This is a genomic window from Hymenobacter humi (assembly GCF_042665855.1).
Lineage (GTDB): Bacteria > Bacteroidota > Bacteroidia > Cytophagales > Hymenobacteraceae > Hymenobacter > Hymenobacter humi.
The window spans coordinates 3,944,607-4,055,534 of the sequence record NZ_JBHTEK010000001.1 but is presented as its reverse complement, the minus strand read 5'-3'; the positions used below and the strand labels follow the sequence as shown (position 1 = coordinate 4,055,534).

Annotated in this window: 114 protein-coding genes, 1 tRNA gene and 21 pseudogenes (2 of these 136 running past the window's edge); 85 read left to right on the top strand and 51 right to left on the bottom strand. The window is 61.9% G+C overall.

The genetic code is table 11. The features are described from left to right. The 7 genes and pseudogenes from carA to ACFQT0_RS22825 all read right to left on the bottom strand — a co-directional run. On the bottom strand, positions 1-691 hold the 5' portion of the coding sequence (carA, locus tag ACFQT0_RS22855; protein ID WP_380205359.1) for a glutamine-hydrolyzing carbamoyl-phosphate synthase small subunit. 392 nt of this gene lie to the left of the window's left edge; the window shows 691 of its 1,083 coding nt (coding positions 1-691); it begins with the start codon at positions 689-691; its stop codon lies off the left edge, out of view. A gap of 143 nt (positions 692-834) precedes the next feature. Continuing rightward, positions 835-1,984 (bottom strand): annotated as a pseudogene (locus tag ACFQT0_RS22850) (aspartate aminotransferase family protein). 89 nt (positions 1,985-2,073) lie between these two features. Next, positions 2,074-2,853: an N-acetyl-gamma-glutamyl-phosphate reductase gene (argC, locus tag ACFQT0_RS22845; RefSeq protein ID WP_380205358.1), complete on the bottom strand. Its 780-nt coding sequence runs from the start codon at positions 2,851-2,853 to the stop codon at positions 2,074-2,076. Then, entirely contained in the window at positions 2,835-3,056 is a 222-nt protein-coding gene (locus ACFQT0_RS22840; RefSeq protein WP_380205357.1) for a hypothetical protein, read from the bottom strand. The genes argC and ACFQT0_RS22840 overlap by 19 nt, the downstream gene beginning before the upstream one ends. A gap of 14 nt (positions 3,057-3,070) precedes the next feature. Then, positions 3,071-4,242, bottom strand: a pseudogene (argG, locus tag ACFQT0_RS22835) (argininosuccinate synthase). Beyond that, positions 4,232-4,594, bottom strand: coding sequence for a hypothetical protein (locus ACFQT0_RS22830; RefSeq protein WP_380205356.1), 363 nt, complete (start codon positions 4,592-4,594; stop codon positions 4,232-4,234). Before ACFQT0_RS22830 ends, argG begins: the two are co-directional and overlap by 11 nt. 61 nt (positions 4,595-4,655) lie before the next feature. Continuing rightward, positions 4,656-4,859, bottom strand: coding sequence for a hypothetical protein (locus tag ACFQT0_RS22825; protein ID WP_380205355.1), 204 nt, complete (start codon positions 4,857-4,859; stop codon positions 4,656-4,658). 476 nt (positions 4,860-5,335) lie between these two features. Between ACFQT0_RS22825 and ACFQT0_RS22820 the strand changes: the two genes are divergently transcribed. From ACFQT0_RS22820 to ACFQT0_RS22800, 5 genes are all read left to right on the top strand, one after another. Next, the gene (locus tag ACFQT0_RS22820) at positions 5,336-5,851 is read left to right on the top strand and encodes an acetylglutamate kinase (RefSeq protein WP_380205354.1); all 516 of its coding nucleotides are present in this window, start codon (positions 5,336-5,338) and stop codon (positions 5,849-5,851) included. Next, positions 5,845-6,057, top strand: a complete 213-nt coding sequence (locus ACFQT0_RS22815; protein ID WP_380205353.1) for a hypothetical protein — start codon at positions 5,845-5,847, stop codon at positions 6,055-6,057. The genes ACFQT0_RS22820 and ACFQT0_RS22815 overlap by 7 nt, the downstream gene beginning before the upstream one ends. After that, entirely contained in the window at positions 6,045-7,112 is a 1,068-nt protein-coding gene (locus tag ACFQT0_RS22810) for a M20 family metallo-hydrolase (RefSeq protein WP_380205352.1), read from the top strand. Before ACFQT0_RS22815 ends, ACFQT0_RS22810 begins: the two co-directional genes overlap by 13 nt. A gap of 141 nt (positions 7,113-7,253) precedes the next feature. Beyond that, entirely contained in the window at positions 7,254-8,264 is a 1,011-nt protein-coding gene (gene argH, locus ACFQT0_RS22805) for an argininosuccinate lyase (protein ID WP_380205351.1), read from the top strand. Beyond that, entirely contained in the window at positions 8,248-8,568 is a 321-nt protein-coding gene (locus tag ACFQT0_RS22800; RefSeq protein ID WP_380205350.1) for a hypothetical protein, read from the top strand. Before argH ends, ACFQT0_RS22800 begins: the two co-directional genes overlap by 17 nt. A gap of 79 nt (positions 8,569-8,647) precedes the next feature. Here the strand turns inward: ACFQT0_RS22800 and ACFQT0_RS22795 are convergent, their stop codons facing one another. Next, positions 8,648-9,445: a phosphatase PAP2 family protein gene (locus ACFQT0_RS22795; protein WP_380205349.1), complete on the bottom strand. Its 798-nt coding sequence runs from the start codon at positions 9,443-9,445 to the stop codon at positions 8,648-8,650. 307 nt (positions 9,446-9,752) lie between these two features. Here ACFQT0_RS22795 and ACFQT0_RS22790 point away from each other — a divergent pair, with 307 nt between their 5' ends. The 4 genes from ACFQT0_RS22790 to ACFQT0_RS22775 all read left to right on the top strand — a co-directional run bounded on the left by ACFQT0_RS22790 (position 9,753) and on the right by ACFQT0_RS22775 (position 12,170). Continuing rightward, positions 9,753-10,484 (top strand): PD-(D/E)XK nuclease-like domain-containing protein, encoded by a 732-nt coding sequence (locus ACFQT0_RS22790; RefSeq protein ID WP_380205348.1) that lies wholly within the window; start codon positions 9,753-9,755, stop codon positions 10,482-10,484. Between the two features lie 110 nt (positions 10,485-10,594). After that, the gene (locus ACFQT0_RS22785) at positions 10,595-10,990 is read left to right on the top strand and encodes a TetR/AcrR family transcriptional regulator (RefSeq protein ID WP_380205347.1); all 396 of its coding nucleotides are present in this window, start codon (positions 10,595-10,597) and stop codon (positions 10,988-10,990) included. Next, positions 10,881-11,189, top strand: coding sequence for a TetR family transcriptional regulator C-terminal domain-containing protein (locus ACFQT0_RS22780; RefSeq protein ID WP_380205346.1), 309 nt, complete (start codon positions 10,881-10,883; stop codon positions 11,187-11,189). The genes ACFQT0_RS22785 and ACFQT0_RS22780 overlap by 110 nt, the downstream gene beginning before the upstream one ends. A gap of 90 nt (positions 11,190-11,279) precedes the next feature. Further along, entirely contained in the window at positions 11,280-12,170 is an 891-nt protein-coding gene (locus ACFQT0_RS22775) for an alpha/beta fold hydrolase (protein ID WP_380205345.1), read from the top strand. A gap of 252 nt (positions 12,171-12,422) precedes the next feature. On the opposite strand, the gene ACFQT0_RS22770 is transcribed toward ACFQT0_RS22775, so the two are convergent. Then, positions 12,423-13,409 (bottom strand): J domain-containing protein, encoded by a 987-nt coding sequence (locus tag ACFQT0_RS22770; RefSeq protein WP_380205344.1) that lies wholly within the window; start codon positions 13,407-13,409, stop codon positions 12,423-12,425. A gap of 147 nt (positions 13,410-13,556) precedes the next feature. Continuing rightward, complete coding sequence (locus ACFQT0_RS22765) at positions 13,557-14,300, bottom strand: histone deacetylase family protein (protein WP_380205343.1); 744 nt, start codon at positions 14,298-14,300, stop codon at positions 13,557-13,559. Positions 14,301-14,545: 245 nt separating this feature from the next. Here ACFQT0_RS22765 and ACFQT0_RS22760 point away from each other — a divergent pair, with 245 nt between their 5' ends. Then, positions 14,546-15,946 (top strand): RtcB family protein, encoded by a 1,401-nt coding sequence (locus tag ACFQT0_RS22760; protein WP_380205342.1) that lies wholly within the window; start codon positions 14,546-14,548, stop codon positions 15,944-15,946. A 236-nt stretch (positions 15,947-16,182) separates the two neighbouring features. On the opposite strand, the gene ACFQT0_RS22755 is transcribed toward ACFQT0_RS22760, so the two are convergent. The 5 genes from ACFQT0_RS22755 to ACFQT0_RS22735 all read right to left on the bottom strand — a co-directional run bounded on the left by ACFQT0_RS22755 (position 16,183) and on the right by ACFQT0_RS22735 (position 22,396). Continuing rightward, positions 16,183-16,554 (bottom strand): hypothetical protein, encoded by a 372-nt coding sequence (locus tag ACFQT0_RS22755; RefSeq protein WP_380205341.1) that lies wholly within the window; start codon positions 16,552-16,554, stop codon positions 16,183-16,185. A 41-nt stretch (positions 16,555-16,595) separates the two neighbouring features. Then, positions 16,596-16,823 carry a hypothetical protein gene (locus ACFQT0_RS22750; RefSeq protein WP_380205340.1) on the bottom strand — a complete coding sequence of 76 codons (228 nt, stop codon included), beginning with the start codon at positions 16,821-16,823 and terminating at the stop codon, positions 16,596-16,598. Positions 16,824-16,975: 152 nt separating this feature from the next. After that, positions 16,976-20,968, bottom strand: coding sequence for a DUF4394 domain-containing protein (locus ACFQT0_RS22745; RefSeq protein ID WP_380205339.1), 3,993 nt, complete (start codon positions 20,966-20,968; stop codon positions 16,976-16,978). A 188-nt stretch (positions 20,969-21,156) separates the two neighbouring features. Then, positions 21,157-21,672 (bottom strand): MOSC domain-containing protein, encoded by a 516-nt coding sequence (locus tag ACFQT0_RS22740; protein WP_380205338.1) that lies wholly within the window; start codon positions 21,670-21,672, stop codon positions 21,157-21,159. 457 nt (positions 21,673-22,129) lie between these two features. Then, positions 22,130-22,396, bottom strand: coding sequence for a hypothetical protein (locus ACFQT0_RS22735; protein WP_380205337.1), 267 nt, complete (start codon positions 22,394-22,396; stop codon positions 22,130-22,132). A gap of 62 nt (positions 22,397-22,458) precedes the next feature. On the opposite strand from ACFQT0_RS22735, the gene ACFQT0_RS22730 reads away from it, so the two are divergent. The 9 genes from ACFQT0_RS22730 (at position 22,459) to ACFQT0_RS22690 (ending at position 28,843) form a co-directional block, all read left to right on the top strand. Beyond that, on the top strand, positions 22,459-23,019 hold the full coding sequence (locus ACFQT0_RS22730; RefSeq protein ID WP_380205336.1) for a hypothetical protein: 561 nt from the start codon (positions 22,459-22,461) through the stop codon (positions 23,017-23,019). Positions 23,020-23,148: 129 nt separating this feature from the next. Next, on the top strand, positions 23,149-23,451 hold the full coding sequence (locus tag ACFQT0_RS22725; RefSeq protein WP_380205335.1) for a PhzF family phenazine biosynthesis protein: 303 nt from the start codon (positions 23,149-23,151) through the stop codon (positions 23,449-23,451). Beyond that, entirely contained in the window at positions 23,403-23,756 is a 354-nt protein-coding gene (locus ACFQT0_RS22720; protein WP_380205334.1) for a hypothetical protein, read from the top strand. The genes ACFQT0_RS22725 and ACFQT0_RS22720 overlap by 49 nt, the downstream gene beginning before the upstream one ends. Beyond that, positions 23,662-24,060 carry a PhzF family phenazine biosynthesis protein gene (locus ACFQT0_RS22715; protein ID WP_380205333.1) on the top strand — a complete coding sequence of 133 codons (399 nt, stop codon included), beginning with the start codon at positions 23,662-23,664 and terminating at the stop codon, positions 24,058-24,060. The genes ACFQT0_RS22720 and ACFQT0_RS22715 overlap by 95 nt, the downstream gene beginning before the upstream one ends. Before the next feature lie 195 nt (positions 24,061-24,255). Then, positions 24,256-25,098: an Fpg/Nei family DNA glycosylase gene (locus tag ACFQT0_RS22710; protein ID WP_380205332.1), complete on the top strand. Its 843-nt coding sequence runs from the start codon at positions 24,256-24,258 to the stop codon at positions 25,096-25,098. A 346-nt stretch (positions 25,099-25,444) separates the two neighbouring features. Continuing rightward, positions 25,445-27,199, top strand: a complete 1,755-nt coding sequence (locus ACFQT0_RS22705; protein ID WP_380205331.1) for a hypothetical protein — start codon at positions 25,445-25,447, stop codon at positions 27,197-27,199. Continuing rightward, positions 27,175-27,390 (top strand): hypothetical protein, encoded by a 216-nt coding sequence (locus ACFQT0_RS22700; protein ID WP_380205330.1) that lies wholly within the window; start codon positions 27,175-27,177, stop codon positions 27,388-27,390. The genes ACFQT0_RS22705 and ACFQT0_RS22700 overlap by 25 nt, the downstream gene beginning before the upstream one ends. A 231-nt stretch (positions 27,391-27,621) precedes the next feature. Further along, a complete protein-coding gene (locus ACFQT0_RS22695) occupies positions 27,622-28,368 on the top strand; it encodes a radical SAM protein (RefSeq protein WP_380205329.1) in 747 nt (248 codons plus the stop codon). A 274-nt stretch (positions 28,369-28,642) separates the two neighbouring features. Continuing rightward, a complete protein-coding gene (locus ACFQT0_RS22690; RefSeq protein WP_380205328.1) occupies positions 28,643-28,843 on the top strand; it encodes a hypothetical protein in 201 nt (66 codons plus the stop codon). Positions 28,844-28,920: 77 nt separating this feature from the next. On the opposite strand, the gene ACFQT0_RS22685 is transcribed toward ACFQT0_RS22690, so the two are convergent. After that, positions 28,921-29,964: an SDR family NAD(P)-dependent oxidoreductase gene (locus ACFQT0_RS22685; RefSeq protein ID WP_380205327.1), complete on the bottom strand. Its 1,044-nt coding sequence runs from the start codon at positions 29,962-29,964 to the stop codon at positions 28,921-28,923. Positions 29,965-30,153: 189 nt separating this feature from the next. Between ACFQT0_RS22685 and ACFQT0_RS22680 the strand changes: the two genes are divergently transcribed. Both ACFQT0_RS22680 and ACFQT0_RS22675 read left to right on the top strand, forming a co-directional pair. Next, positions 30,154-30,669 (top strand): hypothetical protein, encoded by a 516-nt coding sequence (locus ACFQT0_RS22680; protein ID WP_380205326.1) that lies wholly within the window; start codon positions 30,154-30,156, stop codon positions 30,667-30,669. Positions 30,670-30,782: 113 nt separating this feature from the next. Beyond that, positions 30,783-31,819 (top strand): annotated as a pseudogene (locus tag ACFQT0_RS22675) (bile acid:sodium symporter family protein). A gap of 203 nt (positions 31,820-32,022) precedes the next feature. Here ACFQT0_RS22675 and ACFQT0_RS22670 read toward each other — a convergent pair. Then, positions 32,023-32,733 (bottom strand): dienelactone hydrolase family protein, encoded by a 711-nt coding sequence (locus tag ACFQT0_RS22670; protein ID WP_380205325.1) that lies wholly within the window; start codon positions 32,731-32,733, stop codon positions 32,023-32,025. 249 nt (positions 32,734-32,982) lie between these two features. On the opposite strand from ACFQT0_RS22670, the gene ACFQT0_RS22665 reads away from it, so the two are divergent. The 10 genes and pseudogenes from ACFQT0_RS22665 to ACFQT0_RS22620 all read left to right on the top strand — a co-directional run bounded on the left by ACFQT0_RS22665 (position 32,983) and on the right by ACFQT0_RS22620 (position 40,319). After that, entirely contained in the window at positions 32,983-33,720 is a 738-nt protein-coding gene (locus tag ACFQT0_RS22665; protein WP_380206111.1) for an MsnO8 family LLM class oxidoreductase, read from the top strand. Continuing rightward, the gene (locus ACFQT0_RS22660) at positions 33,720-33,932 is read left to right on the top strand and encodes a hypothetical protein (protein ID WP_380205324.1); all 213 of its coding nucleotides are present in this window, start codon (positions 33,720-33,722) and stop codon (positions 33,930-33,932) included. The genes ACFQT0_RS22665 and ACFQT0_RS22660 overlap by 1 nt, the downstream gene beginning before the upstream one ends. A 386-nt stretch (positions 33,933-34,318) precedes the next feature. Continuing rightward, positions 34,319-35,269, top strand: a complete 951-nt coding sequence (locus ACFQT0_RS22655; protein WP_380205323.1) for a DUF4856 domain-containing protein — start codon at positions 34,319-34,321, stop codon at positions 35,267-35,269. 131 nt (positions 35,270-35,400) lie between these two features. After that, a complete protein-coding gene (locus ACFQT0_RS22650; RefSeq protein ID WP_380205322.1) occupies positions 35,401-36,522 on the top strand; it encodes an imelysin family protein in 1,122 nt (373 codons plus the stop codon). Continuing rightward, a pseudogene (locus ACFQT0_RS22645) lies at positions 36,522-37,082 on the top strand (HTTM domain-containing protein); the annotation flags it as partial. The gene ACFQT0_RS22650 and the pseudogene ACFQT0_RS22645, both read left to right, overlap by 1 nt. A gap of 73 nt (positions 37,083-37,155) precedes the next feature. After that, positions 37,156-37,878, top strand: a complete 723-nt coding sequence (locus tag ACFQT0_RS22640; protein ID WP_380205321.1) for an HTTM domain-containing protein — start codon at positions 37,156-37,158, stop codon at positions 37,876-37,878. Between the two features lie 13 nt (positions 37,879-37,891). Continuing rightward, positions 37,892-38,590, top strand: a complete 699-nt coding sequence (locus ACFQT0_RS22635) for a carboxypeptidase regulatory-like domain-containing protein (protein ID WP_380205320.1) — start codon at positions 37,892-37,894, stop codon at positions 38,588-38,590. Further along, the gene (locus tag ACFQT0_RS22630; protein ID WP_380205319.1) at positions 38,532-39,260 is read left to right on the top strand and encodes a hypothetical protein; all 729 of its coding nucleotides are present in this window, start codon (positions 38,532-38,534) and stop codon (positions 39,258-39,260) included. Before ACFQT0_RS22635 ends, ACFQT0_RS22630 begins: the two co-directional genes overlap by 59 nt. Further along, positions 39,166-40,134 (top strand): TonB-dependent receptor domain-containing protein, encoded by a 969-nt coding sequence (locus ACFQT0_RS22625; RefSeq protein ID WP_380205318.1) that lies wholly within the window; start codon positions 39,166-39,168, stop codon positions 40,132-40,134. Before ACFQT0_RS22630 ends, ACFQT0_RS22625 begins: the two co-directional genes overlap by 95 nt. A 29-nt stretch (positions 40,135-40,163) precedes the next feature. Next, entirely contained in the window at positions 40,164-40,319 is a 156-nt protein-coding gene (locus ACFQT0_RS22620; protein ID WP_380205317.1) for a hypothetical protein, read from the top strand. A 319-nt stretch (positions 40,320-40,638) separates the two neighbouring features. Here ACFQT0_RS22620 and ACFQT0_RS22615 read toward each other — a convergent pair whose 3' ends face one another. Together ACFQT0_RS22615 and dnaB are read right to left on the bottom strand one after the other, a co-directional pair. Continuing rightward, positions 40,639-41,403 (bottom strand): sulfite exporter TauE/SafE family protein, encoded by a 765-nt coding sequence (locus tag ACFQT0_RS22615; protein WP_380205316.1) that lies wholly within the window; start codon positions 41,401-41,403, stop codon positions 40,639-40,641. Between the two features lie 90 nt (positions 41,404-41,493). Beyond that, positions 41,494-43,033, bottom strand: a pseudogene (gene dnaB, locus ACFQT0_RS22610) (replicative DNA helicase). Positions 43,034-43,410: 377 nt separating this feature from the next. Here dnaB and ACFQT0_RS22605 point away from each other — a divergent pair. Next, entirely contained in the window at positions 43,411-44,823 is a 1,413-nt protein-coding gene (locus tag ACFQT0_RS22605) for a Mur ligase family protein (RefSeq protein ID WP_380205315.1), read from the top strand. 53 nt (positions 44,824-44,876) lie between these two features. Here the strand turns inward: ACFQT0_RS22605 and ACFQT0_RS22600 are convergent, their stop codons facing one another. The 4 genes from ACFQT0_RS22600 to ACFQT0_RS22585 all read right to left on the bottom strand — a co-directional run bounded on the left by ACFQT0_RS22600 (position 44,877) and on the right by ACFQT0_RS22585 (position 46,395). Then, on the bottom strand, positions 44,877-44,999 hold the full coding sequence (locus tag ACFQT0_RS22600; RefSeq protein ID WP_380205314.1) for a hypothetical protein: 123 nt from the start codon (positions 44,997-44,999) through the stop codon (positions 44,877-44,879). After that, positions 44,996-45,493, bottom strand: coding sequence for a hypothetical protein (locus tag ACFQT0_RS22595; protein ID WP_380205313.1), 498 nt, complete (start codon positions 45,491-45,493; stop codon positions 44,996-44,998). The genes ACFQT0_RS22600 and ACFQT0_RS22595 overlap by 4 nt, the downstream gene beginning before the upstream one ends. Positions 45,494-45,596: 103 nt before the next feature. Beyond that, positions 45,597-45,779: a M48 family metalloprotease gene (locus ACFQT0_RS22590; RefSeq protein WP_380206110.1), complete on the bottom strand. Its 183-nt coding sequence runs from the start codon at positions 45,777-45,779 to the stop codon at positions 45,597-45,599. Next, complete coding sequence (locus ACFQT0_RS22585) at positions 45,709-46,395, bottom strand: M48 family metallopeptidase (protein ID WP_380205312.1); 687 nt, start codon at positions 46,393-46,395, stop codon at positions 45,709-45,711. Before ACFQT0_RS22585 ends, ACFQT0_RS22590 begins: the two co-directional genes overlap by 71 nt. A 230-nt stretch (positions 46,396-46,625) precedes the next feature. On the opposite strand from ACFQT0_RS22585, the pseudogene ACFQT0_RS22580 reads away from it, so the two are divergent. The 9 genes and pseudogenes from ACFQT0_RS22580 (at position 46,626) to ACFQT0_RS22540 (ending at position 54,389) form a co-directional block, all read left to right on the top strand. Next, a pseudogene (locus tag ACFQT0_RS22580) lies at positions 46,626-47,238 on the top strand (fumarylacetoacetate hydrolase family protein). 238 nt (positions 47,239-47,476) lie between these two features. Next, positions 47,477-47,842: pseudogene (locus ACFQT0_RS22575) on the top strand (hypothetical protein); the annotation flags it as partial. A 148-nt stretch (positions 47,843-47,990) separates the two neighbouring features. Beyond that, positions 47,991-48,704: a M23 family metallopeptidase gene (locus ACFQT0_RS22570; protein WP_380205311.1), complete on the top strand. Its 714-nt coding sequence runs from the start codon at positions 47,991-47,993 to the stop codon at positions 48,702-48,704. Beyond that, positions 48,701-49,456 carry a hypothetical protein gene (locus ACFQT0_RS22565; protein WP_380205310.1) on the top strand — a complete coding sequence of 252 codons (756 nt, stop codon included), beginning with the start codon at positions 48,701-48,703 and terminating at the stop codon, positions 49,454-49,456. Before ACFQT0_RS22570 ends, ACFQT0_RS22565 begins: the two co-directional genes overlap by 4 nt. Positions 49,457-49,756: 300 nt before the next feature. Further along, positions 49,757-50,203 carry a thioredoxin-dependent thiol peroxidase gene (gene bcp / locus ACFQT0_RS22560; protein WP_380205309.1) on the top strand — a complete coding sequence of 149 codons (447 nt, stop codon included), beginning with the start codon at positions 49,757-49,759 and terminating at the stop codon, positions 50,201-50,203. 240 nt (positions 50,204-50,443) lie between these two features. Next, positions 50,444-51,306: pseudogene (locus ACFQT0_RS22555) on the top strand (transketolase). Between the two features lie 140 nt (positions 51,307-51,446). Continuing rightward, positions 51,447-52,817 (top strand): vWA domain-containing protein, encoded by a 1,371-nt coding sequence (locus ACFQT0_RS22550; protein WP_380205308.1) that lies wholly within the window; start codon positions 51,447-51,449, stop codon positions 52,815-52,817. A gap of 222 nt (positions 52,818-53,039) precedes the next feature. Further along, a complete protein-coding gene (locus tag ACFQT0_RS22545) occupies positions 53,040-53,318 on the top strand; it encodes an endonuclease domain-containing protein (protein WP_380205307.1) in 279 nt (92 codons plus the stop codon). Between the two features lie 113 nt (positions 53,319-53,431). Beyond that, a pseudogene (locus ACFQT0_RS22540) lies at positions 53,432-54,389 on the top strand (transketolase family protein). Between the two features lie 135 nt (positions 54,390-54,524). On the opposite strand, the gene ACFQT0_RS22535 reads toward ACFQT0_RS22540, so the two are convergent. Further along, a complete protein-coding gene (locus tag ACFQT0_RS22535; protein ID WP_380205306.1) occupies positions 54,525-55,370 on the bottom strand; it encodes a class I SAM-dependent methyltransferase in 846 nt (281 codons plus the stop codon). 302 nt (positions 55,371-55,672) lie between these two features. Here ACFQT0_RS22535 and ACFQT0_RS22530 point away from each other — a divergent pair. The 5 genes and pseudogenes from ACFQT0_RS22530 to ACFQT0_RS22510 all read left to right on the top strand — a co-directional run bounded on the left by ACFQT0_RS22530 (position 55,673) and on the right by ACFQT0_RS22510 (position 58,854). Then, positions 55,673-56,222, top strand: a pseudogene (locus tag ACFQT0_RS22530) (RNA polymerase sigma factor). Between the two features lie 65 nt (positions 56,223-56,287). Beyond that, positions 56,288-56,521, top strand: coding sequence for a hypothetical protein (locus ACFQT0_RS22525; RefSeq protein WP_380205305.1), 234 nt, complete (start codon positions 56,288-56,290; stop codon positions 56,519-56,521). Positions 56,522-56,571: 50 nt separating this feature from the next. Further along, positions 56,572-56,751, top strand: coding sequence for a hypothetical protein (locus ACFQT0_RS22520; protein ID WP_380205304.1), 180 nt, complete (start codon positions 56,572-56,574; stop codon positions 56,749-56,751). Between the two features lie 16 nt (positions 56,752-56,767). Beyond that, positions 56,768-57,247 carry a hypothetical protein gene (locus tag ACFQT0_RS22515; protein ID WP_380205303.1) on the top strand — a complete coding sequence of 160 codons (480 nt, stop codon included), beginning with the start codon at positions 56,768-56,770 and terminating at the stop codon, positions 57,245-57,247. Positions 57,248-57,659: 412 nt separating this feature from the next. Next, positions 57,660-58,854 (top strand): annotated as a pseudogene (locus ACFQT0_RS22510) (aspartate aminotransferase family protein). 126 nt (positions 58,855-58,980) lie between these two features. Here the strand turns inward: ACFQT0_RS22510 and ACFQT0_RS22505 are convergent. Then, positions 58,981-59,400: a tellurite resistance TerB family protein gene (locus ACFQT0_RS22505; RefSeq protein ID WP_380205302.1), complete on the bottom strand. Its 420-nt coding sequence runs from the start codon at positions 59,398-59,400 to the stop codon at positions 58,981-58,983. Positions 59,401-59,674: 274 nt separating this feature from the next. Between ACFQT0_RS22505 and pfkA the strand changes: the two are divergent. After that, positions 59,675-60,602: pseudogene (pfkA, locus tag ACFQT0_RS22500) on the top strand (6-phosphofructokinase). 69 nt (positions 60,603-60,671) lie between these two features. On the opposite strand, the gene miaA reads toward pfkA, so the two are convergent. From miaA to ACFQT0_RS22470, 6 genes are all read right to left on the bottom strand, one after another. Continuing rightward, a complete protein-coding gene (gene miaA, locus ACFQT0_RS22495; RefSeq protein ID WP_380205301.1) occupies positions 60,672-61,601 on the bottom strand; it encodes a tRNA (adenosine(37)-N6)-dimethylallyltransferase MiaA in 930 nt (309 codons plus the stop codon). A gap of 323 nt (positions 61,602-61,924) precedes the next feature. After that, the gene (locus ACFQT0_RS22490; protein WP_380205300.1) at positions 61,925-62,362 is read right to left on the bottom strand and encodes a hypothetical protein; all 438 of its coding nucleotides are present in this window, start codon (positions 62,360-62,362) and stop codon (positions 61,925-61,927) included. Continuing rightward, positions 62,352-63,104, bottom strand: a complete 753-nt coding sequence (locus ACFQT0_RS22485) for an amidase (RefSeq protein WP_380206109.1) — start codon at positions 63,102-63,104, stop codon at positions 62,352-62,354. Before ACFQT0_RS22485 ends, ACFQT0_RS22490 begins: the two co-directional genes overlap by 11 nt. Before the next feature lie 53 nt (positions 63,105-63,157). Then, a complete protein-coding gene (locus ACFQT0_RS22480) occupies positions 63,158-63,586 on the bottom strand; it encodes a hypothetical protein (protein ID WP_380205299.1) in 429 nt (142 codons plus the stop codon). A gap of 71 nt (positions 63,587-63,657) precedes the next feature. Further along, the gene (locus ACFQT0_RS22475; RefSeq protein WP_380205298.1) at positions 63,658-64,008 is read right to left on the bottom strand and encodes a hypothetical protein; all 351 of its coding nucleotides are present in this window, start codon (positions 64,006-64,008) and stop codon (positions 63,658-63,660) included. Beyond that, the gene (locus ACFQT0_RS22470; RefSeq protein ID WP_380205297.1) at positions 63,933-64,763 is read right to left on the bottom strand and encodes a glycosyltransferase; all 831 of its coding nucleotides are present in this window, start codon (positions 64,761-64,763) and stop codon (positions 63,933-63,935) included. The genes ACFQT0_RS22475 and ACFQT0_RS22470 overlap by 76 nt, the downstream gene beginning before the upstream one ends. A 191-nt stretch (positions 64,764-64,954) precedes the next feature. Here ACFQT0_RS22470 and ACFQT0_RS22465 point away from each other — a divergent pair, with 191 nt between their 5' ends. From ACFQT0_RS22465 to ACFQT0_RS22445, 5 genes and pseudogenes are all read left to right on the top strand, one after another. Further along, complete coding sequence (locus tag ACFQT0_RS22465) at positions 64,955-65,779, top strand: PAS domain-containing protein (protein WP_380205296.1); 825 nt, start codon at positions 64,955-64,957, stop codon at positions 65,777-65,779. Next, positions 65,730-66,497, top strand: a pseudogene (locus tag ACFQT0_RS22460) (GAF domain-containing protein); the annotation flags it as partial. The gene ACFQT0_RS22465 and the pseudogene ACFQT0_RS22460, both read left to right, overlap by 50 nt. Then, the gene (locus ACFQT0_RS22455) at positions 66,439-67,209 is read left to right on the top strand and encodes a PAS domain S-box protein (RefSeq protein ID WP_380205295.1); all 771 of its coding nucleotides are present in this window, start codon (positions 66,439-66,441) and stop codon (positions 67,207-67,209) included. The pseudogene ACFQT0_RS22460 and the gene ACFQT0_RS22455, both read left to right, overlap by 59 nt. After that, positions 67,209-67,478 (top strand): annotated as a pseudogene (locus ACFQT0_RS22450) (ATP-binding protein); the annotation flags it as partial. The gene ACFQT0_RS22455 and the pseudogene ACFQT0_RS22450, both read left to right, overlap by 1 nt. Next, entirely contained in the window at positions 67,435-68,148 is a 714-nt protein-coding gene (locus tag ACFQT0_RS22445; RefSeq protein ID WP_380205294.1) for an ATP-binding response regulator, read from the top strand. The pseudogene ACFQT0_RS22450 and the gene ACFQT0_RS22445, both read left to right, overlap by 44 nt. Here the strand turns inward: ACFQT0_RS22445 and ACFQT0_RS22440 are convergent. Further along, the gene (locus ACFQT0_RS22440; protein ID WP_380205293.1) at positions 68,145-68,381 is read right to left on the bottom strand and encodes a hypothetical protein; all 237 of its coding nucleotides are present in this window, start codon (positions 68,379-68,381) and stop codon (positions 68,145-68,147) included. The genes ACFQT0_RS22445 and ACFQT0_RS22440 overlap by 4 nt on opposite strands. A gap of 61 nt (positions 68,382-68,442) precedes the next feature. Here ACFQT0_RS22440 and ACFQT0_RS22435 point away from each other — a divergent pair, with 61 nt between their 5' ends. The 3 genes and pseudogenes from ACFQT0_RS22435 to ACFQT0_RS22425 all read left to right on the top strand — a co-directional run bounded on the left by ACFQT0_RS22435 (position 68,443) and on the right by ACFQT0_RS22425 (position 69,922). After that, positions 68,443-68,604, top strand: coding sequence for a hypothetical protein (locus ACFQT0_RS22435; RefSeq protein WP_380205292.1), 162 nt, complete (start codon positions 68,443-68,445; stop codon positions 68,602-68,604). A 59-nt stretch (positions 68,605-68,663) separates the two neighbouring features. Next, the gene (locus ACFQT0_RS22430; RefSeq protein WP_380205291.1) at positions 68,664-69,050 is read left to right on the top strand and encodes a response regulator; all 387 of its coding nucleotides are present in this window, start codon (positions 68,664-68,666) and stop codon (positions 69,048-69,050) included. 88 nt (positions 69,051-69,138) lie between these two features. Beyond that, positions 69,139-69,922, top strand: a pseudogene (locus ACFQT0_RS22425) (MBL fold metallo-hydrolase). A 9-nt stretch (positions 69,923-69,931) separates the two neighbouring features. Here ACFQT0_RS22425 and ACFQT0_RS22420 read toward each other — a convergent pair. Then, entirely contained in the window at positions 69,932-70,435 is a 504-nt protein-coding gene (locus tag ACFQT0_RS22420; protein WP_380205290.1) for a hypothetical protein, read from the bottom strand. A 241-nt stretch (positions 70,436-70,676) separates the two neighbouring features. On the opposite strand from ACFQT0_RS22420, the gene ACFQT0_RS22415 reads away from it, so the two are divergent. Together ACFQT0_RS22415 and ACFQT0_RS22410 are read left to right on the top strand one after the other, a co-directional pair. Beyond that, positions 70,677-71,156 (top strand): hypothetical protein, encoded by a 480-nt coding sequence (locus ACFQT0_RS22415; RefSeq protein ID WP_380205289.1) that lies wholly within the window; start codon positions 70,677-70,679, stop codon positions 71,154-71,156. A 5-nt stretch (positions 71,157-71,161) separates the two neighbouring features. After that, on the top strand, positions 71,162-72,169 hold the full coding sequence (locus ACFQT0_RS22410) for an NFACT RNA binding domain-containing protein (protein WP_380205288.1): 1,008 nt from the start codon (positions 71,162-71,164) through the stop codon (positions 72,167-72,169). Between the two features lie 228 nt (positions 72,170-72,397). Here ACFQT0_RS22410 and ACFQT0_RS22405 read toward each other — a convergent pair. Continuing rightward, positions 72,398-72,479 (bottom strand) — tRNA-Leu (locus tag ACFQT0_RS22405). Between the two features lie 288 nt (positions 72,480-72,767). Between ACFQT0_RS22405 and ACFQT0_RS22400 the strand changes: the two genes are divergently transcribed. Next, positions 72,768-73,142, top strand: coding sequence for a low affinity iron permease family protein (locus ACFQT0_RS22400; protein ID WP_380205287.1), 375 nt, complete (start codon positions 72,768-72,770; stop codon positions 73,140-73,142). A 92-nt stretch (positions 73,143-73,234) separates the two neighbouring features. Here ACFQT0_RS22400 and ACFQT0_RS22395 read toward each other — a convergent pair whose 3' ends face one another. Beyond that, positions 73,235-73,957, bottom strand: a complete 723-nt coding sequence (locus ACFQT0_RS22395) for a Dps family protein (RefSeq protein WP_380205286.1) — start codon at positions 73,955-73,957, stop codon at positions 73,235-73,237. 196 nt (positions 73,958-74,153) lie between these two features. Between ACFQT0_RS22395 and ACFQT0_RS22390 the strand changes: the two are divergent. The 4 genes and pseudogenes from ACFQT0_RS22390 to ACFQT0_RS22375 form a co-directional block, all read left to right on the top strand. Next, positions 74,154-74,291: pseudogene (locus ACFQT0_RS22390) on the top strand (VIT1/CCC1 transporter family protein); the annotation flags it as partial. Between the two features lie 82 nt (positions 74,292-74,373). Beyond that, positions 74,374-74,472: pseudogene (locus ACFQT0_RS22385) on the top strand (VIT1/CCC1 transporter family protein); the annotation flags it as partial. A 115-nt stretch (positions 74,473-74,587) separates the two neighbouring features. Further along, a complete protein-coding gene (locus ACFQT0_RS22380) occupies positions 74,588-74,809 on the top strand; it encodes a VIT1/CCC1 transporter family protein (protein ID WP_380206108.1) in 222 nt (73 codons plus the stop codon). Between the two features lie 53 nt (positions 74,810-74,862). Then, positions 74,863-75,693: a polyphosphate kinase 2 family protein gene (locus tag ACFQT0_RS22375; protein WP_380206107.1), complete on the top strand. Its 831-nt coding sequence runs from the start codon at positions 74,863-74,865 to the stop codon at positions 75,691-75,693. Between the two features lie 215 nt (positions 75,694-75,908). Here ACFQT0_RS22375 and ACFQT0_RS22370 read toward each other — a convergent pair. Both ACFQT0_RS22370 and ACFQT0_RS22365 read right to left on the bottom strand, forming a co-directional pair. Then, a pseudogene (locus ACFQT0_RS22370) lies at positions 75,909-77,689 on the bottom strand (ABC transporter ATP-binding protein). 127 nt (positions 77,690-77,816) lie between these two features. Continuing rightward, positions 77,817-78,185, bottom strand: coding sequence for a DoxX family protein (locus ACFQT0_RS22365; protein WP_380205285.1), 369 nt, complete (start codon positions 78,183-78,185; stop codon positions 77,817-77,819). Positions 78,186-78,415: 230 nt separating this feature from the next. Between ACFQT0_RS22365 and ACFQT0_RS22360 the strand changes: the two genes are divergently transcribed. From ACFQT0_RS22360 to ACFQT0_RS22350, 3 genes are all read left to right on the top strand, one after another. After that, positions 78,416-78,637 carry a hypothetical protein gene (locus ACFQT0_RS22360; protein ID WP_380205284.1) on the top strand — a complete coding sequence of 74 codons (222 nt, stop codon included), beginning with the start codon at positions 78,416-78,418 and terminating at the stop codon, positions 78,635-78,637. Positions 78,638-79,027: 390 nt separating this feature from the next. Beyond that, the gene (locus ACFQT0_RS22355; protein ID WP_380205283.1) at positions 79,028-79,333 is read left to right on the top strand and encodes a hypothetical protein; all 306 of its coding nucleotides are present in this window, start codon (positions 79,028-79,030) and stop codon (positions 79,331-79,333) included. Positions 79,334-79,407: 74 nt separating this feature from the next. Beyond that, positions 79,408-79,650, top strand: a complete 243-nt coding sequence (locus ACFQT0_RS22350) for an antitoxin VbhA family protein (RefSeq protein ID WP_380205282.1) — start codon at positions 79,408-79,410, stop codon at positions 79,648-79,650. A 314-nt stretch (positions 79,651-79,964) separates the two neighbouring features. On the opposite strand, the gene ACFQT0_RS22345 is transcribed toward ACFQT0_RS22350, so the two are convergent. Beyond that, a complete protein-coding gene (locus tag ACFQT0_RS22345) occupies positions 79,965-80,696 on the bottom strand; it encodes a chemotaxis protein CheB (protein WP_380206106.1) in 732 nt (243 codons plus the stop codon). A 452-nt stretch (positions 80,697-81,148) separates the two neighbouring features. Between ACFQT0_RS22345 and ACFQT0_RS22340 the strand changes: the two are divergent. Together ACFQT0_RS22340 and ACFQT0_RS22335 are read left to right on the top strand one after the other, a co-directional pair. Beyond that, positions 81,149-81,873 (top strand): annotated as a pseudogene (locus tag ACFQT0_RS22340) (chemotaxis protein CheB). 27 nt (positions 81,874-81,900) lie between these two features. Continuing rightward, positions 81,901-82,662, top strand: a complete 762-nt coding sequence (locus ACFQT0_RS22335; protein WP_380206105.1) for a CheR family methyltransferase — start codon at positions 81,901-81,903, stop codon at positions 82,660-82,662. Between the two features lie 120 nt (positions 82,663-82,782). On the opposite strand, the gene ACFQT0_RS22330 is transcribed toward ACFQT0_RS22335, so the two are convergent. Next, a complete protein-coding gene (locus tag ACFQT0_RS22330; RefSeq protein WP_380205281.1) occupies positions 82,783-83,154 on the bottom strand; it encodes a hypothetical protein in 372 nt (123 codons plus the stop codon). Here ACFQT0_RS22330 and ACFQT0_RS22325 point away from each other — a divergent pair. The 6 genes from ACFQT0_RS22325 to ACFQT0_RS22300 all read left to right on the top strand — a co-directional run bounded on the left by ACFQT0_RS22325 (position 83,132) and on the right by ACFQT0_RS22300 (position 87,571). After that, a complete protein-coding gene (locus ACFQT0_RS22325) occupies positions 83,132-84,193 on the top strand; it encodes a PAS domain-containing protein (protein WP_380205280.1) in 1,062 nt (353 codons plus the stop codon). The genes ACFQT0_RS22330 and ACFQT0_RS22325 overlap by 23 nt on opposite strands. A 256-nt stretch (positions 84,194-84,449) precedes the next feature. Then, positions 84,450-84,950 carry a hypothetical protein gene (locus ACFQT0_RS22320; protein ID WP_380205279.1) on the top strand — a complete coding sequence of 167 codons (501 nt, stop codon included), beginning with the start codon at positions 84,450-84,452 and terminating at the stop codon, positions 84,948-84,950. After that, positions 84,875-85,387 (top strand): PAS domain S-box protein, encoded by a 513-nt coding sequence (locus tag ACFQT0_RS22315; RefSeq protein WP_380205278.1) that lies wholly within the window; start codon positions 84,875-84,877, stop codon positions 85,385-85,387. Before ACFQT0_RS22320 ends, ACFQT0_RS22315 begins: the two co-directional genes overlap by 76 nt. Before the next feature lie 8 nt (positions 85,388-85,395). Further along, positions 85,396-85,944 carry a PAS domain-containing protein gene (locus tag ACFQT0_RS22310; protein WP_380205277.1) on the top strand — a complete coding sequence of 183 codons (549 nt, stop codon included), beginning with the start codon at positions 85,396-85,398 and terminating at the stop codon, positions 85,942-85,944. A 15-nt stretch (positions 85,945-85,959) separates the two neighbouring features. Continuing rightward, on the top strand, positions 85,960-87,174 hold the full coding sequence (locus tag ACFQT0_RS22305; protein ID WP_380205276.1) for a PAS domain-containing sensor histidine kinase: 1,215 nt from the start codon (positions 85,960-85,962) through the stop codon (positions 87,172-87,174). Positions 87,175-87,355: 181 nt separating this feature from the next. After that, positions 87,356-87,571 (top strand): heavy-metal-associated domain-containing protein, encoded by a 216-nt coding sequence (locus tag ACFQT0_RS22300; protein ID WP_380205275.1) that lies wholly within the window; start codon positions 87,356-87,358, stop codon positions 87,569-87,571. Between the two features lie 164 nt (positions 87,572-87,735). Here ACFQT0_RS22300 and ACFQT0_RS22295 read toward each other — a convergent pair whose 3' ends face one another. From ACFQT0_RS22295 to ACFQT0_RS22275, 5 genes and pseudogenes are all read right to left on the bottom strand, one after another. Then, complete coding sequence (locus ACFQT0_RS22295; RefSeq protein WP_380205274.1) at positions 87,736-88,950, bottom strand: DUF4982 domain-containing protein; 1,215 nt, start codon at positions 88,948-88,950, stop codon at positions 87,736-87,738. A gap of 67 nt (positions 88,951-89,017) precedes the next feature. After that, positions 89,018-89,245 (bottom strand): annotated as a pseudogene (locus tag ACFQT0_RS22290) (glycoside hydrolase family 2 TIM barrel-domain containing protein); the annotation flags it as partial. Continuing rightward, positions 89,146-90,117 (bottom strand): sugar-binding domain-containing protein, encoded by a 972-nt coding sequence (locus ACFQT0_RS22285; protein ID WP_380205273.1) that lies wholly within the window; start codon positions 90,115-90,117, stop codon positions 89,146-89,148. The gene ACFQT0_RS22285 and the pseudogene ACFQT0_RS22290, both read right to left, overlap by 100 nt. Positions 90,118-90,450: 333 nt before the next feature. Further along, positions 90,451-91,122 carry a hypothetical protein gene (locus tag ACFQT0_RS22280; RefSeq protein WP_380205272.1) on the bottom strand — a complete coding sequence of 224 codons (672 nt, stop codon included), beginning with the start codon at positions 91,120-91,122 and terminating at the stop codon, positions 90,451-90,453. Then, the gene (locus tag ACFQT0_RS22275) at positions 91,112-92,914 is read right to left on the bottom strand and encodes a cellulase family glycosylhydrolase (protein ID WP_380205271.1); all 1,803 of its coding nucleotides are present in this window, start codon (positions 92,912-92,914) and stop codon (positions 91,112-91,114) included. Before ACFQT0_RS22275 ends, ACFQT0_RS22280 begins: the two co-directional genes overlap by 11 nt. Positions 92,915-93,392: 478 nt before the next feature. Between ACFQT0_RS22275 and galK the strand changes: the two genes are divergently transcribed. The 9 genes and pseudogenes from galK to ACFQT0_RS22230 all read left to right on the top strand — a co-directional run bounded on the left by galK (position 93,393) and on the right by ACFQT0_RS22230 (position 100,114). Then, entirely contained in the window at positions 93,393-94,574 is a 1,182-nt protein-coding gene (galK, locus tag ACFQT0_RS22270) for a galactokinase (RefSeq protein ID WP_380205270.1), read from the top strand. Between the two features lie 214 nt (positions 94,575-94,788). Further along, a pseudogene (locus ACFQT0_RS22265) lies at positions 94,789-94,899 on the top strand (galactose-1-phosphate uridylyltransferase); the annotation flags it as partial. Between the two features lie 67 nt (positions 94,900-94,966). Further along, on the top strand, positions 94,967-95,848 hold the full coding sequence (gene galT / locus ACFQT0_RS22260) for a galactose-1-phosphate uridylyltransferase (RefSeq protein WP_380205269.1): 882 nt from the start codon (positions 94,967-94,969) through the stop codon (positions 95,846-95,848). A 226-nt stretch (positions 95,849-96,074) separates the two neighbouring features. After that, the gene (locus ACFQT0_RS22255) at positions 96,075-97,103 is read left to right on the top strand and encodes a LacI family DNA-binding transcriptional regulator (RefSeq protein ID WP_380205268.1); all 1,029 of its coding nucleotides are present in this window, start codon (positions 96,075-96,077) and stop codon (positions 97,101-97,103) included. A 115-nt stretch (positions 97,104-97,218) separates the two neighbouring features. After that, positions 97,219-97,701 (top strand): 3'-5' exonuclease, encoded by a 483-nt coding sequence (locus ACFQT0_RS22250; RefSeq protein WP_380205267.1) that lies wholly within the window; start codon positions 97,219-97,221, stop codon positions 97,699-97,701. Next, positions 97,643-97,765 carry a hypothetical protein gene (locus ACFQT0_RS22245; RefSeq protein WP_380205266.1) on the top strand — a complete coding sequence of 41 codons (123 nt, stop codon included), beginning with the start codon at positions 97,643-97,645 and terminating at the stop codon, positions 97,763-97,765. Before ACFQT0_RS22250 ends, ACFQT0_RS22245 begins: the two co-directional genes overlap by 59 nt. Then, a complete protein-coding gene (locus ACFQT0_RS22240) occupies positions 97,743-97,940 on the top strand; it encodes a hypothetical protein (RefSeq protein WP_380205265.1) in 198 nt (65 codons plus the stop codon). Before ACFQT0_RS22245 ends, ACFQT0_RS22240 begins: the two co-directional genes overlap by 23 nt. A gap of 264 nt (positions 97,941-98,204) precedes the next feature. Continuing rightward, the gene (locus ACFQT0_RS22235) at positions 98,205-99,167 is read left to right on the top strand and encodes a CBS domain-containing protein (protein ID WP_380205264.1); all 963 of its coding nucleotides are present in this window, start codon (positions 98,205-98,207) and stop codon (positions 99,165-99,167) included. A gap of 8 nt (positions 99,168-99,175) precedes the next feature. After that, positions 99,176-100,114 (top strand): putative nucleotidyltransferase substrate binding domain-containing protein, encoded by a 939-nt coding sequence (locus tag ACFQT0_RS22230; RefSeq protein WP_380205263.1) that lies wholly within the window; start codon positions 99,176-99,178, stop codon positions 100,112-100,114. Here ACFQT0_RS22230 and ACFQT0_RS22225 read toward each other — a convergent pair. Then, positions 100,098-100,595: a DUF4174 domain-containing protein gene (locus ACFQT0_RS22225; RefSeq protein ID WP_380205262.1), complete on the bottom strand. Its 498-nt coding sequence runs from the start codon at positions 100,593-100,595 to the stop codon at positions 100,098-100,100. The two genes, ACFQT0_RS22230 and ACFQT0_RS22225, sit on opposite strands and share 17 nt — an antisense overlap. Before the next feature lie 155 nt (positions 100,596-100,750). Here ACFQT0_RS22225 and ACFQT0_RS22220 point away from each other — a divergent pair, with 155 nt between their 5' ends. From ACFQT0_RS22220 to ACFQT0_RS22210, 3 genes are read left to right on the top strand one after another with little or no spacing between them, the layout of a single operon-like run. Then, positions 100,751-101,008, top strand: a complete 258-nt coding sequence (locus tag ACFQT0_RS22220) for a hypothetical protein (RefSeq protein ID WP_380205261.1) — start codon at positions 100,751-100,753, stop codon at positions 101,006-101,008. Beyond that, a complete protein-coding gene (locus ACFQT0_RS22215; protein WP_380205260.1) occupies positions 100,947-101,351 on the top strand; it encodes a hypothetical protein in 405 nt (134 codons plus the stop codon). Before ACFQT0_RS22220 ends, ACFQT0_RS22215 begins: the two co-directional genes overlap by 62 nt. Next, complete coding sequence (locus ACFQT0_RS22210; protein ID WP_380205259.1) at positions 101,332-102,771, top strand: alpha-L-rhamnosidase-related protein; 1,440 nt, start codon at positions 101,332-101,334, stop codon at positions 102,769-102,771. The genes ACFQT0_RS22215 and ACFQT0_RS22210 overlap by 20 nt, the downstream gene beginning before the upstream one ends. Positions 102,772-103,665: 894 nt before the next feature. On the opposite strand, the gene ACFQT0_RS22205 is transcribed toward ACFQT0_RS22210, so the two are convergent. The 6 genes from ACFQT0_RS22205 to ACFQT0_RS22180 form a co-directional block, all read right to left on the bottom strand. After that, positions 103,666-105,120 (bottom strand): phytoene desaturase family protein, encoded by a 1,455-nt coding sequence (locus tag ACFQT0_RS22205; RefSeq protein ID WP_380205258.1) that lies wholly within the window; start codon positions 105,118-105,120, stop codon positions 103,666-103,668. 96 nt (positions 105,121-105,216) lie between these two features. Further along, a complete protein-coding gene (locus ACFQT0_RS22200) occupies positions 105,217-106,098 on the bottom strand; it encodes a beta-1,6-N-acetylglucosaminyltransferase (protein WP_380205257.1) in 882 nt (293 codons plus the stop codon). A 260-nt stretch (positions 106,099-106,358) separates the two neighbouring features. After that, entirely contained in the window at positions 106,359-107,723 is a 1,365-nt protein-coding gene (locus ACFQT0_RS22195; protein WP_380205256.1) for an oligosaccharide flippase family protein, read from the bottom strand. 105 nt (positions 107,724-107,828) lie between these two features. Beyond that, positions 107,829-109,340, bottom strand: coding sequence for a glycosyltransferase (locus tag ACFQT0_RS22190; protein WP_380205255.1), 1,512 nt, complete (start codon positions 109,338-109,340; stop codon positions 107,829-107,831). Beyond that, on the bottom strand, positions 109,337-110,218 hold the full coding sequence (locus ACFQT0_RS22185) for a hypothetical protein (RefSeq protein WP_380205254.1): 882 nt from the start codon (positions 110,216-110,218) through the stop codon (positions 109,337-109,339). The genes ACFQT0_RS22190 and ACFQT0_RS22185 overlap by 4 nt, the downstream gene beginning before the upstream one ends. Positions 110,219-110,382: 164 nt before the next feature. Next, positions 110,383-110,928, bottom strand: partial view of an acyltransferase gene (locus ACFQT0_RS22180; protein WP_380205253.1) — the 3' portion only. The gene runs 69 nt beyond the window's last position; 546 of the gene's 615 nt are visible here — the last part of the coding sequence; its start codon lies beyond the right edge, outside the window; it ends in the stop codon at positions 110,383-110,385.

Sequence of the window (110,928 nt, the reverse complement as noted above, 5' to 3'; positions counted from 1 at the left end):
GGGCAATGGTTGTCTCGCACATCTTGGGGTCGCCGGGGCCGTTGCTCAGGAAGAGGCCGTCATAATCGATTTGGGTGAAATCGTAGTCCCAGGGCACGCGAATCAGCTCCACGTCGCGCTCCAGGAAGCAGCGGATGATGTTGGTTTTGGTACCGCAGTCCACCAGCACGATTTTGTTCTTGCCGCTGCCGTAGTGCTGCACGCCGGGCTGGCTCACCTGGGCTACCAGATTGTCCTGGTTGGGGTCGTGAAACGGGATGTCCTGCTCGGCCACAATCTTGCCCAGCATGGCGCCCTTTTCGCGCAGCTTCTTGGTGAGCATGCGGGTGTCGACGCCGAAGATGCCGGGGATGTTGTATTCCTTGAGCCAGTCGCCGAGGCTTTTAGCCGCGTTCCAGTGGCTGTGCTCTTCGGAATAGTAGTTCACCACCAAGCCGGCAATGTGAATTTGGTCGGACTCGAAAATCTTCGAAATCGACTCATACAAGTCCTCGCCGGGCACGCCGTAATTGCCCACCATTGGGTAGGTGAGCACCAGAATCTGGCCGGCGAAGGACGGGTCGGTGAGGTTTTCGGGGTAGCCGGTCATGGCCGTGCTGAACACGACTTCGCCCGCGGCAGAAGTGAATGCGCCGAAAGATTCTCCTTGGATTTCGGTGCCGTCTTCCAGCACCAGTTTTACTTGCTTCATTCTCGTAATTGCTGTTGGGATGTAGAGACGCGACGCTTTGCGTCTCAATCATTGCTGACGTTGGCTAACCCGCGCTTTTCTTGCCGTGGGAGGATCAACGACAAGGCACGAACCGAAGATCGGCGTAGCCAAAGGTCGCGTTTCTACACCGTTTTTACTTCTACTTCTTTGCCCACCAGCGCGTACAGCGCCTGTAGAAATCGGTCGACTTCGGCCTTGGTGATATTGAGCGGCGGTAGCAAACGGAGTACCGTTGGGTCGGAAGCGTTACCCACAAAAATATGGTAATCCGCCAGCAGCTTGTCGCGTACGTCTTTGATGGGGAAATCGTATTTGATGCCTACCATGAGGCCGCGGCCGCGGATTTCCTCGGCGCCGGCGTTGGCTTCCAGCTCCGTGCGCAGGTACTGGCCTAGCTCTGTGGCGTGGGCTAGCAGGTTTTCCTGCTCAATGACTTCCAGCACGGCCAGCGCGGCGGCGCAGGCGAGGTGGTTACCACCAAACGTGGTGCCCAACAGGCCGTAGGAGGCTTTCAGCTCCGGCGCAATCAGGATGCCGCCGATGGGAAAGCCATTGCCCATGCCTTTGGCCACCGAAATCACATCGGGCCGAATGCCGGCGTGCTGGTGAGCGAAGAACTTGCCGCTGCGGCCGTAGCCGCACTGCACTTCATCGGCAATGAGCAGAGCACCGTACTGCTTGCATAGCGCGGCCAGCCCAACGAGGAAGTCATCGGAAGGCATGATGATGCCGCCCACTCCCTGAATCGGCTCAATAATCACGGCGCACACGTCACCGCCTTGCAGGAGCTGCTCCACTGCGGCCAGGTCGTATTCCACGAAGGAAATGGCGTGGCCGGCGTTGAAGGGAGCCACAATTTTCGGGTTGTCCGTAGCCGCCACCGCACCCGATGTACGGCCGTGGAAAGCGCCTTTGAAAGCAATAACGCGGCTTTTTCCGGTGTGGAACGACGCCAGTTTTAGTGCATTCTCATTCGCCTCGGCGCCGGAGTTGCATAGGAACAGCGAGTAGTCCTCGTAGCCAGACACCTGGCCCAATTTGTGCGCCAGGCTCCTGCTGAATCGGAATCTGCACCGAGTTGGAATAGAAGCCGATGTTCTGCGCCTGCTTGGTGAGGCGCTGCACGTAGTGCGGGTGGCTGTGGCCGATGGAAATAACGGCGTGGCCGCCGTAGAAATCCAGGTATTCCTGGCCCTTGTCGTCCCAGAGTTTGGCGCCCAGAGCCTTTACCGGAGTGATGTTGACGAGCGGATAAACGTTGAAAAGCTCCATTTTTATAAGCTATTAGCTATTAGCTGATGGCTGTTAGCTCTCTTAATGAAAATTTTAAAAAGGCCTGGAAAGAATCTGACAGCTAATGGCTAGAAGCTAACAGCTTTCAAACTCAAACCCGTGGTTTCCGGCAGGCCAAAAAGCAGGTTCATGTTCTGGACGGCCTGCCCCGAAGCTCCCTTCACCAAGTTATCAATAACTGAGGTGATGAGCAATTGCTTGCCGAGCTTCTGCACGTGCAACAGGCATTTGTTGGTGTTGACGACCTGCTTGAGGTGAATTTCCTTGTCCGAAACCGTGGTGAACGGCGCCTCGGAGTAGAAATTCCTGTACAGCTCGCGCGCTTCGTCCTGGCTCAAGTCCGACGGCGTGTAGACGCTGGCGAAAATGCCCCGCGAGAAATTGCCGCGGTATGGGATGAAGTTAATGTCCAAGTTGAGCTGCGGCTGCAGCTGCGCCAGGCTCTCGCCAATCTCGCCCAAGTGCTGGTGCGTGAAGGGCTTGTAGATGGACACGTTATTGGTGCGCCATGAGAAGTGCACCGTCTCCGACAAGCTCTGGCCTGCGCCCGTGGAGCCCGTAATGGCCGACACGTGCACGTCATCCGTGAGCCGGCCAGCCTGTGCCAGCGGCAGCAAGGCCAGCTGAATGGCAGTGGCAAAGCAGCCGGGATTGGCAATGCTCTGGGCCTGCTGGATGCGGCTCTTGTTCAGTTCCGGCAAGCCGTACACAAATTCGCGGCCGTTGAATTCCTGGTCAGCGGCCAAGCGGAAGTCATTGCTCAGGTCGATGACGTGTGTGGTTTCGGGCAAGCTGTTCTTCGCCAGCCACGCCTTGGAATTGCCGTGGCCTAAGCACAGAAACACCACGTCTTCGTCGCCGGCCAGGCTCCGAGGCAAACACCAGGCTCGGTGTCGCCCAGCAGGTCGTCGTGCACCTGGTGAATAGGGTTGCCAGCGTTGGAAGAGCTGACGATGCCGCCCAGCTCCACGAACTCGTGGTGGAGCAGAATGCGCAGGAGCTCGCCGGCCGTGTAGCCAGCGCCGCCCACAATGCCGGCCTTAATTTTCATCGTTGAGGCTGGCGCTAATCTTCAGGCTGGTTGCCGAAAATCTTGATGAAGCCGCGGGCGTCACGGGCGTCCCAGGCGTTGTTTTCTTCGCCGTAGGTGGCCACTTTCGACTGCATCATGTCGTACTTCGACTCGATGCCGAGCAGGTCGAATTGGTAGGGCTTGAGCTGCACGAACACCTTGCCCGACACGTGGTTCTGCGACGACGTGAGGAAGGCTTCCATGTCGCGCATCACCGGGTCGAGGTACTGCGCCTCGTGCAGCAGCGTGCCGTACCAGTTGGCGATGTAGTCCTTGTGCAGCAGCGCCAGCGGGTGCTGGTGTGCTTTTCCAGCAAGTGGTGCGCCTTGATGAGGATAAGCGGCGCGGGCGCCTCAAAGCCCACGCGGCCTTTGATGCCCAGAATGGTGTCGCCCACGTGCGTGTCGCGGCCGATGGCGAAGGCCGAGCCCAACTCATTCAGCTTCTGAATCAGCTCAACGGGGGCGAGGGTTTCGCCATTCAGCGCCACGGGCTCGCCTTTTTCGAAGGTGATTTCCACGCGCTCCGTATCCTGCCGCTGCAATTGCGACGGGTAGGCGCTTTCTGGCAGCGCTTCGTGCGAAGTCAGCGTCTCGACGCCGCCCACGCTGGTGCCCCAGATGCCTTTGTTAATGGAGTAGCGGGCCTTTTCCCAGCTCATTTCGAAGCCCTGTTTTTGCAGGTATTCAATCTCGGCCTGGCGCGAGAGTTTCAGGTCGCGGATGGGCGTGAGAATCTCCGTTTTGGGCGCAATCACCGAAAAAGCCACGTCGAAACGCACCTGGTCGTTGCCGGCGCCGGTGCTGCCGTGCACGATGTAGTCGGCCTCGTTGGCCCGCGCGTATTCGGCGATGGCCAAGGACTGGAACATTCGCTCGGCGCTCACCGACAGCGGGTAGGTGTCGTTCTTAAGCACGTTGCCAAACAGCAGGTAGCGCAGGCAGTCGTGGTAAAACCGGTCGGTCACGTCAATGACTTCGTGCTTCACGGAGCCCAACTCGTAGGCGCGCTTTTCAATGCTGGCCAATTCCTCGGCCGAAAAGCCGCCGGAGTTGACGATGACGGTATGGACTTCCAGGTTCAGCTCGCGCGACAAGTACACGGCGCAAAACGACGTGTCGAGGCCGCCGCTGTAGGCTAGTATGGCTTTTTCTTCATAATGCAGAATCGGTTTCAGGGTCAGTAGCAGAGTCGTGGGCAACGGGCAGGGCAGGAGTGGAGACGGCAGCAAAATCCGGCACTTGCACCTGCACGAGCTTGTCGGCGGCGTCGAAGAGCATGCCGGTGCAGAGGCACATTTTGCGCTCGTTCTCCATTAGGATGCCGTAGTTTTTGCAGCTTTTGCAGCCTTTCCAGAAGTCTTCGCTGGACGTGAGCTCCGAGAACGTAACCGGCTCATAGCCCAGGTCGGTGTTGATTTTCATCACGGCCAGGCTGGTCGTGATGCCGAAAATCTTGGCCTGCGGGTACTTGGTGCGCGATAGGTCGAATACCGCCTGCTTGATGGCACGACCCACGCCGCCCTTGCGAATTTCGGCATTGACTATCAGGCCCGAATTGACGACAAAGGTCTTGTCGTCAAACGTTTCGATGTAGCAAAAGCCGGCCAGGCTCGCCGTCGATGAAGGCGATGATGCTGTCGCCGCTGGCCATTTTTTGGGCCACGTAGGCCGGCTCGCGCTTGGCGATGCCGGTGCCGCGCGTTTTGGCCGACTCAACGTACCATTGGCATAATAAGTCAGCGTACTGAGCGTCCGCTTCCGTTGCAACCCGAATTGTCATTGATTATTAAAAACTTAGGGATAGATACGCGGCTCTCCGGACACACGCTTCCGGCGTGTGATTCCTGCTAAAGCCCAAACCTGTCTGTAAGTTGAGCGGATACTAGCCCGGCTCAAAAGGGCTGGCCAAGGGGCCAACATGCGGCTGTCGAAGCCGCTAGGGTCGTCGCACCAGTGCGCAAGCGGTTTCGCATACGCCGGCTACTCCTGGCCAGGCGGCGAGGGCAAGCATGCTAGACGTATAAACCGAAGGGGACATGGCGGTGAAAACTGGTTCGGTCGCTTAAACGAGCAACTATACCAAGTGGTTCAATTCTGGCGCAAAGGTAAAAGCCCCTACTTTTGCCTGCAACAAAACCCAACGTTATTTTGAAATATCGGCTGCCAACCAGGTAGCTGCGTAAATATTTAAGTAATAATGAAATCCCACTCAAGATATTTAAAATAGGCGGTGGTATTATCGACCACGAGCCCGATTTGCTGGAATTTCTGCGGCTGTTTTCGGAAGTCAGCGGGCCCAAAATTCTCGTGCACGGCGGCGGCAAAGGCGCCAGCGAAATGACGACCAATCTGGGCATCGCCCCGCAAATGGTGAACGGCCGCCGCATCACCGATGCCGCCACGCTGGACATCGTGACCATGTTCTATGCCGGCAAAACCAATAAGCAAGTAGTCGCCGGTTTGCAAAAGCTAGGCGTCAACGCCCTGGGCCTCAGCGGGGCCGATGGCAACGTGATTCATGCCGTGAAGCGCTCGGTGCGGGAGATAGACTATGGCTTTGTGGGCGACCTGGACGAGACCAGCATCAATGTCCGCCTGATTCACCAGTTTCTGGAGCTTGGGCTGACGCCCGTATTCTGCCCCATAAACCACGACGGCCACGGCCAATTGCTCAATACTAACGCCGACACCATTGCTGCTTCCCTCGCCAAAGCGCTGAGCCAGCAATACGCGGTGGAGCTGCATTTCTGCTTTGAAAAAACGGAGTGTTGACGGACGTCAACGATAATCAATCGGTTATTCCTAAAATTACGCCGGTCAATTACTCAGAATTAAAAGAGCAGGGAATAATTGCAGCCGGGATGTTGCCGAAATTAGAAAATGCTTTCGATGCGTTGAATTACGGCGTTGAGAAAGTGATAATTGAGCACGCGCTGCACATCAATGGCACGCTAAAAACGGAGCTATGCCTGAATTAATTAATCAGCTTAGTGACGATGCGGTCGCCTTACTAATTCAGCTAATTCAAACGCCTTCTTTTTCCCGCGAAGAAGAGCAGACAGCCACGCTCATTCAGGAGTTTCTGGCTGCGCACGACGTAACACCACAGCGGCAAAAGAATAACGTATGGGCCGTTTCGCCGCATTTTGATGCGGCGAAGCCCACCATATTGCTCAATTCGCACCACGATACTGTGAAGCCCGGCGCGGGTTGGAATTATTCGCCCTTTGGCCCGGTGTTGGAAGGTGATAAATTAATTGGGTTGGGTAGCAACGATGCCGGTGCTTCGGCCGTGAGCTTATTGGCCACGTTTCTGTATTTCCAGAACAAGCCCAATGCATTTAATCTGATTTGTGCCATTACAGCCGAAGAAGAGATTTCGGGCGCCAACGGAATTAGAAGTGTGCTGCCGGAATTAGGCCCAATTACATTTGGAATAGTGGGCGAACCCACCGGCATGAATCTGGCCATTGCTGAAAAAGGGCTAATTGTGCTGGATGCTACGGCCCACGGTAAAACCGGGCACGCCGCCCGCGAGGAAGGCGAGAATGCCCTTTACAAAGCCTTAGATGATATTCAATGGCTGCGTCAGTACCAGTTTCCGCGAGTGTCGTCGCTGCTGGGCCCGGTGAAAACAACGGTCACTCAAATATCAGGCGGCCAGCAGCACAACGTAGTGCCGGACCGCTGCCAATTTGTGGTGGACGTGCGCACCAATGAACTATATCAGAACCAGGAAATTGTCGACATCATCCGGACGCATGTGCAGTCGGAAATCGTGCCCCGCTCCACTCATCTTAATTCCTCTAGCATCCCCGAAAACCACCTACTGGTACGCAGGGGAGTGGCCATGGGCAAGCAGATTTACGGCTCACCGACGCTTTCAGACCAGTCGATGATGCCGTTTGAAACGTTGAAAATTGGGCCGGGTGAAAGTGCCCGTTCTCACACGCCGGATGAGTACATTTTGGTGAGTGAAATTCGAGCCGGTATTCGGGATTACATTGCCCTGTTGTCAGACTTTAAATTGTAATTGAGTATTAATTAAACAAGCATTGCGTCTGTCATGCTGAGCCTGCGAAGCATCCTATCACGTTCGGACGACACGTTCAAAAGTGAGAAGATGCTTCCTTCGTCAGCATGACAGACGATTAATTTTTGTAAAAAGTCTGCTATGAAGATTTGGGAAAAAGGATTCTCCGTCAACGAAACCATCGAAAAATTTACGGTGGGCCAGGACCGGGAATTGGATATGCACCTCGCGTATTTCGATATGCTGGCTTCCAAAGCCCAGGCCAATATGCTGGCCAAAGTGGGCCTGATTTCCGAAACGGAGCGAAAGCAAGTGATAACCGGTTTGGATGAATTGCTGGCCCAAGTGGAAGCCGGCACGTTTGAAATTGAGCCGGAATTTGAGGACGTGCACTCCAAAATCGAGCACTACCTGACGGAGAAATTCGGCGATGCCGGCAAGAAGATTCACACCGCCCGTTCGCGCAATGACCAGGTGCTGACGGCTATCCAACTGTTCATAAAGGACTATACTGAGCGGATTTCGACCAAAATGCTGGCCCTGGCCGAGGTGCTGCTGCACAAGGCCGAGGTGCACCAGGCTGATTTATTGCCGGGATACACGCACTTTCAAGCGGCCATGCCCAGCAGCTTTGGCCTGTGGTTTTCGGCTTATGCCGAGCACGTGCTGCTGGACTTGAGCTTGTTTGAAGCCGCGCACCGGGTAGCCGACCAAAACCCGCTAGGCTCGGGTGCGGGCTTCGGCAGCAGTTTCCCTATTGACCGCGAAATGACGACGCGGGAGATGGGTTTCGGCAGCGTGGCGGTGAGTGCCGTGGGCGCCCAAATGCTGCGCGGCAAAACCGAGAAAACCGTGGCCTTTGCCATTGCGGGCGCCGCTGGCACCCTGGGCAAGCTGGCCTACGACCTGGTGCTATACAACAGCCAGGACCTGGGCTTCGTGACCTTGCCCAAGGAGTTTACCACGGGCTCGAGCATCATGCCGCACAAGAAAAACCCCGACGTGTTTGAGTTGGTGCGGGCCCACGCCAACCGCCTGCAGGCGCTGCCCAACGACATTATTCTGGCCACCAGCAACCTGCCCAGCGGCTATCACCGGGACTTTCAACTGCTCAAGGAGCCTGCTGTTTGGGCCGATGATGGAGTTTGCTAATCTGCTCGATATCCTGCTGTTTGCCTTGCCCGAAATTCAGATTAAAGCCGGCGTAATTGAGCAGGCCAAGTACGACCCCATTTTCTCGGTCGAAAACATCAACCAACTCATTATCGCCGGCGTGCCGTTTCGCGATGCCTACCAGCAAGTGGGCCGGGCAGTGGAAGACGGAAGCTACGTGCCGCACCGCGAGTTTCATACCACGCACCTCGGTAGCATTCACAACCTGGGGCTGGCCGAAATTTCGGGCAAAATTAAGGCCTTCAAAGCTCGCAGCCCGTTGTTTGAGAAGGGTGAGGCATAAAGCAAATCGGGGGCCCGCCTACGTAGTTGGTGCTGCGTAGCCGGACCCCCGATGTTGATTAACCTTATTGAAGAATTGCCTACAGCCGTTTGCTGAGCTGGAGGCCACCGTAGGCATGACCATTGGTGTTGAATCCCTGAATGGGGGCCACCGACATGCCGTTGCTGGAAACGGTGCGGTGCAGCAATGGCACGGCTACGCCTATGGTGGCGCCCACTGCATAGCCCAGTAGGTTATCGGACAGGAAATGCTTGCCTGCCTCCAGGCGGCAGTAACCCACCGCGGCGGGCACCAGGGCAGCGGCGGCCCACACGTAGGGCTGCGCGGGCGAGTCGGGGTGAAAGTCGTGGAAAACCTGGGCGGCGAAGAACGTGGCCGCGGCCGAGTACGCCGTGTGCCCGGCAAAGAAGGAGTTGGTAGCGTTTTGGCGGGTGCGCTCGGTTATCGACGCCTTGGACGAGTAGGTGAGGGGACGCTGGCGATACACGTTGCCGGCGGCCATGGTGAACACAGCGCCGGTAGCTACCAGCGTTTGCAGGTACAGGCCCCCAATCTGGCCGGCGCGCGAGCGAATGCTGGGGTCAACTGCGAGCACGGCAGGAGCTCCGAGCATGGAGCCAATCAGCAGGTAGTCGCTCACGGTGCGGTAGCCTTCGTTGTAATAGCCAGCCGAGAAACGGTCGAAAACGGGCACATCGGCTTTATCAATGGCATACGCTGCTTCGGGAAGCAGGCCGGTTTTGGCCCGAATCAGGAGCAGGCCGGCGGTGTTGATGCCGGCCAGGCCCAGCGTCACGGGGCCATCGACGGCAAAGCGGGTGTGGTAAGGCGAAGCTGTGGGCTGGGCGAATACCGGAAATGAGGCCAAAAAGGCCACCAGGAAGCAGGGGAGGCGGAATAATTTTTTCATCTCAGCCTTCAACGGTCCTGCTTAAGTAAGGTTAGCCATCGCAGCTATGCGAGTATTACCACGGCTTCATAGCCCTGGTGCTGTGCCATTTCAAGCTTCGCCCGCGGCTTAGCGGCAGCACCCCGCAATAACTTATCGCCAAATCAAGAGGCTGAAAAACGACCGTGGCCCAACGCGCCGTTGCGAGTATGACTCGTCGCTCAACTGCAGCCCTCTGCCCAACGTAGCCTTTTAGCAAAGCCATGATGGGCTTTTTCCTGTTACCTTTTCACCTATGCCCGATTCTGCTGTTCCGTTCCGCCGGCCCGACCTACTGCGCCTCGACTACGATACCTACCGCGCGCTGCCAGCCGTTGCCAACTCCGACCTCTCGCGCCTGCGCGACGCCCTGGATGGCCGGCCCCCGCGCCCCCAAACCAGCTCCAACGAGGGCGCCCTCAGCTTCGGCACTGCTTTCCATACCGCCCTTCTTGAGCCGGCCGACTACGTAGCCGGCCAGCCCGGCCTGAACGATACCCTGGTATGGTGGCTGGTCGACGGCGTGAAGCTCAATGCGCAGCTGGCGGAGCTGCTCTCGCTGGGCACTCCGGAAACTAGCGTGCTTTTCACGGAACCCGTAACGGACACGCTCTGCAAGCTGCGCGCCGACCTCGTGGTGGACCACCCCGACCAGCCGTTTACTATCATCGACTTCAAAACGACCATGGCGCGCGATGCTGACCACTTCCTGTGGCAGTGCTCGGCCTACGACTACGACCGCCAGGCCGCCTTCTACACCGATGCCCTGCAGGCCGAGCGGTTCCTGCTGGTGGGCGTGCAAAAAGTGGAGCCCTTCAGCGTGTTTACCATCGAAGTGAGCGAGCAGATGCTGGCCGAAGGCCGTACCAAGTACCAGCGCCTGCTGCGCTTGCTCAAGGCGCCTGCCACGGCGCCGGCTTACCGGGCCGATGCCGTGCAAGCTGCCGTGGACGCACTGGGTCTACATTCTCAGGATTCGGACGCTTAAGCTGCTTGCTTTTCGCTGCAATACTGCCCTTCTCCAACCCGAGGAGGGCTTTTTTGTGGGAGTTGAGTAAAGCTTACTTATTAGTTGGTAAGTATTAACTTTGTCCCGTTATGACAGCTCAAGTTACATCCGCCACGCCTTCTCCCGATACTCGGACCCGCATTGTGGACCTGGCCGAAAACCTGCTGCTCGAGCGTGGATTTAACGCTTTCAGCTATCAGCACATTGCCCGCAAGCTGGGCGTGAAGCCGGCGGCCATACATTACCATTTCCCGAGCAAAGATGACCTGGGCACGGCTATCGTGGCCCGGCAGCTGCGGCGCCTGCGCAAGTGGCGCGACCTGCCCCGGGTGGCCGACCTGCCCCCGGCCGAGCAGGCTCGAAGCCCTGTTTGCGGTGTACGACAACCACGTTCGCCAGGAGTGCCGCGTGTGCCTGTTTGGTGCGCTGGCCGCCGATTTTCGGACCCTTCCTGCCCCCATGCAAGCCGAGCTGCGCACCTTTAACGGCGAGCTCACCGCGTGGCTGGCCCAGGTATTGGCGGTGGGCAAGGCCACTGGTGCCCTGCGTTTCGTGGGCAGCCCATCGGCCAAAGCCGTGCAGGTGCTCACCACGCTGGCCGGCGCGCTGCAGGTAGCCCGCGTGCACGACGAAACGCCTTATCACACCATTGTGGGCCAGCTTCGGCTTGAACTGCTGGTTTGATGCGGCTTAAAAATCCCGGCTGGCCCGGGCCGTTTAGCTCTTCTGCTCCATTTTATGACCAATACTTTCTCACCCGCACACGACCATTATATGCCCGAAGAACTAGTGGCTTCTACTCCGCCGCGCTTGCGGTATCCGTCGCCGCCGGCGGGGTTGCGCTGGCTGCGGGTGCAGCTTCGGCTGCTGTCGGCCATAGCGCCGGAAATGGCCTTTCGGCAGGCCTGGAAGTTATTTTGCACCCCGCGTCGCCTGCCGGTGAAAGCCTGGGAGGCCCCGGCCCTGGCCGATGCGCGTCGCCGCACTGTGGTGTACGAAATGGGCAACGTGGCCGTGTACGAATGGGGTCCGGCCGCCGCGCCGGCCGTAGTGCTGGTGCACGGCTGGGAACACCGGGCCAGTTTCTGGCGTGCCTGGGTGCAGCCCCTGCTCGCGGCAGGCTACCGCGTAGTAGCGCTGGATGGCCCGGCCCACGGCGCTTCCAGCGGCAAAGTAACCACCCTCGTCGGCTTCGGCGGGGCGGTACAGGCCGTAATTGATACCGTAGGCGAAGTGCGGGCCATCGTGGCCCATTCGTTTGGCGCGGCCTCGGTGGCGGGCCTGCCGGTGCGCTTGCCCGCCGCGGCGCCACTGCCGCGTCTCGTACTGCTGAGTGCCCCGGTGGGGCCCCGGGAAGTAGCCGCACGCTTTGCCGATTTCCTGTACCTATCGAATGACTTCGTGGCGCGATTTGCCGAATACGTGCAGCAAGCCACCGGCCGCCCCGCCGATTCGTTCGGCGTTGCCGCGTCCGGGCCGGGTAGCGGGGCTGAGAAAGTGCTGGTGCTGCACGACCACGACGACGAAATAATTCCGGTTTCGGAAGGCCGGGAAATTGCTGCTGCCTGGCCCGGCGCGGTGCTGCACACCACGCGCGGCCTGGGCCATAACCGCATTCTGCGCGATGCCGAAGTGGTGCAGCTGGCGGTGAATTTCATTGCGTAGTTCGTAGCGACAACAAAGAATTCGGCCGTCACGCCAGGGGCGAAAGCATCTTTTAGCCCAACACCAGAAATAGGAGTTTCCGGCTTGTGAACCCGCTGAAAAGCTGTCAGAACATTGTAGAGACGCGATACTTTGCGTCTCCTGGGTGAATGATTAACGCATCGACGATTTGCTAATGGCGCGGACGACGAGACGCAAAGTGTTGCGTCTCTACGACGTTCTGGTATCCTGATAAGTAACGCAAACAGCTTCTTAAATGCTGCCCAGCCCTTCGGCGGCCAGCTGCCGGAGCACGTCGCGCAGGCCGTCGGGCTCACGCAAAAGCAGCCCAACGTGCTGCACGTACTCAGCCTCGGCGCGTAGGTCGCGCTTGAGCTGGCGCAGCTCCGCTTCCTGCTTTTTGGCCGAAGCGCCCTGGTAGCCGGTGGGGCCATATTTCACCTCGTTCATTTCCTGCTTCAGCGCGATTTGCTGCTGGAGCAGGGCGCGGGTGTAGCGTGCCAGCACGTCGTCGGACTCGGCATCGGCGGGGCCCGATTCGGCCAGCAGGCGCAGTAGGGTGTAGAGGTCGTCGGCTTCGTAAGCCTCGGTGATGCGCTGCATCTGGGCGGTTTTGCCGGCTTGCTTTTCGGGGTCGCGCTCGAGGTCGGGGTGGTGGGTGCGGGCCAGCTGGCGGTAAATGGTCTTGGCGTTGGATTCCAGCTGCTTTTGGTCGGCCTGCGCGGCTTGCTCGGCGGCTTTCTGGGCTCGTTGGGCTTTGGTTTTGCGGCGCGCCCGAGCCTGAGCAGCGGCCTGCTCGTGCGGCGGCAGGCTGGGGTCCGGGATATACTCTTCGGAAGAGTCGGCAGCGGCTTGGGCTGCTTTCCTGGGCTCGGTAGCAGCATTTTGGCGGCGCGCAGCCGGGGCATACTTACGGATGATTTCGCTCTCATCTTCCCCAAACCGCTCTTCCAGCGCCCGCGCATTGCCCAGAATCAAGTCCGTAATCTGCTCTTCCTCCAGGCGACTGAAATAGCCCAGGAGCAGGGCTTCTTCCAGCGCGGGAAATAAGCCGCGCCGGGCCGCCACCACGGCCGTGGCCGCCGGCCCCACCTGCTGCCAGTAGCGCCGGCGCGCTTCGGCCTGCTCGGCCCGCAGGTCGCGCAGCCGCTCGCGCAGGTTCTCCACATCCAGAATGGCCTGCCGGAAAGCCTGTTGGGCAATTGAGCCAGCGGATTGCTCCTCAAGTCGAACAGGCACAGTAACGGGCGCCGGATGCACAGAATCAGCTTTTTCATCAACCGCAAAGGTAGGAACGCGCCATGGCGAGTCCGGCAACCGCGCCACAGCGAGCCTTTGCAAGGAAAACGGGGAAACATTAAACAGGAAATGCACCCAGCCCCGCGCTTACGGCCACAATTCAAAGGCGACCCGGAAGGTGTTGCAGTGCGCGTCCACAATGTCGGCCAGCCGCTCGGAGTAGCCGCCGCCCATGCTCACGGCCACCGGAATGTGGCGGGAGTGGCACAGGCCGAGCACCAATTCGTCGCGCTGCCGGCACCCGGCGGGCGTGAGGGCCAGCTTGCCCAGCTTGTCGGTAGCCAGCACGTCTACCCCAGCCTGGTAAAAAATAAAGTCCGGCCGTACCCGAGCCAGTAGTGCCGGCAGCGTTTGCCGGAGCAGCCGCAAATACTCCTCGTCTCCGGTGCCCAACTCCAGCGCCACATCCAAATCTGACTGCTCTTTGCGGAGCGGATAATTGGCCCCGGCGTGCATGGAAAAGGTGAATACCCGCGGCTCGTGCCGGAAAATAGCGGCCGTGCCATCGCCCTGGTGCACATCCAAATCCACAATCAGCACCTGCCGGGCCAGCCCGTGGGCCAGCAGGTGCGCGGCGGCAATGGCCTGGTCGTTGAGCACGCAGAATCCTTCGCCCCGGTCGGCAAAGGCGTGGTGGGTGCCGCCGGCTAGGTTCAGCCCAACCCCATCGCGCAGGGCGTGCAGGGCCGATTGCAGCGTGCCCGCGCTGCTGCTCAGCGAGCGCCGCACCGCCTGCGGGCTTTGCGGCAAACCCAGGCGGCGCACCTCGGCGGGACTCAGGTTCAGGTCGCGCACTTTGTGCCAGTACTCTGGGGTGTGCACCCGCAGCACGTCTGCTTCGGCGCAGAGGCCGGGCTCGTAGAAGTCGGCCTCGGCCGCAATGCCTTGCCAGAGCAGCCTGCTCGCGTATCAGGGCGTATTTGGCAATGGGGAAGCGGTGCCCGGCGGGCAGGTCGAGGGTGTAGTGGTCGGAGGTGGCAAGGCGTGGCATAAAGTCCCGAAAAATAGGCCCGGCGCAACCTAATGGCAGGCTGGGCCGTGATGCTGCGGTACCCTGTACTCAACTTTCTCCCGCTATGGCCAACCAACTCCGCGGCAACGACCTCCGCAAACTCGGCTACCCCGAAGGCCCCGCCATCGGCCGGGCCCTCGACGTGCTGACCCAAAAGGAATTCCGGAAAATGGACAAAGGCAGCGCCCTGGCCCTGCTCAAGCAAGTCAAGGAAGACCCGTTCAAGTACGTGCGCGACGAAAACTGGCGCCCGGTGGCCGAGCTGCTCGTGCCCCAGCCCTCGCGCAACGTGGCCCTGAACCCGGCCATCAAAGACTACCGCCGCTACGGCAACGACTTTATCGAGGACGGGGCCCGTAAGCAGATGGACGTGGCCATGCAGCTGCCCATCACCCTCGACGGCGCCCTCATGCCCGACGCCCACCAGGGCTACGGCCTGCCCATCGGGGGCGTGCTGGCCACCGACAACGCCGTGATTCCCTACGGCGTGGGCATGGACATTGGCTGCCGCATGGCGCTGTCGGTGTTTGAGCTTCCGCCGGCCTACCTCGAGCAGCGGCGCCAGGAGCTGCGCAAGCTGCTGCTGGAAAATACGAAGTTTGGCAACAAGGAAGTCTTCAAGAAAGTCGACAGCGACAACGCCATTTTCGACCGGCCCGAGTTTCGGGAGATAGGCGTGGCGCGCCAGAAGCTTGATTCGGCGGTGAAGCAGGCGGGCTCGTCGGGCTCCGGCAACCACTTCGTGGAGTTCGGCGTGGTCGACCTCACCGACCCCCATAACGACCTGCACTTGCCCGTGGGCCAGTACCTGGGCGTGCTCTCGCACAGTGGCTCACGCGGGCTGGGCGCGGCCATCGCGCAGCACTACACCAAAGTAGCCATGGACAAATGCCCGCTGCCGCCTGAAGCCCGCCACCTGGCCTGGCTTTCGCTCGACTCGCAGGAGGGGCAGGAATATTGGGCTGCCATGAACCTGGCCGGCGACTACGCCTCGGCCTGCCACCACGACATCCACAAGCGCATGAGCAAAGCCTTGGGCGAAAAGCCGCTGGCGCAAATTGAGAACCACCACAACTTCGCCTGGAAAGAAACCCTCGACGACGGCCGCACCGCCATTGTGCACCGCAAGGGCGCCACGCCGGCGGGCCAGGGCGTGCTGGGCATCATTCCCGGCTCCATGACGGCGCCCGGCTTCATCGTGCGCGGCCGCGGCGAACGGGACTCGCTCGACTCGGCCTCGCACGGCGCGGGCCGCCGCCTCTCCCGCACCCAGGCCAAGGCCAAAATCACCGAAGGCGAACTGCGCCGCGAGCTCCGCGACCACGGCGTGGAGCTGATGGGCGGCGGCCTCGACGAAGCTCCGGCCGCCTACAAAGACATCCGCCAGGTCATGGCGCATCAGCAGGACCTTGTAGATGTGCTCGGCTCCTTCACCCCCAAAATCGTGCGAATGGATGGCAAGTAGCCCAAGTCGACAACCCCATAAAGACAATTGAGCTGATATGGACAGAATTTAAAGCCGCATCACCAGCTTCGGCAATCCAACCGCTTGGCCACTAACGTAGATGCTGCGTGTCCTGATTCAGGACAGTTGTTTTCATAGCTCTGAAAGCCTCTCGCCACTGGCGAGGGGTTTTTTATTGCCCAACAGCCTGAGTGGGTTGAGCCAAAAAAGCCCCAGCCGGGTAGGCTGGGGCTTTTTTAGAAAGTAATTCGTTCGTGGTTATTCGACGGTGAGTCGTTTGGCGACGAGCCCGGAAGCGGTGCGGGCCAGCACGGCGTAGACGCCGGGAGCCAGGCCCGTGAGTGGCGCTCGAGCGTCTCGGCGGCGCCGGCCGCCAGCGTGCGGCGCAGCACCACGCGGCCCACGTTGTCGACCACCGTCACGTCGGTGGGCTGGTTGGCGCGCAGGCTGGCGGGCACGAGCAGCGTGGCCGCGCCGCGGGCCGGGTTGGGGTAGACGCTCGCGAGGCGCGCCAAGGCGGCCGGGGCCTGGGCCAGCACGCCGCGGGCCTGGGTGGAGAAGACCAGCGCGTAGCGGCCCCCGGCCGTGGCATTCGCGGCCAGGCTCAAGGAGACCGATTGGCCGGCGGCCAGCTCGGTGTAGGTGCCATTCAGCGCGTCGCGCAGGTAGAGGCGGTAGCCGGCGGGCAGGTTCGCCAGCCTGCTCGGCTTCGAGCGCGTACGTGCCGGCCGCCTGGGCGGCCAGGCGCAGGGGGCTCGACGTCGGCGCCGCTCAGGGCGGGCCGGCCGTCGATGGCCAGGGGCTGGGTGGCGGCCTCGGTGGCCAGCGTCAGCCCGTTCTGGGCCGGCAGGGCGTGGGCGTCAAAGGCCGCGTCCACGCCGGCCGTGGCGCCTTGCTCGAAGTAGACCGCGGCCTGGGTGCGGGCCGCGGCACCGGCCAGGGCCAGCGTGAGCGTGGGGCGCGTGTCGGCCGTGCCGCGCTGGAAGGGCGTGGCGTCGGGGCTCGTCAGGCGGGCGGCGTTGGTGAAGCTCAGGCGGCCGGTCTGCCCGGGGCGGTGCGCACCAGAAAGCCCTGGGCCAGGGGCAGGATGCTCGAGCCCCCGTTGGTGCTTACCCCGTTGACGTAGGCCGCGTACGCGCCCGAGTACTGGCCCGTGCTCTTGAACACGTACACGGCGTCTTCCACGCCGGCCTTGCCCACCTTGGTCCAGTCCAGCGGGGCGGGGTAGGGGTTGCCGCGCAGGTGCCAGCCGCCCTCGGGCTGGCCCGAGCGGGCCAAATCGCCCGTGCTCACGGCGCCGTTGGTGAGCGGGCCGACGAAGTCCACCGTGGCCTGGGCCGCGAGGTTGACGGCGTAGCCGCGGGTCACTTCCAGCGGGTCGCCGGTGGAGGCCGGGGAGAAGAAGCCCTTGTCGAACTCGGGGAAGGGCGTCGGCAGCGGGGCCGGGGTGCCCGGGGCCACGCGGGCCTGCTCGTAGGCGTACACGTTGGGGAAGGGCCGCACCGTGTTGCCGATGGTGTTGTAGGCCGGGTTGACCACCGGCGCAAAGCCGGCCGTGGCCAGGTCGGCCACCGTCGAGCCGCTCACGGGCGAAGAGTAGTGGCGGTAGCCCAGCCCCGCGTTCTTGCTCCCCTCAATGTAGCGCTGAACCGCGGCTGTGCCCACTACTGCGCCGCCCCGGTTGTCAACCAATGCCGTGCCGGCTGCGGAAGAAAGCAGGGTCAGGCTTTGGCCGTTAGTGGCTAAGTTGCCCAGCTCCAGGCGCAGCACTTGTGTTACGCTCACGGCTTGGCTCAAGCTCACACCTGTGATATTGCCCACAACCAAGTTGAGCACACGACTGGGCAGGCCGGGGCCCGTTACCTGGGCAATGATGCCATTGTAGCCATAGCTGGCGTCGGGGCTGAAAGTGCGGGTGCCCGTCACTTGTACCGCGCCCACGGGACCAGTGGCCGCGATGCCGGCCGGGTCACAGATGACCAGATTGGCCCCGGCCTGCAGCACAAAGCTGCCAGGACCATTGATGGGCTGGCAGGCCTGCACCAAGCTGCCGCCAGTCTGCACGGTAAAGGTTCCGTTCACCGTCAACGCGCCATTCAGAGTAGCCACGCCGGTAGAAGTAATGGTTACGTTGTTGTAGCTGCCCGAAACGTTCCGGGTGTCGCTCACGACGAGGTCCGTTAAAGCCGGAGCCGTGCCTTGGCCACTCAGATTGATAACGTAGGGGTTGTTGGCCTGGCTGTTGTTCGGAATGCTCAGCGTGCCCGAATTGGCACCGGTCGAGGTAGGCGCAAACGTGAGGCTGAACGTAGCCGTGCCGTTGGGTGCCACAGTTGTGGGTGCGGTTCCGCTCAGGGCAAAAGGCCCGGTCAGGGCGAAGGTGCCGAGGGTTAGGTTGTCGGTTGAGCTGCCGTTTGTGATGGTAAACGTCACCGGTGCCGAGGTGCTGCCCTGCGTGGTGCTGGCAAAGCCGCTAAAGCTGCCGCCATTGCTGATGGTAGTGCTGCCCTGGCTTACAGCAATCAGCGGGTTGGGGGCCGCCACTACGCCATTGCCGGTCAGGTTCACGGTGTATGCGGCCGCATTGGTTGCATTCGAATTAATCACCAGCGTACCGGCCCGGGTGCCGGCAGCCGTGGGCGTAAAGGTTACGCTCACAGTAGCAGAGCTACCGGCGGCCACCGTGGTGGGCGCGGTGCCGCTCACGGCAAAGTTGCCCGTGGTGGTGATGCTGCTGATGGAAAGCGCATCGGGGCTGCTGTTGGTAAGCGTGAAAGCTACGGCTGTGCTGGTCGTGCCCACCAGCTGGTTACCAAAGTTGTACGCCGTGCCATTGTTGGGGAAGCTGGTTGTGCCCTGCGTCACGGCCAGCGTGGGAGCAGGGGCTGGCACGGCGTTTACGGTGAACGTAGCGGGGGCCGAGGTTCCGCCGCCAGGAGCGGGGTTGGTGACGGTCACATTATAAGTCCCAGGTGTGGCCTGGTCGGCAATGGTAAGGCCAATGGTAAGCTGCGTAGCCGACACAAAAGTCGTAGTGCGCGCAGTGCTGTTGAAGGTTACCACCGACGAGGCCAGGAAGTTGCTGCCTGTCACCGTCAGTGTTTGAGCAGCGGCTCCGGCAGTTACCGATGCCGGCGAAAGGCTGGTAATGGCAGGCACCGGGTTGTTTATCACCGCTGGATTCACCATAAATGTGGCCGGCGCAGATGTGCCGCCCCCGGGGGCAGGATTCGTTACGGTCACGTTGTAGGAGCCAGCCGTGGCGATATCAGTGGCCGGGATAGCAGCAGTTACCTGCGTGGCCGAGACAAAAGTGGTGGTGCGGGTCGAGCCATTAAAGCTCACCGTCGAACCGCTCACGAAGCCCGTGCCGTTTACCGTCAGGGTAAATCCAGCGTCGCCGGCCGTGGCCGAATTGGGCGACAGGCTGGTAATGGTCGGTGTGGGATTAGGTGCGGCTGTGGTGGTAAAGCTGGTAGTCGCTGCCGAGGAGGTAGCGGCCCCGGCGCAGTTGCTCATAATGCTCACGGTGTAAGCCGTGCCGGGCGTGAGGCCCGAGAAGTTGACCGAAGTGGCGCCAGCTGCCAAGGTCTGGGTCGTCGTAGCGGGGCTGGTGGTCACCGTGTAGCCTGTGGCCGAGCTGCTGCCCGTGAAACTTACCGTGGCCGAGTTGCTCGTTACGCTGCTGGCCGAGAGTGCCGTTGGCGCGTCGCACGCGGGTGCACCCAGGGTGGTGAAGGTGGTACTGACTGCGCCAGAGGTAAGCGCTCCATTGAAGCAATTGCTCACAATGCTCACCATATAATTAGTGCCGGGCGTCAGGCCCGTTAACGCCACCGGCGAAGACGTTACCGTCTGCGTAGAGGCGGTGCCACCGGCGGGCGTTACGCTCACAGTGTAGTTGGTGGCCGAGGCGCTAGCTGTAAAGCTCACCGAGGCGGAAGTACTGGTAATGCTGCCAGCGGCAGGGCTGGTCGGGGCATTGCATACAGGCGGCGTGATGGGAACCGCTAAGTCGAAGACATTAAACCCCGACGAAGAACCCGCTGGTATAAGGGTCCTTTTGTTGGAGACTACTCCTGACTCTAGGTTTACATCGAACAGGTTAGTGGCTGAAAGACCCGTGGGATTAGGAAAGGTGGTTGTGCTGCGGGGAAACTCCACCTGTATCAATAAACCTGTGGTAGAGTTGTTGGCGATGTCCAATCCGTACCCTAAAGAACTGCTAAGGTTATCGATGCCGTCTAACAAAAGCTGAGGCTGCGTTCTGGTGAGCGTCCCGGCATTGGGTGGCGATTGAATAGTCAGAATGCTGCCATTCAGCTTGTCGATGTCATAAAGGGTGGTGCTGGTGGCGCCAACGGTGGAGTTGGTGTACGCGGCTGTGGTTACGCCCGGGGTGAGGGTACCCGTTGAATACGTAAGGTCGCCACCTTTCAGAACCACCGACCCAGTATTGGGGTCCAGGCTGTAATTAGCTCGGTTGCTGCTAACCACTCGAATGAGGTCAGCAACCGGATTAAAATCGAAACCAATGTTTTGCCCCAATGGGCCAATCGGGCCTAACAACAGGTCGATGGCCGTACCCACGGGCGTTACCGCCCCGCTGGAAATATTCACCGTGTACAGCTGGGCGTTGGCCGTCGTTTTAGAAGGGTCGTAGCCCAATCCATACACCAAGCCGTTCGAAGGGCGCGAATCAATCCCCACCAGCTTCTGCCCTGGGGTTACTCCCACTATCTTGACAGGGAAAGCGGCCGGATTTGCTCCGCCCCCGTTGTTCTGCGTAAAGAAGAAGACCAGGCCCTGGTCACCAACGGACGCCCCTGCCGGGAAGAACAAATTGCCCGGCGCAACAGGCTGAGTGGCCGTGCCCAAACCAATAATACTGGCTGCTTCGGCGGGGGCCTGAGCATGGGAAGTTAACGCATTGCCCAACAGGAGCACTGCGCCCAGTGCAGTGCTTATTGCCCGACGGAGCCGCCGCCCAACCGGCAGCAGCGAAAGTAAGTGTGTGTACATAGAAGGAATGGAAGGGTTAAATAAAAGTGTCTATTAGAGCCTAAGGCTACTTATCCGTACGCCTTTGGCGTGAGAGTACGAGAGTTGGTTATCAATGGATGAGATTTGGCTGGACAAACGTGGGTAATGCTCCACTTTATTCTAACTGGGAGCGGGAATCAAGCATTAATCTATAAGTTAAAACTTATTTAATCAACCACCCGGACCACGTCGCCTACCCGAATAATCCCGCCCTGGGCGATATGCGCCGTGAGGCCGCCATAACCCCGCATGGCATTGTAGCCGCCGGGGCCCAACTCTTCTTCCATGCGCGAGCAGGGGTGGCACTCGCCGGTGATGTCGAGGATAACTTCTTCGCCGATTTGGATGCGGCGGTTTTTCAGGGCCAGCAGGTTGAGCCCACCGATGGCCAGGTTGCGGCGCAGGCGGCCGGGCTCAATCGGCGCTTCAAGTCCCAGGAATTGGGCCACCGATACTAGAGATTCGTGCTGAATGAGGGTGATCTGCCGCTTACCGCCGGGCTTGGGCCGGGCGTGGTCGCCGAGCATGTGGGAATCGGTTTTTAGCTCCGCTTCCTGCACCGATACCAACGGTTCGCGGCGCACGGGCCGCTGGCCTATCCATTCGAGGCGGCCGGTTTGGGGCAGGGTGCCCAGCAGGCGGGCAATGGTGGATTTGTCGTCGCCGAAGAAAGGGAATGCCATGGGAGCGGGTACGGGAGTGATTTTGAGGGGTTACAGTGCGTTGGGAGTGCAGGTGCGGGCTATGGTACAAACTGATTTGAGCCTACCTAGCTAATACATAACGCAACCGATGCCGAGTCAAAGTGACTCTTCGTAGATGAACTGCCAGCATTAGGAAATCGTTATTTAACCAGCCAGCCATACGCCGCCAAAGGTTTCGATTCTGAGTGGCTTCACAATGAAAACAACCCCTTGCCGTTGCTTGTCAAAGTGGCAGCAGGAGCGGAGCCAACGTGCTGGCTGTGCGCATTGATAAGCCGGCGTGGGGCTCACAAAACGCCAACTTAGGCTTTGGCCAAATAGCTGGCACTGCGCTTGCCATAGTCTGCTTAATAGTCATTCATCTTCGCTTGTTCGCCATGACTTTCTCCCCTTTTCTATCCGCCGTTTAGTGGCTCCGCTGCTGCTGGCGCTGCCCTTAGTTTTTGCCAGCCCTGCCCAAGCCCAGACTTCTCCGGCTCCGACCGACGTGATTCGGGAAATCACCGATGCAGTGGGCCTCAAGGCGCGCTTTGAGCTGCGGGCCACCCGCGAAATCGACAATGCCGCCGCCGTGGTGTACAACGGCAAGCGCTTCCTGCTCTACAACCCCGATTTTCTCAACGCCGTGAACCGCGCCGGCCACACCGACTGGGCCGGCATTAGCATCCTGGCGCACGAAATGGGCCACCACCTCAACGGCCACACGCTGCGCGGGGCGGCTCGCAACCGGCCGACGAGCTGGAGGCCGACGAATTCTCCGGCTTTGTGCTGCGCAAGCTTGGCGCCAGCCTGGCCCAGGCCCAGGCGGCCATGGCTGCCGTGCCCGACGAGCAGGGCTCCTCGACCCATCCCGGCCGCAGCCCCCGGCTGGCGGCCATCGGCGAGGGTTGGCAGCGGGCCAATGGGCAAATTGTGGCCAGCAACCGGGGCGCCGCCCCTTCTGCCGCGCCGGCTGTGGTGGCGGCCCGCCCCCAGCAGCCCGCTTCCAGCCAGCTCATGCGCCGCCTGCCCACCCCGCAGCCCAGTGAGGATGCCGACGACGCCCTCGCCAGCACCGAATCCACTACCGGGGCCGTGCGCCTCGTGGGCCAGCTCACCTTCCGCAACGACCCCAGCCAGCGCTACTACCTCACCAGCGGCCTGAAAGTGGTGCGCGTAGACGACGAGGACAACGCCGAAGTAGTGGGCCGCATCACGCGCACCACCAGCGGCACCTTTCCCTACGTGCTGACGGACAGCAAGCAGCGCCGCCTCTTCATCACGGCGAGCGGCGATGTGTACGACCGGGAAGGCCAGCGCGTAGCCAAGCTCCACGACCCCTCGTAACGCCCCTCGGCGGCAAATGAACAAGCGTTTTGCATGAAGCCGACTGGTCCGGCGACCGGTCGGCTTTTTTGTGTTTGCCGGGTCCGTTGTTCCTTCGTGGCCTTACTCACGCCCTTGCCTCTGTGCTTTATGCCTCAGCTGCCGTTTTTGCTCGTCGATGCCTTCACTACCCAACCACTCAGCGGCAACCCCTGCGCGGTGGTGCTCGACGCCGACGCCCTGACGCCGGCTAAGCGGCAGCAGGCGGCGCGCGAGTTCAACCAATCGGAAACCGCATTTGTCAATCAGGCCTCACCGGGGAGCTTGGAATTTACCGTGCGGTTTTTCACGCCGGCCGAGGAAATCCCCTGGCTGGCCACCCCACCATTGCGACCGTCGCGGCCTTGCTGCACGCCGGCCGGGTCGCGCTGCCCGCTGGTGGCTCAACTTTGACATTGACGCTCAACTTACTGCATGGCCCCATCCGGGTTGATGTGCTGCCTGCCGCGGCGGGCCAGCCGCCCCTGATTTGGATGACCCAGCGCCGGCCCGTTTTCGGAGCAGTGCACGCGCCCGAAGTGGTGCTGCCGCTGTTTGGCCTCACACCCGACGACCTCTTGCCCGGCGCGCCCATCCAGACGGTGAGCACTGGCACGCCCCACCATGGTGCTGCTGCGCGACCACGCCGCCCTGCGCCGGGCCCATGTGGCCGATGCCGCGGGCCTGGGCCGCTACCGCGCCGAAAGCGACTTTTTTAGCCCGCACCTGTTTTGTCTGGGCGGGGCCACGCCGGCGGGCCACACCTTCGCCCGCCATTTTGGTACTCCGCCCGACGTATCGGAAGACCCCGTCACCGGCTCAGCCACGGGCGGTATGGCAGCGTACCTGTGGCACTACGGCTACCTGAAGTCGCCCGATTTTCTGGCCGAGCAGGGCCACGACATGGGCCGTGCCGGCACGGTGCAAGTGCGCGTGAGCGGCCCGCCCGAGGCCATTGACGCGGTGCAGATTGGCGGGATGGGCGTGGTGGTGCTGGAGGGCGGCTTGCGCGCAGATTTGTAGGCCAATCAACATGCAGGAACGCGCCACGGCGCGTTCGGTGGCAGAACAAATCCATCAGAGTAACCGGCCCTGAAACGTTCAACGATTGAACGCGCCATGGCGCGTTCCTACATTGGTATGTCTGGCTTATGCAACCGGACCGGGAGTTGAGCTGTTGGCTGATTCATCACCTACGCTTTACCACTCGTTTTCCCAGTGCCCGAATTACCCGAAGTTGAAACCTACCGCCGTTTTATCGACGCGCTGGCCGTGGGCCAGACCATTGCCGCTGTGCAGGTAAACGATGCCCACGTGCTGGCCACGCCCGAAGACCAGCTCCGGGCCGGCCTGGTGGGCCGCACCATCAGCGGGACCAGCCGCCTGGGCAAAAACTGCTTCCTGGAGCTTGATAACGGCCAAGTGCTGGTGCTCCACTTCGGCATGACCGGCGACGTGGGTGCGTACCGCGACGAGCCCGACGCCCCGCGCTTCACCCGCGTGGCCCTGCACCTCGAAGATTCGGGCCTGCGCCTGGCCTTTATCGACCCGCGCAAATTTGGGCGCATTCGCCTGGCCGATAGTGCCGCCGCGCACCAGAAAGCCAAGAAAATTGGCCCCGATGCGCTCGACATCAGCGCGGTTGAGCTGCACCAGAAGCTGGCCCGCCGCAAAACCCTGCTCAAGCCCCTGCTGCTCGACCAGAGCATAACGGCCGGCCTCGGCAACTGGATAGTGGACGAAGTGCTGTTTCAAGCCAAAATCCACCCCGAGCGCCTGGGCGCCACGCTCACCGAAAAAGAAGGCCAGGCCCTGCACGCCGCCGTGCAGGCTGGTGCTCAACACCGCCATCAATCAGGAGGCCAACTATCGCTATTTTCCGGCTTCCTTCCTCATTCATGCCCGCGAGTGGGACACTTCCGCGACGCCCGGCAGCGACGATGCGCACACCTTTTGCCCGCGCCATCCCAAGGTGAAAATCGACAAATACTACGTGGGCGGCCGGGCCACTTACACCTGCCCAAAGTGCCAGCCCACGCCTGCTGCCAAAAGTTGAGCTAATCCAATCACCTGTCATGCTGAGGCACGAAGCATCTTATCAGGTCAGAGCCAATCGTTGAGCCATGGTGGGATGCTTCGCAAGCGGACTCCAGATGAGCATGACGTTCAATAAAGCACGGTTATTTAGGCACGACTACTTAGCAAAAAGCAGTCGTGGGCTCGGTGAAGCCAAGCAAGCAGGGCGTTTTGAAATGTCCTGAAAAGGGCGTGGCATATTCCTGGTTAATAATTGCTTGCATTCTGTAGGGTTTATTAGTTAAGGTCTGATAATAGATAAATTTATATGCGGTTGATTAGCTAGGTTGACTACCTTGGGAGAGTTGTTTTCTCAACCAAGCTCAGCCCCATGGAACGCCTGATTACCAAACCACTAGTTACCCCGGCTTTGCTGGGGCTTTTTCGGAGCCGGGTGGTAGCGGCCTCGGTCTCCTGGCTGCTGTTGCTGGCTTTTGGGCCGCTGGCCACGGGATGCAACTACTACCGCACCACCGATAAGCCGGTGACCCAGGAAAACGTCAACCTGCTGGCCGACAGCAAGACTTTTGTGGTGCACCAAGGCGAGGCGGCGTGGGTGCTGCGCAATCCGCACCTGAACGGGCAGGTGCTGGAAGGCACCAGGGAGCCCGTGAGCCCGGCCCTGGCCAAGTTTCAAACGGTGCCGCCGAAGGGAGAATCCGCGCGCTACCGAAGCAAGGAAAAGCAAGTAGTGCTCAACATCGTGCACGTCTTCGTGACCGAGGTGCAGCCCGGCGCCGCCGACCAGGTGAGCATTCCCTTTGCGGCCATCAGCCGGATTGATTTGGTGGAGAAAAACACCGGCAAAACCACGGCTTCTTACGTCTTGGGCACGCTGGCTACTACGATGGGCGCCTTTGTCATCCTCATCGTGATTGTGGCCCTTACCAAAAGCTCCTGCCCGTTTGTGTATGCCTACGACGGCCACGAATACGCCTTTGTGGGCGAGGCCTACGGGGGCGCCATTTTCGCGCCCGCCGAGCGCAACGACTACCTGCCGCTGCCCGCCATCCGGCCCGAAAACAACCGGTACCAGCTAAAAATCAGCAACGAGCTGAAGGAGCGCCAGTACACCAACCTCGCCGAGCTGTGGGTGGTGCAGCACCCCGCCGGCACCCAGGTGCTGCTGGACCAGCGCGGCCAGCCCCACACCCTGAGCCGCCCCTTGCCGCCCACGCAGGCCCGGTCGCTGGGCGGCCAGGATTGCACGGCTCAACTGCAAGCCACCGACCACAGCGCGGTGCTGTTCAACGAAGAAGTGCCCGGCACCGCTCCCAACGAAGTGGTGATGTCCTTTGCCAAGCCTGCGGGTGCCCGCGGCGGCAAGCTGGTGCTGCACGCCCAGAATTCGTTGTGGCTGGATTACCTCTACGGCGCGTTTATCGAAAAATTCGGGGCTTACTACAACACCTGGGCCGACCAGCAGCGCACCCAGCCGGCCGCCATCAACCGCCAGTGGGGGCTCGACCAAAGCATTCCCTTGAAGGTGTACGTGGAGGCAGGGGAGGGCTGGCAGCTGGCGGAAACCATTCCCACCATCGGCCCGCTCGCCTCGCGCGACCTGGTGGTACCGCTCGATTTCGCGGGCAATGCCAGTCGCCAGGTGCGGGTGAAGCTGGCCTGCGGGTTTATGTTCTGGGAAGTGGATTATGCCGCCCTCGATTGCAGCCCCAACGCGGCCGTGCAGCTCGAAAACTGCCGCCTGAAAAGCGCCATCACCGAACGAGGGGCCGACGCCCGGGCCCAGTTGCTGGCCGACGATGCCCGGTACCTGGCTCAACCCCGACCCGGCGCGGTGGTGACGCTCACTTACGAAAGCCAGCTGCCAGCCACCGATGCCCAGACCAGGCGCACCGCGTTTTGCGCACCAAGGGCTACTATGAGCACATCCGCGACTTCAAGGGGCTGCCCAACCTACCCGACCTGTACTCTTTCCAGAAGCCCGGCCGCTTCGTGGAATTTTCGAAGGAACGATACCGGCAAGTCACCCAGGATATCATGCCCGCCACCGCCAGCCGCTAGCGCCCTATGCAACCCACGCTCATCACCGACCTTACGTACGTGGCGGCGCCCGCCGCCCAAATAGAGCTGCCCAGCCTGCCGTCCACCGTGGTGGCCTCGCGGCTGAAGCGCGCGCTCATCATGGGCCTGTTTTCGCTGGTAGAAGCCCGCTTGCTGTGGCGCTTCCTGCGCACTCCGGCCCGGATGCAGCTCGCGGCCCAGCGCATCAGGGAGCTGAAAAAGTGTATTACGGCAACCTGGCCGTGCGAAAAGTAGCCTGCGTGGCCGGCCGCTACTACCGCGAATACCAGACGCCCGGCTGGCCCAGCACCGCCTACGACACCTACGTGGCCACCACCGTAAACCGGCTGGTACCGTTCCGCGGCGACACCGATACGCTGAACCTGGTGTTTCTGGCCATCACCAAAAAGTGCCCGCTGGCCTGCGAGCATTGCTTTGAGTGGGATGCCTTGAACCAGAAAGAGGCCCTCACGCGCGCCCATATCCATGAGCCTGGTGGCCACGTTTCAGGCGCGGCACGTGAGCCAGATTTTCTTCAGCGGCGGCGAGCCCATGCTGCGGGTAAACGACCTGGTGGCCGTGGTGGAAGCGGCCCAGCCCGGCACCGATTTCTGGGTGATAACCTCGGGCTTCAACTTCACCCGCGAAAATGCCGGCCGGCTCAAGCAAGCCGGATTCACGGGCGTCACCATCAGCCTCGACCACCACGAGCCCGCGCGCCACAACGCCTTTCGGGGCTCGCCTGATGCGTATAACAACGCCGTGCAAGCGGCAGCCTACGCCAGCGAGGTGGGCCTGGTGGTGAACCTGTCGCTGTGCGCCACCCAGGAATTCACCACCGAAGCCAACCTGCTGGCCTATGCCCGCCTGGCCCGGCAGCTGGGCGTGACCTTTATTCAAATCCTGGAGCCGCGCGCCGTGGGGCACTACGCCGGCAAAGCCGTGGACCTGAGCCCGGCCCAGGTGGCGTTGCTGGAAGCCTTTTACGTGAAGCTCAACTTCGGCCCCGACTACCTCGACTGGCCCATGGTGCACTACTACGGCTACCACCAGCGCCGCATGGGCTGCGGCGGAGCCGCCGACCGGTTTCTGTACGTGGACACCGACGGTGACCTGCACGCCTGCCCGTTTTGCCAGAAGAAGAGCGGCAGCGCCCTGTGCGGCTCGCTCAACGATTCGCTGGACGCTCTTAACACCAACGGCTGCCACGCTTTTGCTCAAACCGAGCTATAAAGCTGGGCAATGGCAGTAGGCGGTATGTGCCATAGGGAGCCAATAAAGCTGGTTTTTTCGGGCTATAAGCGCCGCTGTTTTTGGTTGCGGGCGTGGAAGAACTAATTCGTCGTGTTTTGGAACCGGTTGGTCGAAACAAAAAAATCGGGATTAAAGAGGGAGGTTATTTGCTAACACCAACGCGCTATATAACAGCATCGCTGGTTCTTAATCTTACCATCTAATCCTCACCTGTATGTTCCGCTCCTTTCTTTTGTTCGTTTGCCTCCTCGGGATGTTCAGCACGGTTGAGGCTGTTGCTTCTAACCCCAACCGCCGCGTCCTGCCCGGCAACCACCGCCCGAATTACAAGCAGTACGGCCACCACGGCCTGTTCGACGGCAACCTGTTCGGCAGCTTCCGTCGCCACAGCGGCGTGCGCACCACCAAGGCGAAGACGCAGCAGGTTGCCAAAAAGCACCGCGGCACCCTCTAGAAACTATCTACCAAAAAGCCGCGCCAACGAGCCGCCAGATGGCAGCTTGTTGGCGCGGCTTTTCGTTGCCCCGGTTTTTAGACTTCGTTGTTTTTAACCGCGGCCTTGCGGGTGAGGGCCGTTAGGGGCGAGCGGGTGAGGTCGCTCTCGCTTTCGTAGCCGGTGCGGCGCACGTTGGCGGCCGGGCTTTCGCCGGTAGCCGGCAGGGCGCGGTTGAGCCAGCTCAGAATGTCGGTGGTGGTGCCGGGCAGCAGGCCGTGGAAGGCCGCCAGCAGCTTCGCCGGTAGGGACAGAATGATTTCACCGTCGCCGCGGCGGCAGGCGTTCCAGATTTGGCGGCCCGCCTGCTCGGCGTCCATGGTCAGGCCGGGCAGGGAGTCGGCGATGCTGAACCAGGCAAACTCCTTCTTTTGCTGGCCCTTCACCAGCGCGTGGCCGGGGCTGCCGGTACGCATCAGGCCGGGGCACACCGTGGTCACGCTGATGCCATACTGCCGCAGCTCGGCCCGAAAGCCTTCGGACAAGCCCACCAGGGCAAATTTGCTGGCGCTGTAGGGCGTCATGTGGGGCATGGCTACCTTGCCGCCCAACGAGGAAATGTTGACAATGCGGCCTTCGCCGCGGCGGCGCATGCCGGGCAGCACGGCCTGCATGGCGTGCAGCGGCGCCCAGAAGTGAATGGCCATGGAGTCTTCATAATCGCGCGAATCCATGTTGTCGAGCGGCCCGCCCACGATGATGCCGGCGTTATTGACGAGCACATCCACGGCACCGAAGCGGCTCTCCACTTCAGCCACCATGGAGCGGACTTCGTCTTCGTTGGTGATGTCGCGGGCCAGGGTGAGCACATCGGCTTCGGCGGCGCCCACCTGCAGCAGGTCCTGGCGGGCGCGGGTCAGCTCGGCTTCGTCGCGCGCACAAATAGCGACCCGGGCGCCTTCGGCGGCGGCCTGCCGGGCCAGCACCAGGCCCAGCCCGCGCGAGCCGCCGGTGATGAGTACGACGCGCCGGTTCAGGTCGTAGGAGCCGCGGCGGTTGCCCCAGAGGGTGGCGGCCAGGGCGGCGGCCCCGAAGCCAGCGGCCAGCAGCCAGTTCTTGTTGGTGCGTTTGTCGTGTTTCATGGGTGATTGTATGCCAAAAGGGCCCGAAAGGTTGCGCTGCGGAGATTGGCCGGCCGCTTTTTCGGGCGGCTCTGGCACGAAACGTGGTTGCAGCCGCGTTGGGGCCTCAGCAGCCGGGGTTTTCGGCCGATATTTGCGGTGCCTTTGCGCCCCTGTTTTTCTGTAATATTGTTATCCTGCTTTCCCCATATGAAACTGTTATTGCTCTCGTCGCTGCTGGCCCTGGCCACTGCCCCGGCTGTGCTGGCGCAGGCACCTAACGCCGCCACCGTCAAAACCAAGGTGAAGCCCGCCGGCCAGCCCAGCGTGAAAACCAAAACCACCGCGGCCAGCGAAACCGCCAGCGTGGCCGGCCCGTCCGACGCCGTGATTGACGCCAAGGCCAACGCCCTGACGGCCAACATGCAGCAAAACCTGGGCCTCTCGCCGCAGCAAACCGAGAAAGTCCGCGTCATCAACCGCCGCAGCATTGATAATGTTGAGACGGCGCGCGTGCGCTACCGCACCAACCCGCGCAAGCTGGCCGGCGTGGTCGAAAGCATCAGCAGGCTCGCGCCTCTCGGCCATCAAAGACGTGCTGACGCCGGCTCAATTTCAGAAATACCAGCGCAAGCGCGAAGAGAAAATGGGCGTGCCCAACGTGCAGGGCGTGCAGGGCACTCCGCCGCCCGGCCTGGGCAGCGGCTCCGACCAATAACCAAGTAGTACGGACTAGAAGTCCACGCAACTGCTGTAGCGCCAGGCTCTCCGAGTCTGGCGCTTTTTGTTTTGGCCACCATCATGCCACCGTGCAGGCTGGTGCTCGCGTATTTTGGCGCATGATTCAACCCGCAACTCCTACGCCCAACCGCCTGGCCGCGCTGCTGGCCCGCGCCGGGCTCGATTGGTTTTTGCTGGCGCTGATAGCCGTAGTGGTGCTGGCTTACTTCCAGCCCAACCTGGGCAGCAAAGCCAGCCCTGTGCCCTGGAAAACCATTACCACGGCCGGGGTGGCCCTGGTGTTCTTCTTCTACGGCCTGAAGCTGAGCTTCGACAAGCTGAAGGCCGGCATGCGCAACTGGCGGCTGCACCTGCTGGTGCAAGCGGCCACGTTCGTGCTGTTTCCGGTGCTGGCCCTGCTGGCCCGCCCGTTTTTCGGCCCCGAAAAGGGGGAACTGCTCTGGCAAAGCATCTTCTTTCTTTGCGCTTTGCCCAGCACGGTTTCCACCTCGGTAGTGATGGTGAGCATTGCGGGCGGCAACCTGCCCGCGGCCATTTTCAACGCCAGCATTTCCAGCCTGCTCGGCATCCTGCTCACGCCGCTGCTCGCCAGTCTGTTTCTGGCCACCAGCGCCGATAGCAGCCAGCTCTGGGGCCTGGCCCTGCAGCTGCTGTGGCAAGTGGTGCTGCCGGTAGGAGCGGGGTGCTGCTCAATTCCCGCTTCCATGCGTTTGCCGAGCAGCACAAGGCCGGCTTGCGCATCTTCGACCAGGTCACCATCCTGCTCATTGTCTTCACCGCGTTCTGCGATTCGTTTGCCGAGGGCATCTTCGGCCGCTACCGGCCAGCCGACGTTTTCAAGCTGGGCTTGGGCATGGTGGGGCTTTACCTGGTGGTGTTTGCCATCATCTGGGGCTTGAGCCGGGCCTTGAATTGCTCGCGGGCCGACCAGATTGTGGCCGTGTTCTGCGGTTCTAAAAAGTCTTTGGTGCACGGCAGCGTGATGGCCAGCCTGCTGTTTCCGGCCAGTGCGGCCACGGGGCTTATTCTGCTCCCGCTCATGCTCTACCACGCCCTGCAGATTGTGCTAGCCAGCAGCATGGCGCAGTGGCTGGGCCGGCAAAATGTGGCTGAACCGGTGGTGGCGGCGAGGTAGTCAGTATATGTGGGAGGCCTCGGGCCCGGCGGCACCTCACCCCGGCCCCTCTCCAAAAGAGAGGGGAGCCTGACGTTATTCAATAGAATAGAAAAGCCCCAGCTCAATATTGAGCTGGGGCTTTTGCTTTAAAGTTGAGCTAAATCTTGTGCTTGTGCCGTGGCTCCCCTCTCTTTTGGAGAGGGGCCGGGGTGAGGTTCTCCCTAAGCGCCGAGCTTCTCCTTAAAGAACGCCAGCGTCAGCCCCCAGGCTTCGGCGGCGGCTTCGGGGTGGTAGCTGGACCGCTCGTCGCAGTGGAAGCCGTGGTCGGCGTAGGAAATAAGGGTGTTGATAAAGGGCTTGCCGGCGGCTTCTACGGCGTCCGTCACTTCGGCAATGTTGGCTTTGCTGATGTGCGCGTCGAGCCCGCCCCAGAAGAACAGGTGCGGAGCGTGCAGGTCTTTGGCCCGGTCTTTCAGCAGGTGCGTGCCGCCCCCGTAGTAAGACACCGCGGCGGCCAACGGAAGCACGGCATTGGCCAGAAACGACACGCGGCCACCCACGCAGAACCCGATGCTGCCAATTTTATCGCCGATTACCAGGGCCTGGCTTTGCAGCCAGGCGTGGGCCGCCTGCAGGTCCGAAGCGAGGTCGGTGGGGTTGAGGGCGTTGTAGTGGGGCAGGGCGCTGCCGAAATCCGAGTAGGCAACCTCGAAGCCGGGCGCGGCGGTGCGGTGGTAGAGCTCGGGGGCAACAACGGCGTAGCCGGCCTGGGCCAGCCGGTCGGCCACGCTGCGGATGTGGTGGTTTACGCCGAAGGCCTCCTGCAGCAGGATGATGCCGGGCACTGGGCCGGTGCTACTGGGGAAGGCCGAATAGGCGCGCATCTCGGTGCCGTCGGCTACTTGAATGGTGGCGTTGTTGTGGTCGCTCATGGAGGGGGTAGATGAAATAGTTTGGGTGCGTAACAGCAAACCCGGCAATTGTTCATCTACGGCAATAGTATCTGCGCGGCTGCCCGCCTCGAACTGTAAGCCACTGCCAACGGTTCTGAAGCCCAATTCTCTTTCCCCTGACCATGACTGCCACCCCCAAACTTCGCCTGAACGTGCTCGACCAGTCCCCCATCCGACCCGGGGCCACGGCACGGCAGGCCCTGCTCGAAACCGTGGAGCTGGCCCAGGCTGGCCGACCGCCTGGGCTACTCGCGCTTCTGGGTTTCGGAGCACCACAACACCAACACGCTGGCCGGCTCCACGCCGGAAGTCCTCATTGCCCACCTGGGCAACCACACCCAGCGCATCCGGCTGGGCTCGGGCGGCGTGATGCTGCCCCACTACAGCGCCCTGAAAGTGGCCGAGAATTTCCGCATGCTCGAAAGCCTGTTTCCCGGCCGCATCGACCTGGGCATGGGCCGCGCGCCGGGCGGCGACCGCCTCACAGCCCACGCCCTCAACCCCAGCAACACCTTCAGCGAGCAGGACTTCGTGGAGCAGCTCATGGACCTGCAGGCCTACCTGCGCGACGACCGGGTGCCCGAAACCATCCACGAGCGAGTAATGGCGATTCCGCAGGCGCCCGGCGTGCCGGAGCTGTGGCTGCTGAGCTCCAGCGGCCAGAGTGGCCTGTTTGCGGCCCACCTGGGCATGGCGTTTTCCTTCGCGCAGTTTATTAATGGCAACGGGGGCCGGAGGCGGTACGCAACTACCGGCAGCGGTTCCGGCCCTCGCCAGAGCTGGCCGCGCCGCTGGCAAACATGGCCGTGTTCGTGCTGTGCGCCGATACCGAGGAGAAAGCCCAGGACCTGCGCGCCGCCATGGATTTGCAGCTGGTCCGCTTCGGCAAGGGCGAGCGTGGCACCTTCCCATCAAAAGAGGAAGTCCGCAGCTATCAGTATTCAGCCCTGGACCAGGCCCATCTAATGCAAAACCGCGGCCGCGTGGTGAGCGGCACGCCCGAGCAGGTGCACGCCGAGCTCACCCAAATTGCCGCCGAGTACGAGGTAGACGAGGTTACGGCCGTGACCATTACCGCCGATTTTCAGGACCGGCGCCGCTCCTACGAGCTGCTGGCCGAAGCCTTTGCCCTGACGCCGGCCCAGGAAGTTGCTTCCGGCCAGGTAGTAGCAGCCTGATATATGATGGCATTGGTGAAAGGAACAGAGCGAAATAAGCGGAGGTTGTTTTTTATTTGGAACGATTCTAAATAGGCGCTACTTTTGTGAAAGTTTAGAACGATTCTAAACAAGGTCGGCTCACTTTCCACCCACGAAACGGTCGGCTGCCTTTCTTCTTTTTCCTGTTTATGACCACCTTTAGCCGTACTTCTTCCCTTGTGCTGTTTGTAGCCGCCCTTGGCCTGGCTTCCTGCAGTAAAGACGATGTAGTAACCCCTTCGACGCCCCCTGCGTACGAAAATGGATTACGCCACCCTCACCGGCACCACTCCTTATACTACCTCGTTTAAGGACGCTGCGGGTGCTTCTACCGTGGACCTGGGCGCCGCCGCGGCCGGCTCGACATGTTCACGGACCTGAACAACTACATGGCCACAGTGGCCGTGGCTGCTCCTGCCACGCCCGCTACGCTGGATTTGGCCAAGCTGCGCAACCTCTACGCCGGCACCAATGCACCGTTCACGACTGCGGCCCTGAATGCTTCGGCGGCAGCCGGCGTGCAGCTGCGCGACAAAACGGCTGCGTCGTTCTCCGACGCTACGGCCACCACCGTGCGCACTTACATGGACACCAAGCTGGCCGAGCTGGCCACCGCCAGCCAGAGCGTCAACCAATTGGCCACTCCCGGCAACGCCGGCCGCCTGGGCCGCTACCTCGTTGATGCCCGCGGCTTCGAGGTCAACCAGATTATCCAGAAAGGCCTGCTGGGCGCGCTGCTGCTCGACCAGATTGGCAACGTGCTGCTCACGCCCACTTCGCTGGCTGCCAACAACGCCAAAGTGGCCGAAGGCAAGCTGCACACCGAGCGCGAGCACAACTGGGACCTGGCCTACGGCTACATGACCACCAATGCCACCATGGTGACGGACATCAACATCACGCCTCGCGAGCGGTTTTTGGCCGGTTACCTGAACGAGAAAAACGGCCCTGCCTCACCCGGCGTGTACCTGGCGTTTTTGAAGGGACGGGCGGCCATCGTAAACAACGACGACGCCACGCTTAAAACCCAGGCCGACCTCATTCGCACAGAGTTGGAAAAAACCCTCGCCAAGTCGGCCGTATCGTACCTCACCAGGCGGAAGGCTGCAGCGGCCCTGGATGTGAAGGCGCATGCCCTCGGCGAAGGCATTGGCTTTGTGTACGCGCTGCGCTTCTGCACCAAGTACGGCGTGGACACGGCCTGGGCTGATTCGGTGATGAACGGCCTGACCTCGGGCAGCCAGGGCGCCTGGACCCTGACCAACGCCCAGGCCGATGCGGCCATTGCCGCCATCAACACCAAGTTCTCGCTCTAGCGCTTTTCGGCGCAACTTTTAGCGCTCTTTTCCCTTTAGCTCGTCGGGTTGAGCTGCGCAACACGACGCGTAGCTCAACCCGATTACTGGGTTTTGCAATGCCCGGCTCGGTAGGTATTTAAATCTGTATTATGAAGAAGTCGATTCTGCTATTTGCCTTGTCGGTAGTGCTGGCCGCAGGCGGTATTTCGAGCTGCAAGGACACCAACGGTGATTCGGGTTCTCCCACCACGGGCACCTCGGAGCTCGACCGCAAAGCCCTGCTCACGCACTGGGCCGATTCGCTGGTAAAGCCCAGCTACCAGCGCTTCGGCACCAAGCTCACGGCCCTGAAAACCCAGACCGCCGCCTTCACCGCCGCGCCCACGGCCACGGGGCTGCAGTCGGTGCGCCAGTCCTGGCGCGAGGCGTACCTGGAATGGCAGAAAGTGGAAGTGTATGAGTTTGGCCCGGCAGCCGACGTGTCGCTCGTCAACCACTTCAATATTTACCCCACCGACGCAGCCGGCATCCGCCAGAACATTGCGTCGGGCACCTACAATTTTGAGCTGGCTACGGCCATCCCGCAGCAGGGCTTTCCGGCCCTCGACTTCCTGCTCAACGGCATCGCGGCCGACGACAACGCCATTGTGCAGTCGTACGTGGCCACGCCCAACCAGCGCCGCTACCTCACCGACGTGGCGGGCAAGATGGACCAGCTCTTCAGCGGCGTGCAGGCGCAGTGGAACGGCGCCTACCGCTCCACGTTCATCAACAACACCGGCACCAACGCGGGCAGCTCGCTTTCGCTGCTGGTGAACGCCTACTCGCGCTACTACGAGCACTTCCTGCGCACCGGCAAAATCGGCATTCCGGCGGGCGTGATGTCCGGCGTGGCTGCGCCCGAAAAGATTGAAGCCTATTACCACCGCGGCGCGCTGCCGCTGCAACTGGCCCAAACGGCCCACGCCACGGTGCAAAGCCTCTTCAACGGCCGTGCCGGCCAGCCTTCGCTGAAATCGTACGTGGATGCGCTGGGCGCCAAAGATAGCCGCACCGGCCAGCCGCTCACTAAGATTATCAACGACCAGTTTGCCGTCTCGGCCCAGCAGCTGGCCTCGCTCGGCCCCGACCTGTACACTGCGATTCAGTCGCGCAACGCGGCGGCGGTGCAGTCTTACACCGAGATGCAAAAGGCCGTGCGCCTGCTGAAGGTGGACATGACCTCGGCCATGAGCGTGAGCGTAACCTACGTCGACAACGACGGCGACTAGTGCGCCCCCGCTACTTCCAGACGTATATCTCAGCGGCGCCGCTGGCTGTATTCCGCATCGCCTTCGGCCTGCTGATACTGGCCAGCGTCGTTCGTTTTTGGGCCAAAGGCTGGATTGCCGAGCTCTACCTGCAGCCCCGGTTCTTTTTCCCGTACTACGGCCTCGAGTTCATCCGGCCACTGGGCCCGTACACCTACGGGCTGTTTGCGGTGTGCGGGGCGTGTGCGCTGCTCGTGGCGTTGGGCTGGCACTACCGGCTGGCGGCGGTGGGCTTGTTCCTCAGCTTCACCTACATCGAGCTGATGGACAAAAGCACCTACCTGAACCACTACTACTTTGTGAGTCTGGCGGCGCTGCTGCTCGCTGTACTGCCGGCCGGCGCTTACTGCTCGCTGGATGCCGCCCGACGCCCCGACCGCTGGCACGACCAGGTGCCGCGCTGGACCCTGGACGCCCTGCGCCTGCTCGTGGGCATTGTGTACGTGTACGCCGGGCTGGCCAAGCTCAATTCCGACTGGCTGCTGGCGGCCCAGCCGCTGCGCATCTGGCTGCCGGCCAAGAACGACCTGCCCGTGGTGGGTTTCCTGTTTAATTACCCCGCCACGGCCTACGTCTTCAGGCTGGTTTGGGGCGGTGTACGACCTCACGGTGCCATTCTTTTTGCTCAACCGCCTCACCCGGCCCTATGCCTACGCGGCCGTGGTGGTGTTTCATGTGCTCACGGCCATCCTGTTTCCCATCGGCATGTTTCCGTACGTGATGATAGTGGCGGCCCTGGTGTTTTTTCCGCCCGCGTTCCACCAGCGGCTGCTGGAGCGGGCGCGCCGCTTGCTGCGAATGCCTGCTGCTGCGGCCCGGGCGGCCTCGCCGCTGGTGTACCGGCCACGGGTGCGGCTGGTGCTGCTCACGGGGCTAGCCTTGTTCTTTGCGGTGCAGCTGCTCGTGCCGCTGCGCTACTGGCTGTACCCGCGCGAGCTGTTCTGGACCGAAGAAGGCTACAGGTTTTCCTGGCGCGTGATGCTGATGGAAAAGATGGGCCAGGTCGAGTTTAAAGTAGTGGACTCGGCCACCGGCCAGACCCGGCGCGTGAACAACTCCGACCACCTGAGCGTGCTGCAGGAGAAGATGATGGCCACCCAGGCCGACATGATTCTGCAGTTTGCCCACTACCTGCGCGACTACTACGCCCGCCAGGGCGTGCATCAGCCCCAAGTTTACGCCGACACCTACGTGAGCCTCAACGGCCGCTTGGGCAAGGCCTACATTGACCCCACCGTGGACTTGGCCCACCAAGCCGAAAGCTTTGCGCCCAAGCCCTGGATTTTACCCTTCGAAGATGAGATTTCCGGTTTATAAAACCTTGCTGTTGGTGACGGTAACGCTGCTGGCATTCGATGCCCAGGCGCAGGAAACCCTGCGGGGCCGCGTGCTGGCGGCCGGCGACGGCCGGCCCGTAGTAGGCGCCGAGGTGTATGTGAAAAGCCTGGCCCAGGCCGTGCTCACCGACAGCACCGGGCGCTTGGAGGTATCCGGGCTGGTCGCGGGCCCGCAGCAGGTGCAGGTGTCGGCGTTGGGCTACCTGCCCTTTTCTATCGAAGTAACCTTGCCGGCCGATGGCTTCCTCTTCGAGCTCACCAGCCGCGACCGGACCCTGAGCGAAGTGGTGGTGGCCGCGCCCCAAACCACCTTCGGCCAAACGCGGCTGCGCGAGGTGGAAGGCACGGCCATCTTCGCGGCCAAGAAGTCGGAAGTCATCGTGCCCGAAAACTTGGTGGCCAACCTCGCCACCAACAACGCCCGCCAGGTGTACGCCCGGGTGCCCGGCCTCAACATTTGGGAGAACGACAGCGGCGGCCTGCAGTTGAGCATCGGCGGGCGCGGCCTCGACCCCAACCGCACCAGCAACTTCAACGTGCGGCAGAACAACTACGACATTTCGGCCGACGCCCTGGGCTACCCCGAGAGCTACTACACGCCGCCCACGGAGGCCGTGAAGCGCATTCAGGCTGGTGCGCGGGGCGGCGTCGCTGCAGTACGGCACCCAGTTTGGCGGCCTGCTCAACTTTGAGATGCGCGGCCCCGACCCCGACCACAAGGCGGCCGTGACTTCCCGCCAGACAGTGGGCTCGTTCGGCTTTTTCAACTCCTTCAACAGCGTGGGCGGCACGGTGGGCAAGTTGAGCTACTACACCTTTGCCCAGTACAAGCGCGGCGACGGCTGGCGGCCCAACTCGCACTACGACAGCAAAACCGCCTACGCCGACGTGCGCTACCAGTTCACCGACAACCTGAAGGTGGGCGCCCAGGTCACGCACATGGACTACCTGGCCCAGCAGCCCGGTGGCCTCAGCGACAGGCAGTTTCTGCAGGATGCCCGGCAATCCAACCGGGAGCGCAACTGGTTTGCCGTCGACTGGAACCTGTTCAACGTGAACGCCGACTGGAAGCTTAGCGCCAAGTCCAACATCAACCTCATTGGCTTTGGGCTGGTGGCATCGCGGCAGTCGCTCGGTTACCGCATCAACCAGGTAGAGCGCACCGACAACGACGCCATCGGCCGGGACCTGATTAGCGGCGATTTCCGCAACTATGGCCTGGAGGCCCGCTACCTGAACCGCTACCAGCCTGGCCGGCAAAGACGGTGTGCTGCTGCTGGGCACGCGCTACTACCGGGGCTACAACCACAGCCTCCAGGGCTTCGGCCAAGCCGGCCGCGGGGCCGATTTCCGCTTCATTGAGCCGGGCCCGCTGGCTGCCAGCAACTATACCGACAACTTCTCCGACTACCGCTTCCCCAACCACAACGTGGCCGTGTTTGCGGAAAACATCTTCTACCTCAACGAGCACCTGTCCGTGACGCCGGGCCTGCGCTACGAGTACATCCGCACCCGGGCCGAGGGCACCTACGGGTCGGTAGACCGCGACCTGGCCCGCAACATCAGCGGCGTATCGCGCCGCAACGAGGAACGCCTGAGTGCCCGGGGCTTTGTGCTGGGCGGCATCGGCCTGAGCTACAAGCCCAAGGAGCAGCGCGAGTTCTACGCCAACATCTCGCAGAACTACCGCTCCATCACGTTCAGCGATATGCAGATTGTGAACCCCTCGGCCGTCATCGACCCCAACCTCAAGGACGAGCGGGGCTTCTCCGCCGACCTGGGGCTGCGGGGCGAAACCCCCGGCGTGCTCACTTATGACGTGAGTTTGTTTGCGCTAAACTATGCCAACCGCATCGGCGAAATCCAGACGTTCGACGACTTCGACCGGATACTGCGCAAGCGCCTCAACGCCGGCCGGGCCCTGATTGTGGGCGTGGAAGCCTACGGCGAAGTGGAGCTGCTGCACCTGCGCGGTGCCCCCGAAGCCGGCGCCACCAGCCCGTGGCAATGGTCGGCGTTTGGCAACGTGGCCCTGATTCACAGCAAGTACGTGCAAAGCCAGCTCCCGGGCGTGAAGGGCAGCCAGGTAGAGTTTGTGCCCGCCGTGAACCTGAAAGCCGGCACCCGCGCCGGGTATGGCCCGGTAAAAGCCTCCCTGCAATACCTGTACCTGTCCGACCAGTACTCCGACGCCACCAACGCCGAAGTCGGGGCGGGTCCGCCGTCATCGGCCTGATTCCGGCTTACCAAATCCTCGATGCGTCGGTGTCGTGGGAGCGCCGTTGGCTCAAGCTCGAAGCCAGCGTGAACAACCTGGCCGATGCGCGCTACTTCACGCGCCGCGCCACGGCGTACCCCGGCCCCGGCATCCTGCCCTCGGACGGCCGCAGCTACTTCTTCACGGCAGGAGTGAAGCTGTAAGTTGATGGTTAATCAAGGTGTCAATTGAAAAAAGCATGTTCATCTGGAGTCCGCGCAGCCGACAGAACCTCACCCCCGGCCCCTCTCCAAAAGAGAGGGGAGCCTAGCGTTAATCAATCAACAAAAAGCCCCGGCTCAAGATTGAGCCGGGGCTTTTGCTTTAAAATTGAGCCAGTTCTTGTGCCGTGGCTCCCATCTCTTTTGGAGAGGGGCCGGGGGTGAGGTTCTGTCGGCTGCGCGGACTCCAGATGAGCATGACCGTTGTTCTTGGCAGTCTATAGCAAAGCATGGTATTACTACAAGCCGTGCCTGCCTCCCGCTACGCAAACGTATCCCAGCCCAACTTGAGAATAAAGGCGCTCACCACGCCCAAAAACAGCACCCGCACGAAGCCCGTGCCGTGCCGCTGCGCCATGCGCGCACCCAGCGTGGAGCCCAGCATGTTGCAGGCCGCCATGGGCAGGGCCACCTTATAAAGTACCTGCCCGGTAGTGGCGAAGTAAAACAAGCTGGCCACGTTCGTCGCCACATTCACCAGCTTGGCCGAAGCCGAGGCCGCAATAAAGTCGTAGCCAAACAAGCCCACGAAGGCAAACAGCAGCAAGCTTCCCGTGCCCGGCCCAAAAAAGCCGTCGTAAAACCCGATGGAAGCCCCGAGCACCACGCCGATAAAGATTTCGCGGCGCCCGTTGAGCCGGGGCGCGTGCAGGCTGCCAAAATCCTTGCGCCAGAAGGTGTAGATGGCCATTACCACCAGCAGGCCCAGCACCAGCGGCCGCACGGCTTCCTTGTGCAAGTGGCTCACCGCCCGCGAGCCCAATAGGGCAAACCCGCCCGCTACCAGCGCCGTTATGGCCACCGTGCGCCAGCGAATGTCGAGCTTCTCGGGGCCGCTCAGGTATCGGCGTAGCGCGGCCACGGTGCCCGCCACGCTCGACACCTTGCCCGTGCCAAACACCGTGGGTACCGGCACGCCCGGCAGCAGCAGTAGCATGGCCGGCAGCTGAATCAGGCCGCCCCCGCCCACAATGGAATCAATGAACCCCGCCAAAAAAGCGAACAGGCACAGAAAGACTAAAGTCATGAATGAAGAATGAGGAATGAAGAATGAGGAATGAAGGCGGCCCATCAGCCAATTCTTCATTCCTCATTCTTCATTCCTCATTTTGAAATTTTAAAACGGCGGGTCTTCGTGCTTGTTCATGTTCCCTTTCGGGAAAGGCACCGGCGACTCGTTGATTTTCGAGCCCAGGCGAATGGTGTTCGGCGCGAAGTTGCTGGGCTCGCTGTCGAAGGTGCTGGCGGGCAGGCCCATGGGCTGGTAGCCGCTGGTGTCGAATGCGCCGCCGCTCTCGCTGTCGAGGTCGGCAAACTTGGTGAAGCGGCCGATGAACTTGAGCTGCACGGTTTCGAGCGAGCCGTTCCGGTGCTTGGCAATGATGACTTCGCCCACGCCCTGGGTCGAGTTGCCTTCGGCGTCTTGGTCGAGGCCGTAGTACTCGGGGCGGTAGAGGAAGATTACCATGTCGGCGTCCTGCTCGATAGAGCCGGATTCGCGAAGGTCACTCAGCTGCGGGCGCTTCTCGCCGCCGCGGGTTTCCACCGAGCGCGACAGCTGCGACAGGGCCAGCACGGGCACGTTGAGTTCCTTAGCAATGCCTTTGAGGGCCCGCGAGATGCTGGCGATTTCCTGTTCGCGGTTGCCACCGCGGCCGTCGGTGTTGCCGCTCATCAGCTGCAGGTAGTCGACGATGATGAGCTGCACGTCCTTCTGCGAGCGCAGGCGGCGGCACTTGGTGCGCAGCTCGCGGATGCTCAATGCCGGCGTGTCGTCGATGTAAATCGGCGCCGCCGAGAGGTCGGTGATTTTGTGGTTGAGCTGCTGCCACTCGTGGTCGGCGAGCGTGCCCTTCTTGATTTTGTCAGAATCCAGCTCCGCTTCGGCAGAAATCAGACGATTGACCAGCTGCAGTGAGGACATTTCCAGCGAGAAAATGGCCACCGGGCGCTTGAACTCTACGGCTGCGTTGCGCATGGCCGAAACTACGAACGCTGTTTTGCCCATGCCTGGCCGGGCCGCAATAATGACAAGGTCAGATGGTTGCCAACCACTGGTAACGCGGTCCAGGGCCGTGAAGCCGGTGGGCACGCCGGTGAGGCCGTCCTTCTGGTTTTTCTTTTCTTCGAGCTCCTTGATGGCCTTGCCCATCAGGCTGCGCATGTCGTCGAAGTTCTTGCGGATGTTCGATTCCGATACCTCAAACAACGCCGATTCGGTGTCGTCGAGCAGTTTGAAGACGTCGGTGGTATCCTCGAAGGCGTCTTTCTGAATCTCGCTCGAAATGCGAATCAGCTCGCGCTTAATGGCCGTTTCGGTGATGATACGGGCGTGGTATTCCACGTTGGCCGCCGAGTTGACTTTCAGCGTGAGGTTGGCCACGTAGAAGGGGCCGCCGCAGGCTTCGAGCTCGCCCATTTCGCGCAGGCTCGTGCACCACGGTGAGCTGGTCGATGGGCTCGGATTTATCGAACAGCCGGATGATGGCGCGGTAGATGCGCTGGTGGCTGTCTTTGTAGAAGCTCTCGGGCTTGAGCAGGTCGATAACCGACGTGAGGGCGTCCTTTTCCAGCATCAGGGCGCCAAGCACGGCCATTTCCAGCTCGGGTGCCTGGGGCGGCAGCTTGCCGGCCGCACCCGCATTGAAGGGGACCATCCCGGCAGTCCCGCGGTTGGCCAGCGCTGCTTTGGCGCGGGCTGCGGATTGCTTCAGGCGGTCGTCCATCCGGTCTTGCATAGAATAGTAGGGGTATAGGGCAGCAGCAAAGAGAAATTGAGCCAGCAACAGAATCGGAGCTGCACACTAGCTATACAAAGCTAACCCCGGCGGAGGGTAAAAAGATAGGATGATAAAATCGATTCTTTTGGCTATGGAATGCCCCCGCTAGCGTGGAGGTTGTACTTTCGCAGTCCTTTCCTCCAGATGTCAGTTGTGAGCTGTTGGTTGTCAGTTGTCGGTTGTCAGTTGCTGAATAATCGATAGGAAACGGACAATTAACAACTGACAACCAGCAACTAACAACCACCCCCGCATTGGAACGAGAAACGACACACGAGCGCCCCGAAAAAATACATTTGATTGCCGTGGGCGGCAGCATCATGCACAATCTGGCGCTGGCCCTGCACCGGCGCGGCGCCCAGGTTACGGGCTCCGACGACGAAATATTTGAGCCCGCCAAAGGCCGCCTGGCTGCTGCCGGCCTGCTGCCGGCCCAGGAGGGCTGGGACGCCGCCAGCATCATGCCCGACCTCGACGCCGTGATTGTGGGCATGCACGCCCGCCCCGACAACCCCGAGCTGCTCCGGGCCCAGGAGCCTGGGCCTGAAAATCTACTCCTTCCCCGAGTACATCTACGAAGCCAGCCGCGACAAGCAGCGCATCGTCATTGGCGGCTCGCATGGGAAAACCAGCATCACGGCCTGCATTCTGCACGTGCTGCGCTACCACGGCCGCAAGTTCGACTACGCCGTGGGCGCCCACTCGCGGGGTTCGATTTGATGGTGCAGCTCACCGACGACGCGCCCATCATCATCATCGAAGGCGACGAATACCTGTCGTCGCCGGTTGACCGCCGGCCCAAGTTCCACCTCTACCAGCACCACATCGGCGTGATTTCGGGCATCGCCTGGGACCACATCAACGTGTTTCCGACCGAGGAAAACTACCGCGAGCAGTTCCGCATTTTTGCCGACATGACGCCCAAGGCCGGCGTGCTCATCTACGACAAAGACGACGAGCAAACCCAGCTCATTGCCGTGCCCACCAACCCCGACGTGACCTACATCGGCTACGGGCCGCACGAAAACGTCATCCGCGACGGCCGCACGTTGCTGATTACCAAAAAGGACGAGGAGGTGCCCATTCAGGTGTTTGGCGAGCACAACCTGCGCAATATTTCGGCGGCCAAGGAAGTGTGCAAGCAGCTGGGCATCAAAGGCAAGGACTTCTTCAAGGCCGTGGCCTCGTTCCCCGGCGCGGCGCGGCGGCTGGAGCTGGTGAAGGAAGGCGCCACCTCGGTGGTGTACAAGGACTTTGCCCACGCCCCGAGCAAGCTCAAGGCCACGGCCACCGCGCTCAAGAAGCAGTTTCCCAAGCGCAAGCTGGTGGCGTGCCTGGAGCTGCACACCTTCAGCAGCCTCAACCCGGCGTTTTTGCCGCAGTACGCGCACTGTTTCGACGCGCCCGATGTGGCCCTGGTGTACTTCAACCCCCACGTGCTGGAGCACAAGCGCCTGCCGCCGCTGGCCGCCGCTACGGTAGCCGAAGCCTTCCAGCGCCCCGACATCAAGGTGATTACCAACAGCGCCGAGCTCGCGGCCTTCCTGCGGGCACAGAGCTGGGCCAACGCCAACCTGCTGCTCATGTCATCGGGCACGTTTGATGGCCTAGACCTGACGGCGCTGGCCACCGAAATCACTGGCGAGGCTTCCGGAGCAGCAGTGTAGCTCAGGTTGAGCTAAGGTTGCGCGTGCATGGTTTTATGAAAGAAAAAGCCCGCTTATTCAGCGGGCTTTTTTGGTGTTTTAGGCTCCGGCCGGCGGGGCTTGTTCGTATCGGTGGGGATGAGCAGGGCCAGGGCCGTGAGGGCGGCGCGCAGCAGCCATTTGCCGGTGGTGCTCATCGGGCGGCGAAAAGGGTGTTGGTGGTTACCACTTTCATATCGCAGCTGCTGCCGCCGGAGTTTTCGGAGCACGTGGTGCCCACGATGCGACCGTTCTCAAAGTTGAAGAAGCAGGCGGGGCAGCCCACGCTCGTGAGGATGTAGCGCTCGGCGGCGGGGCGCAGGTAGTAGGTGTTGTCGCCGCCGCTGGTGAGGGGCAGGGCCATGGCCCGGAACATGCCGTTGCGCAGGCCCATGCCAATGAGGTAGTAGCTCACGGGCTCGCCCTCGCTCACGGGGGCTTTGCGCACCTGTACTTTATCGACCACCGTGCCATCGCCAAACTCCCGGATAAAGGCTTTGGCCAGCTCGCTGCGCGAGGTTTTGTACTCGGCGGTGCTGTCGGTGAAATGCACTATCTGCCGGCTCTCGGGCTTGGCAATGGCTTCGCCTTTGATGCGGTTGGGGCTGCCAAACTCGTTGGCCGCCGCTGGCCTGGAGGACTCGCAGGACATCACAAGCAACACCAACAGGCTCAGCAAGCCTAAACCAAGGAGGCGGGGAAGGTAATTCATGGGGCGATAGGAGTGCAGAAAAAGTGGAAAGAAGCCCCGCCAACTAGCGGGGCTTGTAGTACTTACGGGCCTCCGGCAGCTCGCGTTGAATGTCGGCGATGCGCGTGCCGCTGGAGGGGTGAGTCGAAAGGAATTCGGGCGGCGAGGCCTGGTTCTCACGGGCTTCCATGCGCTGCCAGAACGTAATGGCGCCGTCGGGATTGTAGCCGGCCATGGCCATGAATATCAGGCCCAGGTGGTCGGCTTCGCTTTCCTGGTTGCGGCCGTACTTGAGCAGGCCGATGGAGGAGCCCACGCCGAACGCCTGCAGGGCCAGGCTCCTGGGTGGCGGGCGCGTTGGTAGACAGGGCGGCAGAAAGCGCTTGTCCGCCCAACTGCTGCACGAGGCCCTGGCTCATGCGCTCGGAGCCGTGCTTGGCCACGGCGTGCGCTATTTCGTGGGCCATCACCACGGCCAGGCCGTTTTCATCCTGCGTGATGGGCAGGATGCCGGTGTACACGGCCACTTTGCCGCCGGGCATGCACCAGGCGTTTTGCTGTTTGTCGTCCTGAATCACGTTAAACTCCCACTGGTAGCCGGCCAGCTGGTCGGAGGCGTTCTGCTGCCGGAAATACGTTTCCACCGCCGTTTGAATGCGCCGGCCCACGTTGCGGACCATGCTCACCTGCTGCGAGTTGGTGGAGAGCGGGCCTTTGGCGATGATTTCGCGGTACTGGGTGGTGGCCAGGGTGTTGATTTCCGAATCGCTCACCAGGCTGAGCTGGCGGCGGCCCGTGATGGGCACCGTGGTGCAGGCTCCGAGCAAGGCCAGGCTGGCGACGAGTGTTAGTTTCTTGAACATGAGAATAGAACGGAAGGTGAAGTAAGCAAGAATTAGCTTATGGTACAAATTGAATGTTTTGTAGCACGTTTGGGGCCAACTCTGAGTTTGCAGTTGCCGCCTATACGGCATTAGGGCGGGTAAATGTTTGGGGGAGCGCGCGGAAGGCCGAAAAACGGGCCGCCGGGTTGCCGGGAGCCCGGGCCCGGGCGTAGTTTTGAGTTCCGGACTGTTCTGCTCCGGGTTCCTCTATGAAAATCATCTGCATCGGCCGCAACTACGCCGACCACATTGCCGAGCTGCACAACGAAGTGCCCGCCGCCCCCGTCATTTTCCTCAAGCCCGAAACGGCGCTGCTGCAGCGCGGCCAGCCTTTTTCATCCCCGAGTTTTCGCAGGACATTCACCACGAGTGGAGCTGGTGCTGCGCGTGAGCAAGAACGGCCGGCACATCGACGAGCAGTTTGCCCACACGTATTTCGACGCCGTGGGGCTGGGCATCGACTTCACGGCCCGCGACCTGCAGAGCGAGCTCAAGAAAAAGGGCCTGCCCTGGGAGCTGGCCAAGGCATTCGACGGCTCGGCTCCGATTTCCCAGACCTTCAAACCGGTGTCGGAAATAGCCGATTTGGGCAATATCAATTTTCACCTGACCGTAAACGGCGAAACCCGCCAGACCGGCAACTCGAGCCTGATGCTCCATCCGTTTGCCAAAATCATCAGCTTTGTTTCGAAGTACATCTCCCTGAAAATGGGGGACTTGATATTCACGGGAACCCCGGCGGGCGTGGGGCCCGTGAAGATTGGCGACCAGCTGGAAGGGTTTTTGGAGGATGAAAAAATTCTTGAGCTAAGCGTTCGATAGTTAGCTCAATTAACCCAATTAAATAGTAGAGGAACAGTCAATAAAGTAGAAGGTCCAACGGGTTGGGCTGGGTCTGCGTAAGTTTTCCGAAGGAGGGCGGTACGAGTCACCTGAAAAAAGCGTTTGCCCGGCGAGCCTATATTAATGGCCCGGGCAGCTCAACCTGAGTGCTTGGGGCAGAAGTTGAGCCACCTGTCGGGGCCGGGCTGGATTAAGTTAAAAGAAAGTTTTTGTGAGAATGGGAAAGTTTAAAGACGGGGTTATTAATAAGCTGACCAAGCTGGCGCTGGGCGTGGCGCTGGTAGGTGGAGCGGGGTGCCCCAGTATGGTGGGCGGGCAGGAAGCCGATTCGTCGGAGCGGGGCCGCACGGTAAGCGAAATGCTGAAGGATGGCCGGCCCACGGTGCCGGCGGGGTATTTCATGTTCCCCATTGCGCCGGGCAAGCCCGGTTTCCTGGCCGGCAGCATGGGCGAGCTGCGCCCCAACCACTTCCACGGCGGGCTCGACATCAAGACCGGCGGCGGGGTAAACCAGCCCGTGTACGCCGCGGCCGATGGCTACATCTCGCGCCTCAAGCAGTCGTCATTTGGCTACGGCAACGTGCTCTACATCACGCACCCCAACGGCCTGACCACCGTGTACGGCCACCTCAACGAGTTCCGGGGGCCCGTGGCAGTTGAGCTGCAGCACCGCCAGTACGAGAAGCAGAGCTACGAGCCTGGAAGCCTTCTTCGAGAAAGACCAGTTTCCGGTGAAGCGCGGCGAAGTGGTGGCCTTGTCCGGCAACACGGGCGGCTCGGCAGGCCCGCACCTGCACTGGGAAGTGCGCGACGCCCAGGACCGGCAGTACAACCCGCTGCAGTGGGGCGGCTTCCCCGAGATTCAGGACCACGTGGCGCCCTCGCTGCAGGCCTTCGCCCTGGAGCCGCTCAGCATTGAGTCGCGGGTGAAAAACGTGTTTGCCAAAGCGGTGTTCGCGCCCAAAGTGCTGCCCGGGCCGGGCGTGGCCACGGCGTGGCCCGACACCATCAGCTGCTTCGGGCCGGTGGGGCTGCTGGTGCAGGGCTTCGATAGGTTCGACAACGCATGGAATAAAAACGGCATCCAGCGGGTGACGGTGAAGGTGAACGGCCAACCGTTTTACCAGCACATTATCGACGCAGTGCCGTTCCCAACGGGCACGCGGCAGGTCAGCAATTTCGTGGATTTCCTCTACCAGCAAACCCAGGGCCGCTCGCTGCAGAAGCTGTGGGTAGATGAAGGCAACGACCTGCCCATGTACGCCACCGGCCCCAGCAAAGGCCGCCTGACCGTGGAGGCCGGCAAAGTATACAGCATCGACATCACCCTGGCCGACTCCTATAATAACCAGACGCCCGTGCACCTGGTGTTGCGCGGCGAGCAGCCGGAGTACTTCAAAACCCGTTCGGCCGCGGCCAAAAGCCCGCCCTGCGCTTCGACGTGACGCGCAATCTGCTCAAGGCCGTGGCCACGGACCCGGGCGCCGATTCGGTGGCCGGCAACCTGGTGCTGCTGCGCGGCAGCCGCCGGCTGGAGGTGCGGCCCAGCTACACCCAGAACAGCGAAAATGTGTACCTGTACGACCTGCGCGCCGGCCTGCCCGACTCGATTCAGTTCGGCAGCATCACCAAGAAGTTTGACCGGCAGGTGCTGGTGCCGGTGGGCAAGGAAACCAGCTACGCCACGCCCCACATCAACCTCACCTTCGGTCCCCAAACCGTGTTCGACAACATTTACGTGGGCACGAATTACCGCCCCGAGCCCACCGGCAGCGGCTTCTGGACGGTGGGCAGCCCGCTGCTGCCCCTCTACCGCACCGCCGTGCTCACCCTGAAGCCCGCCACGCCGCCCGCCGACTTGCAGCGCACCGCCATCTACGCCGCTACCCTGAAAGGGGGCAAGGCCTTCGTGGGCGGCAAGTGGGATGATAAAGGCCAGATTACGGCCGCCATCCGGCAGTTTGGGTCCTACCGCCTCTTTACCGATAGTACCGCACCCAAGGGCAGCCTCGTGGGGCGCCCCAGCGGGCAACTCCTGTTCCGCGTCGGCGACGACCTGTCGGGGCTGGCCAGCTACCGCTTGTTCGTGGGGGCAGGTTCCGCCTGCTCCGCTTCGAGCACAAGAACTCCACACTCTTCACCGTGGCCGGCGACACGCTCGGTCCCCGCCTGCGCGGTCCCGCCGAGCTGCGCCTGACCGACCAGGCCGGCAACGAGCGGGTAGTGAGCCTGAGCTTGTAGCCTGAAAGAACAAAACTCCCCTCCTTTTTTAAGGAGGGGACGCTCAACTGCCAAGTTGAGCTGGGGTGGTTGAGCCGTTGAACGAAGGGCGAACGATTCCATCTCAACTCGTCCTGCCGTTAGTCATTCCAGCCCAAACGTTCGTCCATCGTTCAACGGCTCAACCACCCCGTCCGCGCTGAAGCGCGAACATCCCCTCCTTGGTAAGGAGGGGAGTTGGCCGTTCAATTTCATCATCTTACCAAAGCACCTCCTCATGCCCCTCGAACCCGGCCAGCCCGCTCCCGATTTTACTGCCCAAGACCAGGATGGCAACACCATCTCGCTGCACGACCTGCGTGGCCAGAAAGTGGCGTTGTACTTCTACCCCAAGGACGACACGCCCGGCTGCACTGCCCAGGCCTGCAACCTGCGCGACCACCAGGAAGAGCTCACGGCCCGCAACATCAAGGTTATCGGCGTAAGCATCGACGGCGAGGCGGCCCACAAGAAGTTTGCGCTGAAGTACGAGCTGCCGTTCCCGCTGCTGGTCGATACCGAGAAGAAAATAGTGCAGGACTACGGCGTGTGGCAGGAGAAGAAAAACTACGGCAAGACCTATATGGGGACCGTGCGCACCACCTTTTTGATTGATGAAAACGGGCTGATTGAGAAGGTCATTAAGAAAGTAGATACCAAAGAGCACGCCGCTCAGCTGCTGTAGCCTCAGCAGCAACGCCTGGCGTTTGCCATCCTCAGGCCCTCCCGTAGCAAGCGCCCGCTACGCTTAGCGGCGCTTGCTACGGGCGGGTTTTTGCCTGGGCTGCCCACAGAGAATTATTAGGCGAAGGCTCAGGAATGAGAATTTGTGCTGCCATCTTACACAATCGGTTGTGCGATGTTTGATTGCCGCACTTCCTTTGCTGCGCTTACCTTTACCCGACCAACAATTAGCTCAACTGATATGCCCCAGACCGCCGAAATTGCTACCGCCGACCTCAAAGAAATTGCTGCCCAGGTGCGGCGCGACATCGTGCGCATGGTGCACGCCGTGAACTCGGGCCACCCCGGCGGCTCCTTGGGCTGCACCGATTTGCTGGTGGCGCTCTACTTCAAGGTGATGAAGCACAACCCCCAGCCCTTCAGCATGGACGGGGCAGGGGAGGACCTGTTTTTCCTGTCGAACGGGCACATTTCGGCCACGCTGTACTCGGTGCTGGCACGCTCGGGCTACTTCCCGGTGAGCGAGCTGGCCACGTTCCGCAAGCTCAACTCGCGGCTGCAGGGCCACCCCACCACCCACGAAGGTTTGCCCGGCATTCGCATTGCCTCGGGCTCGTTGGGCCAGGGCCTGAGCGTGGCGTGCGGCGCGGCCCAGGCCAAAAGCTGAACGGCGACGACCGCCGCGTGTTCGTGCTCATGGGCGACGGCGAGCTCGAAGAAGGCCAGAACTGGGAGGCCATCATGTACGCCGCCCACCACAAGATTGACAACCTCATCGGCATCATCGACCACAACGGCCAGCAGATTGACGGCTCCACCGCCGACATCGCCGGCCTGGGCGACCTGCGCTCCAAGTTCGAAGCCTTTGGCTGGCACGTGCTGCAGGCCGATGGCAACGACTACGCTACGCTGTTGCCAGCCCTCGAAGCCGCCCAAGCCGCCACCGGCCAGGGCAAGCCCGTCATGTTCATCATGGACACGCGCATGGGCTTCGGCGTCGACTTTATGATGGAAGGCCACAAGTGGCACGGCGTAGCACCCAACGACGCCCAACTGGCCACCGCCCTCCAGCAGCTGACCGTGGGTACCGTAGCCGACTACTAAGCGCCGATGCGGACTCGCCTCGAACCTCACCCCCGGCCCCCTCTCCAAAAGAGGGGGAGCCAGTCGTCTGCAGACGCCTGCGTTCGTCAGGCTCCCCCTCTCTTTTGGAGAGGGGGCCGGGGGTGAGGTTCCATTGGGCGATGCTCCTGCTGCTCCTGCTTTCCGGCTTCTCAGCCCAGGCCCAAAACGCTCCGGCCGAGAAGCCCAAGGTCACGCGCATCCTCTTTCTGCTCGATGCCTCGGGCTCGATGATGGCGCCCTGGGAAGGCCAGCCCCGCTGGAACGTGGCCAAGCGCATGCTGGCCAAAATGGTGGACTCTCTGAACGCCTATCCCAACCTGGGCCTGGGCTTGCGCGTGTACGGCCACCAGCACGACAACAGCGAGAAGAACTGCGAAGACTCGCGGCTGGAAGTGCCCTTCGCGCCCAAAAACGCCCGGGCCATCAAGGAGAAGCTCACCACGCTCAAGGCCCGGGGCAATACGCCCATCACGTATTCGCTGCTGCAGTCGGCCAAGGACTTTCCTACTGATAAATCGTCGCGCAACGTGCTGTTGCTCATTACCGACGGCCTGGAGTCGTGCAACGCCGACCCCTGCGCCGCTTCCCTGGCCTTGCAGCGCAAGCACGTCTTTCTCAAGCCCTTCGTCATCGGCATCGGGGCCGAGAAGGACTTTGGCAGGCAGCTGGAGTGCCTGGGGCAGTACTACAACGCGGCCGAAATCAAGACCTTCCGCACGGTGATGAACGACGTCATTGCCCAGACCCTGAGCAAAACCACCGTCGCCGTGAACCTGACCGACGCCGAGGGCCGCCCCGTGGAAAGCAACGTGAACATGACCTTCGTGAACAACGTGACCGAGCAGCCCGAGTACAACTACGTGCACTACCGCGACGCCCAGGGCAAGCCCGACGTGCTCGACATCGACGCGCTGCAGAGCTACGACCTGGTGATAAACACCGTGCCGCCCGTGCGCCAGGCCAACCTCGCCATCAAGCCCGGCAAGGCCAACGTACTCACTTTCAAAACGCCCCAGGGCACCCTCTGGCTCCAAAACCCGCAGCTCACGCCCAACCCCTACGGCACGGTGCAAGCCGTGGTGCGCGACCCGCAGAAAAACACCGTGGCCAGCTTCCCCTTCGGCACCAGGCAGAAGCTGCTGGCCGGCAACTACGAAGTTGAGCTGCTCACGCTGCCGCGCATTACCAAGCGCGTATCGGTCAAGCAGGGCCAGGAACTGGCCGTTACGTATCCCGCGCCCGGCACCCTCAACATCACCACCGACCTGAAAGGCTACGGCAGCATCTACCGGCTCAACAACGACGAATCACAAACCTGGATTTATACCCTGCCCGATGGCGGCAGCAGCAAAATGAACCTGGCCATGCAGCCGGGTGCCTACCGCTTGGTTTTCCGCACCAAGACCAGCACCGGCAGTAAGTTTACCGACGTGCGGAATTTCTCTATCCGCAGTGGGCAAACGACTTCGGTGGCCATTTTTGGGAAATGAGGACGCGTAAAAAAGCACGCCAGAACAACCAACTCCCCTCCTTTTTTAAGGAGGGGATGTTCGCGCTTCAGCGCGAACGGGGTGGTTGAGTTCGTTGAACGACCCGGCCAGCACACAGCCACCAGCGCTATGAAATAACGTGAGCAGCTACCACAACCTTCCTGAGAAGAAAGAAGACCGGCGCACCATCCGCAATAACTTCACGCCCGCCGAAGCCACTTTATGGAGAGCGTTGAAAGGCGGCCACTGGCGAGTCGTAAATTCCGGCGCCAGCACAGCATCGGTGCGTATGTGCTTGATTTTTATTGTGCCGAAGAGCGGCTGGCAGTAGAGTTAGATGGTGCTGGCCATTTCACTGTTTCCGGCAATTTGCACGATGCAGCCCGAACTGCTTATTTGAATGGGCTGGGCATTCGGGTACTGCGTTTTGAAAATAAATTAATTTGGTCGGGCCTGGACGGTGTATTGCAGTTGATAAAAGATAATTTTCAAACCTGCTGATTTGTCCTTGCCAGTCGTTCAACGAACGTAACCACCCCGTTCGCGCTGACGCGCGAACATCCCCTCCTTAAAAAGGAGGGGAGCTTGATGTTCTAACACTCCCTTACATACCCATGAAAGACTTCCCCTACACCGAATCCAAAGACACCCGCAGCGGCTTCGGCGCCGGCCTGCACGAGCTGGGCAAAACCAACCCCAACGTAGTAGCCCTCTGCGCCGACCTCACCGGCTCGCTCAAGATGGACGCCTTCAAGAAGGACTTCCCCGAGCGGTTTTTCCAGGTAGGCATCGCCGAGGCCAACATGATGGGCGTGGCCGCGGGGATGACCATTGGCGGCAAAATCCCCTTCACGGGCACGTTTGCGAACTTCAGCACCGGCCGCGTTTACGACCAGATTCGCCAGAGCATTGCGTATTCCGATAAGAACGTGAAAATCTGCGCCTCCCACGCGGGCCTCACCTTGGGCGAAGACGGCGCCACCCACCAGATTCTGGAAGACCTGGGCATGATGAAAATGCTGCCCGGCATGACCGTTATCAACCCCTGCGACTACAACCAGACCAAAGCCGCCACCATTGCCATTGCCGAGCACGAAGGCCCGGTGTACCTGCGCTTCGGCCGCCCCGTGGTGCCCAACTTCACGCCCGCCGATCAGAAGTTTGAAATCGGCAAAGCCTGGATGCTGAACGAAGGCACCGACGTGAGCATCTTCGCCACCGGCCACTTGGTCTGGAAGGCCGTACTGGCCGGCAAGCTCCTGGCCGAGAAAGGCATCAACGCCGAAATCATCAACATCCACACCATCAAGCCACTCGACGCGCAGGCCATTCTGACCTCGGCCCGCAAAACGCGCTGCGTGGTAACGGCCGAAGAGCACCAGATGAACGGCGGCCTCGGCGACAGCATCGCCCAGCCTGCTGGCCCGCGAAGAGCCCCTGCCCCTGGAAATGGTGGCCGTGAACGACAGCTTCGGCGAAAGCGCCACGCCCGACCAGCTCATGGAGAAATACAAGCTCAACGAAGCCGCCATCGTGGCCGCCGTGGAAGCTGTGATGAAGCGCCGCAAATAGCTTCCCGGAATCGCAAAAAATCCCCGCAACCGTAGCCGGTGTGGGGATTTTTTTATGGCCTGATGTGGAGCTTGCTACTATTGCGTGGCGCAAGAGTCTCTTGGCAAAAGGTGTCGAAGGCGATAGGATATCAAATCATTTCTCGCCCTGAATAATCAACGCCGTAGAGTCGATGGCGATTTCGCCGTGCGGGTACCGTTTGTTGACCAACTCGTACACTTCGCCCTTGATTTTTTCTTTCAACTGGTCATCGGCTTTGCTCAGGGCCGCTACCACGGGGGCAGCTACTTCGTTCATGAAAATCCAGTAGCCGTTGGTATTGGAGATGTTGAGCTTGGCACTGATTTCGGTTTCGGTGATGTTCTTCAAGCCCGCTTGCTTGAAAATAGCGGCCATAAAGCCGGGCTGGGCACAGCGGAACATGCCCGGCGCGCCTGCCGGTGGGGGAGGCAATTGCAGGTGCTTGCCGACGGTGCTCATGATGGCCGTAATCCAGAAGTTCTTTTCGGGGCTGGCCCACACGGCCGTGGCAATCTTGCCGCCGGGCTTCAGCACGCGCGTTATTTCCCGGGCGGCGAGCTGCATGTCCGGGAAAAACATGAAGCCGAAACGGCAGCTCACTTTGTCGAACGTATTGTCGGCAAAAGGCAGCTCGCAAACGTCGCAGGCCACGGTTTCCACGTTTCGAATACCTCGTTCGGCGGCGCTCTCGCGGGCTACTTCCAGCATGTTTTCCGAAAGGTCGGTGATAACCACTTTGCCGCTTTTCACCAGCGTGGCAATGGTCAGCCCGGGCTCTCCGGTGCCGGAGGCCACATCCAGCACCACATCGCCGTCTTTTGGCTCAAGCAACCGGATGATTTCATCGCCCATGGGTTTGAGCCAGTCCATGGTCAGGTCGTTCCACTTGCGCCACCCGTGCGAAAACCTGTTCCAGGTTTCCCGTTGCTGTTCCCGAATCGCTTGCAGTTGCGGCTCCATGTCGTGAGATATGAAATAGTAATTGGTGGCCCAAATCAAAAGCGGAGGCCATGGTTCGATATAAATTAAATATATGAAAGCATTGCCTAAAATCCTATTTTCGGCGACCTGGTTTATCTGCTGATGAGGCTGATTGCATGTGGCTTAGTTCTCGAGCTCAACCTTAGCCGGCAGGAGCCGCTGTGTCATTGGCTAGAGCCCGGAATACAGGCAATTTCCAGCCCGCCGGAATTCCTCGTTAAACTTGCCGACCGGCCGGACATCCAACCGCTCGCTTACCGATTTTACCCCGGCCTCCCCGTTTGGAAGACCACGACATCCTGCTCAAGTTCCAGGACCCGGCCAGCCGTAACCTGGCGTTCAACCAGGCTCGTGCGCAAGTACCAGAGCAAGGTGTACTGGCACGTGCGCAAGATGGTAATCGACCACGACGATGCCGACGACCTCACCCAGGACGTCTTTGTGAAGGTGTGGAAGCACCTCGAAAACTTCCGGCAGGACGCGGCCCTCTTCACCTGGATTTACCGCATCGCCACCAACGAGTGCCTGAACTTCCTGAGCAGCAAGCGGCGCAAGCTCCTGCTGCCGCTCACCGACGTGGGCGCCGAGCCGGCCGCCAAAATCGAAGCCGACCCGGCCCTGGCCGGCGACGAAATTGAGCTAAAACTGCAGCAGGCCATTCTGCGGCTGCCCGACAAGCAGCGCCTCGTGTTCAACCTGCGCTACTACGACGAGATGCCCTACGAGCAAATGGCCGAAGTAACGGGCACTAGCGTAGGCGCCCTGAAAGCCAGCTACCACCACGCCGTGAAAAAAGTAGAAGAATACGTAACCCGCCACACCACCGACTAAGCCCCTTCCACACAATTTATTCCCCGCGGATTTAAACGCCGAACTCGAATTTTCATCCAACTGCCATGAAACCTCCTTTCAAGCTAGATGAGCACCCTCGGCGGCCCCGCCCGCTGCTGAGCAACCCGCCCGCTGGCTACTTCGACCAACTCCCCATGCGGGTGATGGCCCGGCTGCCGCAGGCCGATGCCCGCGAAGCCAGCTCCGGCTGGCGCTGGCTGGCGCGGCATTCGCCGGCCCTGCGCACCGCCCTGGCGTCGGTGGCGCTGCTGGGGGCTTTGCGGCTTCTTTCTATTTGAGCGGTCCGTCGCAGTCGCCTCCGACTATGGCAGCTGCTTCCCTCGATGCTGTGCCGCGTACCGAGCTGGTGGGCTACCTGCTCACGAGCGGCGCCCGCGTCGAGCAAACCGACCTGGCCGTATTCACCGCTGCCGACCCCGGCCTCGCCAATGGCTTCCTGCACGCTTCGGACGAAGAGCTGACTGAAGCGCTGGACGCGCAGCCCTCCGACGAGCTTTCCTATTTATAAGACCCGTTCTCCCATCATGTCGATTCTATCCCATACGTTCCGTTTGCTGAGCCTGGCGGCCTTGCTGCTGGCGCTGGCGCCCACGGCCCACGCCCAGGGCGGTGGCCGCAAAGGCCCCCGCCTGGCCCGGCTCGAAAACGCGAAAATCGCCTTTATCACCAACCACGTGGCCCTTACCCAGGACCAGGCCCAGAAATTCTGGCCGCTCTACAACGAGTTTTCGGACCGCCGCCGCATCCTCAACCGCGACGGCCGGCTGCTACGCCGCGACATAACGGAGAACATGAGCGACCAGCAAATCCGCGAGAACTTCAACCAGTCGTTCACCCTGCGCCAGCAGGAGCTGAACCTGGAAAAGGAGTACTTCGAGAAGTTTCAAAAGGTGCTTTCCCTCAAGCAAGTAGCTCAACTATTCGTGGCGGAGCGCGACTTCACCCGCGAAGTCATCAAGCGGGTGGCCGGTGCGCCGGGCCAGGCCCGGACGGTCGAAGACTAAGACCACAGCGCCGTATTCAGCTCAATTCTCAGAGGCCGCTGCCCCCGCAGCGGCCTCGTTATTTTTGTGGCGAAATCGAAACAAGCAGTTGGTGGTTTCAAAGAGCCAACAAGCACCTTCTGTTATAAAGCTGCCAGTCGTGAAGCCGTCTTTCATAAAGCCATCTGTCATCCTGAGCGCAGCGAAGGACCTTATCACCGTTGAACGATTTGCAGTAACTATTGCAAGCGTGATAAGGTCCTTCGCAAGCTCAGGATGACAGACGTTTTGATGATGACAACGGCATTAGATGTCAGATGTGTGATAGTGAAAGCTGCATTAGATAACAGCAACAGCAAGTTACGGTAGCCGCAGTAGCTACGGCCGTCCACAAAATCCGTGAAATCCGCTTAAATCCGAAAAATCCGTGGTCCTGACATCCCGCCAATTATTCCTGCGCCACCAGGCCCAAACCTCTGATTTTCCGCTGCTGCTGGAAATTGAGCGGGCCGAGGGCGTGTACATGTACGGCCCCGACGGCCGCCGCTACCTCGACTTGATTTCCGGTATCGGCGTGAGCAACGTGGGCCACCGCCACCCGCACGTGCTGGCCGGCATCCAGGCCCAGGCTCGATAAGTACCTGCACCTGATGGTGTACGGCGAGCTGGTGCAGGCCGTGCCCGCCCAGCTGGCCGAGGCCATGCACCGCACCCTGCCCGCGCACCTGGACTCGGTGTTCTTCACCAACTCCGGCGCCGAAGCCATCGAAGGCGCCCTGAAACTGGCCAAGCGTCACACCGGCCGTACTGAGCTGATTTCCTGCCTCAACGCCTATCACGGCTCCACGCATGGCGCACTATCCATCACGGGGTCCGAGGATTTCAAGAACAGCTTCCGGCCGCTGCTGCCCGACGTGCGCCACATCCGGCACAACGAGCTGGCTGATTTGCAGTTTATCACCGAGCGAACGGCCGCCGTGGTTATCGAGACGGTGCAGGGCGAAGCCGGCGTGCGCGTGCCGGCTCCCGGCTACCTGCCGGCCCTGCGCGTCCGCTGCACCGAAGTAGGCGCCCTACTCATTCTCGACGAAATCCAGTGCGGCTACGGGCGCACGGGCAGCATGTGGGCCTTCGAGCAGTTCGGCATCGAGCCCGATATTCTGGTGTGTGCCAAGGGCATGGGCGGCGGCATGCCCATCGGGGCCTTTATTTCCAGCACCGAAATCATGAGCGGCTTCAAGACCAACCCGATTCTGGGCCACTGCACCACCTTCGGCGGTCACCCGGTGAGCTGCGCCGCAGCGCTGGCTACGCTGCAAGTGGTGCAGCAGGAAAACCTGGTAGCCGGCGTGGCCGCGAAAGCGGCGCGGTTTCGGGCGCAGGCGCGGCATGCGGCCATTCGGAACGTGCGCGGCTGCGGGCTGCTCATGGCCGTGGAATTCGAGTCGTTTGCCTTGCTCAAGCCCATCATCGACCACGCGCTGGAGCATGAAGGCGTCCTGACCGACTGGTTCCTCTTCTGCGACAACTCCCTTCGGCTGGCCCCGCCGCTCATCATCACCGATGAGGAAATTGACGAAGCGTGCGCCGCGCTGCTCCGCGCCATCGAGCACGTGGCGGGCTCGTAGTCAGCTCAATTAATCAGAAAAACCCGGGCCCGCTGGGGCCGCCCAAGCAGGCGGCCCCAGCGGGCCCGGGTTTTGTATTCAAACGCTGCTACATGGCCATGTCGGGCCGGGGAAGTTCGTTGTAATTCAGAAACGAGTTGCTTTCCTCCTTGATGCGTTCGCGGGGAGGCCGTCTTTCACGCCCTGGGAGATTTTGCGCACCAGCACGCCCACAATGGCTTTGCGGAAGCCCAGCTTCTCGGCCATCATGATGCAGAAGTCCATCTCGGTGTCGTCCACGACGCCGTCGGCCAGCATCATGTCCACCAGGTCAAAGATTTGGTCGAACCGTTCGGAGTCGTTCGAGGGCAGGTCGCCGGTGCTGCCTTTGGCGCCGGATATCAGGGCCTGCACTTCGGTCGAGTTCAGGCCGTTCTTCTTGCCGACGGCCAAAATGAAGTTCATTTCCCGGGCGTCGATGTGGCCGTCGGCTTTTGCCAGGGCCGCGAGGTTCAGCAAGTGACCCTTGATTTTTTTGGCCTGCTCATTTTCGAAAAAACCGAACATAATAACGTGGGAATTAGGTGGTGGGAGATGGATGAAGGGCGCCGGAAGTGATTCGTGGGGTAAGGTACTCGGAAAATCAACTACTTGTTTCCTGGGCACTACGCGAAGCGCAAAAAAGATAACCACGCGGTTGCGGAAATTACGGACGGGAGGCCGGCCGTTTGCAATCCTTTCGCCAACTTTGCGGGGTTTGGGCGCCATTTACGCGCCTGCTTGTTTTAAGTATAGAAGATGAAGAGAATTGATATTTACCAGTGGGGGCGATTCGCCCGGCATGAACGCCGCAATTCGGGCCGTGGTGCGCACCGCCGCCTACCACGGTATCGAGGTATACGGCATCATGCGGGGCTACAGCGGCATGATTAAAGGGGAATTTGTGCGGCTCGATTCGGCTTCGGTCTCCAACACCGTACAAAAGGGCGGTACTATTCTGAAATCGGCTCGCAGCCAGAAGTTTACGACCAAAGAAGGCCGCCAACAAGCCTTCGACCAATTAGTCAATAGTGGCATCGAAGGCCTCGTGGCCATCGGCGGCAACGGCACCTTCACGGGCGCTATGATTTTTGAGGAAGAGTTTGGCATTCCCACCGTGGGCGTGCCGGGCACCATCGACAACGACCTCTACGGTACCGACTATACCATTGGCTACGACACGGCCGTGAACACGGCCCTGGACTGCATCGACAAAATCCGCGACACGGCCGACTCGCACGACCGCTGCTTTTTTGTGGAAGTAATGGGCCGCGACTCGGGCTACATCGCCATTCCGTGCGCCATCGGCGGCGGCGCCGAAATCGTGATGATTCCCGAAACCAAGATGAGCGTGGACGTGGTCATCGACACCCTCCAAACGGGCTGGAAGCGCTCCAAAACCTCGTTCATCGTCATCGTGGCCGAAGGCGACGAGGAAGGCAACGCCACCAACGTGGCGGCCCGCGTGAAGGAAGCCATTCCGCAGGCTCGACACCCGCGTCACGGTGATTGGGCACATTCAGCGCGGCGGCTCGCCCACCGCGGCCGACCGCCTCCTGGGCTCCCAAATCGGCATTGCCGCCGTGGAAGGCCTCATGAACGGCATGCACTCCGTCATGGCTGGCATCATCGATAAGAAGCTGGTGTACACCCCGTTCACGGATACCATCAACAAGAGGAAGCTCATCAACCAGAGCTTCATGCGCATGGTAGAAATCCTGAGCGTGTAGGTTTTAGGGCAAGGGGGTATGGAGGTAAGAGGGTAGGAGGGGTGCTGAATGAGCCTGACTCCTACCCTCTTACCTCCATACCCCTTGCCCTAATAAAACCCACTGGTACGCTGGGTCGCGGCGCAGCCACGTGAGCTGACGCTTGGCGTAGCGGCGCGTGTTGCGCTGCAGCAGACGCACGGCTTCTTCCCAATCGTACTCGCCGTCGAGGTAGCCGAAGATTTCCTGGTAGCCCACGGTTTGCAGGGCGTGGTGGTGACGGTAGGGCAGCAGGCCGCGCACTTCGTCGAGCAGGCCGGCGGCCAGCATGTGCTTCACCCGCAGGTTGATGCGCTGGTACAACTCCTCCCGCTCGCGGGTGAGGGCCACTTTCACGTTCCGAAACAACGGGTTTTCCTCGGGTGGGCTTTGGGTGTGGAAGCTGGAGAAGGGCCGGCCGGTGGCCCGGGTTATTTCCAGGGCCCGCACCACGCGCTGGGGGTTTTGGCGGTCGATGCGGGCGTGGGCCACGGGGTCGGTTTCGGCCAGTTCGGCTACCAGATGCGGTAGGCCGTGGGCCGCAAGCTCGGCGTGGAGCCGGGCCCGGACTTCGGGCGGCACGCTGGGCAGTTCGTCGAGCCCATCGGTCACGGCCTGCACGTAGAGCCCGGAGCCGCCGGTAAGAATGACCAGCGGGTGCTTCTTAAACAGCTCGGTGAGCACCGCCTGGCAATCGGTGGCAAAGCGCCCGGCGCTATAATCCTCGCTGATGCTGTGGCTGTCGATGAAATGGTGCGGCACACCCTGCATCTCCTCGCGCGTGGGCTTGGCCGTGCCGATGCTCAGCTCCCGAAAAAACTGCCGCGAATCAGCCGACACTATTTCGGTATGAAACTGCTGAGCCAGCTCCACGCACAGGGCCGTTTTGCCTACTGCCGTGGGGCCGGCAATGGTGAGCAGCACCGGCCGCGGGTCGGCCGCCGTAGGCGCGAGTTGAGCTAAAATGGAAGGAGGAAGCAAGACGCTGCGCTTAATGAGGAATGAGGAATGAGGAATGAAGAATGAAGAATGAAGAATGGGCGAACGACAAAACTCCCCTCCTTTTTTAAGGAGGGGATGTTCGCGCTTCAGCGCGAACGGGGTGGTTGCACTCGTTGAACGATGGCTGAACGATACCCGAACGATTCTAACTCAACTCGTTCTATCCCAATCGTTCGCCCATCGTTCAACGACTTCACCACCCCAGCTCAACTTGGCAGTTGAGCATCCCCTCCTTAAAAAAGGAGGGGAGTTTTGTCGTTCGCCCATTCCTTATTCCCAGTTATTACAGATTGGGGTGTTTCTCATCGAATTCGGTGGCGTCCTGGTAGGCTTTGGCCAGGGCCAGGAGCTTGCCTTCTTCGTAGAGCTGGCCCATGAAAGTGATGGTGGTGGGCAGGCCGGTTGCCGTGAAGCCGTTGGGGATGGCAATGGCAGGCTGGCCGGTGAGGTTGGTGAGCGTGAGGTTGGGGCTGAAGGAGGGGGCGATGTACGCGTCGAGGCCCTTGAGCCTGGGTGTCCATCTGCTCGATTGCGAGGCTGCGCACGCGCTGGGCCTGCAGGTATTCCACGGCCGGAATAAAGCGTGAGGAGCGGAACGTGTTGGGCCAGGCCGAGCGGTTTTGCAGCACCATCTGGGCGTCGCGCCCCGAGCGGGTGAGCTCGTCGAAGGCCGCGGCGCCCTCGGCCGTGAGCACGAAGCGCATGGCGCCGGGCGAGATGGCGGGCAGTTCAATCGGCACCAGGCTCCACGCCCAGCTTGCGCAGGACGTCCAGCGTGGCCTGGTCGTTGGCTTTGGTGGGGTAGTTCTGGTCGAAGGCGGCTTTCACGTAGCCCACGCGCAGCTTCTTGATATTGGCATTGAAGGCGTAGCGGAAGGCGTTGGGGGCCAGCATGGTGGCGGGGTCGCGGGCATCGGGGCCGGCGGCGGTGAGGGCGGCCAGCACCATAGCGCAGTCCTCGGCCGAGCGGGCAATGGGGCCGGCTTTGTCCATGGTCCAGCTCAGGGCCATGGCGCCGGCGCGGCTCACGCGGCCGTAGGTGGGGCGCAGCCCGGTTACGCCGCAGGCCGTGCTGGGGCTGATGATAGAACCCAGCGTTTCGGTGCCGATGGCAAACGGCAAAAGCCCCGCCGCCACCGCCGACGCCGACCCGGCCGACGAGCCGCTCGAGCCTTTGGTCACGTCCCAGGGCGTGCGGGTTTTCTCGCCAAACCACACGTCGCCCTGGGCCAGCTCACCCAAGGTCAGCTTGGCCAGCAACACGCCGCCGGCCTCGCGCAGCCGCACCACCACGGCCGCGTCTTCATCCAGGGTCTGGTCTTTGTAGGGCACCGAGCCCCAGGTGGTTTTGTAGCCTTTGGCGCTGAACAAGTCCTTCACGCCGAAGGGGATGCCGTGCAGCGGCCCGCGGTACTTGCCGGCCTTGATTTCCTGGTCGGCCTGCCGGGCCTGCTGCAAGGCCAGGTCCTCGGTGAGGGTGATGACGCAGTGCAGCTTGGGGTCGTACTTCTTCAGGCGGGCCAGGAAGAACTTGGTCAGCTCCTCGGAGGTGACCTGCTTGGTGCGCAGCAGGCTCGCCGAGCTGGCGCACGGTGTAGAAGGCCAGGTCGTCGCGGTTGGCGGGCAGCTTGACTTTGGCGGTTTGGGGCAGCTTGCCGGCGTCGTTCTTGGTGGCTGCCAGCATGGCCTGCCGCATACGCAGCGGGCGCGGGTCGAACTGCACCGATGGCGCCACGCTGTTGGGCAGCGGGATTTTGCGCAGGGCCTCGTAGCTCTCGCGGTAGCCGGTGAGGTTGCGGCGGGTGGAGTCGAGCCTGGGCGTCGTTGAAGTTCAGCCCAAATACCTGCTGGGCGGCGCGCAGCATGGGCACCGTGATTTCATCGGGCGCCGTGGGCCGGGCCACGAAGGCGCCGGCGGCAAAACAGGCACCGCTCAGCAGCAGCGCGGGGAATACTTTCTTCATGCGGGAGAGAGGCTAAAAGGACTAAGCAAAGCTACTGCGGCTGCGGCACCGCTGCCGCAAGTGGCACCACCTCATTGTACAGGCGCAGCAGCACCTTTCCTCGTGCTGCCAGCTGAGCTGCGGGCGGCGCGGCGGCAGTTTTCGGACAGGTGCTGGTAGCGGGCGGGCTCGTCGCGCAGCAGGCGGTTGAGGGCCCGGGCCAGGGTATCGGGGTGCAGGTCGGGCACCAGTTCGGCCACGTCAAATTGTTCGTTGAGGGCGCGGTACTCCGGAAAGTCGATGAGTACCTGCGGAATGCCGGCGTGCACGTAGTCGAAGAACTTGTTGGCCAGCGAATAGTAGTAGCTCAACCCAATATTTTCGAGCAGCATGATGCCCACGGCCGCGTGGCGCGTGACTTCGCGCAGCGCAGCCGGCAGCACAAACCCCGAAATTCAACCTTGCCCGAGGCCCTCAGCCCCAGCTTATCGGCCCGGGCGCGCAGGGCGGCCGAGAGGTCGCCTTCGCCACAAATTACCAGACGGCCCGCCACTTGGGGCATGGCGTCGAGCAGGCTTTCCAGGCCGCGCCCCACGTTCAGGGCGCCCTGGTAGAGGATGTATCCGGTAGGGGAGGAGGCGATGGGCTCTGGTGCTGGTTCCTGCAGGCGGCTCACGTTGCGCACCACGGCGAAGGGCCGGCCGTAGCGCTGCTCAAAAACCTGAGCTAAAGCGGGCCCCACGGTGTAGGCCAGCCGGGCGCGCGGTACAATAAAGCCCTCCACCCAACGCCACACGCGCTGCACGGCCGGCCGGGCCACCACCTCGGGCACTTCCGTGAACAGCTCGTGGGCGTCGTACACGAAGGGCTGGCCGCCGAGCCGGGCCCGCAGCCACACGGGCAAGGCGGTGTCGAGGTCGGCGGCGCACCACGCGGCGGCTCGCTGGCCCAACAGGTAGAAGAACAGCCGCAGGTTGTATTCCAGGTAAAACAGCTTGCCCCGCTGAAACCAGCCCCGCAGCCGGTGCTGGGCATAGGGCTGGGGTGTGAGCGGGGGCGAGGCCGGCCGCTGCCAGCCCACCAGCTGCACCCGGTAGCCGGCGGCGGCCAGGCTGCCGCAAATGCGCTGCATCCGCTGGTCGAAGCACAGGTCGGTGGTGACGGCGAAGAGCAGCAGGCGGGCGGGACGGGGCGGCAAGGAGCGGGGTAGCACGGCCCGGGGAGGCGGCCGCGCGTTATATTTTGGGCAAATTTACACTCGGGCTTACACTCCGGCTCGCCGGGAAGTTGGCTATCTTAGCAGGAAATATTCGCAGGCATTACGCTTCGGTACATGAGTTCACTTCCGGTTGTTTCCCCGCCCCAGCCCGTGGCACCGCCCTGGGCACGATGCTCGACCAGCTGGGGCAGGTGTATGTGCTGCTCGACGTTCAGGGCAATGTCATCGAAGCCAACGACGCGTTTTTGACGATGGTGGGCTATAGCCGCGAGGAGGTGCTGGGGCAGCGGGGCTTCGAAATGTTCACGCCCCCGAGCGACCGCGCCAACCGGCAGCGGCAATTCGCGGTGATGATTGCCACGGAAACCCTCGAGCCCATCTACCAGCGCCCGGTGCTTATCCGGGGCGGCCACCCGCGCCTCATGCATTGGCGCACGGGGTTCACGCGCGAGGCCGGCACCATCACCGGGGTGTGGATGGTAGGGCAGGAGCCGGGCCCCACCAGCATGGCTACGCCCACGCTCACCGGCAACAGCACCCACCTGCAGGACTTTCTGGACAACGCCCAGGACCTGGTGCAGCACCTGAGCGCCGACAACAACTTCCTGTTTGTGAACAAAGCCTGGAAGGAAAAACTGGGCTACACCGACGCCGAGCCTGGCCACCCGCACCCTGGCCGACGTGGTGCACCCCTACTACAAAGCCAAGCTGCTCTACCAGCTGCGCAACCTCTACGACGGCGAGCCCGTGAACAAGGTCGAAACCGTGTTTCTGACCAGCGTGGGCAAGCCGGTGCACCTCATTGGCAGCATGAGCGTGGTGCGCGAGGAGGGCCAGCCGGTGAGCAGCCGCGCGATTCTGCACGACATCACCGACCGCATCAAGGCCGAGCGCCTGCAGAAGGTTTACTACAGCATTGCCAACCTGGCCATCTCGGCCAAGGACTTGCCCAGCCTCTACGGGGCCATTCACCGCGAGTTGAGCAAGATTATTGAGACCAGCAACCTGTTCATTGCCCTCTGCGACGACGCCCGCACGCAGCTGCAGTTTGCCTACCACGTCGACCAGCACCCCCAGCACCGGCCGCACGGGCCCATGCCGTTTTCGTCGGGCGTGTCGGAGTACATCATTGCCGGCGGGCAGCCGCGCTACCTCACCCACGCCGACTACCAGCACCTCATCCGCAACGGCACCATCACGGCCTATGGCCTGGTGCCGGAGGTAATGCTGGCCTCGCCCCTGAGCATCGGCGACCGCATTATCGGCGTGCTGGCCGTGCAGGACTACAGCCGCGCCGACGCCTACACCCCCGGCGACCTCGACGTGCTGCACTTCATCTCCAACCAGGTGGCCCTGGCTATTGAGCGCAAGCGCAACGAAGAGCAAATTGGCAAGCAAACTGCCCGCCTGAACGCCATCTTCGAAAGCGGCTCGCACGTGATGTGGACGGTGGATACCCGCGCGCACCTCATGAACTACAACCGCAACTACGCGGCCCTGTTTCTGCGGCGCAATGGCATGTACCCCGTGCGCGGCCTCAACCTCTGGGAATCGGACCTGGCCCACATGCCGGCCGAGGCGCGCGATGCCTTCGTGAAGCACTACGAAGCCGCTGCCAAGGGCCAGCCCCAGCGCTTTGAAATGGGGCTGCACGATGCCCGCGGCAAAGAAGTGTGGACCGATATCTACCTCAACCCGATATACCTGGGCGACGGCTCCTTCGAGGAAATCTCGGCCATTGCCCACGACATTACCGAGCAGAAACGGGCCCAGGCTGGCCCTGGAAGCCCAGGAAGAGAAGTTCCGCTCCATCTTCGAGTCGTTCCAAGACATTTACTACCGCACCGACGAAGACGGACTGGTCATCATCGTGAGCCCCTCCGTGCACGAGGTGCTGGGCTACGCGCCCGAAGACGTGCTGGGCCAGCCCGTGAAGAATTACTACGTGGACCCCGACGACATTCCCAAAGCGGCGGCCGAAATTGAGCGCAACGGGGGACTGCGCAACTTCGAAACCCAGATGTGGCACAAGGACGGCTACCCGGTGAGCGTGCTCGTGAACGCCCGCATGGTGGACAACGCCAGCCTCGCCACCGAGGGCATTGCCCGCGACGTAACCGAAATCCGGCAGATGCAGGACGACCTGCACCAGGCCAAAGACGCCGCCGAAGCCGCCCTGGAAGCCAAAACCCAGTTCCTGGCCAACATGAGCCACGAACTGCGCACGCCCATGAACGGCATCATCGGCATGATTGACCTGCTCGACCAGACCGTGGAAACCGACGAGCAGGCTCGACTACGTGGACACGCTGCGCAAGAGCTCCGACGCCCTGCTCACCATCCTCAACGACATCCTGGACCTGTCGAAAATCCAGGCTGGCAAGCTGCAGGTGCACGAAAGCGCCATCGAGCCTGCAGGCCGTGATGGAGCGCATCCGCTCGCTGTTTATTTACCGGGCCGAGCAGAAGCACATCCGCTTCACCTACCACATCACGCCGCACACGCCGCGCTACGTGATGACGGACGAGGTGCGGCTGCTGCAAATCCTGTCCAACCTGGTGGCCAACGCCATCAAGTTCACCAACGAGGGCACGGTGGCCATCATAGTGTCCAGCGTGAGCACCGACGGCGACCACCACACCCTGCGCTTTGCGGTGCAGGACTCCGGCATTGGCATTTCGAGCGACAACGCCAGCCTGCTCTTTACCAATTTCACCCAGGCTCGACACCACGCCCAGCAAAGCCTACGGCGGCACGGGCCTGGGTCTGAGCATCAGCCGGCAGCTCTCGGAGCTGCTGGGCGGCGAGATTGGGGTGCTCTCCGACGAAGGAGAGGGCAGCGTATTCTGGTTCACCATCAGCGCCCGCGAAGCCCGCCTGGAGGACATGCCGGCGGCCGCGCCGGTGCGCGAGGCCGTGTTTCAGCCCTTTGCGGCTGTGCCCCGCGTGCTGCTCGTCGACGACAACGCCATCAACCAGAAGGTGGGCCTGCGCCTGCTCACCAAGTTGGGCTGCGAAGTGGACGTGGCCGGCAGCGGGCCCGAAGCCATTGCGCTGGCCACGGCCCCCACGGCCAACTATAACATTATATTCATGGACATCCAGATGCCGGACATGGACGGCGTCGCGGCCACGGCGGCCATCCGGAAGGTGCTGGGCGCCCAGTGCCCGCCCGTGGTGGCCATGACGGCGTACTCGATGCAGGAGGACGCCGGCCGCTTCATGAGCCAGGGCCTCGACGACTACGTGGGCAAGCCCGTGAAAAGCCGCCACCTCTACGAAGTGCTGCACCGCTGGCTGCGCCCCGCTCGGCCAGCGCCCCCGCAGCCGCCGGCCCCGACCCCGGCACCACAGCTGAACTAGTAGAGGCGCCCACGGTAGGTACGCCCGCGGTTTCGGCCCCGGCCACGCCGACGCCTGCCGTTGAGCCAACGCCCGCCGTGCTGGAAGAAGCTGAGCCGACGCTCGACCACGCCATTCTCAATCAGCTTATTGAGCTGGGCGGCCCCGAATTCACTACTGAGCTCTACCAGGAATTTGAGCAGGAAGCCGGCGATTTGCTGCGCGAGTCTGCCCCGGTGGTGGCCGCGGCCCACTACCCGGAGCTACTGCCCATGCTCCACCAGGCTCAAGGGCACGGCGGCTACGCTGGGCGGCGTGGCCCTGGCCGCCCAGGCCCGCCACCTCGAACACGAGGTGAAGGCCGGCCGTACCGACGAGGTAGCGGTAGGTTTTCAACTTTTAGAACATTACTTTGCACGCTTCGTTGCGGAATATCCCAGCGCCGTGGAGCGTGCTACCAATGCATCCGCTGTCTAATTGCGGCCGATTTTTTCTTTCTATTTCTACCCCCTGACCCAACTTCAACCCCACCGCTTATGTCAGCAGATTCTTCCACCAAAACCATTCTGATTGCTGAGGATAGCTCGGTAATTCTCAACCTCACCCGAAAAATCCTCGAGCTGCAGAAGTATAAAATCGTGCTGGCAAAAAACGGCGGCGAGGTCCTCAAGCAAATCGAAAACAACCCCATCGATTGCGTGCTGATGGACATCAACATCCCCATCAAGGACGGCATGCAGTGCACGCGCGAAATCCGCGCCCACGCCGACCCAAAAATCAACAAGCTGCCCATCATCGCCATCACCGGCAATGCCAACAACTACTCGATGGACCAATTCCGCGAGGCCGGCGTGACCGACTACCTGCCCAAGCCGCTGGACTTCGACGCCCTGGTGCGCGTAGTGAAGCAGTACGTGAGCTAAATCAGCAATGAAGAATGAAGAATGAGGAATGAAGAATTGCTTTAACGGCTTCTAATTCTTCATTCCTCATTCTTCATTCTTCATTAAAATGGTTGTAACCTTCTTAGGAACCGGGACTTCCTCGGGCGTGCCCATGATAGGGTGCACCTGCGAGGTGTGCCGCTCGCTCGACCACCGCGACCAGCGCCTGCGGGTGTCGGTGCACGTGGCCGTGGCGGGCTACAGCTTCGTGATTGATTCCGGGCCCGATTTCCGCCAGCAGATGCTGCGCGCCCGCATCACGCAGGCTCGACGCGCTGCTCTTTACCCACGAGCACAAGGACCACACCGCCGGGCTCGACGACATCCGGGCGTTCAACTTCCGGCAGCAAACCGATATGCCCGTGTACGGCGAGCCGCGCGTGCTGCGGCAGCTGCAGCAGGAGTTTGCCTACATCTTTGCCGAGCACAAGTACCCCGGCGTGCCACGCGTGCGCCTGCACCCCATCGAGCGCGACGACGTGCCGTTTGACGTGCTGGGCGTGCCTGTGCAGCCCCTGCGGGCCATGCACCACAAGCTGCCGGTGCTGGGCTTTCGCATCGGGGGCTTCTGCTACCTCACCGATGCCAACCAGATAGGCCCCGAAACCCTCGAGCAGCTGCGCGACGCCGATGTCATCGTGCTCAATGCCCTGCGGCGCGAGCAGCACATCTCGCACTTCACCCTGGCCCAGGCCCTCGAAATCCTGGAAGTGGTGCGGCCCAAGCGGGCCTACCTCACGCACATCAGCCACCAGGCGGGCCGCCACCAAGACGTAGAAGCCGAGCTGCCGCCGTGGGTGCGGCTGGCGTACGACGGGCTAAAGGTGCAGGTATCGGACACCTTAGGTTAGCCCAATTCTTTAGTTCGGCTTGGCGACGCGCAGCTGAACGGTAATGCCTTGCTTCTGACTATTGATGCTGTTTTTGGATGTAATCCAGGTGGAAGAGGTAGCTTTTCTGCGGTTCCAACTCGTATTCCAACTCGTATAATAAAGCACGTAGCGGCGGCTATTGGCGCGAATGCTGGTGCTGTCAATCCACCCTTGGTTGCGGGGTTCGTGGCCGAAAGCCGGCATTTTCACTTCCCGCGTCAGCCCTTGGGCATCGGTTATACGCAGGGTGGGAGCCACAAAATCGGGCGCAAAGCACATCGCATTTGGTGGGCAAAAGCTATAGCTTAGGTCTGCCAGCCCGATGGTGAGTTCCGGCGACTGGCGGAGCGGAAGCTCGGCTTCCTGCCGATATTGGAGGGTAAAGGCTTGGTCGAACCCGGCCGCTACGGGCGCCGGCCCGTCGGTGGTGTCTGCTTTGTAACAAGCGGCAAGGAGAAGCCCGCAGGCGGCGAGAAAAACGTACTTTTTCACAGTGATGGCAAGTAGAATAAGCCCGTAGCACAGTGCTGCCGGTGCAAGCCTGACCTTTGCCTTGGCTCAATGGTTGCGCCGAGCCAGCCCAACTTTGTTCTTCTTCTATCGCGGGCCCATTTTTTGGTGGATAGTAGAATCCGGTTAGCTCAATTTGTAATCCCTGTCTTTATGCACACCAACTATTATTTCCTGCGCCAGCCTGGCCCCCGCACTCACCGAGCGGCTGCGGGGTTACCGCGTGGCCGTGTGCTTTTCGCAGGAAAAAGACGAGCTGGTAGTAGGCCTCACCGATGGCACCAGGGAGTTCTGGCTGAAAGCGCAGGCGGGCGCCAATTTCCCCGCCGTCGCCCTGCCCGAAGCCTTCCAGCGGGCCCGCGCCAATTCCGTCGATTTGTTTCCCGACCTCCTAGGCCAGCAAGTTGAAACCGTGGTGCCCTGGCCGCAGGACCGGGTGCTGCAGCTCAATTTCCGGAGCGGCGCCCGCTTGGTCTTCAAGCTCTACGGGCCGCGGCCCAACGCCATCTTTCGCCCCGCGCCCGACGCTGCAGCTCAACTATTCCAACAGAAGCTGCTGGCTGACGCCGACCTGAAGCCGCAAGCCGCCGCCACGCCGCCCGCTGTGGGCAAGCTCCCCCGCCGCTTGCCGACCTGCCCCTCCGTTACCTGCGCGAGCACGGCTACGACGCAGCGCCACCCGAGGCCAAAACCCGGCTGGTAAACCAAGTGCTGGCTCAACTCGAAAAGCCGGCCCACTACTACATCATCCAACTCGACGGCCGCACGCGCCTCAGCCTGCTGCCCCTAGGCGACCTGCTCGATGCGCTGCCCGGCAACGACCCCATTGCGGCCCTGCGCCGCTTTGTGCCTATGGCCCTGGGCCGCCGCGCCCTGGAAATGGAAACCAGGCAGCTGCGCCAAATGCTGGAGCGCCGCGCCGACGAAGCCAGTACCGCCGCCGCGCACGCCCGCCAGCGCCTGCATGCCTTGGCGCACGAGGCGGGCTACCGCCACACCGCCGACCTGATAATGGCCAACCTGCACGACATCCCGGCCGGCGCCGCCCAGGTCGAAGTGCTGGATTTCTACACCAATCTGCCCAAGCTCATCAAGCTCAAGCCCACCGAAAAGCCCCAGCGCACCGCCGAAAACCTGTACCGTAAAGGCAAAAACCAGCAAATCGAAGAGCGCCAGCTCGCCGAGCGCATCGTCCGGCGCGAAGCCGAAGCCCTCACGGCCCTCGAGCGCCTCGAAGAGCTGGAGCAGCTGCCCGCCCTGGCCGAGCTGCGGGGCCTGCGCACCTGGCGCAAGCAGCACGGCTTAGACCCTGCACCCGCTGCGGCCAAGGCGGCGACCGAACTACCCTTTAAGGTATTTGAAGACCGAGGCTTCACTATTCTGGTGGGCCGCAACGCCGCCAACAACGACCTGCTTACCCAGAAATACGCCCATAAAGACGACCTCTGGTTGCATGCCAAGGACGTGACGGGTTCGCACGTTGTCATCCGGCACCGGGCCGGCCAAACCGTGCCCGAACCGGTGGTCGAGCACGCGGCGCAGCTGGCCGGCTGGTACTCGCGCCGCCAACACGACACTTTGTGCCCCGTGACGGTGACACCTAAAAAATTCGTGCGTAAGCCAAAAGGGGCACTGCCGGGCCAGGTGGTAGTGGAACGCGAGCGGGTGGTGCTGGTGAAGCCCGGCAACCCTTTTGATGGAGTCGATGCCTTGTAGGGACGGGGGAGGCAGTCCCCGGGCCCTCTCCAATAGAGAGGAGAACCACAGCGGCGCGCATGTAGCGCGGACTCTGTAGTCCGCGTCCGCGCGCCGTTTGGGTGTCGTTCGGCTCCCCTCTCTTTTGGAGAGGGGCCGGGGGTGAGGTTCCGCCCTACATGACCACCATAAAACGCCTGAAAGCAAAAAAGCCCGTTCCAAGTTATTGGAACGGGCTTTGCATTTGCGTGCGCGCGGGGAGATTCGAACTCCCACACCCGAAGGCACCACCCCCTCAAGATGGCGTGTCTACCAGTTTCACCACGTGCGCAAATAGAGCAACTAAACCGGGCAACTCGGCCGAAACCGGCTTCGCTGAGGCTGCGAAGCGGGTGCAAAGATAGCCGGCGCTTTTCGGCTGTACAACCTTATTGTGCTTTTTTCGTCAACAGCCCATGTTTCAGACTTTTGCGGGCCATATCCGTAGAGCTTGGCTGGGCGTATCGTTCCACTTATCCGCTTTTCCTCTATGGATTCCTCAGAAACTCCCGCTTCCGGGTCGCTTTTTGGACGCTTGGCCGGGAGCATTACCAAATTTTCGGGCTCAACCCAGGCTTTTATGATTGCGGCGGGCATGGTCGTGGTGTGGGCCGCCACCGGGCCCTTGTTTCACTTCTCCGAAACCTGGCAGCTGGTCATTAACACCGGCACTACCATCATCACGTTTCTCATGGTGTTTCTCATTCAGCGGGCCCAAAACAAGGATTCTCTGGTGCTGCACCTCAAGCTCAACGAGCTGATTGCCGCCACCAAGGGCTCGAGCAACCGCCTGATAAACGCGCAGGACTTCTCCGAAGAGGAAATCAAAACGCTGCACGACTTCTACTGTGCGTTGTCGGAAATGGCGAAAAAAGACAACAGCCTGGGCACCACCCATTCCATTGAGGAAGCCGAGGACAACAACAAGCAGAAGGTGGCGGCTCACCTGGGCTAACTACGCCTACGTTTCCACTGAGCTACCAAAAGCAAAAGGGCGGCTGCAGATTCTGCAGCCGCCCTTTGCGTGGGCTACTAGTGGCAAGCCACTTATTCGGCCTGGGTGAGGGGCGAGTCTACCACGTGCTCGGCTACAAACCACACCTGCATTTCGTTGGTGCGCACCAGCTGGCTCACGATGAGGTCGTTGGTGCCGTCGTCGCCGGCTTCGTCGGCTTTGTCGGCGTAGTCGTGGCAGTTTTTGAGGATGCGCTGGTGGCCGTCGAGCAGGCGCGACACCTGCACGGGAGCTTCTTCGCGGTCGCGGGGCACGCGGGGAATGCTGCTCAGTTCGGCTACGTCGTGGGCCATGGCCACGGCCACGCCGCCCAGAATCTGGATGCGCTCGGCAATGGCATCTACCAGCACGGCCTGCTCTTCGTAGTGCTTGTCAAATAGCAGGTGCAGCTGGTAGAAAGTGGGTCCCACTACCTGCCAATGGTGTTTTTTGTACATGTCGCGCAGCGTGATGGTGTCGGCTAGCAGCTGGTTGAGCATGGTCACGCTGTCGCGGCGGGTGGGTTCGCTCAGGCCGATGGGCAGGCGCTGGCTCACGGTGCCGTAGCGCTGGGTGGGCGAGGGGGCGTTCTGCTGCTGGTTCAGGCGGGGTTGGATGTCGACGGCGGCGTTGCTGCCAGCACCTTTGCCGGCGTTGGCGCTACTGGTGCTGCGGCCGGTGCTGCTGGTGGAGCGGGCCGCCGCGCTTTTGGCAGCCGGAGCGGCTTTTTTGGTAGCGGTTGCTTTGGGGGCAGCGGTTTTGGCGGAAGATGCCATAATGATGAGAGCGGATGAGGTGAAAGAAATAGCCGAAACAATTCCGGACAGAAAATTCTATTCCAGCGTACGTAAAGCACCAGACGGAGTTAATTTTTCCGTGCCATTCCAGCTCAATTTCCTGCCATGAACGACCCCGCTATCGTCGAACCGCACCTTGGCCCGCACGCCGAGTACCACCTCACCAGGCTCGGCCATGCTGCAGAACGTGGTGATTGGCTTGTCCGACGGCCTCACCGTGCCGTTTGCGCTGGCGGCCGGGCTCAGCGGGGCCGTCGACTCCTCAAGCCTGGTGATAACGGCGGGGCTGGCCGAAATCGTGGCCGGCAGCATTGCCATGGGCCTGGGCGGCTACCTGGCCGGCCGCACCGAAGTGGAGCACTACGCCGCCGAGCCTGGCCCGGGAGCACCGCGAGGTGCAGGAAGTGCCCCACCGCGAGCGCGCCGAAGTAGACGAGCTTTTGGCCGAAATGGGCCTCTCCGACGCCGTGCGCAGCCAGGCCGTGGCCGAGCTTACCGCCGACCCCGAGCAGTGGGTGCGCTTCATGATGAAGTACGAGCCTGGGCCTGCAGGAGCCCGACCCCAGGCAGGCGCACAAAAGCGCCGTCACCATCAGCACGGCCTACGCGGTGGGTGGGCTGATTCCGCTCAGTGCCTACTTCTTTACCGATACGCCCACGCAGGGCTTGGCGTGGTCGGCGGTTATCACACTGGTGTGTCTGCTGGTGTTTGGCTACTTCAAAAGCCGGATGACCGGCCAGCCGCCCATTGCCGGCGCCCTGAAAATGGCCGTGGTAGGGGCCCTGGCCGCCGTGGCGGCTTATGGCGTTGCGCGGCTGATAAGTGGCTAAGCTTCGCGGCGAGGCTTTGCGTACAAACGAGCGTCGCCCAAGCCCCGTCCCTCATGAACTTCAAACCGCCCAAAACCCCCGCCGTCTACGTCAAAGACAAGTCCTTTCGCCTCGCCGCGGTGGACCCCGACGACATTACGCCTTTTAAGTACGACCCGGACGACAAGCAGGAAGCCAGCCCGCGCCTGCTGGTGTTGCGCAAGCGGCTCAGCGAGCTGCAGGAGCTGCTTTACGCCGAGCACACCCGCAGCGTACTCATCGTGCTGCAGGCCATGGACACGGGCGGCAAAGACGGCGCCATCGAGAACCTGCTCACGGGCGTAAACCCCGCGGGGGTGCACGTGGCGTCGTTCAAGGCGCCGTCGGTGGAGGAGCTCAAGCACGATTTTCTCTGGCGCGTGCACCCGCAGGTGCCCAAGAAAGGCCACATCGGCGTGTTCAACCGCTCGCACTACGAAGACGTGGTGATTACCCGCGTGCATGGCCTCATCGACGAGAAAACCTGCAAGCAGCGCTACCGCGACATCAACCACTTCGAGGAGCTGCTGACGCACAGCGGCACGACCATACTCAAGTTCTTTCTGCACATCTCCAAGGAAGAGCAGGCCGTGCGCCTGCAGGCCCGCCTCGACGACCCCAGCAAAACCTGGAAGTTTGACCCCAACGACCTCAAGGAGCGGGCCCATTGGGCGAAGTACCAGGAGGCCTACGAAGACGCCTTCCGCCACTGCTCGTCGGGCGATGCGCCTTGGTTTGTAATCCCCGCCAACCAGAAGTGGGCCCGGGATTTGGCCATCACGGAGATTGTGGTGGCCGCGCTCGAGGAAATGAACCCCAAGCCGCCCAAGGTGAAATTCGACCCGAAGTCGATTGTGATTGAGTAGTCTAGAACGAAAAGCTCCCCTCCTTTTTTAAGGAGGGGATGCTCAACTGCCAAATTGGTGGGGTGGTTGCCCTCGTTGAACGATACCCGAACGACAGGTGGCAGAACAAGTTGAGCTGGAATTGTTCGGGTGTCGTTCAACGAGGGCAACCACCCCGTCCGAGCCTGCGGCTCGAACATCCCCTCCTTAAAAAAGGAGGGGAGCTTGTTGTTCTGCTAGGCTACTGCTGCAGCCACCTCTTTGCGCTCGCCAATCTGCTGGCGCCACATGGCGTAGTAGAGGCCTTTTTGCTGCAGCAGCTCCTCGTGGCGGCCCTGCTCGGCGATGTGGCCGCGCTCGAGCACAAAGATGCGGTCGGCGTGGAGGATGGTGCTGAGGCGGTGGGCTATGAGGATGGTCATGTGCTGGCGCGAGCCCGAGAGCTCCCGCACGGTCTTGCCAATTTCTTCTTCGGTAAGAGAGTCGAGGGCCGAGGTGGCTTCGTCGAACACCATGAGGGTGGGCTTGCGCAGCAGGGCCCGGGCGATGCTGAGGCGCTGCTTTTCGCCGCCCGAGACCTTTACGCCGCCTTCGCCCAGCACGGTGTCGAGGCCGAGGGGGCGCGGGCCAGCAGATTGTCGGCCGCGGCCTGGCGCAGGGCCAGCAGGCATTCCTCGTCGGTGGCCTGGGGCGCCACAAAGCGCAGGTTTTCGCGGATGGTGCCGGCGAAGAGCTGGGTGTCCTGGGTCACGAAGCCGATTTGCTCGCGCAGCTCGTCGAGGTCGATTTCGGAGCCGGGGATGCCGTTGTAGAGAATCTGGCCGGAGAGGGGCGGGTAGAGGCCCACCAGCAGCTTCACCAGCGTGGTCTTGCCCGAGCCCGAGGGGCCCACAAAAGCAATGGTTTCGCCGAGTTTGGTGGTGAAGGTGATGCCAGACAGCGCCGCTCCCTTGGCCGTGAGGTGCTTGAAGGTGACGTGGTCGAAAGCCAGGTTCTCGATGTGGGCCACCGACTTGGGGTGGGCCGGCTTCACGTCTTTGGGCGTGTCGAGAATCTGCTGGAAGTTGCCCAGCGAAATCTCGGTTTCGCGGTAGATGCCGATGATGTTGCCCAACTCCTGCAGCGGGCCGAAGATGGAAAACGAGTAGATGAAGAACGAGAAAAACTCGCCCAGGCTGATGTGGTTCTGCACCCGCAAGTACAGCAAAAGCAGGATGATGACGTTGCGCAGCAAATTCACAAACGTGCCCTGCACAAACGAGAGCGAGCGCAGGTAGCGCACCTTGCGCAGCTCCAGCTTCAGGATTTTCTCGGTGGTGGCGTTCAGGCGCTGGGTCTCTTGTTGAGCTAAGCCCAGGCTTTTAATTAGCTCAATATTGCGCAGGCTCTCGGTGGTGGAGCCGGCCAGGGCCGTGGTTTCGGCTACGATGGTCTTCTGAATCACCTTGATGCGCTTGCTGAGCACAAAGCTCAGAATGCCCAGCAGCGGGATGGTGAGGAAGTAGCCCAGCGCAATGGGCCAGTACACGGTGATGGCGTACCACATCACGAAGATGATGCCCACCAGGGCCGTAAACAGCACGTTGACGAAGCTCTGGATGAGCTTCTCCACGTCGATGCGCACCTTCTGGAGCTTGCCCAGGGTTTCGCCCGAGCGCTGGTCTTCAAACACCTGGTAGGGCAGCTCCAGCGAGTGGCGCAGGCCGTCGGAATACATTTTGGCCCCCAGCCGCTGGGTGATGACGTTGACGTAGTAGTCCTGGAAGTTTTTGGCGATGCGCGACACCATGGCCACGCCCAGCATCATGCCGATGTAGGGAATGGCTTCCCGGAAAAACGGCCAGAACGGCACCAACTGCAGCCCGCTCACGCTGCCGTTTTTGGGCACGAAGTGGTCGACCAGCTTGCGAAACAGGTAGGGGTCGAGCAGCGAGAATATTTGGTTGACGGCCGCCAGCACCAGGGCCAGCGCCAGCAGGGGCCAGTAGTTGCGGAGGTAACTATACAGTATTTTCATGAAGCAGGAAAAAGCCGGCGCCGCCCGCGCCCGCGCAAGCAACCCGCCGGGTCGGCAATGGTTCGGGCCGGGCGCACCTGCGCCGGGCCCGAAGCCGGGGAGTTGCCCTAAAATTACGCCGCCGAGCTTAGGCCAGCCGCCGGGCCGGCCAGCGCAGGGCCAGAATCACGAGCAGGCCCACCAGCAGGGCAATGGCAAACGCGCCCCCGCCGATGCCGCCGGGAATCTTGGTGGCGTGCAGCACGATGGCGCCCAGCATAATGACAATGAGGCCCGCCGCGGCCAGGCGCACCGTGCGCGGCCACAGCAGGCCAAGGCCGCCCAGCAGCTCGGCCGCGCCCACGAGGTAGGCCGACCACCTCGGCAGGCCCAGGCCCATAAACATCGTGACGGTCTCGGGCGCGTGGCTCAACTTCTGGAAGCCGGCGTTGATGAAGGCCAGCGCAATGAGCACTTGCAGAATCCAGGCGATGATGTTGCGTACAGAAGGGCTCATAAGAATGGGAAAAGTGTGACGTGAAAACAACTGGCTCGCCGTCAGGTGAGCCAGTTAAGACGGACGTATTGGCAACTAGTATATTTTAACCCCAATACCAAGTTGAGCTGATACAGGCGTCCGCGGCTGGCAAGTTCGGCCGCGGGTGAGTGAAGGCCGCCGCAACGAAAGCAGCCCCGGCTACGCAAGTAACCGGGGCTGCGTTTGGGGGCTGGGTGCCGGGGCTACTTGTGGCTGCCCTGGTTGGGTTGCCCGCCTTTTTTGCCGGCATCGCGGTTTTGTTCGTTGCTGTTGCCGCTGTTGGCATTGCTGCCGCCGCGGTTGGCCTGGCCGCCTTTTTTGCCGGATTCGTACTGTTGGTCCGTGCCGGTGCCGTGCTTTTTTCCTTGTTAGACATGAGTGAAAGGGGAATAGAAGGTGAACGGATAAAACACAGGATAATAACGCGTTGAAATAGAATGGGTAGGTGGCTGGCGACTAATAATCCGGATTGGGGCCGGAAAATACCGCCATGTACGGAGCGCGGCTACGTGTTTGTTGGGAGCGGAATTGCGCAGCTTGGCTTTTAATTTTCAGAAACCCCAAGCGGCTAACGGCCGAGGCTAAAGTTTGGAATTTATACGGATGAAATATTTGGTATTTTACTTACAGTAAATAGGTACTAGTACTAGAGATTTGGCCAGAAAGTAAGGCGAACTTTGTTAAGCAGCGTCCGGAAGGTATTTCTAAGCCAGGCCGGTGGCTGAAGTGCGAATAAATGATAATCAATAAGTTGAGTAAGTGAATTTGTGGCTATGACTACTGTATATCACGAGTTGCTCCCCGAAAGCTATTTGTTGCTTTTGACCCCTGGCGCCCCGGCCGAGCCCGAGTACGCGCTCGACTATTCGCTTAAGTGCGCCTGCAGCAGCGGCAAGACCGCCGTGTGGGTCGATTGCGAGCTGGTTGAGGCGCTGTCGGCCGAAAACGCCCGCACCTTATTGGATTATCACCACCGCCTGGAGGGCGAGCACAAAAAGCTCGTGGTGGTACACGCCTCCGAGGAAATTCAGCAGGAACTGCTCCACTGGCGCCTGGTGCCGGGGCTCTGCTTTGTGCCCACTTTATTCGACGCGGCCTGGCAAAGCGGCCTGCGCATGGTGGCATGAGGGCGCGGTGGCTATTTCATTCCCTGGTACGCAAATGCCTCTTTTCTGCAATGTCAACCTCCTTTTTCACTCCCATGCCCCAGCACCTGAACGACAACCAGCGCAAGGACTGGCAGCGCCGCCAGCGCACCGCCGAAAACACCCTCGCCATTCAGGCCCTGGGCGGCACCAAGCCCAACGAGGAAACCCTCACCCAGTTTAAGCGCTACGTGGGCGGAGAAATTACGCTGGCTCAGGCTATTGCGCAGGTGCGCGAGCAAATGGCCCAGGAACACGTCGCTTTCCGGCAATACCTGAACCGCAGCAGCCTGACCTAGAATCTGTTCGGGTTATTTTTTGACCGTTGAAACGAAGTAGAGACGCAACATTTTGCGTCTCGGCGTCCACGCCGTTCGGGAGTCGTTGAGCCATCGTCCTTCAAGGACGAGACGCAAATTGTTGCGTCTCTACTTCGTTCCAGCCAACTCCAACAGCTTCTGAGAGCGGCGGAGGCACCCGAGGACGCCAGTTGAGCCACCGAAGGCCGATAAACGGTGCGGGCTACTCGTAGCGCTCCTGCCGGGGCGCGTCGGCGCTGGTGCTGTTCGCGCTGCCGTTGAGCAAGAATTCCCGCAGGCGGTTCACGTGTTTTTTAGCTCCTCGATGCGCTCGACCTGGTGCACGGAGTAGGGGTTTCTTCGCGACGGGCCATGCTGCTGAGCAGGTTTTTGCGTTCCTCCATCATGCGCAGGGCCACCCACAGGGTTTCCTCGAGCCCGTGCTGGGAGTCGTGCAGGAGGACTTCGGCTGTGTAGGAGTGCCCCGTGTGGCAGCGGTAGCGCAGCACGCTGCCGTGCTCCATTTCCCAGAGGTTGCCGCCGCAGTCGGGGCAGGTGATGGGCACCATGTTGCCCAGCTTTTCTACGTCTTCGATAGTTCCCACGACTCTTTCCGCAATGGCGGCCTCCAGTTTTAGGTCTTCGGGGATGGCGATAATGCGGGCGTTGGGCACTGCTTCGCGGGTGAGCAATTCCAGCAGCGGGCCCATCTGGTGCAGCGGCACCACGTGGTCGACGGCCACGTTGCGCAGGGCCGTTTCGGGCATGCTGGCGAATTCGGCATCGCGCGGGTCCTGCACCACGGCTACGCCGCCGCAGCGCTTGATGAACTCGAGGCCGGCGGTGCCGTCGTGCAGCATGCCGGTGAGCACCACGCCCACCACGGCCGCCCCGTAGGTCACGGCTGCCGAGCGGAACAGGGCATCGACGCAGGGGCGGAAGTTGTTTTCGCGGGGGCCCTTGGTGAGCAGCAGGTGGGGCGAGTCGGGGTTTTTGGCCAGCAGGTGGCGGTCGGGCGGGGCCAGGTACAGCGTGCCCGCTTCGATGGGCGCGCCGCTGGTGGCCAGGCAGCAGGCCAGGTCGGTGTGCCGGGCCAGGCTGGCTCACCAGGTGCTGGCCATCGGCTTCGGGCGCGAGGTGCTGCACCACCAGCACGGCCGCCGGCAGCGAGGCCGGCAGTTGAGCCACCAGGCGCACCAGGGCCGGCATGCCGCCGGCCGAAGTGCCGATTACAATCAGATGAGAAGGTGCGGGCATGAGGAGCACGAAATTCGGAGCCCTCATTACTACGTTCGGGGAAAGGGGAAGGCCACCATGCCCGCGTTTTTGGTTAAATTTGAAGAGGTGCGCCGGCAGGTTTCGTCCTTACGGGGGCGATAGGGGCGAGGCCCCCAAGTGCTTAGGTCCGGACCACCCCAGAGGCCCGGAACCTGGGCGCCGGGCCCGTTCGCGGGCGCGCCGTTATTTTGCCGGCGCCCCCGCTCGCTTTTAGCTGCTCATGACCCCCACGCTGCCCGAAGACCTCGCCAACCAGCCCGCTCCCGTTGAGCCAACTCTTCCCGAAGAGCCGCCGCACAACGGGCCCGCCTCCAAGGACCAGGTGCGCTTGGCCCAGCGCCAGGAAGACCCCGCCGACAAGTTTCCGCTGGTGGCGCTGGGCGGCTCGGCCGGCTCGCTCAAGGCCTTCGAGCAGTTCTTCCTGCACATGCCCGTCGACAGCGGCATGGCCTTCGTGGTGATAACCCACCTGGCGCCCACCATGGAGTCGGAAATGGCGGCGGTGCTGCAAAAATTTACGCGCATGCCGGTGCAGGAAGCCACCGACGGCCTGAAGGTGCGGCCCAACAACGTGTATGTCATTCCGCCGAACCACGACATGGGCATTCTGCACGGCACGCTGCTGCTGTTTGCCCCCACCCAGCCCACCGGCCGCCGCCTGCCCATCGACTACTTTTTCAGAGCATGGCCAAGGACGCCCGCGAGCGCGCCGTGTGCATCATCTGCTCGGGCATGGGTTCCGACGGCACCATTGGGCTGAAAATGGTGATGGAAAACTTCGGCATGGTGATGGTGCAGGACCCCGAGACGGCCGAGTACGACTCGATGCCCCGCTCGGCCCTGGCCACCGAGTTTGTGGACTACGTGCTGCCCCCGAGGAGCTGCCGGTCAAGCTGCTCGAGTACGCGGCCAAACCTTTGCTGGCCCGGCCCCGCCGCGAGGTAGAAGAGTCGGGGGAAGCCGGCCCACGCCCTGCAAAAAATCTTTGCCCTCATCCGGGCCCAAACCGGCCACGACTTCTCGTTCTACAAGCGCAACACCGTGTTTCGGCGCATCGAGCGCCGCATGAACTCGCACCAGATTCGGGAGTTTACCCAGTACGTGCGGTTTTTGCAGGAAAACCCCACCGAGGTCGATGCCCTGTTCAAGGAGCTGCTGATTGGGGTGACCAAGTTCTTCCGCGACAAGGAGGCGTTTGAGCAGCTGCAGGTGCACATGCTGCCCCTGCTGCGCGAGAAGCCCGCCGACAGCGTGGTCCGGGTGTGGGCGCCCGGCTGCTCTACCGGCGAAGAAGCCTACTCGCTGGCCATGTGCCTGTTTGAGTGCCTGGGCCAGGTGGAAGAGAAGCGGTACCTGAAGCTCCAGATTTTTGCCACCGACATCAACAGCGAAGGCATCGCCTTTGCGCGGGCCGGGATTTTCCCCGATACCATCGAGGCCGACGTGAGCCCCGAGCGGCTGGCGCGGTTCTTCAATAAGCTAGACGGCCACTACCAGATTAAGAAGGAAGTGCGCGACGTGGTGATTTTTGCGGTGCACAACCTCACCAAAGACGCGCCCTTTACCAAGCTCGACCTGCTGGTGTGCCGCAACCTGCTGATTTACTTGTCGGCCGAGCTGCAGAAAAACATCATTCCCGTTTTCCATTATTCCCTCAACCCGGGGGGCTGCTATTTTTGGGCCCCAGCGAAAACCTCACCATCTTCCAGGAGCTGTTTGTGCCGCTCGATGTGAAGTGGAAGATTTCGCGGCGCCTCGACGGCCCTTCCCCACTCAGCCGCATCGTCGGTTTTCCTTTTCGTTGGCGCGGCAGCAGGCCAGTCCTGCCCCCGCCGCTGGTCCTATGCACGTGAACTATTCCCCCACAAAGACGGCGCCTTCGCCAACCTGGTCCAGCGCGTGCTCTTGCGCCAGTACACGCCGCCCGCGGTGGTTATCAACACCAAAGGCGAAATCCTGTACGTGAACGGCCGCACCGGCCGCTACCTGGAGCCCGCGCCCGGGCTCAGCGGCATGAACGTGTTTGAGATGGCCCGCGAGGAGCTCAACTACGAAATCAGCGGGGCGGTGCACCAGGCCGTGACCACCCACCAGGACGTGGTGGCCGAAAACGTGAAGGTGAAAACCGAGCGCGGCGTGCAGCTGCTGCGCGTGACGGTGAAGTGCCTGGACGAACCCGAGCAGGCTGGCCGGCTTGCTGCTGGTGGTGTTCGAAGACCAGCCCACGCCCAACAAGGTGCGCCTGGGCAAGGCCTCGCTCAGCTCGGAGCTCACGCGCGATGCCGTGGTGGCCGCCCTCGAAAAAGAGCTGCAGTACACCAAGCAGCGCCTCCAAAACACCATCGAGGAGATGGAAAGCAGCGTGGAGGAGCTCAAGAGCACCAACGAAGAGCTGCAGAGTGCCAACGAAGAGCTGCAAAGCACCAACGAGGAGGCCATGACCAACAAGGAGGAGATGCAGAGCCTCAACGAGGAGCTGATGACCCTGAACATGCAGTACCTGAGCAAGACCGAGGAGCTGAGCCTGGCGGCCAACGACATGAAAAACCTGCTCGACGCCACCGACATCGCCACCATCTTCCTCGACAACGACATGGTGATAAAGCGGTTTACGCCGCCCGTGCACCGCATCATCTCGCTGGTGCCCAACGACGTGGGCCGGCCCATCACGCACTTTGCCAGCACGCTGCAGTACGAAAACCTGGCCCAGGACGTGCGCCAGGTGCTCGACCGCCTCGTGACCGTGGAAAACAACGTGCAAACCAGCACGGGCGAGTGGTTTGCAATGCGCATTCTGCCGTACCGCACCCTCGACAACTACATCAGCGGGGCCGTTATCACCTTCACCGACATTACCACCCTCAAAACGCTGGAAGCCAAGCTGCAGGCCAGCAGCCGCATGGCCGAGGAAGTAACCGAAACCGTGCGCGAGCCCCTGCTCGTGCTCGACGACCAGCTGCGCGTGCTGGCCGTGAGCCACTCCTTTACCAAGCTCTTTGGCGTGGAGCCGGAGCAGGCCAAGGGCCAGGTCTTGTACGACCTCGACGGGGGCGTGTGGCGGCAGCCGGCCCTGCAGCAGCGCCTCGACACCGTGCTGAAAGACCCCGGCGCGCCGTTCGACGACCTCCGTTTTAAGGCCCAGTTTCCGGTGGCCGGCCCCCGCGAGCCTGCTCGTGTACGGGCGCAACGTGGCGGGCGGGCCCGGGGGCAAAGTGCTGCTGGGCGTGGAAGACGTGACGCCGGCGTAGGGTGGCTCAACTTCTGAAAAACGCCGCTCCTAGCAATTCAATTCTTTCTTTTTTTCACTGAATAGTTATTTAAAACAAATAAATAGTGATTTAACTGGCGTTACTGCATAGCTTAGGTGTGAGATGAAGTTTGCCTTGGATACGTTTGACTTAATGTTTTATACATTGTGTAGCAGAATCCTTTCCCTCGATTCCGTATTTGTGGAGTTAGCACAGCCATTGCGGAATGGTTCTTCCTAGTTATCAGCAATGAGCACGCATTCCTCTACCGGCATGAACGTCTACGAGCATGATTCCGACAATTCTCCGGCCCACCTCAACAGCGCGCTAGAATCGCTGCGCTCGCGCGCCGAACGGCGCAAGTACCTGGTGACCCACGCCGGCGCAGACCAGTCGCCCCAGGAAATTCAGAAGCTGGTGCAGGAGCTGCAGGTACACCAGATTGAGCTGGAAATGCAGTACGAAGAACTGCTGCAGGCCCAGGCCGAAGCCCAGAGCGCCCGGGCGCAGTACGTCGATTTGTACGACTTTGCGCCGGTGGGCTACTTCACCCTCTCCGAGGCGGGGCTTATTCAGCAGCTCAATCTGTGCGGCAGCCAGCTGCTGGGCACCGTGCGCCAGCGCCTGGTAGAGCGCCGGTTTGCGCTGTTTGTAGCGCCCCGGACCGGGCCGAATTCGGGCAGTTTCTGGCTCAAGTCTTGGCCACCGACCGCACCATCAGCCGCGAGCTCAAGCTGCAGCGCGAAGACGGCACCACGTTCTACGCCCAGATAGAGGGCTTGCGCGTGGAGGGCACGCCGGAAACCTCCGGCGCCTCGCAGTGCCGCCTGGCCGTGATGGACACCACCAGCCGGCGCCAGGCCACCGACGCGCTGGCGGCCAGCGAAGCCCGCTTCCGCAAGCTGTTCAACGACAGCAACGACGCCGTGGTGCTGCTGCAAGGCCACACCTACATCGACTGCAACAACGCGGCCCTGCACCTGCTGGGCGCCCAGCGCAAGGACCAGATAGTGGGCCACACCGCCTGGGAATACGCCCCAAAGCTGCAGCCCAACGGCCGCACCACGGTGGATTTGTTTCGCGAATCGGTGGAAGAAGCCCTGAAAACGGGCTCGCAGCGCTGCGAAGCCCTCATGCGCAGAGTGACGGGCGAAGAAATATGGATGCAGGCCGTGCTCACGCCCATTGAGGAAGCCGGCCAAAGCCCCTGATTCACATCTTGTGGCGCGACGTGACGGCCGAGCGCGAGGCCGCCACCCGGCTGCGCGAAAGCGAGGCCCGCCTCAGCATGGCCCTCTCGGCCTCCGAAACCGGCGTGGTAACCTGGGACCTGACCACCGGCCTGGTGCAGTGGGACGAGCGCAGCCAGGCCGCTTTTGGCCGCCCCTACGACCTCAGCCCCGTGCATGTCGAGTCGCTCTTTGAGAGCATTCACGCCGAAGACAGGCCCCAGATACGGGCGGCCACCGACGAGGCCCTGGCCAAACATACCCCCTTGGCCTTGGAATACCGGGTGGTGTGGCCCGATGGCTCGGTGCACAACATCACCTCGGCGGGCAGCACCGTGGCCAATGCCCAGGGCGAAACGCTCACCTTCGTGGGCGTGGTGCGCGACGTGACGGCCCTGCACCTAGCCCAAAGCGAGCTGCACTACAAAACCCTGGTGCTCGAGCGCCTGCTCGGCAACATGCCCATGATGCTGGCCCGCTTTGCGCCCGATGGCACCTACCTGGAGTCGACGGGGCAGGCCTGCAGGCCTTTGGGGTGAAAGACGGCGAGCCTGGTGGGCCGCAACGTGCTCGAAGCCGTGCCCAGCCTGCGCGAGACCATGGAGAAAGTGCTGCACGGCGAGACGGTGAATTTCCTGGCCGAGTTTGAGGTAAAGGGCCGCACATTAGCCTTCCAGAACTACGGGTTTTTTGACGCGGAGCGGGAGCAGGCCGTGGTGCTGTCGGTGGACATGACGGAGGTGCAGGAGCAGAAAAAGCGGCTGCAGGCCGAAAAGAATTTCACCCAAAGCCTGCTGGAAAACAGCGTCGACGGCATTGTGGCCATCGACCGCGAGGGCCTCATCACGGCCTGGAACAGCCAGGCTGCCCAATTCTTTGGGCAGCCGGCCGCGGCCGTGCTGGGCAAGCCGCTGTTTGAGGTAGTGCCCATTCTCGACACCGACGCCAACCACGAGGTGATGAGCCGGGTGCTGGCCGGCGAACAGGTGGTGCTCACCGGCCAACCCTTTAAGAGCCGCGTGGGGCGCTACGATGTGTACCACGTGCCGCTGCGCCAGGACGGCAACATCACGGGCGTCCTGGCCATGTTCCGCGACGTAACCGAGCGCGACCAGCAGGCCGAAGAGGCCACGCAGCTGCGCCTGCGCCAGCAGCAGGAAGTGCTGTCGGCCATTCTCAGCACCCAGGAAGTGGAGCGCAAGCGCATTGCCGAAGCCCTGCACAACGGCCTGGGCCAGCTGCTCTACGCTGCCAAGCTCAGCCTGGAGGGGCGCGCCGGCGCGCCGGCTTCGCCGCGGGCCTCGCTCAAGCTGCTGCACGAGGCCATCCGAACCACGCGCACCATTTCCTTCGAACTCACGCCCGGCATCCTGGAGGATTTTGGGCTGCGCATCGCCCTGGAGGAGCTCAGCAAGCGCATTTCGCCCGCGGGCCTGCCCGTGCACCTGCACTTCGCCGGCCTGGAAAAACGCCTGCGCCCGCAAGTAGAAATTGCGGTGTACCGCATTGTGCAGGAGCTGCTCAACAACATCATGAAGCACGCGCACGCCACCGACGTGGTGGTGCACGTGGCCCGCGAAAAAGGCCGCCTCGAAGTGAGCGTGGAAGACAACGGCCGCGGCTTCGAGCCCGATGCCCTGACCACGCTGCCACTGGCGGGCATGGGCCTGTCGGGCGTGCGCAACCGCGTGGCCCTGCTCGGGGGCAAGCTGTCGATAAAGTCCCGCCTGAACAAAGGCACCATCATCAGCTTCGAAGTGAAGGATTAGGCTGCCCGTTGAGCCAGCAGCCGGGGCGGCCGGGCAGCAGAATTATGCAGGTTTCGGCTGCAATTCTGTGTCGGGTTTTCGGGTAGTTTGGGGTAAATTTGTGATGCTGCCTCATCGTGCGCCATTGCGCCGGCCGGCGGGAATCCTTCCGGCTTTTAGGGGCAGCTCAACTTTCTCTGCCATGTCAACCCTTCGCTTCAAGACCACCATCAACTGCGGCAACTGCATCCGGGCCGTGACCCCGACCCTGAACCAGGAAGTGGGCCCTCACAACTGGCAGGTAGACACCGCCAGCCCCGACAAAATCCTGACCGTACACGCCGACGAAGCCACCGCTCCCCAGGTGATAAAAGCTGTAGAAGAAGCCGGTTTCGAGATTCAGCCCCTGGCCCAGTAATTGAGCCAAACGGCCCCAAACTAAAAAAGGCGGACCTACTTAGGTTCGCCTTTTTTGTGTTAAAAGAAGTGGGCTACTCCACCACCATCTTGCTGGTGACCTGGTCGCCGATTTGCAGCTTCACTAGACCAGGCCGGGGCGTTGCCCTGGCTGGCAAACGGCCGCTAACGCACCTCCAGCTTCAGAGAAGCTTCCGGAACGCCTTCTGCCGTGGCCGTCAGCTGCAGCGGGCCTTTGGTCAGGCCGGTTTTCAGGAGCACCGTGGCAATGCCGGCTTCGGCTTTCACGGGGTTGTCGCCCACAAGCTCAGCGGCACCTTGCACGGCGAAGCGAATGGCAGCGGTAGCCTCGGGCAGTACCGTACCGTTGGCATCGACTACGGAAGCGTACACAAACACCACGTCTTGCGGAGCAGCGTCGCGGCCGCTGCGGTCGTAGGTGAGCTGCAGGTGGTGGGCGGCGCCGGGCGTGCGGCGCTCGGTGGTGGCGGCTGACTTGCCGTTGCGGTAGGCCACGGCGCGCAGCGTGCCCGGCGCGAAGGCCGGCACCGCAAACGTGAACGGCGCGTGGGCCAGCCGGTCGGCAAACATGGTGGCGTCGGGGCGCTGGCGGGCTACGGTTTTGCCGTTGAGCTGCAGCTCCACTTCTTCGCAGTTGCTGTACACTACCACCTGCTTGCTGGAGGTGGGCTGCCAGTAGTTGGCAATGTACACCATGGGCTTGCCGAAGTCGTTGCGGCCGGCCACGGGGCCGTTCTGGCTCTGGTAGAAGTAGTAGGCGAACTTGGGCAGCCGGAAGATGTCGCTGATGCCCGACGACTCGATATCAGTTGCGTAGCCGCGCTTGTAGTCAAACATCAGCCAGTTGGCGTCGCCCACGGCCGGGCCGCGGAAGTTGTCGTTGTGGGCTTCCTGGAAATTGAGCGCCTGCTGGGCCAGCGCCCGCTCGCCCTGCCCGCGCAGCTGCCGCGACGTGCGCTCCGATTCCTTCAGGCCGGAAAAAGTGGTTTGGTTGAAGCCGGCGTTGTGGGCGTAGTACTCCCAGTCGCCATACTCGCACAGGAACAGGGGCTTGTCCTTGGCGTATTTGTTAAAGTAGTCGGGCGCCTTGAGGTGCTGGCGGGCCGGTATGAAGACGTCGTAGGCGTAGTCGAGCCAGCCGCAGGTGTACACGTTTTCAGCGAAGGGCAGTTCTTCGTGCACGGCGCGGTGGGCGGCGTCCATAAAGAGCTTGGGCATGTCGGTTTCGTTCAGGGCCGCTTCCCACAGCACTATGCTGGGGTGGTTGCGGTCGCGCCGCACCATGTCGCGGATGTTCTGCATGGCGTTTTTGGCAAACTCCTCGTTGCCGAAAAACTGCCAGCCCGGCGTCGAGTCCATCACCAGCAAGCCCAGGCTCGTCGCAGGCCTGCAGGAATGCCAACGAAGGCGGGTAGTGCGAGCAGCGCACGAAGTTGAAGCCGGCATCCTTGATTTTCCAGGCGTCGCGGTACTGGGCGTTGTCCGAGATGGCGTAGCCGAGGTAGGGATATTCCTGGTGGCGGTTGGTGCCGCGCAGGCGCAGTGGCTGCCCGTTCAGCAGGAAGGTTTTGGCCGCGAACCTGATGCTGCGTACGCCGGTGCTGGTTTTCTGACGGTCCACCACTTTGCCGTCGCGCAGCACTTCCACCACCACGCGGTACAGGTAGGGCTGGTCGGGCGACCACAACTGCGGCTGCGCAATGCTCGCTGCTGCATGACCTGGCCGTAAGCCCCCGGCGCTATGCTGGTGGCCTCGCTCAGGGCGCGGGCTACTTCCTGGCCCTTCTCGTTGAGCAGCACGGTGCGTACCTGGGCGGTCTGGGCCTGCGGGGCGTCGTTTTGCAGCTCGGTTTGCAGGTGCAGCGTGGCGCTCTGGGGGCTGATGTTTTCGTAGTGCAGCAGCAGGCCGCCGCCCGCCGCGTGGCCAGCTTGCACGGCATCGGAAATGTGCAGCGGGTCGGAAAGAATAAGCTGAGCGGTCCGGTAGAGGCCGCCGTAGAAGTTGAAATCCAGGCCCTTCAGCGGTTTGCCGGGCGGCACCACGGGGTTGTCGCGGTTGTCGAGGCGCACCACCAAGCAGTTTTCCTCGCCGTACTTCACCTGCTTGGAGATGTCGACGGTGAACGGCAGGTAGCCGCCCACGTGCCGCTGCAGCCGCTGGCCGTTCAGGTACACGTCGGCGGTGTGCATGGCGGCTCCAAACTCTACCGCCACTCGCGGCCCCGGCCCCGCAGCCGGCACCCGGAAAAACTTGCGGTAGAAGCTCACACCTTGCCACTGCTGCTGGTCGGTCACCACCGGCTCAATGCGCGGCGTGTGCGGCAGCGAAACCGCGGCCCAGCCTGGCCCGCCGGGCTTGGCAAAGAGCGCAGCCGTCACCGTCGTGTCGACATCCTTCACAAACTGCCAATCCTGGTTGAAGCTGGTGATAACCGCCTGGGCTTTGGTATCGGCCCCCAACGTGTCCGAGTGACCGGCGCATTGGCTCAGGGCGGCTGCCAGCAGCAGACCGCTGCCGGTGCGCATTAGAGTATTAGAAATGAAGGGAGAAGCGGGCATTGGGGAGGCTTTAGTATCGGAAGGAAAGTAGGAAACAAAACCGTAAGGCGGGCTCAAATAGCTCAACTGGCAGAACCTCACCCCCGGCCCCTCTCCAAAAGAGAGGGGAGCCACGGCAGCGCAGGTAACTCAGTAATGAGAATTGAAGAAAAGTCATCAGGCTCCCCTCTTTTTTGGAGAGGGGCCGGGGGTGAGGTTCTCCAGGCCAAGAACCTGTTGCACGACGGCTTTAATGCTGACTTGGCTAAATTGAAAAGTGTGGAGCGTCTATGCGCAGGCTACTACGCACTTCTGGTGCCTTTACTGTAGGGTAATCGACTCAATATCCAGACTAACTGGGCTGCCCGTGACTTTAGTGGCATCCCACACCACCTGTAGCACCTCAGCTTCGGAAAGCTTCAGCTCAACCTTGCTGCCGGACTGGTACTGCAGCGGCAGGAAGCCTGGGTAGGGGCGGGGCACTAGCAGCAACGCATCGGGCCGAAATGCGCTGAGCGGAATGCGTACGTCCTGCAGTTCCGCGCCCAGGGGCAGCGGCGCCGAGTAAGCCACGGCGTCTTTGGTCATCAGCGTCACCTTGGCCTGGACGCCGGGCTGGCTGCTGCGCGCCCGCACCACCAGCTCTTTGAAGGCGGCCAGCTCTGACTGGCGGCTGGCCAGCTTATCGCCGAAATAGGCACGGAGGTTGGCGGCGGGGCCGGTGGGCTCGGGCTGGCCGGCGCGGGGCGGGCCCTGCATCAGGCGCAGCGCCAGGGTGCCGCTCGGCGTGGTCACGTAGTCGGTCCAGGCCGTGCTGGCGATGCCGCGGGCTTCGATGCGCTCCTGGTCCTGGCTGGCCTGGAACAGCGGCAGGGGCGTACCTGCGGCCACAATGGGCACCGAGAAATGCTCGGTGTGGGTGTAGTCCCAGTCGCGGGGCTCCCCGCTAAAGCCACCCGGGAAGGTGGTGGACTTGGCTCCTTTACGCAGCACTATCCAGTAGCGCAGGCTGGCCGGCGTAAAGCAGGTCGGCGGGTACGGTGGCCTCCACGGTGGCGTAGCGAGGGCTGGTCATGGGCAGGGTGCGGGTGCGGCCGTAGTAATGTTGGGCTACCAGGAACACGCTGTCGGCCGGAGCCAGGCCGGTGAGGGTGGCGGTGAGACGCAGGGGCTGGCTGGCAGCGACTTGAGCCGGTGCCGCGTGCAGCGCCTGCGGGCCCAAATCGGTAGGTGCGGGAGCCACGAATTCGCCCAGCTTGATGTGGTTGAAAGTGGTTTGGGTGGTGAATGTGGCGGTGGACTTGCCGGCGGCTGCCAGCAGGTACACGCCGGGCCGCACGCTCAGACTGCCTTCGCGGGCCTGGCCCTGGGCGGTGTTGCCTTCGTTGAGCCCTTTCAGGGAGAAGTTTTGGCCCAACTCAGCGAGGGAAATGCGCAGCGGCTGCTCGTTCCAGAGAATCTGCGTCACGGGCTTGCTCAACGACGCTTTTTCGAACGGGTCACGGATGGGCACGGCGTCGGGCATTACTTCCAGACGCCACACGCCGGAAGCCAGGCGGTCGAGGAAGTAGGCTCCGGTGCCGCCGTAGCGCACCACCGCCGACGAGCCCACGCCCGCCAGGTGCCGTAGCCTGGCCACTTGCTTGGGCGCCGTAGCCGTGGAGGTGGTGTAGTAAAACTCCTCCGGGGTGTTCATCTCGCTCAGACCCTGGCGGTAGCTCACCCGAAAATCGCTGAACACGGAATCCTGCGGGTAGCGCCCAAACTGCTGTCCGCGCTTCACATTACGAAATACCTTGCCGGCAATCAGCAAGCTCAGGGCCTTGGCTGGGGTGTAGGCCAGGTTCAGGTAGTGGGTCTGGTACTCGGTGTTGGCGTCGGCCATGGCCAGGGGGTCGTAGGCAAACTGGGTGGCCCACTGGAAGCCGGCCTCGCGGAAGCTGCGGGCCATAAACGGGTACATCACCGGCTGAATGATATCGGCCGACTCAAACTCATACACCATCTTGGCCCGCGAGGTGAAGCGCGGGTCCTGGCGGTAGGGGATGGGGTACTGGTCGACGTAGGGCAGGAAGTTGCCGCGCAGCGCGTGGCCGCTCACCAGCCCCTGCGGGTACCACTGGTAGGTGAGGCCGTCAACTTTGGCGTTGAGCACGGCCTCGTACACGTCGGGGTTTTCCGACACGTTGTAGAACACCGGCTTGCGGCAGCCCGTGGCTCGGATGGCCTGCGCCATGCGGTTGGCAAAGCTGGTAATTTGGGCCTCGGGCTTGTTGTACTTGGGCTCGTTGCACACCTCTAAGGCAATGATGTCGGGGTCTTCGCGGTTGAGCTGCTTGGTGTAGGGGTTGCGGTGGTTGAGGAACTGCGTGAGGTAGCGCTCCTGGGCCGCAATGGCCCGCGGGTTGGTGTAGGCCTGGGTCTTGGAGTAGATGCTCGAAAAGCCCGTGCCGGTGTCCTTTTCGGGATAGCCGTTGTTCCAGTAGGCGATGGGCGTGAGGATGATTTTGATGCCGCGCTGCTTGAGCTGGTTCACCAGAAAATCGAGCAGGCGCAGGTGCTCGTTGTCCTGCAGGTTGCCCACGGTATCCGTGATTTCCACGTCCCACACATGCACCCGAAACGCATCGACGCCCAGACGGGAGAGGTGGTACACGTCCTGCGCAATGGCTTTTTCGTGGGGCACGCCCAGCCGCTGGTGGGCCCGGTAGGCGTGCGCAAACGGCGTGGTGTAGTTCACCCCAAACAAGGCCACTTCCTGCTTGCCCTTCTGCCACCGCAGCACCCCTTTCTTATCTACAAACACTTCCCCACTGGGCGCGCGCGAGTCCGCCTGCGCCGAGGCTGAGAGTGGCGCAATCGAATGATAAAATAAGGTAGAAAGGAGAAGAAAAATACTGCGAATATTCATGTGGCGAAGTTGGAAGGGAAGACCAGCGAAATGCCGTGTAGCTCAGCTACGGTACTTGGTAATAAATAGGTAACTAATTGGTTACTTGATGATGCGTCGGTGCTCAATTATCCGAAGCCCCGGCCCACCCAGGCATACGAGGGCCTAGGTTGGGCAGATAGAGGCAATCTGAGGCCGAAAATAGTGCCCCAATTTTAAATGGCAAACGTTTGCACAGATGACGGAGAAACTTACTAATTTTCCGGTGTGAAATAGGGAAGACGAAGCTTGTGCTGCCCATCCCGCCACGGGTTTCGTATTCCTGCTTACCGGTTTGCCCCGGTTTTTCTCGTCCTACTTTATTCCTTCCTCCATGCCTGCCTCCCTCGTTCAAGCCGTTCATACTGAATTCCAACAGCGTTTTGGCTACGAGCCGCTGCTGGTGCGGGCCCCCGGCCGCGTCAACCTCATCGGCGAGCACACCGACTACAACGGCGGCTTCGTGCTGCCGGCCGCCATCGACAAGGAAATGGCGTTTGCGGTGGGCTTGAACGGCGGGACGAACATCCATCTGGTGGCCCACGACCTGGGCGAAACCTTTGAGCTGGCCAATGCTGCCGAAGTAAGCCCCAGCAACACGCATTGGGCCAACTACCTGCTCGGCGTGGTGGCCCAATACCAGCAGCGCGGCATCGCGGTACCGGGCTTCGACTGCGTGTTTGGCGGCAACGTGCCCATCGGGGCGGGCATGTCGTCGTCGGCGGCCGTGGAGTGCGGGCTGGCTTTTGCGCTCAACCAATTGCTGGGCACGGGCATCGAGAAAATGGAGCTGGCCCACATGGCTCAAAAGGCCGAGCACACCTACGCCGGCGTGATGTGCGGCATCATGGACCAGTTTGCCAGCCTGTTTGGGCGCGATGGCCACGTGGTGCGGCTCGACTGCCGCTCCCTGGAGTACGCCTACTTTCCCTTCGACACCAAAGCCTGCCGCATTGTGCTCTGCAACACCGGTGTAAAGCACAGCCTGGCCAGCTCCGAATACAACACCCGCCGCCAGGAGTGCGAGCGCGGCGTGGCCGTGCTGCAGCAGCACCACCCCGCCGTGCAAAGCCTGCGCGACGCCACCCTGGCCCAACTCGAAGCCCACCGCGCCGAAATGGGCGACGTGGTATTCCGCCGCTGCGCCTACGTGGTGCAGGAAAACGGCCGCGTCGAATCGGCCTGCCGCCACCTCGAAGCCGGCGACATGGCCGCCTTCGGCCAGGACATGTACGCCTCCCACGCCGGCCTGCGCGACGACTACGAAGTGAGTTGCGCCGAGCTCGACGTGCTGGTAGAAGCTGCCCGGGCCGTGCCCGGCGTCTTCGGCTCCCGCATGATGGGGGGCGGCTTCGGCGGCTGTACCATCAATCTGGTGGCGCCGGAGCACGTCGATGAGTTTATCGCCAGCGTGACCGCCGCCTATCAGCAGCAGTATGGGCGAGTGCCTGAAACCTACCAAACCACCATTGTGGGTGGGGTGGAGGCGCTGCCGACCACCGTGGCCCTGGCGTAATCATCTGCGCGACAGAATACACCAGAACGATGTAGGAACGCGCCATGGCGCGTTCAATCGTTGGACGGTCAAACAGCAACGGAATAACCTGCCGACGCGACCGCTGAACGCGCCATGGCGCGTTCCTACAAATGTTCTGCCGTCGATGTTCAGTCTGATTTGTTAAGCCGCTGAACGCACCACGGTGCTTTCCCACACCTTTATAATAAACCCTATGCCTTCCTTCGACTCCACCGAACACCCGCATCGCCGCTTCAATGCCCTTTCGGGCGAATGGGTGCTGGTGTCGCCGCACCGCTCCAAGCGCCCCTGGCAGGGCCAGCAGGAAGAGCCCGAGCCTGACAACCGCCCGGCCTACGACCCCCTGCTACCTCTGCCCCGGCAACAGCCGCGTGGGCGGCGAGGTGAACCCAAAATACGAGTCCACGTTCGTGTTCAACAACGATTTCGGGGCGCTGCAGGCCAACGTGCCCACCGGCGGCATCAACGAAGGCGGGTTGCTGCGGGCCGAGGCGGAATCGGGCATTTGCCGGGTTATCTGCTTCTCGCCGCGCCACGACCTCACCCTGCCCCAGATGACGGTGCCCGCCATTCGCAAAGTGGTGGACTTGTGGGTGGAGGAATTTCAAACCCTCGGCGCCCGGCCCGACATCAACTACGTGCAGATTTTCGAGAACAAGGGCGAGATGATGGGCTGCTCGAACCCGCACCCGCACGGCCAGATTTGGGCCCAGCGCACCGTGCCCGGCGAGCCCGCCAAGGAAAGCGTGCAGCAGCTGGCCCACTTCCAGGAGCACGGCCGCACGCTGCTGGCCGACTACCTGGCCATTGAGCTGGAAAAGCAGGAGCGCATCGTCTTCGAAAACGAGCATTTTGTGGCGCTGGTGCCGTTCTGGGCCGTGTGGCCCTTCGAAACCCTGCTCGTTTCGCGCCGCGCCGTGCAAGACATCACCCAGCTCACCGCCGACGAGCGCGACGCCCTGGCCGACGCCCTGCGCCGCCTGACCACCCGCTACGACAACCTCTTCAACATCTCCTTCCCGTATTCGGCCGGCCTGCACCAGCGCCCCACCGACGGCCAGGAGCATCCCGAGTGGCATCTGCACATGCATTTCTACCCGCCGCTGCTCCGCTCGGCCACGGTGCGCAAGTTCATGGTGGGCTACGAGATGCTCGGCGACCCGCAGCGCGACGTCACCCCCGAGTTCAGCGCCGACCGGCTGCGCAACCTGTCCGAACTGCACTACAAAGGCGCTGCCGACAACTCCCAATAAAGCGCATCAAACTCCCCTCCTCAGTTGAGGAGGGGATGTTCGAGCCAACGGCTCGGACGGGGTGGTTGAACCGTTGAACGACCTCGCGCCTAAGCAACTTACTTGTGAATCAATCGTTCGGGTGTCGTTCAACGAGGGCAACCACCCCAGCCGCAGCTGAAGCTGCGGCGTCCCCTCCTTAAAAAAGGAGGGGAGTTTTTTACTGCTTGTCAATTCTCTAGTCACCTTGTCCCAAAAACGCGCTTCTATTACGGACATTGCCCAGGAGCTGAACCTCTCCGTTTCGACGGTTTCGCGGGCGCTTAGTGGGCACACCCGCATTAGCGAAGCCACGCGCAAACGGGTGTGGAAACTGGCCGAGCAGCTCAACTACCAGCCCAACCACCTGGCGGCAGCCCTGCGTAAGGGACGCAGCAATACCTTGGGCGTGATTGTGCCGCACATCGACGGTCATTTCTTTGCCTTGGTGCTGAAGGGCATGGAGTCCGTGGCGAACAAGGCCGGCTACAACGTGATGCTGTGCCAGTCGAACGAAGACTACATGCACGAGCAGAAGAACATCGAAACGCTGATAAATGCGCAGGTTGATGGTATTCTGGTGTCGCTGGCGCGCACCACGCGCGATTTTAAGCACTTCGAAAAGGTGCGCAAGCGCGATATTCCGCTGGTGTTTTTTGACCGCATCTTGGAAGGCACCGACGTGAGTGCGGTGGTGCTCGACGACTACCGCGGCGGCTACCAATCCACGATGCACCTGCTCGACCAGGGCTGCCGCCGCATTGCCCACTTCGGCGGGCCGCAGCACCTCAACATCTACAAAAACCGCTACCTCGGCTACTGCCAGGCCCTGCGCGACCGCAACCTGCCGGTGGAGGAAGAACTGGTGGTGTTCAGCGACATGACCCTGGAAGACGGCATCCGGGGCATGAAGCAGCTGCTCGACCTGCCGCAGCGGCCCGATGCCGTCTTCTCGGCCAGCGACTTCTCGGCCGTCGGGGCCCTGCAGGTGCTGAAAGAGCACCACCTGCGCATCCCCGAAGACATTGCCCTCTCCGGCTTCAGCAACGAAACGTTTGCCTCCCTCACCGAGCCCAAGCTCACCTCCGTTGACCAGCACTGCGAGGAAATGGGCGGCGCCGCCGTCCGGCTGCTGCTGGAGCTGGTGCAGGAGCGCACCCGGCAGCAGGCGCCGCGCAAAATCGTGCTGCAGCCGCAGCTGCTGCCGCGGGAGTCGTCGCGCCTTCACCAGGAGTAGCGGGCGGGCTGTGGAGGTGCGAAGGGTGGCCTCGCTTCTATCAGGCCAACGGAATTGAGCTGATTCGTTCGGTTATTCGTAGTCCAAAAGTCCGCCACCCCCGGCAATTCGCGTTGTGAGAGAGTACCTGCTGTTCCTTGATACCGAAACGTCGGGCATTCCGCGCGACTGGAGCAAGCCGTATTCCAGCCGCGACAACTGGCCGCATATTGTGCAGCTGGCCTGGGTGGTGTACACCCGCGACGGCCAGGAAGTGAAGGCCGAAAACCACTACATTCAGCCCAACGACTACGACATGAGCCCGGCGTCGGGCAGCATCCACGGCCTCACGCTGGACTTTTTGCGCCAGAATGGCAAGTCCCGGCACGCCGTGATGCACCGCCTGCACCGCGACCTGCTCCGCTACCACCCGCTGGTGGTGGCCCACTTCATGCAGCTCGACTACCACATGGTGAGCGTGGGGTTTTACCGCGCCGGCCTGCAAAACCCGCTCGAGCACCTGCCCACCTTCTGCACCATGCGCGCCACCGGCGAGCCTGGTGCGCTACACCAACCGCCGCTTTCTGCGCCTCGGCGAGCTGTACCAGCGCCTGTTTGAAGAGGCTATGCCCCAGGAGCACGATGCCCTGGCCGATGCCTATGCCACGGCCCGCTGCTTTTGAGCTGGAGCGGCAAGGCGCCATCAGCCCCGAAACCATCGCCCAACAAGGCCCCGTGGGCCTGGCCCGCCCGCGAAATGCCGGCGGGCCCAAGCGCCGGTTCAAAGTGGGCGTGGCCGCGTGGCTGCTGATAAGCGGGCTGGCGTTGGTGCTGCTGGCATTTTTCCTGATTGGGTGAATAAGTATGTAAATTAAAACAGGTGCTATGTATGTAGCCCGTCCTGCCGAGCGGTGCCGTGGCACCTCACCCCGGCCCCTCTCCAAAAGAGAGGGAGCCTGACGTTAAACGAAAAAAAACAGCTCAATTTAGAGTCGGGCCTTTCCCCTTAAAATTGAGCTAAATTCTTGTGCCGTGGCTCCCCTCTCTTATGGAGAGGGGCCGGGGTGAGGTTCCCAGACCCCGCATGACGTTCTAATTTTGCCTGCCTAACACCCTCCCTGCATGAGCGAACGACTCGATTTTCTTAGAACCGTCACGCCTTTCAACCTGCTGCCCGACGAGGTGCTGGCCGAAGTGGCCGAGGCCCTGGAGGAAGTGCGCCATCCGCGGGAGGCCATCATCTACTACCAAGACGTGTCGAAAATGCGCGGCCTCGACATCATTGTGGAGGGCGAGTACGAGACGTTTTTCTACGACAGCCAGCAAAACCGCCGCGTGATAGAGCACAGCCGCCCCGGCGACTGCTACGGCGGCATCTCGGTGCTGATGAACAAGAAACGCTCGCTGCGCACGGTGCTGGCCAGGAAAAACACCCGCGTGTACTTCCTGCACCGCCGCGAGTTCCGGTCGCTGTGCCAGGCCTACGAGGAGTTCTTTCACTTCTTCACGGCCCGTTTTGGCCAGCGCATGCTGAATGAGGAGTACGCCCACTTTGTGCGGCCGGCCAGCAGCGCCGGCGAAAACTACCTGGCCTCCGACCAGCTCTTTTCGCGCCGCATCGAAACTCTGGAGCTGCGCGGCGTGGTGGCCTGCCCGGCCAGCACGCCCATTCACGAAGTGGCCCGGCGCATGGCCGCCGCCCGCACCGCCTGCTACTTCATCAACGACGACGAGCACGGCCACATCAGCGGCTTCGTGACCGACATTACCCTGCGCGACAAAGTGGTGGCCGGCCTGGCCGACGCCCGCCAGCCCGTGGGCACCATTCAGGACGCGCCGGTGGTCACCATCAGCACCAAGGCCTTTGTGTACGAGGCCATTCTGCTGATGTTCCGGACCAAAACCCGCTACCTGCTGGTGGAGACCGACGGCGTGTTTGTGGGCTACCTGAGCCGCAACAAGCTGCTCACCGACGACCAGGCCCAGTCGCCGTTCATCTTCATCCAGTCGGTGAAGCAGGCCCAGGCCGTGCCCGAGCTCAAGCGCCGCTGGGAACAGGTCCCGGAAATGGTGTACCGCTGCTGAACCGCGGCGTGAAGCCCGAAATCGTGAACCAGGTCATCACCACCGTATCCGATACCATTGCCCTGAAGGTGATTGAGGACACCACAGCCGAGCTGGGACCTCCACCGGCCAAGTTCGTGTACATGGTGCTGGGCAGCGAGGGCCGCAAAGAGCAAACCCTGCTCACCGACCAGGACAACGCCATTATCTACGAAGACAAGGCCAACGAGCAACGCGAAACCGTGCGGGCCTACTTCCTCAAGTTTGCCGAAATCGTGTCGGACCGGCTCAACGACATTGGGTTCAGCTTTTGCGAGGGCGGCTTCATGGCCAAAAACCCCAAGTGGACGCACTCGCTCTCGCACTGGAAGCGCAACTACGTGCAGTGGATGACCGACTCGAACCCCGAAACGGGCATGCAGTTCGCCGCGTCGTTCGACTGCCGCTACCTCTACGGCGACCCCACCATCATGGACGAGCTGCACGAATTCCTGGCCGTGGAGCTGCAAAAGCCCGTGGACCGGTTCTTCCACTACATGGCCGTGAACGCGCTGCAGTACGAGCCGCCGCTCACGTTTTTCAACAACATCCGCACCTTCGCGCACGGCAAGCAGCAGGTTTTCAACCTCAAGCGCACCATGTCGCCCATTGTGGACCTGGTGCGCATGTACGCCCTCAAGCACCGCATCTTCGCCACCAACACCGGCGAGCGGCTCGAGGCTCTCAAAGCCGAGGGCGTGTTTACGGAGCGGGAAGCCCAGGAACTGCTGCAGTCGTACTACTACCTGATGGGCGTGCGACTGAAAAAGCAGGCCGTGCAGATTATCAGCGACAAAGTGGAGCCCGACAACTACCTGGACCCCAAAACCCTGACCAAAGTAGAGCAGGTGACGCTGAAGGAAATCTTCAAGGTTATCTCCGATTTTCAGCTCAAGATTAAGGTCGGGTTCACTAAGTCTTTGGGATAACGCCGGGCGGGAGCGGCGCGTCGACGGGCTTGCCCTTGCGGGTTTTTTCCCGCTGCATTTCCTGCCGGCGCATAGGCATTTTGTCGATGGTGCCGATGAGGTCGGGCGGGGAGATGGGGGTTTTGCTGCGCTGCTTGACTCCGCCGTCTTTGCCGATGAGCACGGCCGTGAAGTGCGGCGGGTGCGCGCCGATTTTGCGGGTGAGAAACAGCTTGTCGGTGGCGCTGATGCGGTCGTAGCGCACGTCGAGCACCAGGATGTCGCGCGCGGCCAGCTCCTTTTCGCTCGGGGCTAGCAAGGCTTTTTGGTCGAGGAAGAGGACGTACTCGGGCGAGGGCGTGACCAGCAGCAGCACGCGCTTTTTCCAGCGGTTTTCGAGCAGAGTCTGCTCCAGGGGCCCAATCTTGGATTTTTGAGCGGTGAGGCCCAGCAAGAGCCCAAGCCACAGCATGAGCGACAGGGAGAAGGGGAGGCGTTTCATGGGCGGGCGGGTTATCAGGCCTTGTACGCAAAGCGGCGGCGCAGCATCTAGCCTGCTGGAGCGGCCCGCTGCGGACCGTTCTGGTAAAGCCCGGCCTGCCCCAAACGGCAGTACTTTGCGGCCACATTCCCGCCCCCGTTGCCTTGCGCCGCTCTATGAATTCACCGTCCCTTGCCATCGGCTTCCTGTTGCTGTTGGGCCTGCTCAATGCCTGCCAAACCCAGAAGCCCGCGGCCAGCCAACTTCCTGCCATGTCTTCCCCCATCTGGCAATCTGACGCTTACACGCTGTACCGCGACCGGGTGGTGCAGGGCAAGCACGAAGCCCGCGCGCTCTCGGCCACCGAGCCTGGTGTCCAATTACCAGAGCCCGGCCAACGAGTTTCAGAGCCCGCAGGTGGCGTTCAAGTTTAGCATCAACGGCAAGGACAACGAGATGCCTTCGGGCCTCGACCATCAGCTGGCAGCCGTGCCCCGGGCGGGCGGCGCGGCCCTCGAAACGCCGGTTATCGTCTTCGGCCAGCGCTACGTGGATGCCACGCCCGTGCCGGCCAACACTTACCTGGCGCCGAACACGGCGGTGAAAATCCGGCTGGATATGCGGCTGGTGCTGGCCGCTTTCAAGAAGCAGGGCTACTACACCACCTTCAAGGGCGAAAAGCTGTACCAGCAGGACTTCAAGCACGTATTCGTGGCCGGCGGCACCGCCCCGTTGAGCCTGGGATTTCGACAACCTGGTGAACAAGCCCGAGCTTGAGCTAAAGGACCCCGACGGCGACGGCATCTACGAAGTGACGCTGGTGCTCAACCAGCCCCAGGCCGCCAAAACCACGGCCGGCGAGTGGAAGCAAAGCATCAACACCGCCGACTTCCCGCAGTACAGTTCCGACTACCCGCTGGCCGACGCGCTCTACAACCTGGCCCTGGAAGAAGCCCGCCGCGCCGTGGAGCCAGATAGCACCTTCCGCACCGGCAAGGAGTGGGCCGGCGTCTGGACGCGCGACATCAGCTACAGCATCATCCTGGCCCAGGCCGCGCTGCAGCCGCGCGTGGCCATGAACAGCCTGCTGCGCAAGGTGTCGAAGGAAGGCCGCATCATTCAGGACACGGGCACGGGCGGGGCTTATCCGTGCTCCACCGACCGCATTATCTGGGCCACGGCGGCCTGGGAAATCTACAAGGTGACCGGCGACGAAATGTGGCTGCGCCGGGTGTACGCCATTGTCAAAAAGTCGATGGCCGACGACCGCCAGAACGCCTACGACCCGGCCACCGGCCTGATGCGCGGCGAGTCATCCTTCCTGGACTGGCGCGAGCAGACCTACCCGCGCTGGATGCAGCCAGTGGATATTTACCAGTCGGAAAACCTGGGCACCAACGCCGTGCACTACCAGGCCAACATCGTGATGGCCCAGATGGCCGCCAAGCTCGGCGACCCGGGCACGGCCGCCCGGCACCGCCAGCAAGCCGCCGCCCTCAAGCAGGCCATGAACGAGCACCTCTGGCAGCCCGAAAAAGGCTACTACGGCCAGTTTCTCTACGGCCGCACTGCCCTCACGCTTTCGCCCCGGGCCGAGGCGCTGGGCGAGGCCCTGAGCGTGCTCTTTGGCGTGGCCGAGGGCGAACGGGCGCAGGAAGTGGTGGCCAAAACGCCCACCACACCCTTCGGGATTTCCTGCATCTACCCGCAGATTCCCGGCATTCCGCCCTACCACAACAACGCCGTGTGGCCCTTTGTGCAAAGCTTCTGGGCGCTGGCCGCCGCCAAGGCCGGCAACGAGCAGTCGGTGCTGGAAAGCATGGCCGCCATCTACCGGCCCGCCGCGCTGTTCCTCACCAACAAGGAGAACTTCGTGGCCAGCAACGGCGACTTTGCCGGCACCCAAATCAACTCCAGCAACATGCTCTGGAGCCTCTCCGGCAGCTTGGGCTTGGTGTACAAGGTGCTGTTTGGCATGGAGTGGCAGGCCGACCGGCTCGTGTTCCGGCCCTTGTGCCGCAGGCGTTCCAGGGCCGCCGCCGCCTGGCGGGCTTCCCGTACCGCCGGGCCGTGCTCAATATTGAGATGGAAGGGTTTGGCAACCAAATCAGCACCATTACCCTCGACGGCCAGCCGCTGCCCGGGGCCGCCATCCCGGCGGGGCTCGTGGGGCCGCATGAGGTGCGCATTGTGCTGAGCAGCACGACGCCGCCAGCTGCAGCGGTAAACCGCGTGGCCAACCAGTTTTCGCCCACCACACCCGAAGTTACCTACGCCAACAACCGCCTGAGTTGGGCTAAACAGGAGGGCGTGAAGGAATACAAAGTGCTCCAGAACAGCAAGGCGCTGGCCACCACGGCCAGCCCGGAGTACGCGGTGCCCGCGGGCCCCTTCGCTGCCTACCAAGTGGTGGCCGTGGATGGCAATGGCCTGGAATCCTTCGCCAGCGAGCCCTGGAAATGGGTGCTGACGCCACCGCCCGGCAGGTGCAGGCTCGAAACCGTAGCGCCCAGAGCGGCGCTGGCTTATAAGGGCTTTACCGGCAAGGGATTCATCGAAATCAGCAAGACCCAGAATAAGTCTCTCACCATTCCCGTGACCGTGCCCGAAGCTGGTCTGTATGCTGTGGATTTCCGCTACGCCAACGGCAACGGCCCCATCAACACCAACAACCGTTGCGCCATCCGCACCCTGCGCAGCGGCTCGCGCTGCTGGGCACCGTGGTGCTGCCCCAGCGCGGCGTGGAAGAATGGTCGAACTGGGGCTTCTCGAACCCCGTGCTGGTGCGCCTGGAAAAAGGCACCCACCCGCTCACCCTGGCCTTCGAGCCGGCCAACGAGAACATGAACGGCGAAGTGAATCAGGCCATGCTGGACTACCTGCGGGTGAAGCGCGTGGAGTAGCAGAGCAGCGCAGGGCGGCCGTGCTTCAGCTTCGTTTAGAGCCTCTCCAAATAGAGACCGTCATGCTGAGCGGAGCCGAAGCATCTCGCGTGGGGTAGTAAACCAATCGTAAGGATTAGTGACTGCACGCGAGATGCTTCGGCTGCGCTCAGCATGACGGTCCTTTTATTTCTTATTGGGATAGGTTCTTAAAGGCTGGCTAGAGGCGCTGCCCGTAGGTTGAACACGTCGCGCAAGGCGCGGCGGGCGGCGTGGTAGCCGCACATGCCGTGCACGCCGCCGCTAGGCGGGGTAGAGGAAGAGCAGAGGTAGAGCCCCTTGGCGGAGGTCCGGTAGGGCGAAAGCCGAAGTGCCGGCCGTGTAAAGAGCTGCCCAATATCCAGCACGCCGCCGTTGATGTCGCCGCCCACGTAGTTGGGGTTGTGGGCTTCCATTTGAGCGGTATCGAACACGTGGCGGGCCAGGATGCGCTCCCGGAAGCCGGGCGCAAAACGCTCCACCTGCTGCTCGATGGCGGCGGTCATGTCTTTGCGGGAGCCGTGGGGCACGTGGCAGTAAGCCCAGGCCGTGTGCTGCCCGGCCGGGGCCCGGGTGGCGTCGAACAGGCTTTGCTGGGCCAGCAGCACGAAGGGCCGCTCGGGGTGGCCGCCGTCCCAGGTGAGCTGTTCGGAGCTGGCAATTTCCTCGAGCGTGTTGCCGAGGTGCACGGTGCCAGCCCGCCGGCACTCGGGGGCCGTGAAGGGAATGGGCTCGGCCAGCGCCCAGTCTATCTTGAACACGCCCATGCCGTAGCGGTAGCGCTCCAGCTGCCATTTATAGAGTGCCGAAAGCTTGTGGCCGGCAATGGCGAGCAACTGCCGGGGCGTTACGTCGAGCAGCACCGCGTGGGCCGAGGGCAGCTGCTGCAAAGACTCCACGTAGAAGTTGGTTTGCACCTGCCCGCCCAGGGAAACAAAGTAGGAAGTAAGCGCGCTGGCAATCTGCTGCGAGCCACCCTTGGGCAGGGGCCAGCCGCGCTGGTGCCCAGTGGCCAGCAGCACCAGCCCAATGGCCGAAGTGGCAATGTTGCTCAGGGGCAGTTGCGCGTGAGCTGCCATGCCGGCCCAGAGCGCGCGGGCTTCGGGGGTTTTGAGGTAAAAATTGGCCAGTAGTTGGGCGGGGAGCAGTCCCTTGACCCCAAACCGGGCCAAAGCCACCGGATGCGCCGGTAAACGCAACGGGCCCAGAATGGCTGGCGCCAGACGCGGCCAGTCCTGCACCACCGCCGTCACCAGGCTGCGGTAAGCCTGGGCGTCGGCCCCAAGCCGAGCGGCGGTGACGGACAGCGAAGGGTCCAGCACAGCGGCGGTGCCATTGTCCAGCGGGTGCGCGGCGGGCAGCGGCGGGTAGATGTATTCCAGCCCGTGGTCGGCCAGCGGCAGGGTCTTGAGGAACGGAGAATCGGCCGCCAGCGGGTGAATGGCCGAGCACACGTCGTGCAAAAAGCCGGGCAGCGTGAGCTCGGCGGTGCGCAGGCCGCCGCCCACAGTGTTCTTGCCCTCAAGGAGCAGCACCGACAGGCCCGCCTGCTGCATCGTGACGGCCGCCGCCAGCCCGTTGGGCCCCGAGCCCACCACCACCGCATCAAAATCTCGCTTCGTCACGCTGGGTTCGGGTTAAGCGCCTTCCCGAAAGCGGAGGGCGCACGTCATAGGAAAATTGGGCTGGTAGCGCTTGGGCGCGGAGGAAGCAAAGAATGGTTACACGGAAAGCCGGAAGTCGGAGTTGGCCACTAGGCCGTCCACAATGTCCAGAATTTCGGCGTCTTGGGTGATGTCGAACTTGCGGGCGAAAAGCTTGTAGCTGCGGGCCAGTTCGTTGGCATCCTCCACGGTCAGGGTTTTGGGGTTGGGCCCGCCGCGCGACCAGTCCAGGTACCGGTAGTTGTCGTTGATAATCTTGTCCTTGAGCGGCGAATTCATCAGAATGGTGCTGACGAGGAATTCATCGGGCGCCCAGGTGAAATAGCTGAAGCGCCGGAGCCCGGGGTGCTCGTCCATGAACTTCAGCAGGTAGGCCGCGCAGTCGGTTCCCATAGTCCACCACGTGCCGTAGGTGCCGCCGTACAGCTTATAGGGCAGCGGAAACTTGCGCTTGGGCAAGAGCCAGTTGAGTACCTTCTCCACCCGGTAGCGAGCTTTGAAGCTGAACTGTATCATGTGGTATTTCTCGATGCGGCCAATGGCATGGCGCCACCACTCCGAGTCCTCTGACTGCGGCTCGAAGGCCAGGAAAGTGCACCCGATGTGCCGGGCAAAGAAGCTGTAAATGCTGTCGGGCGACTTGATGGGGTAGTCCTGCCCACTCATCAGGTTGATGAAATCGTAGGAAGTGCCGGAAGCCAGGATTTCCCGGATGCCCTGTACGGCGGCGGCGGTGAGGTTGTAAGACGCCCAGGGAATGTCGTAGCGTTTCTGGATGAAGGTGACCTGCGGCAGGGCGGCCACGCCCGCGTAGTCCTCCAGGTTAGCCTTGGCGTCGAGGTGAATGTAAAAGTCGAACTGCTCGTGGGCCAGCGCCTTCACCAGGCGCTCCACCTGGGCCGCATTCTTGTGCACCATAATCAGATGTGCAATTCTCATGGCCGTGCCTGATAAACTTCGTTTAAACCAACTTACACCCAATTTTTGAATGCATCAATACTCATCGCGAAGTGGCTTGCGAGCACGAAGTAGAGACGCAATATTTTGCGTCTCGGCGTCCGCACCGCGTGGGGGCGTTTCAATTATCGTTCAACGACGAGACGCAAAATATTGCGTCTCTACATCCGCCTGATTTTCGCAACTCATTTCGCGACGGAAGTAACTCAACCAGCGCCCAGTAGCTGTTGCCAGCCGGAGGCCTAACCGGGCTTGAGGGCCGCCGCGGCCCGGCTTAGAAAGCGCAGGCCCAGCACCCGGGTTTCCCGGAAGCCGGTGCTCAGGATGTCGCGCAGGGACAGCGGCAGGTATTTCTTGAGCTGAAAATACCCGAAGACGAAGCCCGCGATGATGGTGGGCAGGCTGGCCACGGCCACGCCGTAGATGTTGCGGAACAGCAGCAGCGCCACCACGTCGCCCACCACGTTCACACCCAGCATGAGAAACACCTTCACCAGGTTGAGCCGCGGCTGGTTGACCACGTCGAGCGTAATGCCCATAAACCGGTCGATGGGGTAGAGGATGGCCAGCGCAATGCTGATGCGCAGCAGGTTGGCCGCTTCGGTGTTTTGGTATTTGGGGCCCCCGATGAGGTAGATGGGAATGTCGGCAAAAAGGATTGTGCCTAGAATGACCGGCACGAAAACCCAGGTGAGCATGCCGGCGTGCTGGCGCAGCAGGCGGGCCACTTCGCCCAGCCGGTTCTGGTTGAACGCGGCCGACATGGCCGGCATGGCGGTGGCCACGAAGCTGCGCAGCGGAATGTCCACGATTTCCATGAAGCGGCTGGCCAGGTTGTAGACGGCCAGCGGGGCCGGGCCCAGCATGTAGTTGATAATGAACGTGTCGGAGCTGCGCAGCAGGTTGGTGCCCACGTAGCTGCCCACGCTGTACTTGCCAAAGTGCGCCAGCTCGCGAATGCAGGCACTGCTGCGGCGGCCCAGGCTCCCAAAATCGGCCCACCCGAAAGCCAGCACCAGCGCGCTGGTGAGCACCGACGCCCCCACGTAGCTGTACACCACCCGGTCTAGCGTGGCGGTGCCGGTGACCATCATGGCCACGATGCCCACCACGAACAGCCCCTGCGACAGCAGCCGGATGTAGAGAATGCGGTCGAACCGCATTTCGGCCTGCATCACGCACGCGGCCATGAAGTAGGGCAGCGTGACCACCAGCACCACCCCAAACCAGCGCAGCAGCGTGGCCGTCGCGGCATCGGCCGTGCCGCCAAATACCAACCAGCCCAACAAGTTGAGCAAGCCCAGGGCAGCCGTGATGGCCAGGGCAATGGTCCAGGCTGACCCCGTAACCTCGGCGGCCCGCTCGGGTGTAGCACCGGAGCGCGCCCGGATGAAGGCCGTGGTCAGAAACCCGGCCCGGAACGAGTCGGACAAGCCCACAGTGGACATGAACAGCACCCACACGCCAATCTCCTGCACCGGCAGCATCCGAAACAGCAGCGACACCGAGATGATGCTCATGGCCGACACCGTGAGGTTGCCGGCCAGCGACATAAAATGCTGGTTGCCGAGGTAAGACTGGAGCTTGGTGAGCAAGGGGTTCTTCATGAAATGCGGAAACGGGTGGGCGGCCTTTTAGCTCCACCGTACGGCTCCAAAGTCAATTGTACTGAGTTTAGCTGCTGGAGCTAGGCCACGGGAGCGCGCTGGGCTTTATCCCAGGCAGCGGGCTGCGAATTGCGCCAGAAGCGCCCGGCTCCCTGAAACACCGCCACGTTCATCATGGTGAAGTACAGCGGCACCAGCAGCGGGCCGGCGGCCTTGCCCTGGCTGGCCCGCCACCAGCCCAAGGCGGCGGCGCCGTAAAACAGCACCTGCGCCGCCAGCAGCAAGTGGTAAATGCCGCCGTGCGTGAGCGCCAGGGCCACGTTGAGCGGCAACAGCAGCAGGAGCAGCGCGGGGGTCAGGCTCCAGCGCAGCACCCGGTGCGAAACGTACAGGAACGTGACCACCGGCTGGCGCAACGGGTTGAGCAGCGACAGCAGCCGGGACATGGACTGCCAGCCGCCCGCGCAGATGCGTACTTTGCGCTTCATTTCTTCCTTCAGGGAAAACGACGGCGGCTCCATGGCGTAGGCCTGGGGCTCGTACACCACGCGGTAGCCGGCATCCACGATGCGCATGGACTGCACAAAGTCGTCGAGAATGGTGTCTGGCTCCAGGGGCTTGAACAAGTCGGTGCGGAAGGACACCAGGCTCGCCGGCCGCGCCCATCAGGCTGCAGATGTCGGAGTCGCACTGCTTCAGGAACGACTCGTATTTCCAGTACAGGCCCTCGCCCGAGCCCGAGGCGCTGCCGTCGCTGAGCACGCGCTTCTCGCCCGACACCGCCCCCACCTGCGGGTCTTGGTAGTGACGCACCAGCCGGCGCACGGCTTCGGGGTTGAGCAGGGTGTTGCAGTCGGTGAACACGACGTAGGGCGTGGTCACGTACCGAATGGCGCGGTTCTCGGCCATGGATTTGCCGGCGCGCTCCGGCCGGTGCAGGTGCTCTACCTGCGGATAAGCGGCCAGCACCTCGCCCGAGTGGTCGTTGGAGCCGTCGGTGATGAACAGCAGGCGCAGCTTGTCGGCCGGGTAGTCCTGGGCCAGGCAGTTGCGCACCTTGTCGTCGAGAATATCGGCTTCGTTGTAGGCCGGCACCACCAGCGTCACTTCGGGCTCGAAGGCGCGGGGCGCGGGCTTAGGCGTGCCGCCGCGGACCACTTTGGCCCACAGCCACACCACTAGGGCGTAGCCCACATAGGTGTACAAAACCACGGCCAGGGCCAGCCAGAATAGGAAAACAATCATGGATAAATAATCGTCGACAGCAAAAAGGATAGCAGAATAACTTAGTAGGAAGGGGTGGTTTGGTGCTCCACTTCGGCCACGGCCTGGTAGATGAGGCCCACGCTGGCTTCCCAGGTGTGGCCCTGGGTGAAGACGATACCGGATTCGCTGCGCGCCGGGGTGTGCTCCACCAAGGCGGCATCGAGCCTGCTCGAGCCATTCCTGGGCGTTGCGGGGCAGATACACGTAGTCGGCAAACATGTCCATGGCCCGCGTGGCCGTGGCCACCACGGGCTTGCCCATGGCCAGGTACTCGTCGATTTTAAGCGGGTAGTTGCCGATGGTTACCTCGTTCACTGCCTGCGGGTTGGTGCACACGTCGAAGTAGCTCACGTAAGCCGGCAGCTGGTCGGGCGACTTGCTGCCCAGGAAGTATACGTTGGGCGCTGGTGCAGCGCGCTGCGCTTAAACGCCTCGTCTTCGGGCCCAATCAGCACCAGGTTCCACTGCGGCCGCTGCCGGGCAATGGTCACGAGCAGCTCAATATCCAGCCGGATTTCGGTGAGGTAGCCGGTGTAGCCGATGATGGGCGCCCCGGCGGGCGGCAGGTCGGCGGGCCGGTCGTACACGGCATCGGCCTGGTAGAGCGAGAGCACGCAGCCCTGGCCGATGTCGTAGCTGCTCGGGTTGTGCTCCCGGGCGTAGTCGCGCAGGTAGGCCGAGTTGGCCGACACCACGTCGGCCTGCTTCATAAGGGCGGCTTCCATCCAGGGCCCGTGCCGCTGGAAGTAGGGCACGGCCATCACGTAGTCGCGTAGGTTATAAATGAATTTCACCGGCTTCAGGAGCCGCTTCAGTTCCAGGCCCGGGAAGATGAGGCCGTCCTGCAGCAGATAAAACGAGTCGAAGCCCGCGGCGTCGGCCGCCTTGCGGATGCTGCGCGCCAGCAGCCACGCATTCAGATTATTGACGGCTGAAAACAACGGCCGCGAAGTCAGCCAGTTGGCCGACAGCAGCAAAACCCCCGTGGTGTATACCCACACGTTGGGCTCGGCCTTTACCAGGCCTTCTTCCAGGCCCAGCAGCACGCGCAGGCGCTTTTTCACGGTGGGCTCCTCGTGCTCCCGCAGCACGGTGCTCACGTCCAGTGGCATGTTGATGTACAGCACCCGGTTGTTTTTAGCAAACTCCCGCGCCATGTTTCGGGGGTTGGTGCCGATGGTGGTCTCCCAATTCTGCTGGGCTATAATAATGATATTCTGGTCGTTCATAGCATCGGCGAAAGGCAGTTCGTAGTTCTAATCAATCCTGTTCTGGAAAAGTGGTGGCAGGGGAAAGACGGGTCGCTTATGGCAATATCGGCTTGGCTCAAAGCGTGTTCAGCCGTATGCATACGCAATTGTTTAGATTAGAAGCAAAAAATCAAATTAATTATTTACACCCGCTCCCATTGGCCGGTAGCGGCCTGGTATTGCTTTAGCGGCCGGGCCGGGTTGCCGCCCACGATGGTAAACGGGGGCACGTCCTTGGTCACCACGCTGCCGCCCGCCACCACGGCGTGCCGGCCAATGCGCACACCGGCCGTAATCACGGAGTTGGCCCCAATCCAGACCTCGTCTTCGACCACGATTTCGGCCGTGGAGCAAGCCTGGTCCTTGATGGGCCGGTCGATGTCGGTGTAGCCGTGGTTGAGGCCCGAAAACACCACGTTTTGGGCAATGATGACGTCGTTGCCGATGCGCAGCGGCCCAATGAGCACATTGCCCAGCCCCACCAGCGTGCGCTCCCCAATGAAAACGCCGCCCATGCCGTTGTTCACGGTAGCAAAGTCCTCGATGATGGACTCGGCGCCCAGCATAAACGGCTGGAAGGGCACCACATCTAGGCGGGTGCGCCACCGCACCAGCGACCGCCGCCCGTGCTTGTGCACGAAGGGATTCACCAGCCAGCGCACCCACAGCCGCGGCCGGGCCTCGCGGGG

Bases quoted from the DNA above. Each gene is read 5' to 3' on its own strand.
- ACFQT0_RS22840 (WP_380205357.1), bottom strand. From the start codon at position 3,056: ATGAAAATTAAGGCCGGCATTGTGGGCGGCGCTGGCTACACGGCCGGC.
- ACFQT0_RS22825 (WP_380205355.1), bottom strand. From the start codon at position 4,859: ATGACAATTCGGGTTGCAACGGAAGCGGACGCTCAGTACGCTGACTTA.
- ACFQT0_RS22810 (WP_380205352.1), top strand. From the start codon at position 6,045: ATGCCTGAATTAATTAATCAGCTTAGTGACGATGCGGTCGCCTTACTA.
- argH (WP_380205351.1), top strand. From the start codon at position 7,254: ATGAAGATTTGGGAAAAAGGATTCTCCGTCAACGAAACCATCGAAAAA.
- ACFQT0_RS22800 (WP_380205350.1), top strand. From the start codon at position 8,248: ATGATGGAGTTTGCTAATCTGCTCGATATCCTGCTGTTTGCCTTGCCC.
- ACFQT0_RS22790 (WP_380205348.1), top strand. From the start codon at position 9,753: ATGCCCGATTCTGCTGTTCCGTTCCGCCGGCCCGACCTACTGCGCCTC.
- ACFQT0_RS22785 (WP_380205347.1), top strand. From the start codon at position 10,595: ATGACAGCTCAAGTTACATCCGCCACGCCTTCTCCCGATACTCGGACC.
- ACFQT0_RS22775 (WP_380205345.1), top strand. From the start codon at position 11,280: ATGCCCGAAGAACTAGTGGCTTCTACTCCGCCGCGCTTGCGGTATCCG.
- ACFQT0_RS22760 (WP_380205342.1), top strand. From the start codon at position 14,546: ATGGCCAACCAACTCCGCGGCAACGACCTCCGCAAACTCGGCTACCCC.
- ACFQT0_RS22745 (WP_380205339.1), bottom strand. From the start codon at position 20,968: ATGTACACACACTTACTTTCGCTGCTGCCGGTTGGGCGGCGGCTCCGT.
- ACFQT0_RS22740 (WP_380205338.1), bottom strand. From the start codon at position 21,672: ATGGCATTCCCTTTCTTCGGCGACGACAAATCCACCATTGCCCGCCTG.
- ACFQT0_RS22725 (WP_380205335.1), top strand. From the start codon at position 23,149: ATGCCTCAGCTGCCGTTTTTGCTCGTCGATGCCTTCACTACCCAACCA.
- ACFQT0_RS22715 (WP_380205333.1), top strand. From the start codon at position 23,662: ATGGTGCTGCTGCGCGACCACGCCGCCCTGCGCCGGGCCCATGTGGCC.
- ACFQT0_RS22705 (WP_380205331.1), top strand. From the start codon at position 25,445: ATGGAACGCCTGATTACCAAACCACTAGTTACCCCGGCTTTGCTGGGG.
- ACFQT0_RS22695 (WP_380205329.1), top strand. From the start codon at position 27,622: ATGAGCCTGGTGGCCACGTTTCAGGCGCGGCACGTGAGCCAGATTTTC.
- ACFQT0_RS22690 (WP_380205328.1), top strand. From the start codon at position 28,643: ATGTTCAGCACGGTTGAGGCTGTTGCTTCTAACCCCAACCGCCGCGTC.
- ACFQT0_RS22685 (WP_380205327.1), bottom strand. From the start codon at position 29,964: ATGAAACACGACAAACGCACCAACAAGAACTGGCTGCTGGCCGCTGGC.
- ACFQT0_RS22680 (WP_380205326.1), top strand. From the start codon at position 30,154: ATGAAACTGTTATTGCTCTCGTCGCTGCTGGCCCTGGCCACTGCCCCG.
- ACFQT0_RS22670 (WP_380205325.1), bottom strand. From the start codon at position 32,733: ATGAGCGACCACAACAACGCCACCATTCAAGTAGCCGACGGCACCGAG.
- ACFQT0_RS22660 (WP_380205324.1), top strand. From the start codon at position 33,720: ATGCAAAACCGCGGCCGCGTGGTGAGCGGCACGCCCGAGCAGGTGCAC.
- ACFQT0_RS22655 (WP_380205323.1), top strand. From the start codon at position 34,319: ATGTTCACGGACCTGAACAACTACATGGCCACAGTGGCCGTGGCTGCT.
- ACFQT0_RS22650 (WP_380205322.1), top strand. From the start codon at position 35,401: ATGAAGAAGTCGATTCTGCTATTTGCCTTGTCGGTAGTGCTGGCCGCA.
- ACFQT0_RS22615 (WP_380205316.1), bottom strand. From the start codon at position 41,403: ATGACTTTAGTCTTTCTGTGCCTGTTCGCTTTTTTGGCGGGGTTCATT.
- ACFQT0_RS22600 (WP_380205314.1), bottom strand. From the start codon at position 44,999: ATGAGCACCACCGGCAAATGGCTGCTGCGCGCCGCCCTCACGGCCCTG.
- ACFQT0_RS22595 (WP_380205313.1), bottom strand. From the start codon at position 45,493: ATGTCCTGCGAGTCCTCCAGGCCAGCGGCGGCCAACGAGTTTGGCAGC.
- ACFQT0_RS22585 (WP_380205312.1), bottom strand. From the start codon at position 46,395: ATGTTCAAGAAACTAACACTCGTCGCCAGCCTGGCCTTGCTCGGAGCC.
- bcp (WP_380205309.1), top strand. From the start codon at position 49,757: ATGCCCCTCGAACCCGGCCAGCCCGCTCCCGATTTTACTGCCCAAGAC.
- ACFQT0_RS22550 (WP_380205308.1), top strand. From the start codon at position 51,447: ATGCTCCTGCTGCTCCTGCTTTCCGGCTTCTCAGCCCAGGCCCAAAAC.
- ACFQT0_RS22545 (WP_380205307.1), top strand. From the start codon at position 53,040: ATGGAGAGCGTTGAAAGGCGGCCACTGGCGAGTCGTAAATTCCGGCGC.
- ACFQT0_RS22535 (WP_380205306.1), bottom strand. From the start codon at position 55,370: ATGGAGCCGCAACTGCAAGCGATTCGGGAACAGCAACGGGAAACCTGG.
- ACFQT0_RS22525 (WP_380205305.1), top strand. From the start codon at position 56,288: ATGAAACCTCCTTTCAAGCTAGATGAGCACCCTCGGCGGCCCCGCCCG.
- ACFQT0_RS22515 (WP_380205303.1), top strand. From the start codon at position 56,768: ATGTCGATTCTATCCCATACGTTCCGTTTGCTGAGCCTGGCGGCCTTG.
- ACFQT0_RS22505 (WP_380205302.1), bottom strand. From the start codon at position 59,400: ATGTTCGGTTTTTTCGAAAATGAGCAGGCCAAAAAAATCAAGGGTCAC.
- ACFQT0_RS22480 (WP_380205299.1), bottom strand. From the start codon at position 63,586: ATGAAGAAAGTATTCCCCGCGCTGCTGCTGAGCGGTGCCTGTTTTGCC.
- ACFQT0_RS22465 (WP_380205296.1), top strand. From the start codon at position 64,955: ATGCTCGACCAGCTGGGGCAGGTGTATGTGCTGCTCGACGTTCAGGGC.
- ACFQT0_RS22455 (WP_380205295.1), top strand. From the start codon at position 66,439: ATGCCCGCGGCAAAGAAGTGTGGACCGATATCTACCTCAACCCGATAT.
- ACFQT0_RS22430 (WP_380205291.1), top strand. From the start codon at position 68,664: ATGTCAGCAGATTCTTCCACCAAAACCATTCTGATTGCTGAGGATAGC.
- ACFQT0_RS22400 (WP_380205287.1), top strand. From the start codon at position 72,768: ATGATTGCGGCGGGCATGGTCGTGGTGTGGGCCGCCACCGGGCCCTTG.
- ACFQT0_RS22395 (WP_380205286.1), bottom strand. From the start codon at position 73,957: ATGGCATCTTCCGCCAAAACCGCTGCCCCCAAAGCAACCGCTACCAAA.
- ACFQT0_RS22375 (WP_380206107.1), top strand. From the start codon at position 74,863: ATGAACTTCAAACCGCCCAAAACCCCCGCCGTCTACGTCAAAGACAAG.
- ACFQT0_RS22365 (WP_380205285.1), bottom strand. From the start codon at position 78,185: ATGAGCCCTTCTGTACGCAACATCATCGCCTGGATTCTGCAAGTGCTC.
- ACFQT0_RS22350 (WP_380205282.1), top strand. From the start codon at position 79,408: ATGCCCCAGCACCTGAACGACAACCAGCGCAAGGACTGGCAGCGCCGC.
- ACFQT0_RS22320 (WP_380205279.1), top strand. From the start codon at position 84,450: ATGAACGTCTACGAGCATGATTCCGACAATTCTCCGGCCCACCTCAAC.
- ACFQT0_RS22300 (WP_380205275.1), top strand. From the start codon at position 87,356: ATGTCAACCCTTCGCTTCAAGACCACCATCAACTGCGGCAACTGCATC.
- ACFQT0_RS22295 (WP_380205274.1), bottom strand. From the start codon at position 88,950: ATGGACTCGACGCCGGGCTGGCAGTTTTTCGGCAACGAGGAGTTTGCC.
- ACFQT0_RS22285 (WP_380205273.1), bottom strand. From the start codon at position 90,117: ATGCGCACCGGCAGCGGTCTGCTGCTGGCAGCCGCCCTGAGCCAATGC.
- galK (WP_380205270.1), top strand. From the start codon at position 93,393: ATGCCTGCCTCCCTCGTTCAAGCCGTTCATACTGAATTCCAACAGCGT.
- ACFQT0_RS22240 (WP_380205265.1), top strand. From the start codon at position 97,743: ATGCCACGGCCCGCTGCTTTTGAGCTGGAGCGGCAAGGCGCCATCAGC.
- ACFQT0_RS22235 (WP_380205264.1), top strand. From the start codon at position 98,205: ATGAGCGAACGACTCGATTTTCTTAGAACCGTCACGCCTTTCAACCTG.
- ACFQT0_RS22225 (WP_380205262.1), bottom strand. From the start codon at position 100,595: ATGAAACGCCTCCCCTTCTCCCTGTCGCTCATGCTGTGGCTTGGGCTC.
- ACFQT0_RS22220 (WP_380205261.1), top strand. From the start codon at position 100,751: ATGAATTCACCGTCCCTTGCCATCGGCTTCCTGTTGCTGTTGGGCCTG.
- ACFQT0_RS22200 (WP_380205257.1), bottom strand. From the start codon at position 106,098: ATGAGAATTGCACATCTGATTATGGTGCACAAGAATGCGGCCCAGGTG.
- ACFQT0_RS22195 (WP_380205256.1), bottom strand. From the start codon at position 107,723: ATGAAGAACCCCTTGCTCACCAAGCTCCAGTCTTACCTCGGCAACCAG.
- ACFQT0_RS22185 (WP_380205254.1), bottom strand. From the start codon at position 110,218: ATGAACGACCAGAATATCATTATTATAGCCCAGCAGAATTGGGAGACC.